Source organism: Pseudomonas tohonis (assembly GCF_012767755.2).
Classification (GTDB): Bacteria; Pseudomonadota; Gammaproteobacteria; order Pseudomonadales; family Pseudomonadaceae; genus Metapseudomonas; species Metapseudomonas tohonis.
In genome coordinates, this window is record NZ_AP023189.1 from 1,749,395 (window position 1) to 1,862,193 (window position 112,799).

The following is a 112,799-nucleotide window of genomic DNA, read 5'->3' on the forward strand; positions in this document are numbered from 1 at the left end:
CACGGGTGCGCCGGGTTGCTTTGCGCCTGGGCCAGGGCCTGGTCGGCGCGGCCTATGACGCTGGTGGCGTCCTCGCCGGGACGGAAGGCGGCGATGCCCAGGTGGGCCACCGGGGTGCAGTCGCTGGCACCGGTGCCGCGCAGGCTTTCCAGGGCGTCGCTGAGGCTCTGGGCGAGGCGGTCGGCGTCTTCGTTGTCCAGGCCGGGGGCGAGCAGGGTGAATTCGCCGCCGCGGCTGCGCGAGGCCAGCCAGTCGGGGTTGCCGCGCTCCTCCAACCGTTTCTTCAGGAGTTCGCCGATCGCGCCGATCAGGGCGTCGGTGCGCTGGCCGCCGAGGCGCTGGTTGAGGCCGCCGAGGTCATTGACCCGCAGCAGCAGCAGGTAGCCGGCGGCGTTCTGCTCGGCCACGGCCAGCTGGTTGCCCAGGCGGATGTCGAACTGGCGGCGGTTGGCCAGGCCCGTGAGGCTGTCCTGGTAGGCCTCCTCGCGCAGCTTCTCGCTGCGCGCGGCCTCTTCGGCGAACAGGGTCTTGAGCTTGTCGACCATCTGGTTCATGGCCAGCACCACGCGCTTGAGCTCGGGCGTGCGCGGCACCCGGGGCAGGGTGAGGAACTCGCGCCGGCTGATGGCCTGGGCCTGCTGCACCATGTTGTCCAGCGGGCGCAGCTGGGTGCGCAGGAGGAAGCCGCCGAGCACGGCGCTGACCAGCCCGCAGAGCAGCAGCCAGAGGAGGCTGCCGATGGCGCTGTCCCAGAGCTTGGCCAGGGCGAATTGCGGGTGGCTGAGCACCTCGACCCGCGCGGCCTGTTCCCAGCCGCGCATGATCAGGGCGTCGCCGCCCTGGGCGCGCAGGTCGACGAGGCGGACGAACCAGGCGGGGACCTTGTCGGAGGTCGGGTCGGCCTGGCGTTCGACGATGACCTTCTCGTCGGCGATGTTGACCACGCGGATGCGGGCGAAGTAGCCGCTGTCGAAGATGGAGCTGACCATCAGCTCGATCATCGCCGGGTCGTCCACGTGGGGCGTCATGGACAGCGCGAGGGCGGTGGCGGCGTCCTGGGCGTGGGAGCGCAACTGGCTGCGCAGCTGTTCCCGGGAGCTTTCCACCCCGGCGAGGAAGCTGCCGGTGAAGGCCACCACGAGGAACAGGCAGATCGCCAGAAACAGCTGCTTGAGTAACGACATCGTCTATCCCTCTCCAATGGCGAAGCCTTCGGCGCGCATCTTCTGCAGGATGTCCTGCCAGCGCGAAAGCTTCTTGCTGTCACCACTGCGCTTGCCGGCGGTGTACAGGCCTTCGGCGTTGAAGGCGTACACGGGCAGCAGGTCCTTGCGTTGCGAGGCCGGCCTTATTTCGCCGATCAGGTTGTCCAGTACCAGCGGGTCCGAGCTGGGGCTGGCGTAGTAGGTGAGCACCATGTGTGCCTGGTTGTAGTTGAGCGCCTTGACGTAGGTGATGCGCAGTTTCTCGGACGGGATGCCGAGGCGGCGCAGGGTGAAGTACTTGGCGATGGAGTAGTCCTCGCAATCGCCGGCGCCCTTGACCAGGGCCTCGACGGGGGTGGCCCAGTAATCGTTCTCGCCCCAGTTGCGCTGGTCGTCGACGAAGCGCAGCTGGCGGTTGAAGAAGCGGTTGACCGTGGCGAGCTTCTCCTTCTCCGGCAGCTCGCCACTGCTGTCGATCAGCGCGCTCCAGGCCTCGATGCGCTCCTTGGCGGTGCCGAGGCTGCCGTAGCGCTTCTGCGCGTTCTGCAGGATCAGGCCGAAATCCCAGTTGGCGGCGACCGCCGAGACCAGCAGGCAGGCGAGCAGGGCCAGCCATGTCGTCCATGGCCGTCCTCGCTTCGCTTTCGCACGCCGCCCTAGCTGCATCATCAGGGTCTCCGCCCTTGGATCAGTGCAGTCTAGGTGGTGGTCGGGCTTTTTGCCGGTGGGCTTGGAGGGTGTTGCGGGGTGGGCTCAGTCTCGGCCCAGGGTCTTCTGGCGAAGGATGTAGACGGTGACCAGCACGGCGCTGGTGAGCATGAAGCCGCGCGCCCAGGGCAGGGGCACGAGGTAGCAGGAGAAGGCGATGCTGACCCACATCAGGCCGATGGCGTAGACCTTGCCCTTGAGCGGGATGCCGTTGCCTTCGAGGTAGTCCCTGATCCAGGGCCCGAGATGCCTGTGGTTGACCAGCCAGAGGTAGAAGCGCCGCGAGCTGCGCACGAAGCAGGCGGCGGCCAGGAGAAGGAAGGGCGTGGTCGGCAATACCGGCAGGAAGATGCCGATCACGCCCAGGGCGACGGCGAGCCAGCCGACCACCAGCAGTACGTAGCGCACTGCCGGGCTGCGGCTCTGGCGGATGTCACCGTGCGCCATCAGCGCGACCGTCTCAGTGACGCGGCTTGAGCAGGGCGGGCTTTTCTTCCGGGGCGTTGCACAGCAGGAACAGGGCGGTGAGCAGCTCGGGGATCTGCTCGACCATTTCGTCGACCAGGTTGCGATCGGCGGCGATATCGGCGAATTCGGGCTGTTCGTCGAACAGGCCGGAACCGACCATGATCGGCAGCAGCAGCTCGCTGACTTCCTCTTCGGCGTCTTCGAACCATACGGACTCGCGCAGGAACACGCCTTCCATGAAGCCGATGCACCAGCCGCGCAGGTCGGAATCGTCCGGGTCGTCGCCCAGGTCGAGGTCGCAGGGCATCTCCGGGTCTTCGTCGCTGGCCAGCTGGCGGGCGATGTGGGCCTTGAGCAGCAGCAGGGTGGCTTCGATCTCCTCGCGCTCGGCGTCGCTGCGGTAGTGCGGCGGCTCGGCGAACAGGGCGTCGATCCACTCGCGCTCCGGAACCTGGTCCGGGCAGATGCACAGGGCGGTCAGGTAGCCATGGGCGGCCACGTAGTCCAGGGCTTCTTCGTGCAGGTCATCGGCATCGAGGAAGGCTTGCAGGCGGGACAGTTGCTCAGCGAAGGACATCGTGGGACTACCTTGAGGAATAAACGAGGGTGGATTCTAGTCGAGTGGGAGGCCCGCGGCAAAAGCGGCCCCGATGGGCGAGGGCTTCCTCAGGCGTTCGCTGACGTATAATGCGCGGCTTCATTCGGAGACCCGCATGCTCGACCACGCCCAGCGCATCCTCAAAGACGTATTCGGCTACGACGCCTTCCGCGGCCACCAGGCGGCGATCATCGACCGCGTGGCCAAGGGCGGCGATGTGCTGGTGCTGATGCCCACCGGCGGCGGCAAGTCCCTGTGCTTCCAGGTCCCGGCGCTGATGCGCGACGGGCTGGCGGTGGTGGTTTCGCCGCTGATCGCGCTGATGGAGGACCAGGTCGCCACCCTCGACGAGCTCGGCGTGGCCGCGGTGGCGCTGAACTCCACCCTGAGCAACGACGAGCAGCGCGATATCGCCGATCGCATCCGCCGGGGCGAGATCAAGATGCTCTACCTGGCGCCGGAGCGCCTGGTGCAGCCGCGCATGCTGGGCTTCCTGCAGAACCTGGACATCGCCCTGTTCGCCATCGACGAAGCCCACTGCGTTTCCCAGTGGGGGCACGATTTCCGTCCGGAATACCTGCAGCTGGGCCAGCTCGCCGAGCTGTTCCCCGAGGTGCCGCGCATCGCCCTGACCGCCACGGCGGACATGCGCACCCGCGAGGAGATCGTGCAGCGCCTGCACCTGCAGAACGCCGAGCGCTTCCTCTCGAGCTTCGACCGGCCGAACATCTTCTACCGCATCGTCGCCAAGGACAGCCCGCGCAAGCAGTTGCTGTCCTTCCTCACCGAGCGGCGTGGCGACGCCGGCATCGTCTATTGCCTGTCGCGCAAGAAGGTCGACGAGGTCGCCGCCTTCCTTTCCGAGCAGGGCTACCCGGCGCTGCCCTACCACGCGGGCCTGCCCAGCGACCTGCGGGCCTACCACCAGAAGCGCTTCCTCAACGAGGAGGGGCTGATCATGGTGGCGACCATCGCCTTCGGCATGGGCATCGACAAGCCCAACGTGCGCTTCGTCGCCCACCTCGACCTGCCCAAGTCCCTGGAGGCCTATTACCAGGAGACCGGCCGCGCCGGCCGTGACGGACTGCCCGCCGATGCCTGGATGGCCTACGGCCTGCAGGACGTACTGCTGCTCAAGCAGATGCTCAACAACTCCGAGGGCGACGAGCGCCACAAGCGCATCGAGCAGCACAAGCTCGACGCCATGCTGGCGCTGTGCGAGGAGATCCGCTGCCGCCGCCAGGCGCTGCTGGCCTATTTCGACGAGGAGCTGCCGCAACCCTGCGGGCATTGCGACATCTGCGTCGACGGCGTGCAGACCTGGGACGCCACCGAGCCCGCTCGTCAGGCGCTCTCGGCCATCTACCGCAGCGGCCAGCGCTACGGCGTCGGCCATCTGGTCGACCTGTTGCTGGGCCGCGACAACGAGAAGGTCCGCGCCGCCGGCCACCAGCACCTGTCGGTCTTCGGCATGGGCAAGGCGCTGTCCGAAGGCGAATGGCGCACGCTGTTCCGCCAGCTGGTCGCCCGTGGCCTGGCGGATGTCGACCTCGACGGCTTCGGCGGCCTGCGCCTGACCGACGCTTGCCGCCCGCTGCTGCGCGGCGAGGTGAGCCTGCAACTGCGCCGCGACCTCTCGACCAAGGCACCGAAGCCGGCGGCCAGTGCCGCCAGCCAGCTGGTGCGTGGCGAGGAGCGCGAGCAGTGGGAGGCCCTGCGCGCCCTGCGCCGCAAGCTCGCCGAGGAGCACAGCGTGCCGCCCTATGTGATCTTCCCCGACGCCACCCTGCTGGAGATGCTGCGCAGCAAGCCCGGCACCCTGGCGGAGATGGCGCGGGTCAGCGGCGTCGGTGCACGCAAGCTGGAGCGCTACGGCGAGGCCTTCCTCGACGTGCTCAACGGTGGCGCCGACGCCGCGCCGGCGCCGCGCGCGGTGGCCGACCTGCGTCACGAGCTGGTCAGCCTGGCCCGTGCGGGCATGACCCCGGCGCAGATCGCGCGCCAGCTCGACTGCACCGAGAAGAACGTCTATTCGCTGCTGGCCGAGGCCATCAGCGAGCAGCAGCTGAGCCTGGAGCAGGCGCTGGACCTGCCCGAGGAAATGCTCGGCGCGGTGCAGGACGCCTTCCTCGATGGCGAGGGCGAGCTGCCCAGCGTCGCCGAGGTGGCCGAGATGCTCGGCGGCAAGGTCCCCGAGGGCGTGCTCCACTGCGTGCGTGCCGCGCTGCAGGCCGAGTTCGAGTCCTGAGGCCGCCGTCACGGGCGCGCCGCATAAGACGCGCCCGACGACTTGTGGCGGATTCCGCCTGCTACTAATGTGCACCTAGGCCTCCGGCCGGCGATGTGAGGTCGCCGGCCCCGACAGGAGGCGCAGGGCCCGCGACGATGGACCGTCTATGTGAGGTAGGCGGTTTTCCGCACGGGCCCGAGGCTGCAAGGCCGGGCGCAGCAGTATGTCCCGGGCCCATAAAAAGAAGAGGTGGCAGTGTCGACACTCAACGCCTGGCTGGACGAAGTACGCCCCAATCCCTATGCCGATCAACTTGCCCTGGGATTCCGGCAGCTGCGGTTCGTCCGTCCCCTGGAGCAGGAATACCGTAATTTCTTCCTCGAGCAGACCTTCGACCTCAAGCGCATCGCGCTGCTGCTCGGCTTGCCGATCTGGCTGGCCTTCGCCTTTCTCGACTTCCACCTGATCGCCTCTTCCGAACGCTGGTGGATGCTCGCCGTGCGCCTGGGCGTGCTGGTGCTGCTGGTGGTCTGCGGGCTGCTGATCCTGCAGCGGCGCCATGTGCACCTGCTGGTGCCGCTGAGCCTGGTGTGTGTCAGTGCGCTGGGCATAGGCGCGGCGGCGGTGGTGGCCATCGCCCACCGGGTCGACCCGTCATTCCCCTATGAAGGGCTGCTGCTGGTGTGCATGGCGGCCTATTTCGTGGTCGGGCTGCGCCTGGGCGAGGCATTGCTGGTGTCGGTCCTGATCCTGGTGGCCTACGTGGCGCTGGAGCTCTGGGCCGGGCTGCCCTGGCCGCGGCTGGTGAACAACCTGCTGTTCCTCGTGTTCGGCAACCTGGTGGGAGCGGTGGGCTGCTACCTGCTGGAGTTCAAGTCCCGCGAGCATTTCCTCATCAGCCGGCTGATGCGCGTGCTGGCCGAGCACGACAGCCTGACCGGCCTGCACAACCGGCGCAGCTTCAACCGCCAGCTGGAGCGCGTGTGGCGGCAGGCCCAGCGCGAGGGGCTGCCCCTGGCGCTGCTGCTGTGCGATGTCGACCACTTCAAGGCCTACAACGATCTCTACGGCCACCAGGGCGGCGACCAGGCCCTGCAGCGGGTCGCCGAGGTGCTCGAGGACGCCGCGCGACGACCGCTGGACATGGCGGTACGCCTGGGTGGCGAGGAGTTCGCCGTGCTCCTCTACGGCACGCCGGAGGCCGAGGCGCGGCAGTGCGCTGAGAATGTGCGTGCGGCCCTGGAGCGCCTGGCCATCCGCCACGAGGGTTCCCAGGTCGCCGAGGTGCTGACGATGTCCATCGGCCTGGCCTGCATCGCGCCGGGCAGCGACACGCCGCTCGGCCAGCTCTATGAACTCTACGAGCACGCCGACCGCGCGCTCTACGAGGCCAAGGCCTTCGGGCGCAACCAGGTGGTGGCGTAGTTCGTCCCCCCGGGTGGCGCGGTGCGTGACTGCGTGGCCTGGTACGCCGGTGCTAGGATCTGCGCCTTCACCACCGACGAGCCCTGCCCATGGACAAGCTGATCAGCGCCGACGGCCAGCCGCACTACGGCCTTTTCGACGGCACCCCCGGCCTGGTCAACCACCGTGACTTCGATTTCCGCTCGCCCATGGGGCGTCGTCTCGGCGCCCTGGCGAAGTGGCGGCGCTTCCACCAGTTCCAGTATTTCGGCTTGATCAGCGACCAGCTCATCGGCGGCTGCGCGCTGGCCGACCTGAGCCTGGTGGGCGTGGGCTTCGTCTACCTGTTCCACCCGGCCAGCGGGCGCATGATCGAGCGCCAGTTCAAGCTGCCGCTGGGGATGGGCACGCGCTTCTCGCAAGCCCCGGACGATGGTGTCTGCGAGCTGCGCCAGGGCCGCAACCTGCTGCGACTGGAGAACTCGCCCAAGCCGAAGGAGAAGCGCCTGCTGGTGCAACTGGACGACGGCACCCGCATCGACGCGCGTTTCTCCGAGGACGAGCCGGCCTTCCAGCCCATGAGCCTGTGCACGCCCACGGCGGTGAACGGCTGGGTCTATGCGCGCAAGGTGGCGGGCGTCGCCTGCCGGGGCGAGGTGCACTGCGAGCTGGGTCAGTTCGACCTGCAGGCCATCGGCGCCTTCGCCCACCACGATTGGTCCGCCGGCTACATGCGCCCGGAGACCTTCTGGAACTGGGCCTGCCTGTCCGGCGAGGCGCAGGGGCGGCGGGTAGGGCTGAACCTGTCCTGCGGGGTCAACGAGACCAGCTTCACCGAGAACTGCTTCTGGATCGATGGCGAGCTGATCAAGGTGGATTGCGTGCGTTTCGCCTTCGATCGCGACCGGCCGCTGGAGGAGTGGCGGATCACCTCAGCCGACGGCCAGGTGGCGTTGCGCTTCGTGGGCACCGGGTTGCACAAGGAGCGCCTGAACCTGGGCTTCATCGCCAGTAACTTCAAGCAGATCTTCGGGCGCTTCGATGGCGTGCTCCGGCCGCATGGGCGACCGGCCCTGGAAATCGATGGGCTGTGGGGCTTTGTCGAAGATCAATATGTGAAGTGGTAGATACAAAGCTGCGCTTGCTCCCGGCTGTCGCCTATGGTTAGCTCGCTAATTATTAGTTTAGGCAGTTAGAGTCCGTTTCAATGTCCCATACCGATCAACACCGCTTCGCCATGCAGCTCGCGCAGATGTCGCGAGCCTGGCGCGCGGAGCTGGACCGCCGGCTCGTCGACCTCGGCCTGTCCCAGGCTCGCTGGCTGGTTCTCCTGCATCTCGCCCGCTTCGAAGAACTCCCCACCCAACGTGAACTGGCGCAGAGCGTCGGCGTCGAGGGCCCGACCCTGGCCCGCCTGCTCGACAGCCTCGAGGCCCAGGGGCTGGTGCAGCGCCTGGCCGTCGCCGAGGACCGCCGGGCGAAGAAGATCACCCTGTGCCCCAAGGCACGGCCGCTAATCGAGAAGATCGAGGCCATTTCCAACCAGCTGCGCAGGGAGGTCTTCACCGGCATCGATGAAGAAGAGCTGCGTCGCTGCCAGCAGATCCACGCGCAGATACTGGCCAACCTGGAACGGCGTTGATGCAGGACCTCGAGGCCCTGCACGCGCGCTTCGGTCCGCGTTATCCGCAGTTGCTGCTCGGCCTGCTGATGGTCGGCAGCATGGCGATGATCCTCGCCTCCACCAGCATCAACGTCGCCCTGCCGGCGATCATGGCGGACTTCGCCATCGGCCGGCCCCTGGCCCAGTGGCTCGCCACCGGCTTCCTCGCCGCGATGACCGCCGGGCTGCTGCTCGCCGCCTGGGCCCAGTCGCGCCTGGGCGCGCGACGCACGGTGCAGGGCGGCCTGCTGGTCTTCACCCTCTGTTCCCTCCTGGCGCTGGCTGCCACCTCGGCCTGGGAGCTGATCGCCCTGCGTATCGTCCAGGGCGCCTGCGCCGGGATCATCCAGCCGCTGGCGATGGTCCTGATCTTCCGCATCTTCGCCGAGGGTGGCCGGGGCATGGCCCTGGGCATCTACGGGCTCGGGGTGATGATCGCGCCGACGCTCGGCCCGACCATCGGTGGCTACCTCATCGACCACTTCGGCTGGGAGGCGGTGTTCTGGTTGCCGCTGCCCATGTGCCTGCTGGCGGCGCTCGGTGCCCAGTGGCTGATGCCGTCGGACCGCGACCGGCGCACTCCGGGCGTCGACCTCGTCGCCTTCCTCTATCTCAGCGTCGCGCTGTTCGCCCTGCTCGGCGCCCTGGCCGAGGCCCAGCGCTTCGGCTGGCTGGCACCGAGCTGCTGGATCCCCGGGCTGCTCGGCGTACTTTCGACCCTGGCCTTCGTCCTGCGCAGCCGCGCCAGCGAGCGACCGCTGCTGCCCCTGCCACTGTGGCGCCACGCGGCGTTCCGCAAGGCGAGCGGGGTGGCGCTGGTGCTCGGCCTCGGCCTCTACGGCTCCACCTACCTGATCCCGCTGTTCCTGCAGACGGTCGAGGGCTACAGCGCCGGCCGCGCGGGGCTGTTGCTGCTGCCCACGGGCGTGGTGCTGGGCCTGGCGTCCTTCATCGGCGGCTGGCTCAGCGACAAGCTCTCCGCCGCACTGCTGCTGGTGGCCGGCCTGCTGGTGTTCGCGGCTTCGAGCCTCGGGCTGGGGCTGGTGGAGAGCGGTGCGTCCTTCGTGGTGCTGTGCTTCTGGGCCTGTGTCGGCCGCCTCGGCCTGGGCTTGCTGCTGCCGGCGCTGAGCACCGGCTCGCTGGATGTGCTGAGTGCCGAGGAGCTGGCCCTCGGAGCCGGCGCCATCACCTTCGTGCGCCAGCTCGGCGGTGCCTTCGGCGTGAACCTGGTGACCTTCTTCTTGGAGTGGCGCCACCATGCCGGCGGCGGTGACGCGCTGGCCGAAGCCCTGGCGTTCCAGCAGACCTTTTGGCTGGTCGCGGGGCTTTTCCTGCTCGCTTTGTGGCCCGCCTGGGGTGTCAAAGCGACAAAAGGCTGACGTAGCTCTATAAATATTCGCCAAGGGTGTGAAATACGTCACTTTCATGGCGAACTTGAAGTAAGATTCCTCCACCCTGATGGCCCAAGGCCGGTACGCCGGGCAATCTGGGAATTTACATCCATACTTATTTTCTGTTGGGTTCCAGGGATCGTTACCCAGCGCGTCCACTTTCAATGCCAACGCCTGACTTTTGCCCCTCCATGGATACCGGATCGTAGGGAGGTGGCCGCGGCGTTCGAGCCGGCATGACCGGGGGAGGGCACATGGCTCGAGTCAACAGGATCCTCGTTGCGTTTGCATCGGGACCCATCCTTTATTCCGGCCTGGCGTCCGCCATCGGCCTGGGCGAGATCACCCTGCATTCCGCGCTGAACCAGCCCCTCGAGGCGGAAATCGGCCTGCTCGACGTGGGCGACCTGACCGACAGCGACATCAAGGTCAGCCTGGCGTCGGCCGAAGTCTTCGAGCGTTCCGGCGTCGACCGCGTGCTGTTCCTCAACGACCTGCGCTTCAGCCCCATGATCCGGGGTTCCAGCGGCCGCATCCGCGTGGTTTCCAACAAGCCTGTGCGCGAGCCCTACCTGAACTTCATCGTCGAGGTGGCCCGGCCCAACGGCCGCCTGCTGCGCGAATACACCCTGCTGCTGGACCCGCCGGAGTTCTCCGCCTACAACCCCGTGGCCGCGCCGCTGGGCGCTGCCGCCGGCCAGCGCGACGGCAGCCGTGGCGACGCGCCCGGCGCCGCCCGCCAACCCGCCCCCGCAGCCGCGCCGCCCGCCACCCAGGGCAAGCGCTACACGGTGGTCAAGGGCGACAGCCTGTGGGCGATCGCGCAGCGCCAGAGCGCTGGCAGCGGCATGAGCACCGCGCAGATGATGAACGGCATCCACGCGCTCAACCCCAGCGCCTTCGCCAATGGCGACCCGAGCCGCCTGAGCGTGGGCCAGAGCCTGTTGCTGCCGGATGCCGCGACGCTGTCAGCGAGCACCTCGACCGCCCCGGCCGCCGCCCCGGGCAGTGACGCACAAGCGACTTCGGGCAGCGCCCCGGGCCCGCTCTCCGCGCCCGCCAACCCGGGCCAGCCGGCGCCGCTGCCGCAGCAGATCGCTGAAGTCCAGCGCCGTGTCGACACCGAGCTGCTCAACAGCGAGAACGAACGCCTGCAATTGCGCCAGGACATCGCCGACCTCCAGCTCAAGCTGGAGAACCTGCAGCGCCAGATGGAGCAGAAGGACGCCCAGTTGGCGCGTCTGCAGGGCGCCCTGGACACCCGGGGTGCCGAAGGCGCCGTCGAGGGGGCGAACGTGCCGCCGGCAGGCGCTGCCGTCGCCCCGGACGCCGCTGTCGTGGGCAGCCCGTCCCAGGAGCCCGCCGATTCCCAGCCCGGGGTCACCCCGAGCGAAGCCCCGGCGCCGGCCGCCAGCGATACGTCCGCTTCCGCTCCCGCTCCCGCTGCCGACGCCGCGCAATCGCAGGCGGCTTCGCCGGACGCCGCGCCCCAGGTGGTGGTCGAGGCGCCGGCTGGCCAGGACACCTGGTCCCGTGCCCTGCTGGCCCTCGGTGGCGTGCTGCTGTTGGCCGTCCTGGCCCTGGTGCTGCTGCGCCGCCGCCAGGGGACCCGCCCCGAGGAAGCCGGGCCCGAGCGCGAACCCGAGCCCAGGGTGCGCCCGGCTGTCGTGGCCGTCACCGCCGAGCGCCCGCGCATCGGTGCCGTGCCCCAGCCCCGAGTGGAGCCGGTGGTCGCCACCGCCGCTGCAGTGGCCGCCGCGCCCGCGCCTGCACCGGCGCCGCGCCCGCAACCCCAGCCCGTGGCTCCGCGTGCCTCCAGCGATTCCCTGGATGGCGCCAACATCTACATCGCCTACGGTCGCTTCAGCGACGCCGAGAGCGCCCTGCGCGCGGCCATCGTCCAGGAGCCCAAGCGCACCGACCTGCGTTTCCGCCTGCTTGAGGTGCTCGGCGAGCTGCGTGATCGGAGCGGCTTCGCCGCCGAGGAGCGGAGCCTGCTGGAGATGGGCGTCGGCCCGGCGCGCATCGAGCAGATCAAGGCCCGCTACCCCGGCATCGATCAGAACACGAGTGCCGAGCCGATGCTGGCCGATCCGGAGTTCGTCCTCGCCGACGAGGCTGCCGACCAGCCCCCGGTCGCGCTTGTCGTGCACCGTGACGACGAGCTGACCGACGAGTTCCAGCTCAACCTCGACGACCTGCCGCTGGATGCCGACTGGGACAGCCTCAGCCCCTTCAAGACCGAGGCGCCCAAGGCCAAGGCGGCGGGCAAGGCCGAGCCGGTGCAGCACCACGTCGACCCCGCGTTCCGCAGCAACCTGCAGGACATGCCCGAGGTGTTCGAACTGGATGACCTGGAGCAGGCCGATCGCCTCGAACTGCCGGACCTGCCCCAGGCCGAAGAGCTGGGCGAGCTGACCTTCGACTTCGAGGACCCGCTGGAGGCCGATGACGACCTCGACCACCTGGCCGCGCGCCAGGAGAACCTGATGAAGCTCAACCTGGCCCTGGCCTACATCGACCAGGGCGACGTCGAAAGCGCCTGCAGCATCCTCAACGAGGTGATCGATGGCGGCGACGAGGAGCAGAAGCAGGAGGCCCGCCAGCTGCTGGCGAAGATCGCCTGACGCGGCCCGTGACATGAAAAAGCCCGGACTTGGTTCCGGGCTTTTTCATGTCCGTGCAGCGCGCGTGTCGCGTGGGAACGCTCAGCGAGCGGCGCCCCCCCCCTGCGCGAGACCCCACTCAGAACACCCGGCCCAGCTTGAGGTAGAGCGCCTGCTCGGACGCGTCGTTGAGGCCGTAGCTGAAGTCGAGCGGGCCCAGCGGCGTGTCGAAGCTTATGAACAGGCTGCCCGCGTTGATGTAGCCACTGTCGAAGCTGTTGTCGTTGTTCCAGGCCCGGCCGCGTTCGAGGCTGGCGCCGAGGTAGAAGGGGAAGTCCAGCGGCAGGAACGAGCGCTGGGTCATGCGCCGGTAGTAGACCAGCCGTGCCAGGGCGACGTTCTGCCCGGAGATCGAGTCCTCGCGGAACCCCGACAGCTGTCGGGCACCGCCGAGCTGGAAGCTGGAGGTGACCACCTCGGCGCTGTCCAGGGTACGGCCATAGCGACCGCCGAGGACGAAGGTGTTGGCGTCGCTGGAGAGCGCCTTGTCCAGGCTCAGCTCCCACTGGCGGTAGCGGTCGTCCGAACCCAGTTCGGGGTCGTACTGGCGCAGGGTCAGCTTGATGTCCTCGCCCTCGTGCGGGTAGTCCACGTTGTCGAGGGTGTCGAAGGAGTACTTCGCCTCGTAGTAGCCCTCGCTGAAACTGAAGCTGGGCAGGCGGCGGTCGCCGATGCGCACGTCGGCATCGCCCCAGGCCTGGCCGATGCCGAGGCGCAGCTCGCCGTTGTTGGCGATCTGCCGGCCGATGTTGAAGCCGTAGCCGTAGCGCTGCAGGCGGTATTCGGCGATGGGGTCGTTGTCCAGGGTGGCGTCCACGTTCTGCGCCTCGGCGGCGAGGTAGGGAGCCACGAAGTAGCGCGAGCCGTAGTCCAGCGGCTGGTAGAACTCGCTGTAGAGCTCCTGGTCGCTGCCGATCTGGGCACGGGTCAGCCATTCGGCACCGAGCGTGTTGATGCCGTTGACCCGGTAGCTGGCGCCCAGGTTGAAGGTGCTGCCGCCGCGCATGTCGTCATCCAGGCTCAGGCCCAGGCGCAGGTAGTCGGTGCCGGTGCGCTTGCCGCGCGCGTTGATCACCAGCACGTTGCCGTCCTTGCGCTTGACCACGCGGTAATGCACCTGCTCGAAGTAATCCAGGCCGTAGAGCGTGCCCATGTCGCTCTGCAGGCGCTCCAGGTCCAGCGGCTTGCCGGTCTCCTGGCGGATGATGCGGCGGATCACCTCGTCGCCCACCTTGGAGTCGTTCTCCACGCTGATGCGGGCGATCACCGGGCGGCGCTCGACCGGCAGGCGCGCCTCCTCCAGCACGGCCTCCTGCCGGCCGCCCGCGTGGGCCAGCGGAGCGAAGCGGTTCTTGAGGATGGTGGCGGCGCGGTAGCCGGCGTCGATCATCTCCCGCGCGCGACCGAAGTCGGTGGCGGAGAAGCCGGCCAGGGGCGGCTGCACCAGGATGTCGTCCGGGCCCAGGGTGGCCAGTTGCGCCTCGGAGTTGCGCCGGGTCATCAGGGTCACCGACTGGTTGAGCACATCGACCACCGTGAGCAGCTCCTTGCGCCCGCGCAGCGGGGTGCCGATGTCGACGGTGATCACGAGGTCGACACCCATCTCCCGCGCCACGTCCACCGGGATGTTGTCCACCATGCCGCCGTCCACCAGCAACTGGCCGTCCACCTCCACCGGTGCGAACACCGCCGGGATCGACATGCTGGCGCGGATCGCCTGGGGCAGGTGGCCCTTGCGGAATACCACCTTCTCGCCGGTGGAGATGTCGGTGGCCACGGCGCGGAAGGGGATGGCCAGGCGGTCGAAGTCACGGGTGTCGCTGGTGTGCACCAGCAGGCTCTCCAGCAGCAGGGCGAGGTTCTGGCCCTGGATCACGCCGAGCGGCAGGCCCAGGCTGCCGTCGTCGCGGAAGCTGAGCTTCTGCTTGACCAGGAAGTCGCGGTCGTCCTGCTTGCGGCGGAAGGGGACGTCGTCACGCAGTGGCGCGTCAGAGAGCGCCTGGCGCCAGTCGATGGCCAGGGCCAGCTTCTCCAGTTCCTCGACGCTGTAGCCCGAGGCGTAGAGGCCGCCGATCACCGCGCCCATGCTGGTGCCGGCGATGGCGTCGATGTGCACGCCCTGTTCCTCCAGCGCCCGCAGCACGCCGATGTGCGCCAGCCCGCGCGCGGCACCGCCGGACAGCACCAGGCCGATGCGTGGGTGGGCCTGCTCGGCCAGGGTGGCCAGTGGCAGGAGGGTGAAAGCGAGGAACAGAAGCACGCGGCGCATAACGCATCCCTGGTCAGGCGGGGAGGAAAAGGCCGCTATTATAGGCACCCCGCACCCCCACCACCGAGCATCGCCATGTCCAGCGCCAGGTCCGAAATCGTCATCACCTATTGCACCCAGTGCCAATGGCTGCTGCGTGCCGCCTGGCTGGCCCAGGAGCTGCTCAGCACCTTCGCCGACGACCTCGGCCGGGTGGCGCTGGAGCCGGGTACCGGCGGTGTGTTCCGCATCACCTGCGATGGCGAGCAGATCTGGGAGCGCAAGGCCGACGGCGGCTTCCCCGAGGCCAAGGTGCTCAAGCAGCGGGTTCGCGATCGCATCGATCCGACGCGTGACCTGGGCCACAGCGACCGGCCCTGAGCCTTCTTGCCCCAGGTCAAGCGCGACCCGGCAATGCAGGCATAGCCTGGCGGCATTCCCCTTTCTGGAGTGCCGTCATGAGCATCATCGTCACCGGTGCCGCCGGCTTCATCGGCAGCAACCTCGTCCGGGCCCTCAACCAGCGTGGCGAGACGGACATCATCGCCGTCGACGACCTGACAGAGGGCGACAAATTCCGCAACCTCGCCGATTGCGAGATCCGCGACTACCTGGACAAGCGCGACTTCGTCCCGCGCTTCGCCGAGGGCGCCTTCGGCATGGTCCGCGCGCTGTTCCACCAGGGGGCCTGCGCCAGCACCCTGGAGGCGGATGGCCGCTACATGATGGACAACAACTACCGCTACAGCTGTGAGTTGCTGGACGCCGCGCAGCGTCGCGGCTCGCCCTTCATCTATGCCTCGTCGGCCGCCGTCTACGGCGCGGGGCGGGTCTTTCGCGAAGCCCGCGAGCACGAGCGGCCGCTGAACGTCTATGGCTACTCCAAATTCCTCTTCGACCAGCGCGTGCGCCGCCTGCTGCCCCAGGCCCGTGCCCAGGTGGTCGGGTTGCGCTACTTCAACGTCTACGGCCCGCGCGAGGGGCACAAGGGACCGATGGCCTCGGTGGCGCTGCATTGCTTCCAGCAATACCGCGCGCACGGGCGGGTGCGGCTGTTCGAGGGCTGCGACGGCTTCGCCGATGGCGAGCAGCGGCGCGACTTCGTCTCGGTGGAGGACGTGGCGCGGGTCAACCTGCACGTTCTCGACCACCCGCAGTGCTCGGGCCTCTTCAACCTCGGCACCGGTATCGCCCGGCCCTTCAACGCGGTGGCCGTGGCGGTGGTCAACGCCCTGCGCGCCGAGGCCGACCAGCCACCGCTGGGCCTGGCCGAGCTGGTCGAGCGCGGGGTGATCGTCTACGAGGCCTTCCCCGAAGCCCTGCGCGGGCGCTACCAGAGCCATACGCAGGCGGACATCGACCTGCTGCGCGAGGCCGGTGCAGGCGACGGTTTCCTCGACCTGGAGACCGGCGTGGCGCGCTACTGCCACTGGTTGCTGGAGCAGGACCAGGCCTGAGAAAGGCATGTATCAGGAGGTTTACCCGGGCTTTACACAGGGCTGACGCCCGCCGGTGCGGCCCCGGCGAATAATGCCCCCGGGCGGCAGCGATCCTGCTGCCGCCGTGCAGCGAGGTGAACGATGTCCTTGAAAACAACCCTGACGCTGGCGTTGCTGGTGCTCGGCCTCTCCACCCAGGCGTTCGCCGGCCCGGGGCCGGGTGGTCCCGGCGGGCCCGGTCCGGGCGGCCCCGGCAGCTGGGGGCCAGGCCCCGCTGGTGGGCACGGTCACGGCCTGCCATCGGGCGCCCGGGAGCTGTGGATCGGCAGCGCGCTGTATTTCGTCGCCGCCGGCACCTACTACCTGTGGAACGCCAACGTGCAGCGCTACGAGGTGGTGGCTCCGCCGCCGGTGGTGCAGGGCAACAGCGTGGCCAGCTACGAGGTGATCGCCTATCCGGCCAACGGCCAGAGCGTCGACCAGCAGGGCCGCGACCGCTACGAATGCCACACCTGGGCGGTGTCCCAGAGCGGCTTCGACCCGGCCACCGTGACCCGCCCGGTGGGCAGCGACAGCACCGAACGCTACCGCCGCGCGCTGGGCGCCTGCCTGATGGGGCGCGGCTACAGCGTCAACTGAGAAAGCCGGGCCGCCTTGAACCCTGCCCCGGACTTCGGTCCGGGGCCCCGGCGGCCTCGCTCCCGCGCTGAAGCACGGGCTACGGTTCAGTGCGTCGCTTCGGCGGGCTTCACCGCGTTGGTTCTGCGCGTCGGGAAGGCGATGGCGATGATGATCAGCGCGCCACCGGCGAGCATGCGCAGCGAGGGCTCCTCGCTGAACAGCCACCAGGCGAAGGCGATGCCGTAGACCGGCTCCAGCGCGAAGATCACCGCCGTGGTGCGGGCGTTCAGCACCTTCAGGCTGGCCACGAACAGGCTGTGGGCGAGGCCGGTGCAGAGCACGCCGAGCAGGGCGATCCACAGCCAGTCGACGGCCCGGACCGTGGGCAGCAGCGACGCGCCCAGGGGCAGCACGCAGGCGACGATGCAGAGGTTCTGCCACAGCGCCACCTTCACCGGGTCCAGCCCACGGGTGCTGGCGCGGTTGAGTAACGACAGCAGGGAGAACAGCAGGCCGGAGAGGATGGCCGCGATCAGCCCCTGGGTGGCGTCACTGGCGAAATCGAACGCCGGGGTCACCAGCACCAGGCCGACGCTGACCAGGACGACCACCAGCATCTCGCGCAGGTGGATGCGCTCGCGGAACAACAGTCCCTCCAGCAGCAGGGTGAAGGCCGGGAAGCTGGCGAAACCCAGGGTGGCGATGGCCACGCCGCCAACCTTCACCGCCTGGAAGAACAGCACCCAGTGCCCGCCCAGCAGCAGGCCGCCGAGCAGCAGCAGGGGAACCTGGCGCCGCGACGGGGAGCCGCCCCGGGCGCCGCCGACCAACCGGGCGAACAGCGCCAGGGCGAGGACGGCGAACAGCGCCCGGCCCAGGGTGATCACCAGCGGCGTGGTTTCCGCCAGCTTGCCGAAGATGCCGGAAAGGCCGAAGAGCAGGGCACCCAGGTGGATGGCGAGCAGCGCGTTGCGTTCGTTCATGCCAGGCGCGCGCCGTTGGGCAGGGGCTTGTCGAAGCCGGCCAGCACCACCTTGCCGTCGGCGTCGTGGACGCCGGTCACCAGCACCTCCGAGCGCACCCCGGCGATGCGCTTGGGTGCGAAGTTGCAGACGCACAGCACCTGGCGGCCGACCAGCTCCTCGGCGGCGTAGTGGGCGGTGATCTGCGCGCTGGAGGTCTTCACCCCGAGCTCGCCCAGGTCCACCTCCAGTACGTACGCCGGCTTGATGGCCTTGATGTTGGGTGCGGCGGAGACGACGGTGCCGACGCGCAGTTCAACGCGTTCGAAATCCGCCCATTCGATGGTCGATGACATACAGCCCCCTTGTTTGACGATGGCCGCAGTCTAGAGGGCGGCGCGGTGGCTTGTCTGTCGCAGGGCTCGCGGGTTTCGTCGCGACACTCGCGTCAGTCGCGCGTGCGACGCAGCGAGCGCGGCGTCACGCCGAACTCGCGCGACAGCGCGGCGGTGAAGGCGCTCTGCGAGGCATAGCCCACGCGGGCGGCGACCTCGGCCACGCTCAGGGCGCTTTCAAGCAGCAGGCGACGGCCCTGGAGCAGGCGCCGGGTACGCAGGTAGTCCATGGGCGTCTGCCCGGTGGCGGCGAGGAAGCGGCTGTGAAAGCGCGCCACGGAAAGGCCGCAGAGCCGCGCGAGGTCAGCCACTTGCAAGGGGCGGGCGGCGTGCTGGTCGATGTGGGCGTCCAGCGCCGCCAGGGGCAGTTCGCCGGGTTCCGTCGTGGCTTCGCTGCCCGGTGCCACCAGGCTGGCGAGCAGCAGGCCGACGCCTTGGGTGGCGATCACCGGATCGTCGATCGGGCTGGCGGCGAGCCAGCCCACCAACTGGCTCTGGGCGGGGTTGAGCTGCAGGGCACCGGGTTTTTCCAGCAGGCGCCGGCTGGCATCGAAATGCCCGCCGAGCGTGCGTTGCAGCCAGGTGTCGTCGGGCACGTCCAGCACCAGGCACAGGCTGCCGCGCGGGCTGCCGCAGGCATGGTGCTCACCCGGCGGGACCACGGCGAGGTTCTGCCGTTCGACCCGCGCGCCGATGCCGCCCACCTCGAACTCCAGGCTGCCGGTCAGGCCGAACACCAGCTGGGCGTGGTCGTGGCTGTGGGCGAGCAGGTCGTGGTTGTAGCGGCGCAGGGTCAGCATCGGGTTCATGGGGTGGTCCTCGGCAGGCCGCCAGTCTACTCCGTGGCGCGGGCGCCGGCAGTGTCATCGTTCTGCAAGCTAACCGTCACCTGCACTTCACCGGGCCTGCGCAAGATCGGAAAAACCCAGCTGGAGGCCGCCCATGAGCAGCGTTCAACGCCTGGAGCCGGTCGACCCGGCTCGTCCCCGCAAGCAACGCGTCCGCACCCTGTGGATATCCGACGTTCACCTCGGCACCCGCGACTGCCAGGCCGAGCACCTGGCGCGCTTCCTCAAGCGCCACCACGCCGACCGCATCTACCTGGTGGGCGACATCATCGACGGCTGGAAGCTACGCAGCGGCATCTACTGGCCCCAGGCGCACACCAACGTGATCCGGCGCCTGCTGACCATGAGCAAGCGTGGCACCGAGGTGATCTACGTCACCGGCAACCACGACGAATTCCTGCGTCGCTACTCCAGCCTGCTGCTCGGCAACATCCAGCTGGTGGACGAGGCGATCCACGAGACCGCCGACGGTCGCCGCCTGCTGGTGATCCACGGCGACCAGTTCGACGTCATCACCCGTTACCACAAGTGGCTGGCCTTCCTCGGCGACTCGGCCTACGAGTTCACCCTGACCCTCAACCGCTGGCTCAACCACTGGCGCGAGCGCTGGGGCTACGGCTACTGGTCGCTGTCGGCCTTTCTCAAGCACAAGGTCAAGACGGCGGTGAACTTCATCAGCGACTTCGAGGAGTCCATCGCCCACGAGTGCGTCAAGCGCGGGCTGGACGGCGCCGTCTGTGGCCACATCCACCACGCCGAGATCCGCCAGGTGGGCGGCGTCGAGTACATGAACTGCGGCGACTGGGTCGAATCCTGCACCGCGCTGATCGAGCACTGGGACGGCACCATCGAGCTCTACCGCCTCGCCGACGACCAGGCGCGCCTCGCCGCCGAGACCCGGCAGCCAGCCCTCGAGCCGGCTGCATGAGGATCCTCATCGTCAGCGATGCCTGGGCGCCCCAGGTCAACGGCGTGGTGACCAGCCTGCAGGCCCTGGTGGCCGAACTGCGCGGGCTCGGCCACTTGGTCAAGCTGCTGTCGCCCCGTGACTTCCGCTCGCGGCCCTGCCCGACCTACCCGGAGATCCCGCTGGTGTGGGACCTCTGGCGCGTCGGGCCGGCGATCCGCGATTTCCGCCCGGATTGCGTGCACCTCGCCACCGAAGGGCCGCTGGGCTGGGCCGCGCGGCGCTGGCTGATGCGCCGTGGCCTGGCTTTCTCCAGCGCCGTGCACACGCGCTTTCCCGAATACGTGCACACCCGCTGGCCGGGCGTGCCGCTGGAGTGGGGCTACGCCGTGCTGCGCGCCTTCCATCGCCCCAGCCAGACGGTGCTGGTGACCACCGAGCGCCTGCGTGGCGAGCTGGCCGGGCGCGGGCTGGGGCACCTGTCGCTGTGGCGCAAGGGCGTGGAGACCCGCCTGTTCCACCCGCGCCCGCAGCAGCCCCGGCCGCTGAAGCCGGTGTTTCTCTACGTCGGCCGCATCGCCCCGGAGAAGAACCTGCGGGCCTTCCTCGACCTGGAGCTGCCCGGCGAGAAATGGCTGGTGGGCGATGGGCCGCAGCGGGCCGAACTGGAAGCGGACTACCCCGATGCACGCTTCCTCGGCTACCGCCACGGCGAGGCGCTGGCCGAGGCCTATGCCGGTGCCAGCGTGCTGGTCTTCCCCTCGCGTACCGATACCTACGGGCTGGTGATGCTGGAGGCCCTGGCCTGCGGCACGCCGGTGGCCGCCTTGCCGGTGCCGGGGCCGCTGGACGTGCTGGAAGCGGATGTCACCGGGGTGATGGACGAGGACCTGCAGGGGGCCTGCCTGCGCGCCCTCGAACTGGACCGCGCCACCTGCGCCGAACGGGCCGCGCGCCTGTCCTGGCGGGCTTCCGCCCAGGAGTTCCTGGCACGCCAGCCGCTGCTGGACGGCGAGTTGTGCGGTGAGGCGGTGGGGGAAGGGTCGCTGTCGTAGGGCACGCAGCCATGTATCCGCGTAGCCGCGCGGTCTGGCGCTCCGCATCGATGGGTTTCGCTCCGCTCTACCCATCCCACGAAAAGCACGAAGCTTCGTCGCAGGAGGTGACGTGCGCACCGAAGCGCTTCGTGAGCGCAGCGCAACCGTCCTCGCGGTGCCTGATGCCTGCGCCGCGCCCATGAAAAAGGCCGCCCGAGGGCGGCCTTGCTGTGACCCATTCGGTCAGAGAATGACCTTGTCGCGCAGTTTCTCGGCAGCCAGTTGCAGCGCCTGGATGACCTTTTCCTTGTCGTAGTTCTGGATGCCGTTGGTGTCCAGGTACATGGAGAAGCCCGGCAATTCGTGCTCGACGTAGCTGGAGGTGGCGCCCAGGTCGCGGCGGAAGTCCACCACCTGGTAGATCTGCACGGGGCGGGCGAAGCCCTTGACGGTGATCTGGCCCTTGTCGCGGCACATGATCACGTCCTTGATCAGCGAGTAGGTCTCGTGGGAGATGAGGATCTCGCCGGCCTCGGAAGCGCTTTCCAGGCGGCTGGCGAGGTTCACGTCGCGGCCGATGATGGTGTAGTCCATGCGCGTGTCGGCGCCGAAGTTGCCCACCGTGCAATAGCCGGTGTTCAGGCCCATGCGGATTTCCAGGGGCTTGGTGATGCCCTGGGCGCGCCACTGCTGGCGCAGCACCTTCATGTGCTTGCGCATGGCGATGGCCATGGATACGGCGGCCACGGCGTCCTTTTTGGCGCCCTGGGTGGAGGGGTCGCCGAAGAACACCATCACGCAGTCGCCGACGAACTTGTCGATGGTGCCGCCGTATTTCAGGGCGATCTTCGACATCTCGTTGAGGTAGTTGTTGAGCAGGTCGGTCAGGGCCTCGGCCTCCAGCTCCTCGGACAGCTCGGTGAAGCCCTTGATGTCGGAGAAGAACACGGTGAGCTTCTTGCGCTGGGTCTCCAGGCGCACGTGGCGCTTGCCGCTGAAGATCATTTCCCAGACCTGCGGCGACAGGTATTTGGCGAGGTTGCGGGCCAGGCGCGCGGCCTTTTCCTGCTCCAGCTTGATCTCGCTGCGCGCCAGCGCCAGGCGCAGGCCCTGCTGGTGCACGAAGAAGGCGGTGATGCAGACGTAGAGCGTGGTGAAGCAGATGCTGACGAAGGACACCAGAGCCGGGGTCGCGAGCTTCAGGTCCGGGTGCGCGACCACCGTGGTCAGCACCGTGGCGCTGGCGGCCACGAGGATCGCCAGGCCCAGTTGGCGCAGGCCACCGATGATCAGTGCGCTGAACGACAGGGTGAGCATGAACATCAGGCTCGGCACCACCGAGAAACCGAGCAGGGCCGCGCCGGCGCCGGCGTGCAGGGCGTCGATGAACAGCAGGATCAGGTGGGTGCGCTCGGGGTGGTCACGCTTGAAGCGCAGGCTCAGGTGATGGGCCAGGTGCGGATAGAGCAGGGCGTAGGGGACCATCCACAGCACGTCGTAGGAGAAGTACTGGATGTAGCTGCCGGCGGCGATGCTGGCGGCCGTGGCGATATAAGCCAGTACGCGGGAGTAATACTCGCGAAGCGGCGGGGTCGGAAGACTGCTGAGCCGGTCTAGATTGGCTGACTTCATGTAAGCGAACGATCCCTGATGATTTTCTGACGCGACGTACGGGCGTCCGATGGTCTGCAAGACCTGAGCCAATGCCTGGCGGGTGCGGGATCATAACCAAGTGCCACTACGGCGGCCAAGCATGGCCGCCGAACGGTGGCACGGCCTCGACGTTCAGCTCGCGTTGCGCTCCATCACGGCCTTGTAGATCGACTGCCTGGGTTGGGCGAAGACGCGGCGCAGCATGGGCTCGAAGTATTCCAGGGGCAGGTGTTCGGCCTCGGGGTCGAAAGCGGCGGCGTCGTAGCGTGCACAGAACTCGATGGTCTGGCGGTACTGCGGGTGGTCCTTGAACTGCTCGCGCAGGTGGCGATCCAGGCCCAGGTGATGGAAGAAGTAGTAGCCCTGGAAGATCGCGTGCTTCTCCACCATCCAGTGGTTCTCGGGGCTGACGAAGGGCTTGAGCATCGCCGCGGCGATGTCGGCGTGGTTGAAGGAGCCGAGGGTGTCGCCGATGTCGTGGAGCAGGGCGCAGACCACGTATTCCTCATCCTGGCCGTCGCGGTGGGCGAGGGTGGCGGTCTGCAGCGAGTGGGTCAGGCGGTCGACCGGGAAGCCGCCGAAGTCGCCATCCAGCAGCCTGAGGTGGGTGAGGATGCGGTCCGGGAGCTGGGCGGCGTAGCGGGCGAAGTCCTGGGCGATGATGCTCCAGTCCTCGGCGGTACCGTCTTCCATGTGGGTGAAGCGGGCGTGGGCATTCATCGGGGGCCTCTCTTGTTGTTGTTTTCGGGGGCTTGCTAGAAGCGGATGCGGCCGGTGAAGGCGTCCTTCAGCATCACCCAGTCGCCCATCAGGCTGTAGAGCGGGTACTTGAAGGTGGCGGGGCGGTTCTTCTCGAACACGAAGTGACCGACCCAGGCGAAGCCGTAGCCGGCAACGGGCAGGGCCAGCAGCCACAGCCACTGCTGGGTGACGAGGGCGTAGGCGAGGATGCTCAGGACCAGCAGACTGCCGACGTAGTGCAGGCGGCGGCATACGTCGTTGCTGTGTTCCTGGAGGTAATAGGGGTAGAACTCGGCGAAGCTGCTGAAACGCTCGGCGGGCGCGGTGCTCATGGGGATGTCTCCTCTTTCTTGTAGGAAGAGAGTGTAGGACTGGTACCTTTCCAGACCAGTGACATTAGGTGCCAGTTTAGTATCCTTCGTCGCCAGACCCTGTCCTGTGGTCTCCGTCTGACAGAACAAGAAGGCGCCATGAGCGAACGTACCACGTCATCGAGCTGGGCCCTGGGGATCGTCCAGGCGCTGGAAATGGGCGGCGTCGACTGCCGCAACCTGTTCCCCGAACTGGGGCTCGACTACGCCGCCCTGAACGATCCCGATGCCCGTTTCCCCCAGGACGGCATGACCCGCCTGTGGTTGCGCGCGGTGGAGCTGTCGGGCAACCCGGCCATCGGCCTGAACATGGCCAAGGTGGTGAGGCCGGCGTCCTTCCACGTGGTGGGTTATGCGCTGATGTCCAGCCGCACCCTCAAGGAGGGCTTCGCCCGCCTGGTGCGCTACCAGCGGATCATCGCCGAGGGCGCGGACCTGAGTTTTCGCGCCACCCCCGACGGCTATGCGCTGATCCTGGCGATCCATGGCGACCGCCTGCCGCCGGCGCGGCAGAGCGCCGAGGCGTCCATGGCCTATTCCCTGGCCTTCTGCCGCTGGATGACGGGGCGGCCGATCAACCCGCTGGAAATCCGCTTCCAGGGCCCGCCGCCTGCGGACATGGAGCCCTATCGCCAGGTGTTCCAGGCGCCGCTGCGGTTCAACGCCGAGCACTATGCGCTGCTGTTCGACCGCGCCGACATGGAGACGCCGCTGCCCACGGCCAACGAGTCCCTGGCGCAGCTGCACGACCGCTTCGCTGGCGAGTACCTGGCGCGTTTCTCCGGCAGCCGCGTGACCCACCAGGCGCGCCAGGTTCTGTGCCGCCTGTTGCCCCAGGGCGAACCCAAGCGCGAGGTGGTGGCCAGCACCCTGCACCTGTCCCAGCGCACCCTGCAGCGCCGCCTGCAGGAAGAGGGCACCAGCTTCCAGCAACTGCTGGACGACACCCGTCGCGAGCTCGCCGAGCAGTACCTGGCACAGCCCAACCTGACGTTGCTGGAGACTGCCTACCTGCTGGGCTTCGCCGACCCGAGCAACTTCTTCCGCGCCTTCCGCCGCTGGTTCGACGCCACGCCGGGCGAGTACCGCGCGCGCCTGTAATCGCCTTCCGGAGTCTGTAGGGGGATGTAGGGGCGACTTCAGTCGCCCGGCTCGCCCAGCGCGGCTGGGGGAGGCCAGGCGCCGCCCCTGTTCAGTGGACCTGCGCGTTCACGAGGGTGACGCGGCACGCAGGTGCCTGTGCGCGAAGCCGCCTCAATGCCGCCAGAAATACGGCGTGCAGATCACCAGCACGGTGATGATCTCCAGGCGGCCCAGCAGCATGCCGAGGGAGAGCAGCCACTTGGCGCCGTCCGGCAGGCTGGAGAAGTTGCCCGCCGGCCCGATCACCTCGCCCAGGCCCGGCCCCACGCCGGAGACGGTGCTGGCGGCGCCGGTGAGTGCGGTGATCCAGTCCACCCCCATCAGCGACAGGCCCAGGGCCATGACGCAGATGGTGATGGTGAAGAAGAACGAGAAGGTGAGGATCGAGCGGACGATCTCTTCGTCGAGGCGGTGGCCGTTGTACTTCTGCTTGATCACCGCGCGGGGGTGGATCAACTGGTAGAGGTTGGCCTTGAGCAGGATGTAGGCGACCTGGAAGCGGAAGATCTTGATGCCGCCGGCGGTGGACCCGGAGCAGCCGCCGATGAAGCCCAGGTAGAAGAACAGCATCAGCGAGAAGTTGCCCCACAGGCTGTAGTCGCCCAGGGCGAAGCCGGTGGTGGTGAGGATCGAGGTGGTGTTGACCGCGACGTGGCGCAGTGCCTCGGTCCAGGGCAGGTCGGTGGTCAGCCAGTACCAGGTGCCCAGCACCAGCCAGGTCGCGAGCAGCAGGCCGAGGAAGCCGCGTACCTGGTGGTCCTTGATCAGCGCCTTGCGGTGCCCGCGCAGGGTGGAGACGTAGAGGGCGAAGGGCAGGCTGCCGAGGATCATCACCACCACCGCGACCCAGTGAACGGCCGGCTGGTGCCATTTGGCCAGGGACTGGTCGGAGGTGGAGAACCCCCCGGTGGAAATCGCCGACATGGCGTGGTTGACCGCGTCGAAGGGGCTCATGCCGGCCAGCCAGAAACCCAGGGTGCCGAGCAGGGTGAAGCTGACGTAAACCAGGACGATAAACTTGGCCACCATGTGCGAGCGCGGCATGACCTTGTCGGAGCGGTCGGAGGACTCGGTCTGGAACAGGCGCATGCCGCCGATGCGCAGCAGCGGCAGGATCGCCACGGCCATGCCGATGAAGCCGATGCCCCCCAGCCAGTGCAGCAGCGAGCGCCAGATGAGGATGCCGGGCGACATGGTGTCCAGCCCGCTGAGCACGGTGGCGCCGGTGGCGGTGACGCCCGACATGCTCTCGAAGAAGGCGTCGGTGTAGCTGATGTGCTGGGTGAAGAGGAACGGCAGCGCGGCGAAGATCGCCACCACCACCCAGCTGGAAACGGTGAGCAGGTACATGTCGCGCGGGCGCAGGTGCACGTGCTCGGGGCGCCCGGGGATGACCAGCGCCAGGCCGGCGAGGAAGGTGATCAGGCTCGACCAGACGAAGGAGTGGATGTCCTGGGTGCGTTCGAAGATGAACAGCGTCAGCACGGGGATGGCCATGCTCACGGCCAGGGTGATCAGGAATATGCCGATGATGAAGCCGATGATGCGCAGGGTCGGCAATGCCATGGGTCGAGCTCTGAGTTGTCGAGGTCGCCATTCTATCCGGGCTGGGCGACCTGTCCATGCTCACCGCCTCCGGGGGTCAGTGCTTCCAGAAGGCGCGGGTGAAAAGCACCAGGACGGTGAGGATCTCCAGGCGGCCGAGGAGCATGCCGAAGGTCAGCAGCCATTTCGCCGCATCCGGCAGGCTGGAGAAGTTGCCGACCGGGCCGATGGTCGGTCCCAGCCCGGGGCCGACGTTGCAGACCGCGGTGGCGGCGCCCGTGATGGCGGTGGTCCAGTCGAGGCCGATCAGGCACAGGCCCAGGGCGATGACGCCGATGGTCACGGTGAAGAAGAAGGAGAAGGTGATCAACGAGCGCACGATTTCCTCGTCGATGTTGTGCCCGTTGTACTTCTGCCGGATCACCGCCCGGGGGTGCACCAGTTGCTGCAGGTTGGCCTTGAGCATGACCAGGGCGACCTGGAAGCGGAATATCTTCAGGCCGCCGGCGGTGGAGCCGGAGCAGCCGCCGACGAAGGTCAGGTAGAAGAAGAGCATCACCGAGAAGCTGCCCCACAGGGTGTAGTCGCCCAGGGCGATACCGGTGGTCGTGACCACCGAGGTGACGTTGACGGCGACGATGCGGACGGCGTCGAGCCAGCTGTTGCTGGAGTTGGCCCAGTACCAGGTGCCGAACAGCAGCCAGGTGACCACCAGGAAGAGCAGGAAGCCCCTCACCTGATGGTCGCGGACCAGGGCCTTGCGATTTCCGCGCAGGCTGGCGACATACAGCGTGAAGGGAAGGCTGCCGAGGATCATCACTGCCACGGCGACCCAGTGCACCGCTGGCTGCGGCCAGTGCGCGATGGAGCTGTCGGAGGTGGAGAAACCGCCGGTCGAAATCAGGGAAGCGGCATGGTTGAGCGCTTCGAAAGGGGTCATGCCGGCCAGCCAGAAGGCCAGGGTGCCAAGGGCGGTGAGGCCGATGTAGACGAGGAGGATGTACTTGGCCGCCATGTGCGAACGCGGCATGACCTTCTCACCCCAGTCGGAGGACTCCGTCTGGAACAGGCGCATGCCGCCGATACGCAGCAGCGGCAGGATCGCCACGGCCATGCCGATGAAGCCGATGCCCCCCAGCCAGTGCAGCATCGAGCGCCACAGCAACAGGCCGGGCGAGGCGGAGTCCAGCCCGGTGAGGACGGTCGAGCCGGTGGTGGTGATGCCGGACATGGTTTCGAAGAAGGCGTCGGTGTAGCTGATGTGCTGGATGAACACCATCGGCAGTGCCGCGAAGCAGCACACGACCACCCAGCTCGCCGTGGTCAGCAGGTACATGTCGCGGGGGCGCATGTGCGAGTGCTCGGGCCGCCCCTGGGCCACCAGGGCGATGCCGGATGCGAAGGTGATCAAGCTCGACCAGGTGAAGGCGCTGAGGTCGTCGGTGCGTTCGAACACCAGCAGCGCCAGCATGGGAATGACCATGCTGGCGGACAGGGTGATGAGAAAGATGCCGATGATGAAGGCGATGATGCGGAGGGTCGGCAGCGCCATGGCAAGTCTGGCCCGGTGGACGAGGAGCGAGATTCTACGCAGGTGCATGGGACTGTAAAGCGATGTCGTATATCGGGAACGTTTCGCAACTTCGGCTAGAATGCCGCTTCACTCGAACCTGGAGGTGGCCCGATGGAGGCTCTCGACGCTCTGCTCAACCGCGTATCCCTGTCTCGCCTGGTGGAGCCGGCGCCCGATGCGGCGCAACGCGAGGTGCTGTTCCGCGCCGCCCTGCGCGCCCCGGACCATGGCTACCTGCGGCCCTGGCGCTTCCTCACCATCGAGGGCGAGGCACGCAACCGGTTGGGCGAGCTGTTCGCCGAGGCGGTGAAGGCCAGGGACCCGCAGGCGCCCGAGGCTGCGGTGAACAAGGCCCTCGGCATGCCACTGCGTGCGCCGCTGCTGGTGGCGGTGATCGCCCGCCTGACCGCCGGGCACAAGGTGCCGGAAAGCGAGCAGGTGCTGTCGGCGGGCTGCGCCGCCCACGGCATCCTCCTGGCCGCCCATGCCCAGGGGCTGGGCGCCATCTGGCGCACCGGCGAGCTGAGCTACGACCGCCATGTCGCCCGTGGCCTGGGCCTGGCCGACAACGAGCAGGTCGTGGGTTTCCTCTACCTGGGCAGTGTGGAAGGCGACCGCCGCAGCCCGCCGGAGCTGGCTCCGGCTGATTTCGTGAACGCCTGGGGCTGATCGACTGATCCACGGCGGGACCGAAGAACCCGGCTGGAGATACCTCCGCCGGGTTTTTTATTGCCTGGGGGACACCCGGCCTTGCGGGTGCAGCGGCAGTTCGATGCTGGCGACGAAGCCACCGCCGGGGTGGTTGGCCAGTGCCAGCGAGCCGCCGTGGCGTTCGACGGCGCGACGGGCGATGGCCAGCCCGAGGCCATGGCCCGCTGCGGCCTGGCCCGGCGCGCGGTAGAAGGGTTCGCCCAACTGCGCCAGGTGCTCCGGTGCGACGCCAGGGCCGTGGTCGCGGACCTGCACGCGCAACAGGCCGTCGGCCTGGCTGGCATCCAGCTCCACCGGCTGTTCGGCCGGGTTGAAGCGCAGGGCGTTGCGCAGGAGGTTGTCCAGGGCGCGCTCCAGCATGTCCGGCCAGCCGTCCAGGCGCAGCTCGGCGGGGCAGCGGATCTCGATGCGCTGCTCGGGGTAGAGCAGGCGCGCGTCGTCGGCGAGGCCCGCCAGCAGAGGGCGCAGCTCGATCGGGTGGGTCGCGCCGGGTTCTGCATCCAGGCGCGCCAGGGCGAGTATCTCGCTGATCAGCGCTTCCAGCCGGTCGCATTCCTGGCCCAGGCGCGGCCACAGGGCCTCGCGCTGTTGGGGTTCCGCGCGTTCGGCCAGGGCCAGGGCGATGCGCAGGCGCGCCAGGGGCGAGCGCAGCTCGTGGGAGACGTCACGCAGCAGCTGGCGCTGGCTGCCGATCAGCCCCTGCAGGCGCTGCCCCATGCGGTTGAAGTCGCCGGCGAGCACGCCGAGTTCGTCACGGCGCCGGGACAGGCGTTCCAGGCTGTCCTGCTGGTAGGCGGTCTTGCCGAGGTCGTGCACGGCACGGCGCAGGCGGTTCAACGGACGGGTGATGTAGAGGGTCAGTGCCAGGCTGAACAGGGTCAGCACCACCAGGGCGATGCCCAGGGCGCTGAAGGGCCAGAGCAGGCTGCCGCGGTGCCAGGCTTCCAGTTCGGGGTAGGGGATGCGGTAGATCAGCAGGAACGAGTCGCCGCTGCGCGGGCTGGTGTATTCCTCGGTGAGGCGGCGCCAGGGCAGGCGCTCGTCGTGCTGGCGGGCCTCGAAGGCGGCGGCGCGGGGCGGGAAGGTGCCGCGCACCACCGGCTGGCCGCTGTCGTTGAGGATCTGCACGTCGATGCGGGCGCGGCGCTTGAACTGTTCGAGCAGGCGTTGCACCTCGTCCGGCCCGCCGATCTCGTAGCGCTGCACCAGGGTTTCCGCCAGGCCCTGCAGGGCAGGGTGGCGGCTGAGGATCCAGGCGTCCTGGTTGAGGGCGCGGCCCAGCAGCATGGCGAGGCCGGCGACCAGCGCCAGGGCGAGCCAGAAGGCGGCGAGGATCCGCCAGAACAGTGAACGCACGCGAGTCTCCTCCGGAAACGGCAAAGCCCATCAGGCGGGTGCCTGATGGGCGCTGGGGCTGGCGGTCAGGCCGCCACGGTCATTGGGTCTTCTGCGCGCGCTGGGCTTTCCAGGCTTCGAACTCGGCACGTTCGGCGCGGCGCTCCTCCATTTTCTTCTGCAGCTCGTCGAACTCCTTCTGCTGCTCGGGCTTGAGCAGCGCGCGGATCTCGGCGCGGTTCTTTTCCTCGCTGGCCTTCAGCTCGTCCTGCATGGCCTTCTTGTCGGCGGCGGGCAGCTTGTCCAGGTACTTCTGGGTGATGTCGTGGCGGCTTCTCATGGAGTCGCCCATCAGCTTGCCGACCTGGTGACGCTGTTCGCGGCTCAGGTCCAGCTCCTTGAACAGGCCGGGACCACCGTGACCGGGGCCGCCGAAGCCACGCTCCGGGCCGGGGCCGTCTTCGGGCATGGCCATGGCGACGGTGGGCAGGGCGGCTGCGAGCAGCAGGGCGGCGATTGTCTTGCGCATGGTCTATCTCCTTGTTTCTGAACCGGCTGGTTGCCGGATGTGCTCAGTCTAGGGAGGGCAAGGTCAAGGGCGGTCAGGCCTGGGTAAAGCTTGGGTAAAGAGAGGTTCAGGACGCTGATACGACTGGCTCGGGGCGAGCGGGCGCGAGGGGCGGGCGGCCTGCCTCAGGCGCTGTAGTAATAGCCGCGGCTGCGCAGGGCGACGATGCGCGGCCTGCCGTCGGCGTGCGGGCCGAGCTTCTTGCGCAGGTTGCTGACGTGCATGTCGAGGCTGCGGTCGTAGAGGGTCAGCTTGCGGCCCAGGGCCAGTTGCGCGAGTTCCTGCTTGTCCAGCGGCTCGCCGGGCTGGCGCAGCAGGGCTTCGAGCAGGCGGCCTTCGGAGACGGTTAGGCTGATCTCGTGTTCGCCGACGTTGACCACGCCGCGCACCGGGCTGTAGCAGAGGTCACCCAGCTCCAGCTGGCTGGACTGCGAGGGCGGCTGGGTGCGGCGCAGCACGGCGCGCAGGCGGGCAGTGAGTTCGCGCGGGTCGCAGGGCTTGGCCAGGTAGTCGTCGGCACCCAGCTCCAGGCCGAGGATGCGGTCCAGCGGCTCGCCTCGGGCAGAGAGCATCAGTACCGGCAGGTCCGGGTGGTCGCTGCGCAGTTGCTTGAGCAGCTCCAGGCCACTGCCGTCGGGCAGCATCACATCGAGCACCACGGCCGCCGGCGCATGGGCGGCCAGGGCGGCACGTGCGCTGACACCGTCATGGCAGGCGCGCACGCTGAAGCCTTCCTGGCTGAGCCAGCTGTTGAGCAGCTCGCAGAGCTCCTGGTCGTCATCGATAAGCAGCAGTTCGCTCATGGCCGTCGATTCGTCAGTTGATCCACTGCCGGCGCTGGCGTTGCCCGCCACGGGCGAACAGGCCGACCAGCAGGGACAGCAGCGCCACGCCGCCGCCGATGGCGAACCACATCTGGTCATCGCTGACCAGGCTCGGGGAGCGGTTCGCCTGGGCTTCCTTGAGTTGCAGCTTCAGGCGCTGGTTTTCCTGGCGCAGGCGCGAGAGCAGCGCCGTGTCGCGCTCGGCCGTGGTGCCGTTGGCCAGTTGGGCGGCCAGTTCGTTGCGCTGGCGCTCGCTTTCGGCCAGGCGCTGTTGCAGGGCGGTGAGTTCCTGCGCGGCGATGTTCTCCACCGGGCGGGGCTCGACCGACGCACTGGGGGCGACGGTCGGCAAGGCTTCTTCGGCCTGGGCCAGCGGAGCGAGGAGGGACAGGGCGAACAGCAGGGACAGCGAGGCGTGGCGCATCGGAACTCCTGTTTCCTGAATGGATTCGGTGTGCTGCTGTCAGAAGACCTGCTTGAAGGGTTTGACGATCACGCTGGCGTAGACGCCCGAGGTGCGGAACGGATCGGCTTCGGCCCAGGATTGCGCGGCGACCAGGGATTCGAACTCGGCGACGACCAGGCTGCCGGTGAAGCCGGCGGCGCCCGGGTCGTTGCTGTCCACGGCCGGGTGCGGGCCGGCCAGCACCAGGCGGCCTTCGGCTTTCAGCTGCTCCAGGCGGGCGAGGTGCGCGGGGCGGTTGGCCTGGCGTTTTTCCAGGGAGTCGGCAACGTCGGAGGAGATGATCGCGTAGAGCATGATGGTCCTTATTCTTGAGGTTTCTCGGATTCGGGATCGTGCATGTGACGCGCCAGGAAGATGCCCTGGCCGATGAGGAACAGCAGGGTCATGCCCAGGCTGCCGAAGACCTTGAAGTCGACCCAGAACTCTTGGTAGGTGAAGGCGACGAAGAGGTTGGCGCAGCCGCAGAACAGGAAGAAGACGATCCAGGCCAGGTTCAGGCGCACCCAGATGGCCTGGGGCAGCGAGACGGCATGGCCCATGACGCGCTGGATCAGGGGCTTGTCGCCGATGAAGTGGCTGGCGGCGAAGCCCAGGGCGAACAGCCAGTTGACCACCGGCGCCTTCCACTTGAGGAAGGTCTCGCTGTGGAAGGCCAGGGTCAGGCCGCCGAACACCAGGCAGGCGGCCAGGGTCAGCCACTGGCCCTTCTCCAGGCGGCGCTGGGTGAGGAAGATCGCGCCGTAGACCACCACCGAGGCGGCGATCAGCACGGCGGTGGCGCTGAAGATGCCGCCCAGCATGACGCTGTGCCCGGCGAATTCGATGGCGCGGGGTTCGAGCTTGTAGACGATGAAAAAGAGGATGAGCGGGATGAAGTCGATGAATTGTTTCACGGCGGCAGCCAGAAGCGGGATGTGCCGGCATAATAACAAACCATTCCCTTAGCGAAAGCGCACGCCATGCACATTGATCTGCACTGTCACAGCACGGCCTCCGACGGCGCCCTGGCGCCCGCCGTGCTGGTGGCGCGCGCCCATGAAAAGGGCGTTCGGGTGCTGGCGCTGACCGACCACGACACCCTCGAGGGGCTGGAAGAGGCCCGCAGCGCCGCCGCCGGACTGGATATCGAGCTGATCGATGGCGTGGAGCTGTCCTGCACCTGGGGCGGCGCGACGATTCACGTGCTCGGCTATGCCTTCCGTCCGGACGCCCCGGAGTTGCGCCAGGCCATCGCCGACCTGCACCAGGGGCGCTGGTCGCGGGCCGAGGAGATCGACCGTCGCCTCGCGGCCAAGGGCATGCCCGGCGCGCTGGAAGGCGCGCGGGCCATCCAGCGCGAGCTGGGTGACAGCGGCAACGCGCCGGCACGGCCGCACTTCGCCGAGTTCCTGGTGCGCGAGAAGCACGTGCGCGATCGTGCGGAGGCCTTCCGCAAGTGGCTGGGCTCGGGCAAGCTCGGCGACGTCAAGCAGCACTGGCCGACCCTGGCCGAGGCCGTGGGTACGCTGCGCGCCGCCGGGGCCTGGATAAGCCTGGCGCATCCCTACCATTACGACTTCACTAAGACCAAGCGTCGCAAGCTGGTGGCCGATTTCATCGCTGCCGGCGGCCATGCGCTCGAGGTGGTCAACGGCATGCAGCCTGCGGAGCAGGTGGGCACGCTGACCATCCTTGCCCGCGAATTCGGCATGCTGGTGAGCGCCGGCAGCGATTTCCACGCACCTGGGGACTGGTCGGAGCTGGGCGTGTACCGACCCATACCGGAGGACCTGTCGCCCCTGGCGGCGCGTTTCCAACATGCACAACGACCAACTGAACGCTGAGCAGGGAGATAACGTGAGTCAGTTTTTCCAGGTCCACCCGGAGAATCCCCAGCCGCGGCTGATCAAGCAGGCGGTGGAGATCGTCAGGGCGGGGGGCGTGATCGTCTATCCGACCGACTCCTCGTACGCCGTCGGCTGTGCCATTGGCGAGAAGAACGGCGTGGAGCGCATCCGCCGCCTGCGCCGCCTGGACGACAAGCACAACTTCACCCTGGTCTGCCGCGACCTCTCCGAGCTGGGGCTGTTCGCCAAGGTCGACACCGCGGCGTTCCGCCTGCTCAAGGCGCATACCCCCGGACCCTACACCTTCATCCTCAGCGCCACCCGCGAGGTGCCGCGCATGCTGTTGCACCCCAAGCGCCGCACCATCGGCCTGCGGGTGCCGGACCATCCCATCGCCCTGGCGCTGCTGGAAGAGCTGGGGGCGCCGTTGATGAGCGCAACCCTGACCCTGCCTGGCGAGGCGTTGCCGATGAGCGACCCCTATGAGATGCGCCAGATCCTCGAGCACCAGGTGGACCTGATCATCGACGGCGGCTACGGCGGCATGGCGGCCTCCACCGTGGTCGACCTGTCCGAAGGCGAGCCGCGCCTGGTGCGTGCCGGTTGCGGTGACCCGACGCCCTTCATGACGGACGCCGAGGCGTGAGCACAGAAGCTGCGCCCCAGGTCGACAGCCAGGCAGGAGCCCAGCAGGAGCTGCCCTTCGCCCTGGTCTACGGGCAGGCCGTCACCGAGCTGCCTGTCGACCTCTATATCCCGCCGGATGCCCTGGAGGTGTTCCTCGAAGCCTTCGAGGGGCCGCTCGACCTGCTGCTCTACCTGATCCGCAAGCAGAACATCGACATCCTCGACATCCCCGTGGCGGAGATCACCCGCCAGTACATGGGCTACGTCGAGCTGATGAAATCCGTGCGCCTGGAGCTGGCCGCCGAGTACCTCGTGATGGCCGCCATGCTCGCCGAGATCAAGTCGCGCATGCTGCTGCCGCGCTCCAGCGAGGCCGAGGCGGAGGAGGAAGACCCCCGCGCCGAGCTGATCCGTCGCTTGCAGGAATACGAACGCTACAAGGCCGCCGCCGAGGGCATCGACATGCTGCCCCGGGTCGGTCGCGACAACACCGTGCCGCGCCTGGAGGCTCCAGAGGCGCGGGCGCGCAAGCTGCTGCCGGACGTCAGCCTGGAAGAGCTGCTGCTGTCCATGGCCGAGGTGCTGCGCCGCGCCGACATGTTCGAAAGCCACCAGGTGACCCGCGAGGCGCTGTCCACCCGCGAGCGCATGAGCGAGGTGCTGGAGCGCCTGAAGGGCGGCGCCTTCCTGCCGTTCGTCAGCCTGTTCACCGCCGAGGAAGGGCGCCTGGGCGTGGTGGTGACCTTCATGGCGGTGCTGGAGCTGATCAAGGAACAACTGGTGGAGCTGGTGCAGAATGAGCCCTTCGCACCCATCCACGTCCGTGCAAGAGCCGAGTAGATGAACCTGAACGACCCCAAGGAGCTGGCCTCCCTGCTCGAGGCTTACCTGCTGGCTTCCGGCAAACCCCTGTCGCTGGAGCGCATCGGCGAGCTGTTCGAGGAAGCCGAGCGCCCGGAGCCGGCGCAGATCCGCGATGCGCTGGCGATTCTCGCCGCTTCCTGCCAGGGGCGCGCCTTCGAGCTGAAGGAAGTGGCATCCGGCTACCGGCTGCAGGTGCGCGAGCGCTTCGCCCCCTGGGTCGGTCGCCTCTGGGAGGAGCGTCCGCAGCGCTACTCGCGCGCCATGCTGGAGACCCTGGCCCTGATCGCCTACCGCCAGCCCATCACCCGGGGTGAGATCGAGGACATCCGCGGCGTGACGGTGAACAGCCAGATCGTCAAGACACTGATGGAGCGCGAGTGGATCCGCGTGGTCGGCTACCGTGACGTGCCCGGCCGGCCGGCGATGTTCGCCACCACCAAGGCCTTCCTCGACCATTTCAACCTCAGGAACCTCGATGAGCTGCCGCCGCTGGCCGCCCTGCGCGAGCTGGAGCCCGAACCGGTGCTGGCCCTCGACGATGTCGACGTACCGGTGCCGGAAGGGTTGCAAGCGCGTGCCGACCTGGCCGGGGAAGAGCCCGCCGAGCCCCGCGAGGAGACCAGCTTCCGCTCGCTGCTGGCGGAGCTGGACACCATGGAGCAGGGCCTGAAGACCGACTTCGACGACCTGCCCGCCCCCGAGGTCGCGCAGCCGGAGGCCGAGGCGGCCGCCGTGGCGGAGGAGGCCGACGCGGCGCTGTTGGGCGATGGCTTCGACGAGACCCGCCACTGAGGCCGGAAGACGAGGCGCGACGATGAAGGACCCCTGCATCAAGGTTTGCCAGTTTGCGGACGATGTCTGCCGGGGCTGCGGGCGCACCCGTGGCGAGATCAAGGCGTGGAAGAAACTTGGCAAGGCGGAGCGCCGCGAGGTGCTGGCCGAGGCCGATATGCGCCTGCTGGCCCTGGCCGCGACCGGCCGGCGAAAACACTGACGACCCCTGCGGACTCAGCTAGCCTGAGGTTCGCCCGCCGCGTATGATGCGCGACCTTTTTGAACGACTACACCGGGAGGTGCCCAGATGAACGAAGACGAATACAGCCCCGCTGGGGAAAAGCTGCAGAAGGTTCTGGCCCGTATCGGCCTGGCTTCGCGCCGCGATATCGAGGCCTGGATCACCGAGGGCCGCGTCAAGGTCAACGGCGTGGCCGCGACCCTTGGCCAGCGCGTCGACCGTCATGACGCCATCAGCGTCGACGGCCGCCTGCTCAAGCGCGAGGAAGAGACCGAAGCCGTCCGCCGTGTGCTGATCTACAACAAGCCCGACGGCGAGGTCTGCACCCGCGACGACCCGGAAGGCCGCCCCACCGTTTTCGAACGTCTGCCGCGCCTGCGTGCCGGTCGCTGGATCAATATCGGCCGTCTCGACATCAACACCACCGGCCTGCTGCTGTTCACCACCGATGGTGAGCTGGCCAACCGCCTGATGCATCCCTCCTACGAGATGGACCGCGAGTACGCCGTGCGCGTGCGCGGCGAAGTCACCGAGGAGATGCTGGAGAACCTGAAGAACGGCGTGATGCTGGAAGACGGCCCCGCCAAGTTCACCGACATCCAGGAAGCGCCTGGCGGCGAAGGCTTCAACCACTGGTACCACTGCGTGGTCATGGAGGGCCGCAACCGCGAAGTGCGTCGCCTGTGGGAGTCCCAGGGCGTGGTGGTCAGCCGCCTGAAGCGCGTGCGCTTCGGTCCGGTGTTCCTCACTTCCGACCTGACCATGGGCCGCTGGCGCGAGATGGGCCAGGCCGAGGTGGACATCCTCAGTGGCGAGGTCGGCCTCAAGCCGGTCCTGCTGCCGGAGGTCTCCACCAAGCACAAGGACAAGGTCGAGCGCATGCAGCGCAAGCTGGTCAAGCCGGTGAGCGGCCGTGGCAATCGCCAGGGCAGTGACCGTCCCGCCCGTGGTCCGCGCAGCGAAGGTGGCGAGCGTCCCGCTCGTGGTCGTGGCGAGGGGGCCGAACGTCCGAGCCGCGCGCCGCGTGGTGAAGGTGCCGAGCGTCCGGCCCGCGCACCGCGCCCGGCTGCCCGTGGCGAGCAGGGCCGCAGCACGCCGCTGGCCGAACGCCCGCGCGACGTCGCCAAGAAGCCCCGTGGCAAGCCCCAGGGCGATGCGAGCGAAGTGGCCGAACGCCCGCAGCGCAAGCCGCAGCGTCCGGTGAACAAGCGCACCAACCCGCCGGCGGGCGATGGCCAGCGTCCGGGTTTCGGCCGCAAGCGCTGATCCGCCGATGCAATGAAAAAGGGGCCTGATGGCCCCTTTTTCATGGGTGTCGCTCGCGTCGTCGAGCGGTCAGCCAGCCATGGAGAGGCGGTTGCGGCCGTTGCGCTTGGCCACGTAGAGGGCGCTGTCGGCGCGGCGCAGCAGGCTGTCCACCGATTCGGCCGGCAGCAGGGTGGCGCAGCCCAGGCTCATGGACAGCTCGATCGGACGCCCGCCGACCAGGTACTGGATCTCCATGACGCCCATGCGCAGGCGTTCGCCGACCATGCCGGCGGCTTCGCGGCAGGTACTGGAGAGCAGGACGAGGAATTCCTCGCCGCCGTAGCGGAACACCATGTCGACGTTGCGCAGCTTGGCCTTGAGGGTGGTGGCCACGGCCTTGAGCACTTCGTCGCCGGTGCCGTGGCCGTATTCGTCGTTGATGCGCTTGAAGTGGTCGATGTCCAGCATCAGCACCGACAGCGGCTGTTGGCTGCGACGCGCCAGGTCCACCTCGCGTTGCAGCGCCTGGTCCATGGCGATGCGGTTGCCGGTGTCGGTCAGCGGGTCGCGCAGCGCCGATTGCACGGCGGTGCGATACAGCAGCGCGTTGCGCAGCGGGAAGAGCATGCAGGCCAGCAGGGATTCGAGCTGGCCGAGTTCGGTTTCGTCGAAGCGCTGGCGGCGACGGAAGATCAACTCGCCCAGGTATTCGCCTTCGTGGCTCAGGCGGTAGCCGGCCGAATGCGCGGCGCGTTCGCCATATTCCAGGCGCAGGTCGCTGCTCTGGTGCACATAGGCCAGGGCATCGAGCGGCACCAGGCGCTGCACTTCACGGAAGAACAGGCTGACGATGCGTTCCACATCCAGGCTGGTCTGCAACTGCATGCTCAACTGGCGGCGCAGTTCCAGCAGCGTCATCTGCCGCAGCTTGCTCTGGGCCGGGCTGGTGAAGCCCAGGCGCTGCAGCTTGGCGGCATCGAAATCTATGGTGTTGGTAGGGGTGGACGGGACCATTTGGCGAACCTCTGACGCTCGAAGCGACGACGGAGAGGTCAGAGCGATTTCCGTGCCAGAATCCGATTTCGACCGTAAAAGCGTTTGGATTCAATATCTTGAGGATGCTGGCAAAACGCCGGTGGCAAGCTCTTGCCGGTGATTTGGCGAACGCCTGGCAATGTGATGCCGTTCACGCGAGTGCGGTGCCGGCTTAATGGCGGAAGGGGCGGCGACCTCGGCGGTCGCCGCGTGGGGCGGGTTACTGCGCGTCGAACGCCTGGCCATTGACGCCGGTGCTGTCCGCTCCCATGAGGTAGAGGTAGACCGGCATGATGGCTTCGGGCTCCGGATTGACCTCCGGGTTCTCGCCCGGGTAGGCCTGGGCACGCATGCTGGTGCGGGTGGCGCCGGGGTTGACGCTGTTGGCGCGCACGTTGGCGATGCCGTCGAGTTCGTCGGCCAGTGTCTGCATCAGGCCCTCGGTGGCGAACTTGGAGACGCCGTAGGCCCCCCAGTAGGCGCGCCCCTTGCGGCCGACGCTGCTGGAGGTGAAGACCACCGAGGCGTCGCTGGACAGCTTCAGCAGGGGCAGCAGGGTGCTGGTCAGCATGAACATGGCGTTGACGTTGACCTGCATGACGCGCATGAAGTTGTCGCCCGACAACTGCTCCAGCGGCGTGCGCGGGCCGATGATTGAGGCGTTGTGCAGCAGGCCGTCGAGGCGCCCGAACTCGTTCTCCACCATGGCCGAGAGCTCGTCGTACTGGTGCGGCTGGGCCGTTTCCAGATTGAACGGGATCACCGCCGGCTGCGGATGGCCGGCTGCCTCGATCTCGTCATAGACCTGGTTGAGGTTGGCCTCGGTCTTGCCCAGCAGCAGTACGGTGGCGCCGTGGGCGGCGAAGGTCTTGGCGGCGGCCGCACCGATGCCGCGGCCGGCGCCGGTGATCAGGATGACCCGGCCCTTGAGCAGGTCGGGGCGGGCGGAATACTGGAACATGTCGGGCTCCTTCGGAGAGCTGCAAGCGGCAAGCCTGAAGCTGAAAGTGAGGTGAAGGGGGCGTCTTGCGGCTTGTGGCTTGAAGCTCGCCCCTGCTGCGTCAGCAGCTGCACAGCGCGCGATCGAGCACGGCGCGCAATTGGAGGGGGTGGTCCACGACCACGTCGGCGCCCCAGTGGCTGGGGTTGTCGTCGGGGTGGATGTAGCCGTAGGTGACGGCGGCGGTGCGGGTGCCGGCGGCGCGGCCGGACTCGATGTCGCGCAGGTCGTCGCCGACGAAGAGCACGCTGGCCGGATCCAGTTGCAGGCGGCTGCAAGCCAGCAGCAGGGGCTCGGGGTCGGGCTTGCTGTTCTTCACGTGGTCCGGGCAGATGAGGATCGCCGAGCGCTCGGCCAGGCCCAGCTGCTGCATGATCGGCTCGGCGTAGCGCACCGGCTTGTTGGTGACCACGCCCCAGATCAGGCGGGCCTTCTCGATGTCCTGCAGCAGTGCGTCGATGCCGTCGAAGGGGCGGGTGAACACGGCGCAATGGGCCTGGTAGCGCTCCAGGAATTCCTGGCGCAGGGTCTCGAAACCCTCGGCTTCCGGGTCCATGCCGAAGGTGGCGGCGACCATGGCGCGGGCGCCACCGGAAACCTGGTCGCGGATCAGCTTGTCGTCCAGGGCCGGCAGGCCCCGGTCCGTGCGCATGGCCTGGGCGACGGCGATGAAGTCCGGCGCCGAGTCCAGCAGGGTGCCGTCCATGTCGAAGAGAACCGCTCTGAGGCGCATGGCCGTCACTCCTCGCGCAGGGTGTGGATCATGTAGTTGACGTCCACGTCGCTGGCCAGCTTGTAGTGCTTGGTCAGCGGGTTGTAGGTCAGGCCGATGATGTCCTTGACCTGCAGGCCGGCGGCGCGGCTCCAGGCACCCAGTTCGGAGGGGCGGATGAATTTCTTGAAGTCGTGGGTGCCGCGAGGCAGCAGGCCCATGATGTATTCGGCGCCGACGATGGCGAACAGGTAGGCCTTGGGATTGCGGTTGATGGTGGAGAAGAACACCTGGCCGCCGGGCTTGACCAGGGTCTGGCAGGCACGGATCACCGAGGACGGGTCGGGCACGTGCTCGAGCATCTCCAGGCAGGTGACCACGTCGAACTGCCCGGGCATCTCGGCGGCCAGCTCCTCGGCGGTGATGCGGCGGTATTCCACCGGTACGCCGGATTCCAGCTGGTGCAGGCGGGCCACGGCCAGAGGGGCTTCGCCCATGTCGATGCCGGTGACCTTGGCGCCGCGCTGGGCCATGGCTTCGCTGAGGATGCCGCCGCCGCAACCGACGTCCAGCACCGTCTTGCCGGCGAGGCGGGCGCGCTCGTCGATCCAGTTGACCCGCAGGGGGTTGATGTCGTGCAGCGGTTTGAATTCGCTTTCGCGGTCCCACCAGCGGTGGGCGAGGGCCTCGAATTTGGCGATTTCGGCGTGGTCGACGTTGCTCATGGAGACACCTTTTCCATCAATCAGAATTCAGTGGCCGGCGATCCGCTCGCCCCAGGCTTGCGCGGTGGCGATCAGGCGGGCTTCGTCCTGGCGGGTGAGGCGGCCTGCATCGAGCAGGGCCTTGCCGTCGACCCACACGTGCCGGACGCGATCGCGACCGGTGGCATAGATAAGTTGCGAAACCGGGTCGTACACCGGTTGCTGGGCCAGCCCGGTGAGGTCGAAGGCGACCATGTCGGCGGCCTTGCCGAGCTCCAGCGAGCCGGTGTCCTGTTCCATTCCCAGCGCCCGTGCACCATTGAGCGTAGCCATGCGCAGCGCGCGATGGGCGTCCAGCGCGGTGGCGGAGCCGGCGACCGCCTTGGCCAGCATGGCGGCGGTGCGGGTATCCCCCAGCAGGTCGAGGTCGTTGTTGCTGGCGGCGCCATCGGTGCCGACCGCGACGTTGACCCCGGCGAGCCACAGGCGCTCCACCGGGCAGAAGCCGCTGGCGAGCTTGAGGTTGGATTCGGGGCAGTGGATGACGCTGGTGTTGCTTTCTACCAGCAGTGCCAGGTCGTCATCGCTGATCTGGGTCATGTGCACGGCCTGGAAGCGCGGGCCGAGCAGGCCGAGGCGGGCGAGGCGGGCCATGGGGCGTTCGCCGCGCTGTTCCAGGCTCTGCTGGACCTCGAAGGCCGTCTCCTGGACGTGCATGTGGATGCCGGCGTCCAGTTCCTCGGCGAGCATGCGGATGTTCTCCAGCTTGTCGTCGCTGACCGTGTAGGGCGCGTGGGGGCCGAAGGCGACCTTGATGCGCGGGTGGTGCTTGAGGTCGCTGAACAGCTCCAGGCCATGGCGGATGGCCTCGGCGGCGTCGAGGGCGCCGGGGATCGGGAAATCGATGACGGGGATGGTGATCTGCGCCTTCACGCCACATCCGTGTACCGCTTCGCTGGCGATGGCGGGGTAGAAGTACATCTCGGAGAACGTGGTGATGCCGCCCTTGATCTGTTCGGCGATGGCGAGTTCGGTGCCGTCGCGGACGAAGGCCTCGTCGACCCACTTGGCCTCGGCCGGCCAGATGTGCTGTTCCAGCCAGGTCATCAGCGGCAGGTCGTCGGCCATGCCGCGGAACAGCGACATCGCGGCGTGCCCGTGGGCGTTGACCAGGCCGGGTGCCAGCAGCATGCCGGGCAGCTCGCGTACCTCGGCAGCTGGCCAGCGCAGCGCCTCCTCGCGCTTGGCGATCAGCGCGATCCGACCGTCGCGGACGCCCAGGGCATGGTCGCGGAGGACGACGCCCGCCGGTTCCACGGGGACGATCCAGGTCGGCAGCAGGAGCAGGTCGAGCGGGGCTTTGGCGTCGGGCATGGTGGCGCATCCTGGGCGCAGGAAAATATCGCGGCAGTATACCCGAGCCAGACGGGCGCTGGATCGCTATAATCCGCGGTTTTTCCGCGGGTTTATTGGTGGCGAGGTGTTCCATGCGTGAGCAACTGTTGGCAGCCGAGAAGGTGATCGCCATCGACTGGCGGGACGGGGTCCTGCGTCTGCTCGACCAGCGCCTCCTGCCCCAGGAGGAGACCTGGCTGGAATACGGCACCGCGGCCGGTGTCGCGGAGGCGATCCGCCTGATGGTGGTGCGCGGTGCGCCGGCCATCGGCATCAGTGCCGCCTACGGGCTGGTGCTGGGCGCGCGCGCGCGGCTGGCGGCGGGCGGTGACTGGCGTGAAGCCCTCGAGGAGGACTTCGGTGTGCTGGCCGATTCGCGGCCCACGGCGGTCAACCTGTTCTGGGCGCTCAACCGCATGCGCGAGCGCCTGGATCGGCTGAAGGAGGGCGAGGAGCCGCTGCAGGCGCTGGAGGCGGAAGCCATCGCCATCCATGAAAGCGACCGCGAAGCCAACCTGACCATGGCCCAGCTGGGCATGGAGCTGATCCGCAAGCACCAGGGCAATCCCCAGGCGCTGCTGACCCACTGCAACACCGGCGCCCTGGCCACGGGCGGCTTCGGCACCGCGCTCGGGGTGATTCGTGCGGCCCATCTGGACGGGCTGGTGGAGCGGGTCTACGCCGACGAGACGCGCCCCTGGCTGCAGGGTGCTCGCCTCACGGCCTGGGAGCTGGCGAACGAAGGCGTGCCGGTCAGTCTCAATGCTGATGCGGCGGCGGCCCATCTGATGAAGACGGCCGGCATCACCTGGGTGATAGTCGGGGCCGACCGCATCACCGCCAATGGCGATGTGGCCAACAAGATCGGTACCTACCAGCTGGCGGTCTGCGCCATGCACCACGGCGTGCGTTTCATGGTCGTGGCGCCGAGCTCGACCATCGACATGGCGCTTGAGAGCGGTGACGACATCCCCATCGAGGAGCGTGACGGGCGCGAGTTGCTCGAGTTGGGCGGCAGGCGCGTGGCGGCCGATGTGCACGCGGTGAACCCGGTGTTCGACGTGACCCCGGCCGACCTGATCGACGCGATCGTGACCGAGAAGGGGGTTGTCGAGCGTCCCGATACCGCCAAGCTGGCCCAGTTGATGTGCCGCAAGCGCCTGCATTGAGGCTGAGGCCTGCGCCCGGCGGGGCTGGGTGCAGGGCGGTGACTATGGTAAGCTCCGGCAGTTATCGAGCCTCCCTTTGCAAGGTCGGCATTCCGTGCGGATCCGTGGCTTAACTCGTTGATTTGTCGTGAGTCGTGCTGGCGCTGCCAGGCGACGAGCCCTGCGTCATCCAGGATGGATGTGTCGGGGCTTCACTAGAAAAAGGAATCAGGCTTCTCATGGGCGAACTGGCCAAAGAAATCCTCCCGGTCAATATCGAAGACGAGCTGAAACAGTCCTACCTCGACTACGCGATGAGCGTGATCGTCGGGCGCGCCCTGCCGGATGCGCGCGACGGTCTGAAACCGGTTCACCGTCGCGTGCTGTTCGCCATGAGCGAGCTGGGCAACGACTGGAACAAGCCGTACAAGAAATCCGCCCGTGTGGTCGGTGACGTGATCGGTAAGTACCACCCCCACGGCGACACCGCCGTGTACGACACCATCGTGCGCATGGCCCAGCCCTTCTCCCTGCGCTACATGCTGGTCGACGGCCAGGGCAACTTCGGTTCGGTGGACGGCGACAATGCCGCGGCCATGCGATACACCGAAGTGCGCATGTCCAAGCTGGCCCACGAGCTGCTGGCCGACCTGGACAAGGAAACCGTCGACTGGGTGCCCAACTACGACGGCACCGAGCTGATCCCGGCGGTCATGCCGACCAAGATCCCCAACCTGCTGGTCAACGGTTCCAGCGGTATCGCCGTGGGCATGGCCACCAACATCCCGCCGCACAACCTCTCCGAGGTCATCGACGGCTGCCTGGCGCTGATGGACAACAGCGAGCTGACCGTCGATGAACTGATGCAGTACATCCCCGGCCCGGACTTCCCGACCGCAGGGATCATCAACGGCCGTGCCGGCATCATCGAGGCCTACCGCACCGGTCGTGGCCGCATCTATATACGTGCCCGCGCCGAAATCGAGGACATGGAGAAGGGCGGCAACCGCCAGCAGATCATCGTCACCGAGCTGCCCTACCAGCTGAACAAGGCGCGTCTGATCGAGAAGATCGCCGAGCTGGTCAAGGAGAAGAAGCTCGAGGGCATCACCGAGCTGCGCGACGAGTCCGACAAGGACGGCATGCGCGTGGTGATCGAGCTGCGTCGCGGCGAAGTCGGCGAGGTGGTGCTCAACAACCTCTACGCCCAGACCCAGATGCAGAGCGTGTTCGGTATCAACGTCGTGGCCCTGGTGGATGGCCAGCCGCGCACGCTGAACCTCAAGGACATGCTTGAGGTGTTCATCCGTCACCGCCGCGAAGTGGTGACCCGCCGTACCGTCTTCGAGCTGCGCAAGGCGCGCGAGCGCGGCCATATCCTCGAAGGCCAGGCCGTCGCCCTGTCGAACATCGACCCGGTGATCGAGCTGATCAAGAATTCGCCGACTCCCGCCGAGGCCAAGGAGCGCCTGATCGCCACCGCGTGGGCGTCCTCCGCCGTGGAAGCGATGGTCGAGCGCGCCGGTGCCGACTCCTGCCGTCCGGAAGACCTGGCCCCGCAGTACGGCCTGCGTGACGGCAAGTACTACCTGTCGCCGGAACAGGCCCAGGCCATCCTGGAGCTGCGCTTGCACCGCCTGACCGGCCTGGAGCACGAGAAGCTCCTGTCCGAGTACCAGGAAATCCTGACCCTGATCGGCGAGCTGATCCGCATCCTGACCAGTCCCGAGCGCCTGATGGAAGTCATTCGCGAGGAGCTGGAGAAGGTCAAGGCCGAGTTCGGCGACGCCCGCCGTACCGAGATCGTCGCGTCCCAGGTGGACCTGACCATCGCCGACCTGATCACCGAAGAAGAGCGCGTCGTCACCATTTCCCATGGCGGCTACGCCAAGTCCCAGCCGCTGGCCGCCTACCAGGCCCAGCGCCGCGGCGGTCGCGGCAAGTCCGCCACCGGCGTGAAGGACGAGGACTACATCGAGCACCTGCTGGTCGCCAACAGCCATGCCACGCTGCTGCTGTTCTCCAGCAAGGGCAAGGTGTACTGGCTGAAGACCTTCGAAATCCCGGAAGCCTCGCGCACCGCGCGTGGCCGCCCGCTGGTGAACCTGCTGCCGCTGGACGAGGGCGAGCGCATCACCGCGATGCTGCAGATCGACCTGGAAGCGCTGCAGCGCGAAGCCGGTGACGAGGATGATCTCGAGGAAGCCGAGGTCGCCGTGCTCGAAGGTGAAGTGGTGGAGCCGGAAGTCGAAGAAGTCGAAGGCGACACCCCGGAGCTGGTGGCCGAGCCCACCGGTGCCTATATCTTCATGGCCACCGCCTTCGGCACCGTCAAGAAGACCCCGCTGGTGCAGTTCAGCAAGCCGCGTTCCAGTGGCCTGATCGCCCTGCGCCTGGACGAGGGTGACACCCTGATCGCCGCCGCCATCACCGACGGCGCCAAGGAAGTCATGCTGTTCTCCAGCGCCGGCAAGGTGATCCGCTTCGCCGAGAGCATGGTGCGCATCATGGGCCGTACCGCCCGTGGCGTGCGTGGCATGCGCCTGGGCAAGGAGCAGCAGCTGATCTCCATGCTGATCCCCGAATCCGGCGCGCAGATTCTCACCGCATCGGAGCGTGGCTTCGGCAAGCGTACCGGCCTTGGCAAGTTCCCGCGCCGCGGTCGTGGCGGCCAGGGCGTGATCGCCATGGTCATCAACGAGCGTAACGGCAAGCTGGTCGGCGCCATCCAGGTGCAGGACGGCGAGGAGATCATGCTGATCTCCGACCAGGGCACCCTGGTGCGTACCCGTGTCGACGAAGTCTCCAGTTCCGGCCGCAACACCCAGGGCGTGACCCTGATCAAGCTGGCCAAGGACGAGACCCTGGTCGGCTTGGAGCGCGTGCAGGAGCCGTCCGGTGTTGACGAGGACGACGAGCTGGAAGACGGCGAAGTGACGGCCGACGCCGTCGCCGAAGTCCAGGCGGACGATGTCCAGCAGGACGACGCGCAACCGGCGGGTGACGAGTAACACGCTGCGGAGCGGGCGGGTCCTAGCCGGCCTGTCCACTCGGTAGAAGACCATCAGCGGGGGCACAGGTGCCCCCGCGCTACCCAGTGAGAGTGGATGTGAGCAAGCGAGCCTTTAACTTCTGCGCCGGCCCGGCCGCGCTTCCGGAAGCCGTCCTGCAACGCGCCCAGGCGGAACTCCTCGATTGGCAAGGCAAGGGCCTTTCCGTCATGGAAATGAGCCATCGCAGTGACGACTACGTCGCCATCGCCGAAAAGGCCGAACAGGACCTGCGCGACCTGCTCTCCATCCCCTCCAACTACAAGGTGCTGTTCCTCCAGGGCGGTGCCAGCCAGCAGTTCGCCGAGATCCCGCTGAACCTGCTCCCGGAAAACGGCGTGGCCGACTACGTCGAGACCGGCATCTGGTCGAAGAAGAGCATCGAGGAGGCGGCACGCTACGGCCGCGTCAACGTCGCGGCCAGTGCCAAGGGCCTGGACTACTTCGCCATCCCTGGCCAGAACGGCTGGAAGCTGAGTGCGGATGCCGCCTACCTGCACTACGCCTCCAACGAGACCATCGGCGGCCTGCAGTTCGACTGGATCCCCGAGGCCGGTGACGTACCGCTGGTGGTGGACATGTCTTCGGACATCCTTTCCCGTCCGCTCGATGTGTCCCGCTTCGGCCTGATCTATGCCGGCGCGCAGAAGAACATCGGCCCGAGCGGCCTGGTGGTCGTCATCGTCCGCGAAGACCTGCTGGGCCGTGCCCGCTCGTCCTGCCCGACCATGCTCAACTACAAGGTCGCGGCGGATAACGGCTCCATGTACAACACCCCGGCCACCTTCTCCTGGTACCTCTCGGGCCTGGTCTTCGAGTGGCTGAAGGAGCAGGGCGGCGTCGAAGCCATGGAGCAGCGCAACCGTGCGAAGAAGGAACTGCTCTACGGCCACATCGACAAGAGCGACTTCTATACCAACCCCATCGCGGTGAATGCGCGGTCCTGGATGAACGTTCCGTTCCGCCTCGCCGACGAGCGCCTGGACAAGGACTTCCTCGCGGGTGCCGACGCCCGTGGCCTGCTCAACCTCAAGGGCCACCGTTCGGTGGGAGGCATGCGTGCCTCCATCTACAACGCGGTCGGCCTGGATGCAGTCGAGGCCCTGGTGGCCTACATGGCGGAGTTCGAGAAGGAGCGCGCCTGATGTCCGAACAGGAATTGAAGGCCCTGCGCCTGCGCATCGACAGCCTCGACGAGAAGATCCTCGAACTGATCAGTGATCGCGCGCGCTGCGCCCAGGACGTCGCTCGCGTGAAGATGGCGGCCCTGCCGGAAGGCGAGAAGCCGGTCTTCTATCGCCCCGAGCGCGAAGCCTGGGTGCTCAAGCACATCATGGAACGCAACAAGGGGCCGCTGGACAACGAGGAGATGGCGCGGCTGTTCCGCGAAATCATGTCCTCCTGCCTGGCGCTGGAGCAACCGCTCAAGGTTGCGTACCTGGGGCCCGAGGGCACGTTCACCCAGGCCGCTGCGATGAAGCATTTCGGCCACGCCGTGATCAGCACCCCGATGGCCGCCATCGACGAGGTGTTCCGCGAGGTGGCGGCCGGTGCGGTCAATTTCGGCGTGGTGCCGGTGGAAAACTCTACCGAGGGTGCGGTCAACCACACCCTGGACAGCTTCCTCGAGCACGACATGGTCATCTGCGGCGAGGTGGAGCTGCGTATCCACCATCACCTGCTGGTGGGCGACACCACCAAGACCGACAACATCACCCGCATCTATTCCCACGCCCAGTCCCTGGCCCAGTGCCGCAAGTGGCTGGACGCGCACTACCCGAACGTCGAGCGCGTCGCTGTCTCCAGCAATGCGGATGCCGCCAAGCGGGTGAAGAGCGAGTGGAACTCCGCCGCCATCGCCGGCGACATGGCGGCCAGTCTCTACGGGCTGACCAAGCTCTGCGAGAAGATCGAGGACCGCCCGGACAACTCCACGCGCTTCCTCATCATCGGCAGCCAGGAAGTGCCGCCTACCGGCGACGACAAGACCTCGGTCATCGTCTCCATGCGCAACAAGCCTGGCGCGCTGCACGAGCTTCTGGTGCCCTTCCACACCAACGGCATCGACCTGACCCGCATCGAGACCCGCCCGTCCCGCAGTGGCAAATGGACCTACGTGTTCTTCATCGACTTCGTCGGCCATCACCGTGACCCGTTGATCAAGGACGTGCTGGAGAAGATCAACCAGGAGGCCGTGGCGCTGAAGGTGCTGGGGTCCTACCCGAAAGCGGTTCTCTGAACCCAAGAGATTTCCAAGGAGCGCCCATGAGCTGCGACTTCCTCGCCCTGGCACAGCCGGGCGTGCAGAAACTTTCGCCCTACGTACCCGGCAAGCCGGTTGACGAGCTGGCCCGTGAGCTGAACCTCGACCCGGCCGGCATCGTCAAGCTGGCCAGCAACGAGAACCCGCTGGGCCCGAGCCCCAAGGTTCTCGAGGCCATCCGTGCCGAACTGGCCGATCTCACCCGCTACCCGGATGGCAATGGCTTCGAGCTCAAGCGCCGCCTGGCCGAGCGTTATGACGTCCAGCCGGACCAGGTGACCCTCGGCAATGGCTCCAACGACATCCTCGAACTGGTCGGTCGTGCCTACCTGGCCCCGGGCCTGAACGCGGTGTTCAGCCAGCACGCGTTCGCCGTGTACCCCATCGTCACCCAGGCTGTCGGCGCCACCGCCAAGGTCGTGCCGGCCAAGGACTGGGGGCATGACCTGCCGGCGATGCTGGCGGCCATCGACGAGCAGACCCGCGTGGTCTTCGTCGCCAACCCGAACAACCCGACCGGCACCTGGTTCGGTCCGCAGGCGCTGGAAGAATTCCTCGCCCAGGTCCCGGAGACCGTGCTGGTGGTGCTGGACGAGGCCTATATCGAATACGCGTCGGGTGGCGAGCTGCCCGACGGCCTCGACTACCTGTCGCGCTACCCGAACCTGCTGGTTTCCCGCACCTTCTCCAAGGCCTTCGGCCTGGCGGCGCTGCGGGTCGGCTACGGGATTTCGTCCGCTCGTGTCGCCGATGTCCTGAACCGCGTGCGCCAGCCGTTCAACGTCAACAGCCTGGCCCTGGCCGCCGCCTGCGCCGCGCTGGCGGACGCCGACTACCTGGCCGAGAGCCGCCGCCTCAATGACGCTGGCATGGCGCAGCTGGAAGCGGGTTGCCGCGCGCTGGGCCTGGGCTGGATTCCGTCTCGTGGCAACTTCATCGCCATCGATTTCGGTCGCGATACGGCGGGCATCAACCAGGCCTTGCTGGCGGCAGGCGTGATCGTGCGCCCGGTCGCGGGCTACGGCATGCCGAACTTCCTGCGCGTCTCCATCGGCCTGCCCGAGGAGAACCAGCGCTTCCTCGACGTCCTGGGGCAGGTGCTCGCCCGTGGCTGATGTCATGCCGCTGCAACAGCGCTCTCCTAAGCTCGGGCGCCTCGTGGTGATCGGGCTCGGCCTGATCGGCGGCTCCTTCGCCAAGGGGCTGCGGGAAAAGGGGGCGTTCGATGAAGTGGTGGGTGTCGATCTGGACGCCGAGTCGCGCCGCCTGGCCGTGGAGCTGGGCGTGGTCGACCGTTGCGAGAGCGATCTCGCCGCCGCCTGTCAGGGGGCGGCGGTGATCCAGCTGGCCGTGCCTATCCTCGCCATGGAGCGATTGCTGGCTGAGCTGGCGAAGCTTGATCTTGGCGATGTCGTGCTCACCGATGTCGGCAGCGCCAAGGGCAATGTGGTGCGTGCCGCGCGCCTGGCCTTCGATGGCATGCCGGCTCGCTTCGTCCCCGGTCATCCTATTGCGGGGTCCGAGCAGAGCGGGGTGGAGGCGGCCAATGGCGCTCTCTTTTATCGCCACAAGGTGATCCTGACGCCTCAGGAGTCCACTGACGCCGAGGCGCTGGCCTTGGTCGACAGGCTCTGGCGCGAGCTGGGGGCCGATGTCGAGCACATGCAGGTCGAGCACCACGACGAGGTGCTTGCGGCGACCAGCCATTTGCCGCACCTGCTGGCTTTCGGGCTGGTCGACTCGCTTGCCAAACGCAGTGAGAACCTGGAGATATTCCGCTACGCCGCTGGTGGCTTCCGTGATTTCACGCGGATCGCCGGCAGCGATCCGGTCATGTGGCACGACATCTTCCTCGCCAACCGCGAGGCCGTGCTGCGGGTGCTGGACGCATTTCGTGGCGACCTCGACGCCTTGCGCGACGCGGTCGACGCAGGGGATGGGCATCAACTGCTGGGCGTGTTCACCCGCGCCCGCGTCGCCCGCGAACATTTCAGTAAAATCCTGGCCCGCAGGGCCTATGTGGACGCCATGCACAATAACGACCTGATTTACCTGGCCCAGCCGGGTGGCCGCCTTTCCGGGCGTATCCGCGTTCCGGGCGACAAGTCCATTTCCCACCGCTCGATCATGCTCGGCTCCCTGGCCGAGGGCACGACCGAGGTGGAGGGCTTCCTCGAGGGTGAGGACGCCCTGGCGACCCTGCAGGCTTTCCGCGACATGGGGGTGGTCATCGAAGGCCCCCACCATGGTCGCGTGACCATTCACGGCGTTGGCCTGCATGGCCTGAAGCCGCCGCCCGGGCCGCTGTACCTGGGCAACTCCGGTACCTCCATGCGCCTGCTCAGCGGGCTGCTCGCTGCCCAGCCGTTCGACACCACCCTGACCGGTGACGCTTCGCTGTCCAAGCGCCCGATGAACCGTGTGGCCAAGCCGTTGCGCGAGATGGGGGCGGTGATCGAGACCGCTCCGGAAGGTCGTCCGCCGATGACCATCCGTGGTGGCCAGCGCCTCACCGGCATGAGCTACGAGATGCCGATGGCCAGCGCCCAGGTCAAATCCTGCCTGTTGCTCGCCGGTCTCTACGCTGCGGGCGAAACCTCGGTGACCGAGCCGGCTCCGACCCGCGACCATACCGAGCGCATGCTGCAGGGCTTCGGTTATCCGGTTGCCGTCGATGGCAGCACGGCGACCGTCGAGAGCGGCCACAAGCTGTCCGCCACTCATATCGAAGTGCCGGCGGATATCTCTTCCGCAGCCTTCTTCCTGGTGGCAGCGAGCATCGCCGAGGGTTCCGAGCTGCTGCTGGAGCACGTGGGTATCAACCCGACCCGTACCGGCGTGATCGATATCCTCAAGCTGATGGGCGCCGATATCACCCTGGAGAACCCGCGTGAAGTCGGTGGCGAGCCGGTGGCGGATATCCGCGTGCGCGCGGCGAAGCTCAAGGGCATCGATATCCCCGAAGACCTGGTTCCGCTGGCCATCGACGAGTTCCCGGTGCTGTTCGTCGCTGCCGCCTGCGCCGAAGGGCGCACCGTCCTGCGTGGCGCGGAAGAGCTGCGGGTCAAGGAGTCGGACCGCATCCAGGTGATGGCCGACGGGCTGGTAGCGCTGGGCGTGAAGGCCGAGCCGACCCCGGACGGCATCATCATCGACGGTGGTGCGTTCGGCGGGGGTGAGGTGTGGAGCCATGGCGACCATCGCATCGCCATGTCCTTCAGCGTCGCTTCGCTGCGTGCCGGCGGTGCGATCCGTATCCACGATTGCGCCAACGTCGCGACCTCCTTCCCGAACTTCCTCGGGCTGGCGGCGCAGGTCGGCATCCAAGTCGCCGAAGAGGGCAAGTGATGAGTACTGCAGCGCCGGTCATCGCCATCGACGGCCCGGGTGGCTCGGGCAAGGGCACGGTCGCGGGCCTGCTGGCCAAGCGTCTTGGCTGGAACCTGCTGGATTCCGGTGCGCTGTATCGGCTGCTGGCCTTCGCGGCGCGTAACCACGGTGTCGACCTGACCAACGAGGAGTCGCTGAAGGTCCTGGCGGCCCATCTCGATGTGCAGTTCCTCTCCAATGCGGGTGGCGTCCAGCGGATCATCCTCGAGGGTGAGGATGTTTCCGACGTCATCCGCACCGAGACGGTAGGAGCGGGCGCCTCGCAGGTCGCTGCCCTGCCGGCGGTGCGCGATGCCTTGCTGCAGCGTCAGCGTGCCTTCCAGGAGGCGCCCGGGCTGGTCGCTGATGGTCGGGACATGGGAACGGTGGTCTTTCCGGATGCACCGCTGAAGATCTTCCTCACCGCTACCGCGGAGGAGCGTGCACGTCGGCGCTATCTGCAGTTGAAGGGCAAGGGCATGGAGGTCGAGATGGCCTCCCTGCTGACCGAGATCATCGAGCGTGACGAGCGCGACACCCAGCGTTCCGTAGCGCCGCTGAAGCCCGCGCCGGATGCCCTGATTCTCGACTCCACCCACCTGAGCATCGACGAAGTGCTGGAGCGCATTCTCGAAGCCTTTGCCGCGCTGGGGCTGGATGACTGATCGCGGCCGCATTCCAGCGACGTCGCGCTCCTTGGACGCGGCGCTTCTGTTTTCCGAGTCGGCTCCGTCGGGCGGATCTGCCCGGAGTGCCGGGGCGGGGCAATTGACGGCCGCTAGCCCCATTGCTAACATTCCAGCCCTTATGTCGGCGTGATTTCTCTAATGGGAGCGTCACGCCGGTTCTGATTCCGAAAGGAAGTGCCTCATTGCCGGTCATCCGACTGGGCGTGGTGCCACAGGGGTGGAACGGGATACCAGTTGACGTCCCCTCCACCTTTAATCACTGACTTGACCGCATTTGCTGGTAGTGCGGAATAGGGCCTTTAGTGGCCTTTGACTACAGGTATGATCATGAGCGAAAGCTTCGCAGAACTTTTTGAAGAAAGCCTGAAATCCCTCGACATGCAGCCGGGTGCCATCATCACCGGCATCGTGGTCGACATCGACGGTGACTGGGTCACCGTGCATGCTGGCCTCAAGTCCGAGGGCGTCATCCCGGTCGAGCAGTTCTACAACGAACAGGGCGAGCTGACCATCAGCGTGGGTGACGAAGTTCACGTTGCGCTGGACGCGGTAGAAGATGGCTTCGGTGAAACCAAGCTGTCCCGCGAGAAGGCCAAGCGCGCCGAGTGCTGGATTGTTCTGGAAGCTGCTTTCGCTGCTGAAGAAGTGGTCAAGGGCGTTATCAACGGCAAGGTCAAAGGCGGTTTCACCGTCGACGTCAGCGGCATCCGCGCGTTCCTGCCGGGCTCCCTGGTGGATGTGCGCCCCGTGCGCGACACCACTCACCTGGAAGGCAAAGAGCTCGAGTTCAAGGTCATCAAGCTCGACCAGAAGCGCAACAACGTTGTCGTTTCCCGCCGCAGCGTCTTGGAAGCCGAGAACAGTGCCGAGCGCGAAGCTCTGCTGGAATCCCTGCAGGAAGGCCAGCAAGTCAAAGGTATCGTCAAGAACCTCACCGACTACGGCGCATTCGTTGACCTGGGCGGCGTAGACGGCCTGCTGCACATCACCGACATGGCTTGGAAGCGCATCAAGCACCCGTCCGAGATCGTCAATGTTGGCGACGAGATCGACGTCAAGGTCCTGAAGTTCGACCGCGAGCGCAACCGCGTCTCCCTGGGTCTGAAGCAACTGGGCGAAGACCCGTGGGTTGCCATCAAGGCTCGCTACCCGGAAGGCACCCGCGTAACCGCGCGCGTTACCAACCTGACCGACTACGGCTGCTTTGCAGAGCTGGAAGAAGGCGTGGAAGGCCTGGTGCACGTTTCCGAGATGGATTGGACCAACAAGAACATCCACCCGTCCAAAGTCGTTCAGGTTGGCGACGAAGTGGAAGTTCAGGTTCTCGACATCGACGAAGAGCGTCGTCGTATCTCCCTGGGCATCAAGCAGTGCAAGTCCAACCCGTGGGAAGACTTCTCCGGTCGCTTCAATAAAGGCGACAAGATCTCCGGCACCATCAAGTCGATCACCGATTTCGGTATCTTCATTGGTCTGGAAGGCGGCATCGACGGCCTGGTTCACCTGTCCGATATCTCTTGGAACGAAGTTGGCGAAGAAGCCGTACGTCGTTTCAAGAAGGGCGACGAACTGGATACCGTCATCCTGTCCGTAGATCCGGAGCGCGAGCGCATCTCCCTGGGTATCAAGCAGCTGGAAGACGATCCGTTCTCCAACTACGCCTCCCTGAACGAGAAGGGCACCATCGTGCGCGGTACCGTCAAGGAAGTTGATGCCAAGGGCGCTGTGATCACCCTGGGCGACGATATCGAAGGCATCCTGAAGGCCTCCGAAATCAGCCGTGACCGCGTTGAAGACGCGCGCAACGTGCTGAAGGAAGGCGAAGAAGTCGAAGCCAAGATCATCAGCATCGACCGTAAGAGCCGCGTCATCAGCCTGTCCATCAAGTCGAAAGACGTGGATGACGAGAAAGACGCAATGAAGGAACTGCGCAAGCAGGAATCCGAGAGCACCGGCCCGACCACCATTGGTGATCTGATCCGCGCTCAGATGGAGAACCAGGGCTAAGTCCTGATTCCTTCATCAAAAAGGGCGGCTTAGGCCGCCCTTTTTGTTGCCCGAGTTTTACCCTTGGTTATTGGGGCTGTTCAAAGCTTCGTGGTCATGCTAAAACCGCGTAGAGCTGATCTAGCCGCTTGATATAGAAGGGAAAACCATGACCAAGTCGGAGTTGATCGAACGAATCGTTACCCACCAAGGCCAGCTTTCCTCGAAAGATGTAGAGCTTGCCATCAAGACCATGCTCGAGCAGATGTCCCAGGCACTGGCCACGGGGGATCGTATCGAGATACGCGGATTTGGCAGCTTCTCCCTGCATTTTCGTGCGCCTCGCACGGGGCGCAATCCTAAGACCGGCGAGTCTGTTCGTCTGGATGGGAAGTTCGTACCGCACTTCAAGCCTGGTAAGGAGTTGCGGGATCGGGTAAATGAGGAAGATTGACACCGCTTTGGTCTTCTCGCAGGAGTGATTCTCCTGGTTGGGCGGCCATCTGGCGTCATTCTTTTGCCATATTTGCGAAGTCATGTGTAGTTGCAAAATATGAGCGCTTTAACTGAGTAATCTGCTGCAAGTCATTAGTCAATAAAGCCAGCTGTCACTCTCTCGTTCGCATTGCTGGGCTGAGTCCCTTTATGATAGCTAGCATTAAAGGATTGACTCGTGCAACTACCCTCCATCGTTCATCACGGCTCCGTAACAGGCGTGACGGGCTTCTATAATCAGTCACAGATAGATGATGAGTATGCGCTGGTCATGGACTGTGGCCTTTTTCAAGGTGCCGAAGCCTCTCCTGAAGGTCGGGCAGGGCTAGTAGGCTCGGTTAGGGCTCTGGTCGCGACTCATATTCACATCGACCACGTTGGAGGCATACCCGATCTCCTTGCAACTGGTTTCAAAGCAGTGAGCCATCGGCCAAGTTGTTGTCCATCTTACTTGGAGATGCTTTCAAGCTCGGTTTTGGCTGCGTTTGGAAAAGGCTCAAACTCCCCGCTGGCCATTCGTTTTGCGAAGCAAGCCGCTCAGCTGGCTATCGTCGTTGCTGGCAGCGGCATGTGCTCCAGTGGGCATATTGTCAACTACCTTAACGCTATGTTCGGTTATGTGCGGCATGATGTGCTCTTCGTTGGCTTCTAGGCGGATGGCCTCTCTGGGCGACAAGTCCAGTGCTGTAGTCCTCATAGTGGCTATGTTGGGCTTGACGGGCAGCGCTATGACATCCGGGCTCAGACGCATACCATAAGGGACTATTCCGATCACGCCGATCGGTCAGGGCTAGAAAGGTTTGTCAGTTGTATGAATGCATTACTGAATGAAATTCGTATGGTGCATGGTGAAAGAAGGTTCTATATGCTTTGACTGATGCATTTCGAGAGCGCTAAGTTGGTAAGGGGAGTGATGTGGATATTCTGTTGCCGGGTATTGATGAGAAGACAGGGGCTTTGCCAGTCCTTTTTGCAGGGGCCTAGTAAATCTGGGGCTTTGTCTCTCTAGTTAGAGTTTGATTGAGTCGAAAACAAGCCGGCTTGTCACTGCTTATATAAAATACATAATACAGGTTCAGCGTTTCATTATGACAACCAGCCCCATTCAACCAGTAGTGCTGTGCGGCGGATCAGGTACGCGTTTATGGCCCTTGTCCCGTTCAGGATTTCCAAAGCAGTTCCTATGTTTGGTGGGCAATGACAGTCTGTTCCAGCAGTCCATCAAGCGCTTGGGTGGTAGCGGGGCAAATAATGCGATTGCTTCACCCTACATCGTGTGCAATGAAGACCACCGCTTTTTGGCCCAAGAGCAACTCAGGGAGCTTGGGGTCGACAATGCAACATTTCTGCTAGAACCGGTAGGCCGTAATACCGCACCGGCCCTGACTCTGGCTGCTTTAGCTGCGCGCGATGCGGGCACAGATCCAGTGCTGGTAGTTACCCCGGCAGACCAAGCTATCACTGACGGCGAGGCCTTTCGTGCTGTGATGCATCGGGCGGTCGAATCTGCGACTGAAGGCAACATTGTCATTCTTGGCATTAAGCCTGACAGGCCTGAAACAGGCTATGGCTATATCAAGGTGGCTTCTGACAGCGCGGCAGTTGGTGCCGTTGAGCGTTTCGTAGAGAAGCCCGACCGGGGTACTGCCCAAGCCTACCTCGATGAGGGTGGTTACTACTGGAATGCAGGCTTATTCGTACTCAAGGCCTCGGTGTGGCTTGCAGCCTTGGAGAACTTTCGGCCGGATATTCTTCAGGCTAGCGTTAAGAGCTGGGCAGGCAAGCGAATTGATGGCTCTTTCATTCGGCCTGATAAACAAGCTTTTATGGCTATTCCAAGTGAATCAATTGATTATGCCGTGATGGAGAAGTGCCCAGGAAGTGCTCTATCCATCAAGATGCTACAACTGGATGCTGGTTGGAGTGACCTGGGCGCCTGGGATGCCGTATGGAGCGTTTCTCCCAAAGATGATAAGGGTAATGCTCTTTACGGCGATGTACTAATAACCGAAAGCGGTAATTCGCTCGTTCATGCCAGCAGCCGTCTTGTTGCACTGTCCGGCGTTGATAACCTCGTGGTCATCGAAACAGCGGATGCCGTTCTGGTTGCAGACAGAAGTCGCTGTCAGGACGTTAAGCAGATAGTGAGCCTGCTTAATGAGCAGTCTCGTGAGGAGCATACTCTTCATCGCAAGGTTCATCGCCCTTGGGGTTGGTATGACAGCATCGATGAGGGTAGACGATTCAAGGTCAAACGAATTCAGGTCAACCCCAAGGCGAGCCTCAGCTTGCAAAAGCATCATCATCGAGCTGAGCACTGGATTGTCGTGCAGGGCACCGCGGAAATTACCCGGGGTAGTGAAACACTGCTGCTCACTGAAAATCAGAGCACATACATTCCACTAGGAGAAGTGCATCGCCTCGCCAATACTGGCTCAACACCTCTAGAAGTTATTGAGGTACAGTCCGGGAACTACCTCGGAGAGGACGACATTGTCCGTTATGATGATGAATATGGGCGAGGATAACGTGCCGCTGTTCATTATTGAGTTTTGGGGCGATAGTATTCGGTAGGGCTGTTAGGTGTAATGAGTCTCTCGTACGAACAATATGTTATTGTGCTGTTGAGGTAGGGTTTATATGGGTAACGAGCTTAAGTTTCCTGAAAAAAAAATCTTTATTCTTGATGTTGATGGTGTAATGACTACTGGGCATTTTTTATACACTGCCGAGGGTAAAGTCATGAAGATATTTGGCCCGGATGATAATGACGGTTTGTCGTTGCTTAGAAATTTCGTGGATATTCGATTTGTCACTGGAGACAAAAAAGGCTATCCAATTAGTAAAAAACGTATTGTTGATGATATGGGGTTTGAGCTAGATATCGTTAGCACGGTGCGTCGTGCTGAGTGGATCGCCGAGCGCTATCCCCTTGAGTCTGTTATATACATGGGGGACGGCATTTTCGACCATTATGTGATGGCGAAAGTCGGTTACAGCATTGCGCCAGCAAATGCGGATAAAAATGCCAAAGCATATGCGTCCTACATCACTGAGCGATCAGGTGGTGATCGTGCCGTTGCTGAGGCAGCACTACATCTCTTGGAAAAATTCTTTACCCCTTTCAACCCTGAGCAGTTGCCTAACGCTCAGCAGAAACTCTCTGGAGAGTGGACCGTATGATTCATCAGCGCTTGCAATCTTTTTTGCAGAAAAGGCACTGTACTCTTCTCGGCGTTGGTCCGATGAGTGTCAACTGTGTTGATGCAACCATCGAGCTGGCTAATGAGCACGAGGTTCCGATCCTTATGATTGCTAGTCGACGGCAGATCGATTCGGAAGAGTTTGGCGGTGGTTACGTAAATAACTGGACTACTGAAGAGTTTGCTCGCTATGTCACAGACAAAGATAAGAAGGGCAAAATCCTTTTGGCGCGAGATCATGGCGGCCCATGGCAGAATACCCGTGAGAAAGATGCACAGTTAGGTTTGCGTCGCGCGATGGAGTCGGCTAAGTCATCCTATCGCTCGGATATTGCTGCCGGTTTCCAAATACTACATATTGATCCAAGTGTTGATATCCATGGTCAGCCGGACGTTGATGAAGTTTTGGATCGCGTTTTTGATCTTTACGATTATTGCTGGTCGCAGGCACAGCAGAATAGTCGCGAAATAATTTTTGAAGTGGGTACCGAAGAGCAGAGCGGAAGCACGAACTCTCAGGAAGAACTCGACTACACTCTGAACGAGATAAACAAGTTTTGCCGCAAGAATAAATTTGATCCTCCCGCATTTGTGGTTATTCAGTGTGGTACCCGGGTAATGGAAATGCGCAACGTGGGGTCGTTCGATTCACCCGTGCGTGTGGCCAATGAAATTCCTGCTGAAATTCAGCTGCCGAAGATGATTGAAATCTGCAATCGTCATGGCATCTTCATGAAAGAGCACAACACCGATTATCTTTCCGATGAAGCGTTGCAATGGCATCCGCGTCTGGGTATTCACGCAGCCAATGTTGCACCCGAATTTGGCGTGGCAGAGAGTAAGGCTCTGGTCGGTGTGCTTGAAGATAATGGACTTCATGAGCTGGCAACACGCTTTCTAGCGCTGGCTTACGAGTCGAAAAAGTGGGATAAGTGGATGCTTGATGGCACTACCGCAACAGATCGTGATCGCTCGTTGATTGCCGGACACTATGTATTCTCGACACCTGAGTGCAAAGAGTTGAAAGCCGAGGCTGGCCAGTTACTGGCTCGTAAGCAAATTGATCTGGACGCACACCTCAAGCAGCAGGTCAAGAGCAGTATCCTGCGCTATCTGCGTAGCTTCCGTCTGGTGAGGTCAGCATGAAATCAGTCGCAACCATCATCCTGAATCGCAATCTGCCAGACGTAACTGATCGGTTGTACGAACACTTGCTTGAGCACGATGGTGAGTTGACCGATATCTATGTTGTGGAGGCCGGCTCCGATGCTGACAAGCTCAGCCGCTATGCCACCTGGCACGCCAATAGCCCGGAAGTCATGCAGAATGGCCTACGTTACAGCCGCGGTATGAACTATGGCTTGGTCCAGTTGCTGAAGGAAAAACGTTTTTCCAAATATGACGCGTTCTTTCTGCTGTCCAACGACACAGAGTTGCGAGCCGGGCCGACCCTGGCGCCACTGCTTCGTATTCTTGCGGAGCAGCCGCGTATTGGTATTCTCTCGCCATGCTCCGAACGCTGGGGCGAACGTCTGTTGCTGAAGCAGGAAACCACCAAATATTTTTGGTTTATTCATAATAACGCTTATTTATTGCGCCGTCAGTTCATTGAGAGTATTTGCGAAACCGACGAGCCGAATGAGATGAACTTCCTGTTTGACGGAAGCAACTTCCGTGGTTATGGGTCGGAGCATGAGTTGATTGCTAAGGCTTACGCCAACGATTGGGCGGCTGCCATTACTGCCGAGGTGTGGGCGGGGGAGAACGAATCCTATTTGTTGGATCATGCGGACGAGATCAAAACTGAAGGGTACGAAGTGAATCTTCAGTTGTATGTCACCGAGGGCCGCCGTTGGATGCGCCGTAAATACGGTTTTCCTAGCCAGTGGTCGATGCAGCAGTACGTCAAAGGCTTCTACGACAAGTTCTTTGAGTTCCACCCCGAATATGCCCAATACAAAGTTTGAGTGAGCGAGTCATGAGCGAATACAAAGTTATTGAAAAGCCTTGGGGCAAGGAAGAAGTCGTCGAAATCAACGATAAGTACATGGTCAAGAAATTGACCATGTGGGCCGGTCACCGTTGCAGTCTGCAGTACCATAACTTCAAGAAAGAAACGATCTATGTGCTGTCTGGTGTGCTGAAAATCGTTCAGGGTACCAGCCAGGACGCACTGGAAGAAAAGCTGTACCGCGCCGGTGATACCATCACCATTCCGCCTGGTCTCATTCATCGCATGGAGGGTGTTGAGGATAGCGTGTACCTCGAAGCTTCCACTCCAGAAATGGATGATGTGGTACGTCTGGTCGATGACTACCAGCGTGCTCCGCAATGAGTTATCGGGTTTGCATACCATGCGCGGGCACTGGATCTCGCCTGGGAGAACTCACTCGCTTTCTGAACAAGTCGCTGGTCAGTATTGCTAACCGCCCGACGCTGTCTCACCTCATCGAGCGCTTTCCTGAAGATGTAGAGTTCGTTATCGCTCTAGGCCATAAAGGGCACTTGGTCAGGGAGTACCTTGAGCTGGCGTATCCGGAGCGGACCTTCCATTTTGCCGTTGTTGCGCCTTTTGAGGGGCCTGGTTCGGGTCTTGGGCTCAGTCTGCTTGCCTGTCGTGAGTACTTGCAGCAACCCTTCATCTTCATGTCCTGCGATACGCTGACTGATGAGGCTATTCCTGCGCCCGATGAAAATTGGATGGGTTTTGCCGAAGCTGACGATATCAGCGCCTACCGCACCGTGGCATTGAAGGGTAATGATGTAGCTGATATCTGTGAAAAGGGTATTGGTGAGCCTGCTACCCATAAGCCGTATATAGGGCTCGCCGGTATTCAGGATTTTGCTGCCTTCTGGCTGGCCATGGAGCAGGGCGGTTCCATGGCAATTGACACTGGTGAGGCCTACGGGCTGCGGCGGCTGCTCGAACACGGCATCAAGGCGCGGCGTTTTACCTGGCATGACACGGGTAACCTGCCAGCTCTTGCAGCTGCGCGTGAACATTTTCGCGAGCCGGATGAGCCGAACATTCTAGACAAGGCCAATGAGGCCATCTGGTTCGTTGGTGATGCGGTGATCAAGTTCTCTGATGACAAGAAGTTTATCGCCAACCGAATCAAACGGGTCGCGGAACTACAAGGTTATGTTCCGCAGATCACGGCTTTCGGCGAGAACATGTATCGGTACGGCAAGGTCACGGGCCGGGTACTTTCCGAAGTGGTCACGCTGCCCCGATTCCATCGGTTGCTGGAGTTCAGCCAAGGTTTTTGGGCTGCCAAACAGCTCAGCACTGAGCAAAAAAGCGCGTTTGAAGAAAACTGCCTGCGTTTTTATCGAGATAAGACGCTGGAGCGCGTGGAGCTGTTCTACAGCACCTGCGGTAAAGGGGATGGTACCGAGGCCATCAATGGCGTAGCAATGCCAGCCCTGCGTGATCTGCTGGGCTGTGTGGACTGGAACTGGTTGGCGCAAGGGCTACCGGGGCGCTTCCACGGTGATTTCCATTTTGAAAACATTATCGTGACGGAGCAGGAACAATTCGTCTTTCTCGACTGGCGGCAGGACTTTGGCGGGGACCTTGCCATCGGTGACGTTTACTACGATTTGGCAAAGATACTTCATGGTCTGATCATCAATCATGAGTTGATTAATCTTGGCCTGTACCATACCGATTGGCAGACCGACCAGATTGCATTTGATGTAAATCGTCGGCAGTCGCTGGTTGATTGCGAGCGTTACTTCGAAGTGTGGCTGGCGAATCATGGCTATGACGTCCGCAAGGTTCGTGTCCTGACGGCACTTATTTACTTGAATATTGCCCCGCTGCACCACCATCCTTATACACTGCTGCTGTATTCGTTGGGCAAGTCTATGCTTCGTGCGGAGTTAGAGAAATGATCAAGTTGGTTACGCGAACTGTTGATGTTGTAACTGGGAGCGCGGAATTAGAAGATCTGCATACACTTTCTGATTTTCCGGTGTTTATGGGGGTCGTTGAGCATTCTGTTGAACAGGATCTCGTGGCAGATATGTCGTGGTCCATTTCCAGAACCTCGGGTCTGATACAGCTTAAGAAATTATTACCTTTGGATGTGCTGTATCAAGCGCAAACAACCACGAGCGCGGTAGGCGCCACTTGGATGGCGCATCATAGAGAGTTTGCAAAATTTATTGCGAAGTACTCTCCTACAGGTGTACTCGAATTCGGTGGTGCTCATGGTATTCTTTCTATCGAATATCAAAATTTTGGGGATGTTCCTTGGACAATTCTTGAACCAAATCCTTCTCCGGCAGATGGGTGTAGGGCTGAGTTTATCAAGGGCTTTTTTGATGAGCGCTTTAAGTTTGACAAGGAATTTGACGTTCTAGTGCATTCTCATGTCTTTGAGCACTTGTATGAGCCTGCTGGTTTTATGCGTGCCGTCAAAGAGTTTCTTCCTCTTGGGCAGAAGATGTTGTTTTCTGTTCCCGATCTTTCTGAGTGGTTGAAGCGGAAATATACAAACTGTATAAACTTTGAGCACACGGTTTATCTGACAGAGCCCTACGTTGAGTATTTGATGGCAGAATACGGCTTCCGGGTTCTCGAAAAACAGAAAGTTATGGATGGTCATAGCATTTTTTATGCCGTTGTTCGTGATGACAGTGTTGCGCGCTATGAGCTCTCCGGTGAATTGTATGCGGAGAATTCCAAGGTATATCGGGAGTTTGTGGGCTACTATGAAGCGCTTGCTGCTGAGTTAAATGAGAAGTTAAAGGGGTGGGATGGTGAGATTTATTTGTTTGGTGCGCATGTATTCTCTCAGTATTTAATTGCTTTTGGTCTAGATGTTTCCAATGTGGTTAGTCTTTTGGATAATGATTCGCGCAAGCAGGGCAAGCGCCTCTATGGTACTGAGCTTAATGTTGCTTCTCCAGAAGTTCTTCGAGGCAAGAAAAATGTTGCGGTAATATTAAAGGCTGGTATTTATAATGAGGAAATTAAACAGGGAATTTCTAGTGAAATAAATGATGCTGTTATCTATTTTTAGTGCTTCCTTGTTCTTGTTTTGAATAAATCTTCCTTGCTGGATTTGCTGTAATGAAAGTTGTGATATTCAAGCCTCATCATGATATTTGGTTCAGGAATCCGGTAAGGAGAATTCTCAAGAAGGAAGTTATTCCTAGTAAGTATGCGTTACTGCTTGATCATTTGATTGCCTCCGATGCCCGTGTGTATTTTTCTACGCGTCTATTTTTTGGTGTTGGTTTGCGCGGATGGTGTCGGAATATTTTTGATGCTTTTCATTTGTTGGCTTGGGCTGTTATAAATAGGCTGGATCTTTCTCGTGTCAGGTTCGTCTTTACTCCGTCTGGGTTGAGAGATAAGGACGTCGTGATTTTTATGCATTACGGCTCCTTCACAGCGGAAGATGAGTCGGGGGCTAAAGCTTGTCGAGAACTGGCTGATTGTTTCAAGGATTTAGATATCTTTAAAATTGTCCATATGACGCACTATGCGTACTGTTCAAAGATTGGTGCTGCTAATCTGGAGTTATTGTCTCCGGACATGTTGGTCGCTGAAAATGATTTGCGTAAGAATTCTCCGTTTTTTATGCGTAATTTCAAGGACGTCTCTGGGGAGTTTTATCACCTTCCATTCGTGGCGGCGCTACGTTTTCAGCGTAGAGTGGGGTTTTCTCGGCGGACTAATAGGCTCGGTGTGACCGGCTCTATTACCTACAAGATGAAAGACACTGACTTTTTGAGGTATTTTGGTCAGGATGAACTTCAGCCTATGCGCCGAAAGATATATGAGTGTCAGGCGGAGCTTTCCAGTCTTATCGATTCATTTATCTATGATCTGGATGAGGCGAGGCAGAAGGAGTCTGCGCTTACCTCCTCGGATGATCTTGATGTGACCCGTGCGCAGGCCGCAGCTAAGCAACGTAACTACTACAATGCTGACATTGTTGAATTCTTCAATTCCTATCGTATGTTTGCCGTGCCTGAGGAGGTCTGCGATCTTCCAGGTATCAGCTTTATCGAGGGAATGGCTTGTGGTGCTGCGTATTTTGGATTGGATAACCCAATGTACCGCGATATCGGTATGGTTCCTGGGGTTCATTATGTGGCGTATGATGGCACATTGGAGCATCTGCTGGAACGGGTTGCTTACTACCAACAGCATGCCGACGAACTTGAGCAGATCGCTGAGCAGGGTTATCAGATTGCCCATACGACACTGAGCAGTACTTCGGTCTATTCAAAGTTTCTTGCCTCGCTCGAACAGATGCTGCCGCGGCCATGACACCGGCAAGCGACTTGCCCAAGCGCTCATTGTTTTCTGCCGCTTTGGGTAACTTGGCGATCAGTGCGGCCGGCTCAATTCTTACATATCTGTCTTTTGTGCTTGTGGCCTACATGTTTGGTGCCACGGCGCAAACAGATGTTTTTGTTTTCGCCTCGGGGTTTGTGGTGGTGGTTGCCGCGCTGATTACCACGGTATTCAGTGCAGTCTTCCTTCCGTTGTACATCCGGCTGGTGCACGTGGGGGACCAGGCGCGTGCCGGTGCTTTTGCCAATGCCTTTCTGTTCTATCTGGCGATTCTTTCCGTGTGCGGGGCGGTGATTATTCTGCTTTTCCCTGTTCATTTATTCGCTGTGGTGTCCCGATTCAATCTGGAATTGTTGGCTGACAACGAACGGATACTTCGCTATTTTTCGATTGTCTTCGCTCTTACCGTGCTGAACGACTACTTGCGTGTGTTATTGCAGGCCAAAGAAGCGTTTGTTCCCGCAGCGCAAAGCATTGTCTTGCAGCCGGCGGTCAATGTGCTGGGCGTTTGGGCGATGGCGAGTATCGTTGGCTATGAAAGCTTGGCGATCAGTGCGGCGGCGTCGAGGATCGTGCAATTTGCGTTTCTACTCTGGCGTATGAAGACCGTCGGTTGCTTGCCGAGACCGCAGCTAGGCGCAAAAAGCGATATGGTTGAATTTCTGCGAGTGGTTCAGCCCTTCTGGCTAGCCAGCATTATTAGCATGATGTCGGTATTCTTTTTTGACTATGTCGCCAGTGGCCTGCCCGCTGGACAGTTGACCGCACTGGTATTCGCGCAGAAAATTTACACCCTGCCAATTGCGCTGCTTGCCTTGCCAGTTATCGAAGTGCTGAATACACGACTGTCTATGCTGGCGGCCAGCGAGCAGATGGATGCGCTGGGTGCGCTCTATGCAGTTGCCATGAAAGTGGCAATGGTGGTCATGGTGCCATTGAGCGTATTGATGGCGTTCAACTCACCAGAAATAACCTCTGTGCTACTGGGGCGAGGAAAGTACTCGGCCGAGAGCCTCGCGATTACCGCCCACGCTTTGCAGGTGTTCTCGCTGGTAATTCCCTGCATTGTGCTCTTTACCATCAACGGCCGTGTTTCCTTGGCTCTGCATAAAACCAAAATGCCTTCGCTGTTTGGCTCTCTGGGACATTTGGCGATGATGGGGTCTGTATTCGTGGCTGTTGCGTTGTTTGGCTATATCGGCCTGCCAGCGGCCAAACTGCTCGTTGAGGTCCTGTATTTCCTTCCGTTCGGTTTCATTATTGTATGGGTTTACTTGCCGCAGGCGCCGATCAGGTCGGTGTTTGGGGAACTGTCCAAGGTAATTGTTGCTAGTGCGATCTCCTTGCTAGTGGTCTGGGGCGTGCTGCCGTTGATCAGCTTTGTCGTCTCGGTGCCGCTGCTCTATCTGGTGTTCTCCTGCAGTCTGTTCTTGTTGGTATTCATCCCACTTTGTCTGCTGATCAGACTGGACTCTGTAGCGCTGTTCACTCATTGGGTGTTACGGAGGTCCGTGCAGTGACTGGGCCGATGTTTATTCCGTTGGAGAGTTGGCATGTCGCTTCCTAGATCATCTGTCAGAGTGCTTGCCCGTGCGTTTGCGGCGTGCGTACCTGGCCGGTTACCCCGGTTGTTCAGCAGTTTTTTTGCCTATATGGCCTGGAGCATTCGAGCGCGTGGTTTTTCCGCAGTAGGTGAGGGCACCTATCTGCGCTCCGTTGCCAGCATTCACAACCCGCAGTGTATTTGCCTGGGGCAATCGGTTGTAGCTGAAACGGGGCTGATTATCGAAGCGTTCTGTGAGTTCGCCGGAGAACGTTACGCGCCCAGAATCACGATCGGTGACCGGGTGTCGTTCGGTTACCATTGTCACGTGGGCTGTATCGATGAAGTCAGCATCGGCAATGATGTGTTAATTGCCAGTCGGGTATTCATCGCGGACCATGCCCACGGCGATACGAATTCACTGGACTCCGCCGTCCCTCCGGCCAAACGTCGTCTCCATTCAAAGGGACCAGTGCGCATCGGTTCCGGGGTCTGGATCGGCGAGGGGGTGGTGATTCTATCGGGGGTCACTATTGGTGATCACGCCATTATCGGTGCCAACTCGGTGGTAACCCGAGACGTTCCGGAATGCACGGTTGTGGCAGGATCACCTGCCAGATTGATTAAACACATGGAAAATCAAACCTCTGGGACCTTATGAAAGCCATTGCATTTTATCTCCCACAATTTCATCCAACGCCCGAGAACGATCGTTGGTGGGGCAAGGGCTTCACGGAGTGGACCAACGTCGCCAAAGCCAAACCGCGTTTCAGTGGGCACTACCAGCCGCATATTCCGGCTGACCTGGGCTTTTATGATCTACGGCTGCTGGAAACCCAGATCGCTCAGGCGGAAATGGCCAGGGAGCACGGCGTAGGTGGATTCTGCTATTACCACTACTGGTTCAATGGCCAGCTGCTGCTTGAGCGTCCGTTGGAAACCGTACTGGCTGAACAGAAGCCGAACCTGCCGTTCTGCATCTGCTGGGCCAACGAGACGTGGAGTCGTCGCTGGGACGGGCAAGAGCATGAGATCCTTATTGGCCAGGATCTGGAAACCTACGATCCCGAGGCGCATTTCGCTTATCTGACCAGCGCCTTTGCTGATAGTCGTTACATCAAGGTAGCCGGTAAACCGGTATTCTTGATTTACCGCATTGATCAGTTCCCGGACATTGCCACTACCATCAGTCGTTGGCGTGAGGCGGCGGCAGCTCAGGGGCTGCCGGGCATTTACCTGTGTGCGGTCCGTAGCCATATGCATACCCTTAGCGACGAACAGACCACCGCGCTGGGGTTTGATGCGTTAGTGGGGTTCGAGCCTCATTCGCGTACGATGCTGCGCCAGAGCGCGCTGGGCTATGCGCGCAACTTTGTGCCACGTGCCATCAACTACCTGCTGCGCCGCCTGAAACTTACTGATCGTATCTCCGAACTCGCAGTAATGAATCGTTTCGACTATCGCGCCCTGGCGCGTACCGCCATGGCTGCCGAGCGTTCGTCGCAGCGCTTGTTTCCATGCGTGATTCCCAGTTGGGATAACTCAGCAAGGCGTAGTTCCGGAGCCACGGTCATTCAGAACAATGATCCCCGACTGTTCGAGGCCTGGCTGCGTGATGCTGCCAGCCGTGTAGTGGACTATCCGCAGGAGGAGCAGCTGGTGTTCATCAATGCCTGGAACGAATGGGCGGAAGGCTGTCACCTCGAGCCGGATTTGCGAAACGGCAAGAGTTTTCTTGAGGCCGTGCGCCGAGTGTTCGGTCAGGTACCTGAGGGGAACTGAGATGCTTGCAGAAATGACGGCCGGTGATAACAGCGATTACTACTCACATATCCGCGGTGAAATTGCCCAGCTGCTGCCGGCTGATATTGGCCGGGTTCTGGAAATTGGCTGCGGCCGTGGCGATACCTTGGCTTGGTTGAAGAGTCTCGGCAATACACAGAGCACTTATGGCATCGAGCTGTTCGTCGACTCTGCCGATGCGGCCAGAAGCAAGGTCGATCATGTGCTTTGTGGCGATTTTGAAACGCTTCCGCTGCCGGAGAGCTTCAGCGGTTTCGATGTGATCTTGTGCCTCGATGTGCTGGAGCACTTTGTCGACCCTTGGAAAGCGCTGGCGCGTATTGGCAATTTACTGGCGCCAGGGGGGAGCATCATTACGAGCATCCCTAATGTGCGTTATTTTCGCGTGGTATTACCGTTGTTGTTGCAGGGGCGCTGGCAGTACGAGAGCTCCGGGATTCTTGATCGTACTCATTTGCGCTTTTTTACTAGGCAAACTGCCATCGAGCTAATGACATCCTCCGGCTTGACTCTTGAAGCGGTTAGCTCTACGGGGCTTGAGAAGGGGCGTAAAACTCGCTACCTGAATTGGGCGACGTTGGGGCTGTGCAGGCCTCTTTTCGAGTATCAGTATCTGATCAAGGTTCGTAGTGCAGGGGCGGAGGCATAGCGGTCCATGATTTATATCGTGGTGCTTAACTGGCGTGGTGCAGACGACACGATCGCCTGCCTGCAATCGTTGATGGACCTGCAGGGTGCAGCGTTCCAGATAATTGTCTGCGATAACGGTTCCGATGATGGCTCGTACGAGTGCATTCGCGATTGGATACAGTCACACCGTGACAATCATGCATATCTGCGTGCGCATCCCTTGCGCGAACTGACGCGTAAGGAGGCAGAGCAACTGTCGCCTGAGCCGCCGCCGGCTTTGTACCTGGTTCAGACCGGCGCCAATCTGGGGTACTCGGGAGGGAACAACGTAGGCATACGCCTTGCCCTAACCAATCCGCAGGCCGAATTCGTTTGGCTGTTGAATAACGACACCGAAGCCGAACCCGACAGTCTGCTGCGATTAGTCGAGCGTTGCCAGGCTCGGCCGGACATCGGCATCTGTGGTTCGAAATTGGTCTACCACCACGACCGTGGTCTAATCCAAGGTCTTGGCGGAGTTTTCAACCCCTGGCTGGCCATCAGCCGGCACTACAAGATAAACCAGAGCAGTGCGGTGCCTTACAAGGATGATGAAGTGGACGCGCATATTGATTACATTGTCGGCGCGTCGTTGTTTGTCCGCACCAGTTTGCTCAGGGATATCGGGCTGTTGGAGGAGGATTATTTTCTCTACTTCGAAGAGATAGATCTGGCTCGTCGCGCGCGCGGCAAGTACTCCATCGGCATGGCGACAGCGAGTGTGGTGTATCACAAGGAAGGTGCTAGCACAGACGGAGGAAGAGGGATCTTGGCCGACTTTTACGTGTTGAGAAATCGCCTAGTTTACACTTGGAAGAATGATCCTAAATACATCGTCACGGTTTGGCTCGGATTATTCGTCGCATTGTTAAATCGTTTGTGGCGTGGCGAGGCAAAGAAAGCTTGGAACGTGCTGTGTATTATTGCCGGTCGCCGGATTTTTAGCAGATAGCATCGTTGTTGTAGAAGTTCATAATTTTATCTCGTCGTCTGTATGGCAACTTTTTCTCGGAAGTGCCTGTCGCCGGATATGCAGGTACTAGGGGAGGAAGCTTTGTTCGTTGTCAGTCTGATTGGGGTGGCCGCATGTTAGCGCTGCGTCGCAAGGTGTTGTTCGTTACCTCCTTTCATCCAGGTGCCAGTGGTTATATTGGTGCGGGCGAGGCTATCAGTGTAGAGACGTTGAGACGTTTGCGAGATGAGGGCGCGCAAGTGGATGTCTTGGCCATCGCTCCGAGTTATCAGCGTAAGAACGCTGCTGCGGACTCTTGGTGCAATTCCTATACAGAATTACCTGTATCGCGTTGGACCGCGCTGGCGGGGCTGTTTCGTCATGTGTTTTCCGGTGCTGCTCTAGCTCCTTGGTTTTTCACTCGTACATCGCCGCGGGCAGTCGCTGCGCTTAAGGTTGCCATTGAGCAGCTTCAGCCTACCGAGCTATGGATCGATTTCCCTTCTTCGCTTGGTCTCGCACGTCACGCTGACAAGTTACCGGTTCACTATTTTGTTCATGACGTTGTCAGTCAGAAGGTTGTTCGATCACCGCTCAAGCGCCTGTTATTTCCCTGGGTGCAGAAGGTCGAGGCATCACTGTTAAGCAAGGTGACGCGCTGTTACCTGCTGTCGGAAAAGGATGAGCAACTTCTTCGTCATCTGCAGTTTGGCGGTAAGGCAGAAGTATGGGGGGTGCAAGGGTTGGGTGTTGGGGAAGTCGATGGTGCTCGCTCCATCGCCAGTGTTTTGGCTCAGTTCGGACCCGGGCCGAATCTGGTCTTTTTTGGCAACATGGGGCGTCCTGAAAACAGTCGCTCAATTACCCATTTCGCCCTGTTCAAGTGGCGCAGAATTCGTCGGGTATTTCCTGATGCGCAACTATGGGTGATCGGACTTGCGCCTGGTTTTTTCTTGCGAGTACTGGGGAGACTGGTTCCGGGCCTGAAGGTTGCGGGGGCAGTCGACGATCCCACCCCAGCGTTCCAGGCGGCAACTATTTGTGTCGCACCGTTGTTATTCGGTGCGGGTGTCAAAATAAAGGTGCTGCAGATGCTGGAGGCTGGCGCAACCGTTGTTTCCACCCCCGTTGGTGCTGAGGGCATCGAGCCGACATCGCGTTTGGTTGTTGTTAACAACAGCGAGATATCAGAGCGTTTGGTTACTGATTTGCAGGCCCTGAATCATATGTCTCCCAAACCTTTTCAGCAGGTGCATTAAATGGGTATGGAGCTTGCCCAGGCAGGCGTGTTGGATGAATCCGCTTCCTTTTGCCCCAGATTTGCCGTTCTGCTTGCCGCATATAACGGCATGCAATGGTTGTCAGAGCAACTCGATTCGATCCTAGGTCAGGTTGATGTTGATGTCACTGTGTATGTGAGCACTGACAAGTCAAGCGATGGTACGCATGCCTGGGTAAGCGATGTTGCAGATGCCGACCCAAGGGTCGTGCCGCTGATATATGGTGATGTCTTTGGTGGCGCAGCGAAAAACTTCTTTCGATTGCTGCGTGACGTCGATTTCGAGCATGTCGACTATATCGCTTTTGCCGATCAGGATGATATTTGGTTGCCGGATAAGCTCAGCCGTGCCCATTGTCATATTGTGTCTCGCGGTTGTGATGGCTACTCATCCAATGTTATGGCCTTCTGGCCTGACGGCCGCCGTGCTCTGGTGAATAAGTCCCAGGCACAGGTGAAATGGGATTATCACTTCGAGGCTGCCGGCCCAGGTTGCACTTATGTGATGACGAATGAATTGGCTGCGGCAATAAAGCATTGCGTTATTAATCACCGGCAACGTGTCGATGAGGTCGCCCTGCACGATTGGTTCTGTTACGCCTTTGCTCGTGCAAAGGGATATCGCTGGTACATAGACCCGGTGCCGTCGATGCTGTATCGCCAACATGAGAGCAATCAGTTCGGAGTCAACTCGGGATCGAAGGCCTTTCAGTCTCGGCTGAACCAAGTGTTCAACGGCTGGTGGTTGGCTCAGGTGCGCTTGATCTATAGCATTTTGGAGACCAAAAACCTGATTCTGATATTGCGCCTGGATACGTCATACCGCATGGCGTTGTTAGGTTTGTCTTTGCGCGCCTGGCAGTGCCGGCGTCGCCCGCGCGACAAGTTATTCTTTGCCATTATTTGCTGGGCGCTGATGTTTAAAGGACCTGATAATGGCTGAGCGCACCAAGGTTCTAGTCACCGGAGCGACCGGCTTTATTGGTTCTGGCTTGGTTATGCATCTGGCTGCTGATTCCCGGTGGAGGGTGGTCGCATCGGTTCGTAGCAAGAGCCTGGCGCTTGCTGAGGGCGTAGATGTGTTTCCGGTCGGTAATATAGGGCCCGATACCGATTGGTCGAAGGCTTTGAGCGGTGTCGAGGTTGTGGTCCATACGGCGGCCGTTGCCCATGTGCGAAGTTTCAAAGCAGCGGACCAACTCGAGCGCCTGCGTAGGACCAACGTTGATGGCGCGCTATGTCTTGCGCGTCAGGCCTTGGCTGCGGGTGTTCGGCGCTTCGTTTTCATTAGCTCGATCGGTGTCAGCGGAACAGGCTCCAAGCACCAGCCGTTCAATGAACTCAGTCCGCCGGAGCCGCATGCTGCATATGCGCTTTCCAAGCTCGACGCTGAGGAGGCACTGAAGGGCCTGTTCGCCAATACAACCACAGAGCTTGTGATTATAAGACCACCACTTGTCTATGCCGCGCATGCGCCCGGTAACTTCAAGTGGCTTCTTAGGATCGTGGACTGGGGCCTGCCCTTGCCATTTGCTAGGGTGGCCAACTCGCGAAGTATTGTCGCTCTGGAGAACCTTATAGATCTTATCCGCTGTTGCCTTACACATCCTGCAGCGGCAAACGAACTGTTCGTGGTCGAGGACGGCTCTCCAGTATCGACCGCCAACATCGTCCGGTACTTGGCCGCAGGAATGGGGAGGCGCGGACGCTTGTTTTCATTTCCAGCAGCATTTATTGCATTGGCCTGTCGTACGCTTGGGGTGGGCGGCATTTACACTCAGTTGTTCGAATCGTTGGTTGTCGACGGCTCTAAGGCGCGTCAATTGTTGGGGTGGCGTCCGGTTGTCGGCACTGAGGCTGGATTGATTCAAGCGGGTGCAGAATTTAAGCGTATGCGTTCTTTAAAGAAGGATAGATGATTTGGTCTGGTGGCTTTTGCCTGTTGTTACGGTTTTTGCCCTTGGCATGACCGGGTTGATGCGCCGTTATGCTCTGGCACGCAGCATTATAGATATACCCAACGCTCGTAGTTCACATTCCACTCCCACGCCACGTGGAGGTGGCGTCGCAATCGTATTGAGCTTTCTGCTTGCTCTGCCTGTGTTCACGCTGATTTTGGGCGCTTCTTGGGGAGTGACCATTGCTTTACTGGGGGCAGGTGCTTTGGTGGCTATGGTGGGCTTTCTCGACGACCATGGGCATGTTCCTGCGCGCTGGCGTTTACTACTGCATTTCGGCGCTGCTATCTGGGCGCTTGTATGGCTAAGAGGGCTGCCATCTGTGCAATTGTTCGGTGCCCTCGTGGACCTTGGTTGGATTGGCCATGTATTGGCGGCGTTCTATCTAGTTTGGGTGCTCAATCTTTACAATTTTATGGACGGTATCGACGGCATCGCTGGAGTTGAGGTGATAACCGTATGTATGGGCGGTGCGCTGCTTTACTGGTTGAAGGGGCATTCCGACCTTGCCGTCTTTCCACTGCTTTTAGTTGCTGCGAGCGCCGGTTTTTTGTACTGGAATTTTCCGCCGGCGAAGATCTTCATGGGGGACGCCGGCAGCGGGTTCCTGGGAATCACCTTGGGTATCCTGTCAATACAGGCTGCTACGTTTGATGCTGCCTGGCTCTGGGCGTGGTTGATCCTGCTTGGGGTTTTCATCGTGGATGCAACCTATACGCTGCTGAGGCGGCTACTTCGCGGCGACAAGGTCTACGAGGCTCATCGCAGCCATGCCTATCAATTCGCTTCGCGGCACTTCGGCAGGCACTTACCGGTTACCTTGGGGGTGGCGACGATCAATCTTGTCTGGCTATTGCCTCTGGCGCTCTGGGTTGGGTTGGGCGGCCTGGATGGGCTTGTTGGTCTGGCCCTGGCCTATGTGCCGCTACTGGGATTGACGGTGAAGTTTCGGGCCGGCTCTTCGGAGTGACTGCTCTTATATATCCACAATTCAAAAAGCTGGAAGCCTCATGAATTGGTTGCGTACCTATTTGCTCGGCCTCTCACGTCGCGACAAGCGTCTACTTCAAGTTGCTGTCGATGTGCTGCTGCTCTGGGGCGCGTTGTGGCTGTCGTTTGCCATTCGGTTGGGGGTGGATGACACCGTGAACCCCTTTGGGAGTCACTTGTGGTTATTTCTCGCCGCGCCCTTGATCGCCATTCCGATCTTCACGCGCATGGGGCTGTATCGCGCGGTGATGCGTTATTTTGGCAACGATGCGCTTCTAACCATTCTCAAGGCCGTGACGCTCTCTGCTGCTGGTTGGTCCCTGTTCGCCTACTGGGTACGTGAGCCTGGTGTGCTGGTACCGCGTTCACTGGTTTTCATCTATTGGTGGATGTCACTGATGCTGGTCGGCAGTCTGCGTTTGGTGCTGCGCCAGTTCTTCATGGGAGATTGGTATGCGGTAAAGACTCAGTTGCGGCAGGGAATTCAGTTGCCCAGGGTGGCCATTTATGGCGCCGGTGCTGCGGGCAATCAATTGCTTGCCGCGCTTCGGCTGGGCCGCTCCATGCGCCCCGTTGCGTTCGTCGATGATGATGAAGACATTTCCGGTCGGGTGATCGCGGGGCTCAAGGTCTATAAGCCTAAACACATCGGGCAGATGATCAACGAGACGGGAGCTGAGGAAATATTGTTGGCCTTGCCGTCGGTTGCTCGTTCACGTCGACGCGAGATTCTCCGGTCTCTGGAGTGTTATTCAATCCATGTGCGTACGGTTCCAGGCTTCATGGATCTCGCGAGTGGTCGAGTCAAGGTGAATGATCTTCAGGACGTTGATATCGCTGACCTACTAGGGCGGGATGCAGTGCCGCCACGGATAGATTTGTTCGAGCGCTGTATTCGTGGCCAGGTAGTCATGGTTACTGGAGCGGGAGGCTCCATCGGTTCCGAGCTATGCCGCCAGATCATCAGTTCCGGTCCCGAGACATTGATCCTCTTTGAACACAGCGAATTCAACCTCTACAGCATCCACTCGGAGTTGGAGCGACGTGTTCGCTCTCATAGTCTGCCCGTGCGTTTGTTGCCGATTCTGGGCTCGATACGTAACAGCGATCGGTTGCTGGATGTGATGCGCACATGGAAAGTGGACACCGTCTACCATGCGGCCGCCTATAAGCATGTCCCCCTTGTTGAGCACAACATTGCGGAGGGTGTACTCAATAACGTTATCGGTAGCCTGAACACCGCTCAGGCTGCTATCCAGGCCGGAGTTGAGCACTTCGTTCTGATTTCAACTGATAAAGCCGTGCGTCCAACCAACGTGATGGGCGGTACCAAGCGCTTGGCCGAGATGGTGTTGCAGGCCTTGAGTCGCGAGGCGGCGCCTGTACTGCTCGGAGAGAAGGCCGGAGTAAACCAGGTCAACAAGACCCGCTTCACCATGGTCCGTTTCGGTAACGTGCTGGGGTCTTCCGGTTCGGTGATTCCGCTGTTTCGTGAGCAAATCAAGCGGGGCGGCCCGGTCACCGTCACTCATCCCAATATCACTCGCTACTTCATGACCATCCCGGAAGCTGCTCAGCTTGTCATCCAGGCTGGCTCGATGGGGCAGGGTGGGGATGTGTTCGTGTTGGACATGGGGCAGCCCGCCAAGATTGCCGAGTTGGCGGAAAAGATGATCCATCTCTCGGGGCTCAGCGTTCGTAATGAGGATAATCCCAATGGCGATGTCGCTATCGAGTTCACGGGACTGCGTCCGGGCGAGAAGCTGTACGAAGAGTTGCTGATTGGCGAGAACGTCAGTCCGACCGATCACCCGATGATCATGAGGGCGAATGAAGAGCATCTGCCTTGGGAGGCTTTCAAAACTGTCATCGAGCGTCTGCTTGAGGCGGTTGAACAGGACGATTACAGGACGGTGCGCCAGATCCTACGGGAGACTGTAAATGGATACTCTCCCGAGGAGGAAATCGTTGACTGGATCCATCAACAGCGTGGAATTGAGCCGCCTCTCTCCAGGGGCTAGCTTGGCTCGGCGGGTTTAGGAGTACCGCACCTCAAGCTAGTCACATGGAGATTTAAGTGATGATCCTCGTACGGATTCTTTCCCTGTTGTTCGTCTTCCTCGGTTTTACCGGTTCCGCCATTGCTGCGGAGACGCAATCCAAAAGCGAGCCGGCGAAAGTTGCTGCCGAGCAGGTCGTTAAAAAGGTGGATATCAACAAGGCCGATGCTGCTGCGTTGCAGGGGGCGATGGTCGGAGTTGGTGAGTTGAAGGCCAAGGCAATCGTGGAGTATCGCGAAGCCAATGGCGCATTCTCATCCGTAGACGATCTGCTGCAGGTCAAGGGAATTGGCGCCAAGACTCTTGAGGCCAACCGCGACAGGCTTAGCGTCGAATAAGCGCTGATGCCCAAAGGAGGAAAGCCGGCTTTATAGTCGGCTTTTTTGTGTCTTATTGATCTGTCGCTAACGAGGCTGCAGGTCCAACGAAGTCTTACATGCGTCAGTGCGGTCCTGAGGGCGGAGCTCGAATAGCTAGTGGTGAAGTCCCTGGTTAGGATTCAGTGTTTAATGCAAAGCCACCGTTGTGTGTCGAGGGCTTTGGATTTTGAACTCGATGGCAAAACTGAACGCGCTTCAGCGCGGCACCGAAGGGGTGAGGGCCGAAGGTCCCGAATAAGCGGGGACGAAGCCCCTGCTGAGAGTCCGGGTGCTTAAACGAAAAAGCCCCCGGCATATGCCGAGGGCTTTGAATTTGGCTCCGCGACCTGGACTCGAACCAGGGACCCAATGATTAACAGTCATTTGCTCTACCGACTGAGCTATCGCGGAACAACGACGCGTATCCTACTGATTAAGAAGGAGAAGTCAAGCACCTGGCTTGAGCTTCTCCTGCTTTTTTCACAGTACCTGGGTGATGGCGCGGGTCACGCTTTCCAGGTTGCCGTTGTTCAGTGCGGCGACGCAAATGCGCCCGGTGCTGACGGCGTAGATGCCGAACTCGTTCTTCAGGCGCTCGACCTGCTCGGCGGTGAGGCCGGAGTAGGAGAACATGCCGCGCTGGCGGGCGACGAAGCTGAAGTCGCGCTTGGCGCCGAAGGCGGCCAGTTGCTCGACCATCGCCAGACGCATGCTGCGGATGCGCTGCCGCATCTCGCCCAATTCCTCTTCCCACAGGGCGCGAAGCTCGGGGCTGTTGAGCACCGATGCCACTACCGTGGCGCCGTGAGTCGGCGGGTTGGAGTAGTTGGTACGGATCACGCGCTTGGCCTGCGAGAGTACTCGGCTGGCTTCGTCGCTGGAGCCGGTGACGATGGACAGGGCGCCAACGCGCTCGCCGTAGAGCGAGAACGACTTGGAGAAGGAGCTGGAGACGAAGAAGTTCAGGCCCGATTGTGCGAACAGGCGCACCGCTTCCGCGTCTTCTTCTATACCGTCACCGAAGCCTTGGTAGGCGATGTCGAGGAAGGGAATGTGCTCGCGCTCGCGCAGCACTTCCAGTACGGCTTTCCAGTCATCAAGGTTCAGGTCGACGCCCGTCGGGTTGTGGCAACAGGCGTGCATCACGACGATCGAACGAGGAGGAAGGGCCCTGAGGTCTTCGAGCATGCCCGCACGATTCACGCCATGGGTGGCGGCGTCGTAGTAGCGATAGTTCTGCACCGGGAAACCGGCGGATTCGAACAGTGCCCTGTGGTTTTCCCAGCTCGGGTCGCTGATGGCGACAACGGCGTCAGGCAGCAAGCGCTTGAGGAAGTCGGCGCCGGTTTTCAGGGCCCCGGTGCCCCCGACCGCCTGGGTGGTAATGATACGGCCGTCGGCAATCAGCGCCGAGTCGGTACCGAACAGCAGCTTCTGCACGGCCTGGTCATAGGCGGCGATGCCTTCGATCGGCAGGTAGCCACGCGGTGCATGGGCTTCGATGCGGGCCTTCTCGGCCTCGGCAACGGCGCGCAGCAGCGGGATACGGCCCTGTTCGTTGTAGTAGACGCCCACGCCAAGGTTGACCTTGGTCGGGCGGGGATCGGCGTTGAATGCTTCGTTAAGGCCCAGGATCGGGTCGCGCGGAGCCATTTCGACGGCAGAAAACAGACTCATGATGCGGCTGCTCGAGAGGAGGGGAAGTTGGAGGCCTGGCAACCCCGCGAGCATCGTGCATTGGGGTTGCGCAATCGGGCCGGTATTATAGCGGCCAAGGTCGCGTGCGGCGACATCGTACGCTAGCTTTTCGCCTGGTTTGACGCTGCCCGCGGGCGGGTGTCACATCCTTTTGCCGAGGTCAGACATGTCAGAGTTTCAACTTGTCACCCGCTTCCAGCCGGCCGGCGACCAACCTGAGGCCATCCGTCAGTTGGTCGAGGGCCTGGAAGCCGGTCTGTCGCACCAGACGCTGCTGGGGGTGACCGGTTCGGGCAAGACCTTCAGCATCGCCAATGTCATCTCCCAGGTGCAGCGTCCGACGCTCGTGCTGGCGCCGAACAAGACGCTGGCCGCCCAGCTCTATGGCGAGTTCAAGGCCTTCTTCCCGAACAATTCCGTCGAGTATTTCGTCTCCTACTACGACTATTACCAGCCCGAAGCCTACGTACCGTCCTCGGACACCTATATCGAGAAGGACGCATCGATCAACGACCACATCGAGCAGATGCGCCTGTCGGCGACCAAGGCCCTGCTGGAGCGCTCCGACGCGATCATCGTCGCCACGGTTTCCTCGATCTACGGCCTGGGCGACCCCCAGTCATACCTGCGCATGGTTCTGCACCTGGACCGGGGCGACAAGATCGACCAACGCGCGCTGCTGCGCCGCTTGGCCGACCTGCAGTACACCCGCAACGACATGGACTTCGCCCGCGCCACCTTCCGTGTCAGGGGCGATGTGATCGATATCTTCCCGGCAGAGTCCGATCTGGAGGCGATCCGCGTCGAGTTGTTCGACGACGAGGTGGAGAGTCTTTCCGCCTTCGATCCCCTGACCGGCGAGGTGATCCGCAAGCTGCCACGCTTCACCTTCTACCCCAAGAGCCACTACGTGACGCCGCGTGAGGTGATCCTCGGTGCGGTGGAGAAGATCAAGGAAGAGCTCAAGGAGCGCCTCGACTACCTGCGTAGCAACAACAAGCTCGTGGAGGCCCAGCGCCTGGAGCAGCGCACCCGGTTCGACCTGGAGATGATCCTCGAACTGGGCTATTGCAACGGCATCGAGAACTACTCCCGCTATCTTTCCGGTCGTGAGCCCGGCCAGGCGCCCCCCACCCTCTACGACTACCTGCCGGCGAACTCGCTGTTGGTGATCGACGAATCGCACGTCAGCGTTCCGCAGGTCGGGGCGATGTTCAAGGGTGACCGTTCGCGCAAGGAAAACCTGGTGGAGTACGGCTTCCGCCTGCCGTCGGCGCTGGACAACCGACCCATGCGCTTCGACGAATGGGAGGCGGTCAGCCCGCAGACCATCTTCGTTTCCGCGACGCCTGGGCCCTACGAGGCCGAGCATGCCGGGCGCGTCGTCGAGCAGGTGGTGCGTCCGACCGGCCTGGTGGACCCGGAGATCGAGGTGCGTCCGGCCACGACGCAAGTCGACGACCTGCTGTCGGAGATCCGCAAGCGTGTCGCCGTCGAACAGCGCGTGCTGGTCACCACCCTGACCAAGCGCATGGCCGAGGACCTCACCGACTACCTGTCCGACCATGACGTTCGGGTGCGCTACCTGCATTCGGATATCGACACGGTGGAGCGGGTGGAGATCATCCGTGACCTGCGCATCGGCGCTTTCGACGTGCTGGTGGGCATCAACCTGCTGCGCGAGGGCCTGGATATGCCGGAGGTTTCGCTGGTGGCCATCCTCGACGCCGACAAGGAGGGCTTCCTGCGTTCCGAGCGCTCGCTGATCCAGACCATCGGTCGGGCCGCGCGCAACCTGCATGGCAAGGCCATCCTCTACGCCGACAACGTCACCGGCTCGATGCAGCGCGCCATCGACGAGACCGAGCGTCGCCGCAACAAGCAGATCGCCTTCAACGAAGCCAACGGCATCGTTCCCAAGGGCGTGCAGAAGGACGTCCAGGACATCCTCGAAGGTGCCACCGTGCCGGGCTCACGCAGCAACAAGCGTAAGGCGATGGCCAAGGCGGCGGAGGAAAACGCCCGCTACGAGGCGGAGCTGCGCTCGCCGAGCGAGATCACCAAGCGCATCCGCCAGATGGAAGAGAAGATGTACCAGTTGGCCCGCGACCTGGAGTTCGAGGCCGCCGCGCAGCTGCGTGACGAGATCCAGAAGCTCCGTGACAGGCTGCTGCAGGTGTGAATGGAAAGGGCGCCATCAGGCGCCCTTTTTCCATCACGGCGTCGCTTTTCAGCGGCGTCCGAAGATGATCATCATCACCCCGCCCAGGGTTGCCAGGCAGGCCAGCAGGGCTGTGACGCTCAGGCGCTCGTCGAGGATCAGGTACCCCAGCAGGAGCGCGACCACCGGGTTGACGAAGGCGAAGGTCGATACCAGGCTCGGACGCACTTCGCGCAGCAGCCAGAAGTAGGCGGGGTAGACGCCGAGACTCACTGGCAGCACCAGGTAAGCCAGCCACAGCCAGCCGCCCGGGGACAGGCGTCCCAGTTCGAAGCCCTGCCAGTCGCCGCGCCACAGGCCGAAGCCGGCCAGCAGCGCAGTGCCCACCAGCATCTGCATGGCCAGCCCCATCCAGCTGGAGCGGAACGGCCCGCGCTTGCGCAACAGCCAGGCGCCAACGGCCCAGAGCAGCGTGGCCATCACCACCAGCGCGCCGGCGAACCACTGCTCGAAACCCGGGTCCTCGCCCAGGCCGTTGCCCATCAGCAGCAGGATGCCGCCGCTGGCCACCGCCAACCCGCAGAGCACCCAGAGCGGCGGGCGCTCGTCCAGCAGCCATTCCAGCGCAACGCTCCACAGCGGCAGCGTGGTGTAGAGCATCGCCAGCATGCCGGTCGGCAGGTACTGGTTGGCATAGATCAGGGCGCCCTGGCCGACGGCGATCAGCATCACCCCGCCGATGAAGGCGCTGCCCAGGTCGCTGCGCTGCACCTTGGCCTGGCCACGCAACAGCACCCAGGCGAGGGCCAGCAGGCCGGCGAAGAGGAAGCGCAGCGTGGCGATGACGAACGGTGGCTGCTCGCGCAGCAGGAAGTGATTGGCCAGGTAGGTGGTGCCCCAGCCGATGTAGATGAGGGCGAAGGCGCCGACGAGGAGGAGGGCGCGGGTTCTTGGGTTGATGCTGGACATGCGAAGCCTGAAGCGGAACGCGCCGCTCCAGGCGGTGCGCGGGGTTAGTGAGCGGCGCCGCCGGTGGCGCCGGCGGGCAGGGAACGGGTCAGCAGCACGGCGATCATGCTGATGCCGAGTGCGATGCCGATGAAATGGAAGGCGTCATTGTACGCCATGATCGCCGCCTGCTGATGGGCGATCTCGCTGAGCTTGGCCAATGCCGCCTGGTCGCTGCCGAGCTTCTCGCCAAGCAGGGCCAGGCGCTCGGCCACCTGCGGGTTGCTCGGTACCAGGGACTCGCGCAGGTAGTCGAAATACACCTTGGCGCGGCTGTCCAGGAGGGTGGCGAGCAGGGCGATGCCGATGGCACCGCCAAGGTTGCGCAGGATGTTGAACAGGCTGGAGGCCGACCCTGCGTCCTGTGGGAGGATGTAGGCCGTGGCGATCAGCGAGATGGTCACCATCACCAGCGGCTGGCCCAGGGCGCGGATGATCTGGATCTGGTTGAACTGCGGGCCGGCGAAGTCGGGGTTGAGCACCCCGGAGGCGAAGCTGGCGGCGCCGAACAGGCCGAAGCCCAGGGCGCAGAGCAGCTTCGGCGAGATGACCTTCATCAGCTTGGGCACCAGCGGGATGAGGAACAGCTGCGGCACCCCCATCCACATGATCACCTCGCCGATCTGCAGCGCGTTGTAGCCCTGGATCTGCGCCAGGTACAGTGGCAGCACGTAGATCGAACCGTAGAGCCCCATGCCCAGGCCGACGCTGGAGATGCTCGACAGGCCGAAGTTACGGTTCTTGAGGATGCCCAGGTTGATCAGCGGGTTGGGCCGCGAGGTCTGCAGGATGACGAAGAGGACCAGGCTCACCAAGGCGATGCTGCCCAGGCCGACGATCAGCTGCGACTCCAGCCAGTCCTTGCGATGGCCTTCCTCGAGGAATACCTGCAGGCAGCCCAGCCCCAGGCCCAGGGTGAGGATGCCGGCGTAGTCCGTGCTCTTCAGCAGTTCCCAGTGAGGCGCCTTCTTCTCCAGGCCGTACATCAGCCCGGCGATCATCAGCAGGCCCGGGGGCACATTGATGTAGAAGATGTATTCCCAGCCGAAGTTCTCCGTCAGCCAGCCGCCCAGGGTCGGGCCGATGGAGGGCGCGAAGGTGGCGGTGATGGCGAACAGCGCCATGCCCTTGGCCCGGTGGTGCTCGGGCAGCTTGATCAGGGTCAGGGTGAAGGCCAGGGGGATCAGCGCGCCGCCGGTGAAGCCCTGCATTGCGCGGAACACGATCATGCTTTCAAGGCTCCAGGCCATGGAGCAGAGCAGGGAGGACGCGAGGAAACCGAGGGAGACCCAGACCGCCAGGCGTCGCGCCGAGAGCACCTGCACCAGCCAGGCGGTGAGCGGGATCATGATGATCTCCGCCACCAGGTAGGACGTGGAGATCCACGAGCCTTCCTCCAGGGTGGCCGAGAGCGCGCCCTGGATGTCCTTCAGCGAGGAGTTGGTGATCTGGATGTCCAGCACCGCCATGAAGGCGCCGAGCATGGCGCTCATCACGGCGATCCAGTCGCGCCGGCTGGGCTCGCCGGTCGGGCGGATCAGGGCGTCACCGGCCACCGTCAGTCATCCAGCTTGATCGAGACTTTCACCAGCACCGACATGCCGGGGCGGATGCGGCCCTTGAGCGGGTTGTCGCGCTCGAAGGTCAGCTTCACCGGGATACGCTGCACCACCTTGGTGAAGTTGCCGGTGGCGTTGTCCGGTGGCAGCAGGCTGAACTGGGCGCCGGACGCGGCGAACAGGCTTTCGACCTTCGCCTCGATGGGCGTATTGGGGAAGCTGTCGAACACCAGCTCGGCCTTCTGCCCGGGCTGCATGTGCTCGATCTGAGTTTCCTTGAAGTTGGCCTGGACCCAGATGTCCTGGTCCGGGACCAGCGACATCAGGTGGGCGCCGACCTGCACGTACTGGCCGTTGCGCGCAGCGCGCTGGCCGACCATGCCGTCGATGGGCGCGCGGATCTCGGTGCGCGCCAGGTTCAGCTCGGCCTGGGCGATATCGGCGCGGGCATTGGCGATCTGCGCTTCCAGGCGCTTCACGTCGGCACGCAGCGCATCGGTCTGCACGCGCTGGGCCTTGAGGTCGGCCTCGGCGCGGGCCACCTGGGAGCGGGCCACGCGGGAGTCGGCGGACAGCGTGGTGACGCGCTCCTCGGAGACATAGCCCGGCTTGCGCAGGGTCTGTGCGCGGGACAGGTCGATCTGGGTGCGGCCCAGGGTCGCCTGGCTGGCGGCAACGTCGGCCTCGCTGGCGGCGATCATGCTGTCCTGCTGGGTGAGTTTGCTGCGTGACTGGGCCAGCTCCGCCTCGCGAGTGGCCAGGGTGGCCTGCGCGCGCTGCAGGGCCAGCTTGAAGTCCTCGGCCTCCAGGCGCACCAGCAGTTCGCCTTTCTTCACATGCTGGTTGTCGCCCACCAGCACTTCTTCTATACGGGCGCCGAGCTGGCTGGAGACCCGGGTGATCTCGCCCTGGACATAGGCGTTGTCAGTGGTTTCCAGGAAGCGCCCCACCAGCAGCCAGTGCAGGAAGAAACCGCCCACGACGAGGACCAGCAGGGCGATGAAAACGAACAGGCGACGTTGCAGTTTGGCAGGCATTCCAGGTGCTCGAAGTGCGGGCGGAAAGGCGGAAATCTAGCACTGTTCCAGTCAGGCAAATAGCCAGTACACTTCATAAACTTTGTTGCTTATGGGGAACAATAATGGGTCTGGATGACGCCCTGATCTTCACCCGGGTGGTGGAGTTGCACAGCTTCACCCAGGCCGCCCATAGCCTGGGCATGCAGAAATCCACGGTCAGCCGGCGCATCGCCCTGCTGGAGGAGCGCCTTGGCGTGCGCCTGCTCAACCGCACGACGCGCAAGCTGCGGCTGACCGAGGTTGGCCAGGCCTATTACGAGCGCTGCCGGCAGATCATGGTCGACTTCGCCGAGGCCGAGCAGGCGGTCATGCAGCTGCAGCAGGAGCCCTCCGGTCTGTTGCGCATCACCGCGCCCATCGAGTTCGGCCAGTTGTTCCTTGGCAGGGTGCTGGGCGACTTCATGAGCCAGTACCCACAGATCACCGCTGAAGTGGAGATCACCTCGCGGGACGTGGACCCGCTGGAGGAGGGCGTCGACATCGCCATCATGGTCGGCCAGCCACAGGATTCCACCCTGATCGCCCGCAAGCTGTTCGAGAATGGCCGTCGTCTCTGCGCCAGCCCCGCTTACCTGGCGGCCCACGGCACGCCGCTCGATGTCCAGGCCCTGGCCGAGCACCGCGCCGTGCTCTTGCCCCAGGACCCGCAGCGCTACTGGCCGCTGCTCGACGAAAGCGTGCCCTGCCAGCGCGTGCTGCACTGCAACAACATCACCTTCGCCCGCGAGGCCGTGCTGGGCGGGGCGGGCATCGCCTCGCTGCCGCTGATGATCACCGAGGACGCGGTGCGCCGCGGCGAGCTGGTCGAGCTGCTGCCCGGCGTGCAGTTGCCCAGCGGCGTGATCTACGCCGTCTACCCTTCCCGGCGCTTCCAGGCGATGAAGGTGAAGGCCTTCCTCGATTTCCTCATGGCCAGCCTGCCGATCGATCGCAGCCAGTGGCTGGAGCCCGCGGCTGCGCCCCTGCTAACATCGCGCCTTTGACCGTTCCTCCGTACCAGGACCCGCCATGACCACTGTCCGTACCCGCATCGCGCCGTCGCCCACTGGCGACCCGCACGTCGGCACCGCCTATATAGCCCTGTTCAACCTCTGCTTCGCCCGTCAGCACGGTGGCCAGTTCATCCTGCGCATCGAGGACACCGACCAGCTCCGCTCCACCCGCGAGTCGGAGCAGCAGATCTTCGACGCCCTGCGCTGGCTGGGCATCGAGTGGGACGAGGGCCCCGACGTCGGTGGCCCCCACGGCCCGTATCGGCAGAGCGAGCGCGGCGAGATCTACAAGAAGTATTCCCAGGAACTGGTGGACAAGGGCCATGCCTTCCCCTGCTTCTGCACCGCCGAGCGCCTGGACAAGCTGCGTGCCGAGCAGACCGAGCGCAAGGAAACCCCGCGCTATGACGGCCACTGCATCGACCTGAGCCGCGAGGAGGCGGACAAGCGCATCGCCGCCGGCGAGCCTCATGTCGTGCGCATGAAGATGCCCACCGAGGGCGTCTGCGTGGTGCCGGACATGCTCCGCGGCAATGTCGAGATCCCGTGGGATCGCATGGACATGCAGGTGCTGATGAAGACCGATGGCCTGCCGACCTACTTCCTCGCCAACGTGGTCGATGACCACCTCATGGGCATCACCCATGTGCTGCGTGGCGAAGAGTGGCTGCCCTCGGCGCCGAAGCTGATCAAGCTGTACGAGTACTTCGGCTGGGAGCAGCCGGTGCTCTGCTACATGCCGCTGCTGCGCAACCCGGACAAGAGCAAGCTCTCCAAGCGCAAGAACCCGACGTCCATCACCTTCTACGAGCGCATGGGCTACCTGCCCGAGGCGATGCTCAACTACCTCGGCCGCATGGGTTGGTCGATGCCGGACGAGCGCGAGAAGTTCTCCCTGGCGGAGATGATCGAGCACTTCGACCTGTCGCGTGTTTCCCTGGGGGGGCCGATCTTCGACCTGGAGAAGCTCTCCTGGCTCAACGGCCAGTGGATCCGCGAGCTGCCGGTGGAGCGGTTCGCCGCCGAGGTGCAGAAGTGGGCGCTCAATCCCGACTACCTGATGAAGATCGCCCCCCACGTACAGGGCCGGGTCGAGACCTTCAGCCAGATTGCGCCGCTGGCCGGTTTCTTCTTCGCCGGCGCGCTGCCGCTGGACGCCAAGCTGTTCGAGCACAAGAAACTGTCGCCCGACCAGGTTCGCCAGGTCATGCAACTGGTGCTGTGGAAGCTGGAATCGCTGCGCCAGTGGGAGAAGGACCGCATCACCGCCTGCATCCAGGCCGTCGCCGAACACCTGGAACTCAAGCTGCGTGACGTGATGCCCCTGATGTTCCCGGCCATCACCGGCCAGGCCAGCTCCGTCTCCGTGCTGGACGCCATGGAAGTGCTCGGCGCCGACCTCACCCGCTTCCGCCTGCGCCAGGCGCTGGAGCTCCTGGGCGGTGCGTCGAAGAAGGAAACCAAGGAGTGGGAAAAGATCCGCGACGCCATTCCTGGCTGAGTGGTCCCGCTTCCAGCAGGCCCGCCTCGTGCGGGCCTTTTCGTCTCTTGAGAAGGGAAGCGGGTTGGCTCGGCGGCAGCGGAGCATGGGGCGCTTCTCGCTGAACCCGGTAAGTGATTGTTCTTGCGATGAAAATTTTTCGATCCCGCGGAAAAATTTTGTTGACAGCCCTCAGGGGCGCCCTTAGTATGCGCCCCGTTCTCACGACGAACTCGAAAGCGACGTGAGATGTTCCAGCGTTGTTCGTGGGGCTATAGCTCAGCTGGGAGAGCGCTTGCATGGCATGCAAGAGGTCGACGGTTCGATCCCGTCTAGCTCCACCAAATTGCCGGGATTCGCAGCCATGGTTGCGGTTCCACGAAGGTTAAGTCCCCTTCGTCTAGTGGCCTAGGACACCGCCCTTTCACGGCGGTAACAGGGGTTCGAGTCCCCTAGGGGACGCCACTTTCCAGCAGCGACAGCCACCAGGCCAGTCGCGCACCGAGAAGGTTTCGGGGCTATAGCTCAGCTGGGAGAGCGCTTGCATGGCATGCAAGAGGTCGACGGTTCGATCCCGTCTAGCTCCACCAAATCAGATGCCCAACGCATCGAATTGAGGCCAGCCGCAAGGCTGGCCTTGCTTTTCGAAGGTTCAAAGTCCCCTTCGTCTAGTGGCCTAGGACACCGCCCTTTCACGGCGGTAACAGGGGTTCGAGTCCCCTAGGGGACGCCACTTTTCCCGCTCTGCGGGGTTTTCAAGGGTCATTCCGTCATGGGGTGGCCCTTTTGTTTTTCCGCTTCCGGAACATCCCCCCACCGCTCATTCATTCGCATCCCGGCCCACGACGGGTGGCACGCGTATCGGCTTGCCAAATTGGATGATGGATATAATATTATGTCCATCATTCCACGGGAGGCCGTCATGAGCGACAAGCGCACCCAGACACGCAAGCGCATTCTCTCCGAGGCGGGCAGGGCGCTGTTCGCGCGGGGGCCGCTGGAGCCTAGCGTCAGCGAAGTGATGGCGGCGGCCGGGCTCACGGTGGGCGGTTTCTATACCCATTTCGACAGCAAGGAAGCCTTGATGGCGGAGGCGTTCGGTGAGCTGCTGCGGGAACGGCGCCAGCAGATGCGCCAGATCGATTCCGCACTTGCACCACGGGACCGGCGCGCTCTGGCGGCGGCCTTCTACCTCTCGCGCAGGCATCGCGACAGCACGGATCGTGGCTGCCCGCTTCCCGGCTCCCTCGGCGAAGTGGCGCGCAATGCCGAGCCCTACCAACTGATGCTGGCCGAGCACCTCGAACTGCTCGCTGCCGACCTGGCCGGTACGCCGGAGGATGGCGACAAGGCCCTGGCCGACATCGCCCTGATGGTGGGTGGCCTGGCCCTTGCCCGCGCCCTGGGCGCCGGCGAGTTGTCGGACCGGATACTGCGTGCCGCCCGTACGGCGGTGATCTAGGAGAAACGAGATGAACAGCCTGGACCTGCTTCGAGGATTCAACGCCACGGTCGGCCGGGTCGCGCCCCGGCACGTCGCCGACCGGGCCCGGCGACGCTTCATGACACCGCGCGACACCACGCCTCGCGATTGGGAGCTGCCCTGGCTCGAGCGCGCCGAGCGCATCACCCTGCGCTTCGGCCTTTCCGCCCTGCGCTGGGGCAGTGGCCCGACCGTATTGCTGATGCACGGCTGGGAAGGGCGCCCGACCCAGTTCGCCAGCCTGATCGACGCGCTGGTACAGGCCGGCTACGGCGTGATCGCCCTCGATGCACCCGCCCACGGCCGTTCTCCGGGGCGTGAGGCGAACATCGTGCTGTTCGCCCGTGCCCTGCTCGAAGCCGCCGAGGACCTGCCGCCGCTGCACGGCGTGATCGGCCACTCCATGGGCGGCGCCAGCGCCATGCTGGCCATCCAGCTGGGGTTGCGGCCCCGGGCCCTGGTCACGGTGGCCGCCCCCAGCCGCATTCTCGGCATGCTGCGCGGCTTCGCCCGCTTCATCGGCTTGCCGCCCCGGGCTGGCGAGCAGTTCATCAAGCGGGTCGAGGATCACGCCGGCATCCCCGCTGCGGACCTCGACGTGCAGCACTACCGGCTCGACATGCCCGGCCTGGTGGCCCATGCCGAGGATGATCCCCTGGTTCCCGCCGCCGAAGCCGGGCGTATCCACGAGGCCTGGTTCGACAGCCAGCTGCTGCGCCTGGAGGGCGGTGGCCACCAGCGGGTGCTGGCGGACCCGCGCCTGGTGAAGGCGGTGTTGCAGCTGTTCGACGAGGTCGGCCTGCGCGCCAGCGCCTGAGCCTTTCCCATTGCACGGCGGGCTTGGCGACAGCCGCCGGGTGCAGGAAGATTCGCCCACGGAATGCGTCGGTGGCCCACCGCCGGTCGGTGACCTGCCGCCGATGCTGCGCTTCCAAGGTCCATGTCTGTTGCGCGCCACCGATGGCGGCCAGGGCATGGTCGCCGGGGCGAATCAATTCCGGGCCCGAGCGCGGGGCCGGAGGCACGAATCAAGGGGAAAGATGCAAATGAGCCTGACTATGGATGTGGTGCTGCAGCGGGCGCGCCCCGTCCTTCCGGTGCTGGTCATCGAGGACACCGGGCTGGCCCTGGACCTGGCCGGCGCCCTCGCCGCCGGCGGGATCGAGGTGCTGGAGGTGACGCTGCGTACGCCGCGGGCCCTGGATGCCGTGGCGGCGATCCGCAAGGAATTCCCGGACCTGCTGGTGGGGGCGGGCACGCTGATCCACACCGAGCAGTTCCTCGAAGCCCGCGATGCCGGCGCCCACTTCGCCGTCAGCCCCGGCTGCACCGAGCGCCTGGCGGCTGCTGCCGAGGACTCCGGCCTGCCGTACCTGCCCGGGGTGATGACGCCCTCGGAAGTGCTGCTGGCGCTGGAATACGGCTACCGCTCGCTGAAACTGTTCCCGGCCAATGGCAACGCCAGCGTGAAGATGCTCAAGAGCTTCAAGGGCCCCTTCACCGGCATCCGCTTCTGCCCCACCGGCGGTGTGACGCCGGACAACCTGCAAGGCTTCCTGCAACTGCCCAACGTCGCCTGCGTCGGCGGCACCTGGATCGCGCCGTCGAGCCTGATCCGCGCCCGCGCCTGGGACCAGATCACCCAGCTCGCCGCCGAAGCCCGTGAACTGGCCAGCAGCTCGGAGCACGCCTGATGAACTGGGACCTGCCCACCCCCTTCGTCATCGACATCAAGGTCGCCGCCGATGACATCGACGGCCTCGGCCACGCCAACAACGCCGTCTACGTCAGCTGGCTGGAGCGCTGCGCCTGGCGCCACTCCCAGAGCCTGGGCCTGGACCTGGTCGAGTACCGCCGGCTGGACCGTGCCATGGCGGTGGTGCGCCACGAGATCGACTACCTCGCCGCCGCCTACGAGGACCAGGAGCTGCAGATGGCGACCTGGATCGTCGAGTCCGACCAGCGCCTGAAGATGGACCGGCGCTTCCAGCTGATCCGTCCCGAAGACGGCGCCACGCTGCTGCGGGCGAAGACCACCTTCGTCTGCATCGAGCTCTCCAGCGGCCGGCCCAAGCGCATGCCGCCCGAGTTCATCGAAGGCTACGGCCGTGCATTGATGCCGCCATTCCCCCTGGAGCTCTGAGCGGGTCCGTCACTCCACCGCTGGCGACAGGAACAGCTCGGTCGGGTTCTGCACGATGCGCAGGTGCCGCCGCTCGCCGGGCTGGATCAGAACCGACTGCGGGCGCCCGGTGAGGTTGCCGGCGCAGTAGCCGGAAGGGCTCTGGGCGACGTTCAGGGTCATCTCGCCGGCCGGCACGCTCAGGCTGATGGCCTGCCCGGCGGAAATCTGCGCCACCAGTTCGTCCTGCAGGTAGAGGCCGACCTCGCAGGCATTGGCCGCATTCTCGTCACGGCTGACCACCAGTTCCGCCAGCGAGTCGGGGGCCGGCTGCAACTGGCCTTCCAGTGCGCCGGCTGCGTTCACGAGAGGCGCCAGGCCACCGAGAGCCATGCAGAGCAGGGCGGGGTGGATCATTTTCATCGGCGATTCCTTTTCCTGAGGCTTACCGGTTCGACTGCACCGGGGCCTGGCTTGCTCCCGCAGTTTTCGTCGGGAGGATTCTGCGGCGGCCGGCTCCGCGCTTACACTACGCGCCCATTTTTCCAAGGTTTCCCTTATGCAAATCGCCCTGGCGCCCATGGAGGGCCTGGTCGACGAGATTCTCCGTGACGTGCTGACCCGCGTGGGTGGCATCGATTGGTGCGTCAGCGAGTTCATCCGCGTCTGCGACCGCCTGCTGCCCGCCAGCACCTACCAGAAGCTCGCCCCCGAGCTGGAGAGCGGGTCGCGCACCCGCGCCGGTACTCCGATGCGGGTGCAACTGCTGGGTTCCGACCCGGTGTGCCTGGGGGAGAACGCGGCCTACGCCTGCGAGCTGGGCGCGCCGGTGATCGACCTCAACTTCGGCTGCCCGGCCAAGACGGTGAACAAGTCCCGTGGCGGTGCCGTGCTGCTCAAGGAGCCCGAGTTGCTGCATGCCATCGTCAGCGGTGTGCGTCGCGCGGTGCCGGCGGCCATCCCGGTGACGGCGAAGATGCGCCTGGGCTTCGACAGCCCCGATGGCGCGCTCGATTGCGCCCTGGCCCTGGCCGAAGGCGGCGCCTCGCAACTGGTGGTGCACGCGCGCACCAAGGTCGAGGGCTACAAGCCGCCGGCCCACTGGGAATGGGTGGCGCGGGTGCAGGACGTGGTCAAGGTGCCGGTGCTCGCCAATGGCGAAGTCTGGACCCTGCATGACTGGCGGCGCTGCCGCGAAGTCAGTGGCGTCGAAGACATCATGCTCGGCCGTGGGCTGGTTTCGCGCCCCGGCCTGGCCCGGCAGATCGCCGCCGTGCGTGATGGCGCGACGCCGGAGGAGATGAGCTGGGAGGAGTTCCAGCCGCTGCTCCGTGATTTCTGGCGCCAGGCGCGGCGCAAGCTCGCCCCGCGCTACGCACCGGGGCGCCTCAAGCAGTGGCTGGGCATGCTCACCCGCACCTACCCCGAGGCCGTGGTGCTGTTCACCGAGATCCGCCGGGAAAGCGACTGCTCGCGCATCGACGCCCTGCTGGGCATGCCGAGCCTGGAGCGGGAGCTGGCGGCGGCCTGATCCCTATTCCCCGGACTGAAGCCCGGGCTGCGTTGCACGCGCTGGGCTGGATCAGCGGCCGCCGCTGACGTCCAGCAGCGCGCCGGTGGTGTAGGAGGCCTCGTCGCTGGCCAGCCAGAGAATGGCGTTGGCGATTTCCTCCGCTTCGCCGCCCCGCCCCATGGGCACGCTGGCAGCGACCCGCTCGACCCGTCCCGGCTCCCCGCCGCTGGCGTGGATGTCGGTGCGGATCACCCCCGGCCTCACCGCGTTCACGCGGATCCCTTCGGTCGCCAGTTCCTTCGCCAGTCCCACCGTCATCGCATCGATGGCGGCCTTGGCCGCCGCGTAGTCGACGTACTCGTTGGGTGCACCCAGGCGGGCGGCGATGGACGAGAGGTTGATGATCGAGCCGCCCCGTCCGCCGTGGCGGGTGGAGAGCCGGCGGATCGCCTCGCGGGCGCAGTGGAAGCTGCCGAATACGTTGGCGCCGAAGACCCGCAGCAGCCGGGCGCCGTCGACCTCCTCCAGGCGTGCCTGGCGCTCGAGCATCCCGGCGTTGTTCACCAGTACATCGAGGCGGCCGAATTCGGGGTCGAGGGTGGCGAACAGCTCCGCCACCTGCCGCTCGTCGGCGACATCCGCTGCCACGGCGATGGCCCGGCCGCCCTGGTGTTCGATCTCCTCTACCAGTTGCTCGGCGGCGTCCCTGCGCTGCCGGTAGTTGATGCACAGCGCGTAGCCACGCGCTGCCGCCAGGCGCGCCGTGGCGGCGCCTATGCCCCGGCTGGCGCCGGTGATCAGCATGACCTTGTGCATGAATCCTCCGTGGAAGGGTGGGGCCTTGAAATCATTTCCGGCATCCCTATCTAGGGGAATGCGGGATGCCGAAGTCGGGTCCCGCGACTTTAGACCTTGCTGATTATTCAGGAGAGATTGTCATGACCAGCGCATTTTCCCTCGCTCCGCTGTTCCGCCATTCCGTAGGCTTCGACCGGTTCAACGACCTGTTCGAATCGGCCCTGCGCAACGAGAGCGGCAGCACCTACCCGCCTTACAACGTCGAGAAGCACGGTGACGACCAGTACCGCATCGTGGTCGCCGCGGCCGGCTTCCAGGAAGAAGACCTGGAGCTGCATGTCGAGCGCGGCGTACTGACCGTCAGCGGCGGCAAGCGCGATAACGGCGCCGAAAGCGTGACCTACCTGCACCAGGGCATCGCCCAGCGCGCCTTCAAGCTGTCGTTCCGCCTGGCCGACCACATCGAGGTGCGTAACGCGGGGCTGCAGAACGGCCTGCTGAACATCGACCTGGTACGCATCGTGCCGGAAGAGGCCAAGCCCAAGCGCATCCCGATCAACGCCAGCCGTCCGGTGCTGGAAAACTGATCCGACGCGCAAGCGGCACGAGAAAGGGCGCCCCAGGGCGCCCTTTCTCATTGGGGCGGCTGGCGCTCAGCCCTGTTGGCGGTTCCTGGCCAGCAGCGCGCGGAACTCGTCCAGCGGCACCGGCTTGCTGAACAGGTAGCCCTGGTACAGGTGGCAGCCCTGCTGCTCGAGGAAGTCCAGTTGCTCCTGCTGCTCCACCCCCTCTGCCACCATCCCCAGCCCCAGGCTGCGCGCCATGGCGACGATGGCGCGGATGATCTCGGCGTCGTTGGGGTCGTTGGTGGCGTCGCGGACGAATGACTGGTCGATCTTCAGCACATCCACCGGCAGGCGCTTGAGGTAGGTCAGCGACGAGTAGCCGGTGCCGAAGTCGTCCATGGCGAAGCTGACGCCGAGCTTCTTCAGGCGGCGCATCTTGCCGATGGTGTCGTCGAGGTTCTGGATGACGATGCCTTCGGTGATCTCCAGTTTGAGGATGCTGCGCGGCAGATGCGTATCGGCCAGGCTCTTCTCGATGCGCTCGACGAAGTCGCTCTGGCGGAACTGCCGTGGGCTGATGTTCACGCACAGACTGAAGTCGTCGGCGCTGGCCAGCCCCTCGGCGAACAATTGCCCGCAGGCGCGGCAGGCTTCGGCCAGCACCCAGCTGCCCACTTCGACGATCAGGCCGCTTTCCTCCAGCACCTGGATGAACTGCGCCGGCGATTGCGGGCCGAGCGTCGGGTGCTTCCAGCGCAGCAGGGCCTCGGTGCCGATCACGCGGTTGTCCCGGGCATCCACCTGGGGCTGGAAGTGCAGCTCGAACTCGCCGCGCACCAGCGCCAGGCGCAGGTCGTTCTCCAGCCGCAGGCGCTCGCTGGCGGCCTCCTGCATGGTCGCGCGGAACAGCTGGATGGCGTTGCGCCCGGAGTCCTTGGCCCGATACAGGGCGATGTCGGCGCGCTTGAGCAGGTCGGCGGGTGTCTCGCCGTGATCGGGGATCAGCGCCACGCCCATGCTCGGCGTCACCTGCAGGTGGTGGCCGTCCAGCAGCATGGGCTCGGCCAGCAGCTTGCGCAGCTTGTCGGCGATCTGCCGCACCTGGCGCGTCACTTCCGAGCGCTTGCCCTCCAGGCCGGTGAGCAGCACGACGAATTCGTCACCGCCCAGGCGCGCCACGGTGTCTTCCAGGCGCACGCTGGCTTCTAGGCGCGCGGTCACCATCTTCAGCACCGAGTCGCCCACCGGGTGGCCGAGGGAATCATTGATGTGCTTGAAGTGGTCGAGGTCGAGGAACAGCAGGGCGCCGCGCAGCTTGTGGCGCTTGAGCAGGGCGATCTGCTGGGTCAGGCGGTCCATAAGCAGTGCGCGGTTGGGCAGGTTGGTCAGCGGGTCGTGGTAGGCCAGGTGCTGGATCTGCGCCTGGGCGTCCTTCAGCGCGCTGATGTCGCGGGCGGTCAGCAGCAGGCAGGCCTTGCCGTCCAGGTCGATCTGCTCGACCGACACCTCCACCATCTTGCGCGTGCCGTCGCGGTGCTGGCCGGACATCTCCAGGTGGTGCGCGCGGCCGTCGCGGCGCATGACCTCGACCAGGCGCTGACGCTCCTCGGGGCGGGCCCAGATGTTCAGGTCATGGGCGGTGCGCCCGATGACTTCCTCGGCGCTGTAGCCGGTGAGGCGGCAGAACCCCTCGTTGACCTCGATGTAGCGGCCGGTGTCGCGCTCGGTGATGGTGATGGCGTCCGGGCTGGAGTGGAACGCCTTGGCGAACTTCTCCTGGCTGGCCTTCAGGGCGGCCTCGGCCTTCTGGCGCTCGGTGATGTCGCGGAAGGTGGTGGTGATGCACAACTGGCGATCGACGCGGATGAAGCGGCTGGACACCACGCAGGTCAGCGTCCGTCCGTCCTGGGTCAGGTACTGGGCCTCGACGTTGTCCAGGCCCTTCTCGCGCATCAGCTCGCGTGACAGGCGGTCGCGTTGCTGCAGGTCGACCCAGAAGGCGATCTCCGGTGCGCAGCGGCCGACGATCTCGTCCGGCCGCCAGCCGAACACCTCGGTGAAGCTGGGGTTGATCTCGATGAAGGCGCCATCGCGCACGCGGGTCACGCAGATGGGGTCGGGGCTGGCCTGGAACAGGGTGACGAATTTCTCCTCCGAGGCCGCCAGGCGCTGCTCGCGGCGCACCCGCTCGGTGATGTCGATGAGGATGCCGGCCATGCGCAGCGGCTCGCCGGTTTCGTCGCGGTAGAGCTTGGCGGTGCTTTCCAGGTAGTGGATCTCACCGTTGGCGAAGCGCGAGCGGTAGGTGAACTGGTAGTCCTTGGTCACGCCGGTCAGCAGGTCCTGGTAGGCCTGGCGCATGGCCATCTGGTCTTCCAGCGGCACGAAGCTGAAGAAGTTCTTGAAGTCGCCCTCGTAGGGCTCGGCCGCCAGCCCGTGCAGGGCGGAGGCGCGCGCCGAGCCATACAGGCAGCTGCTGGGGATGTGCCAGTCCCAGGTGCCCAGGTCGGCGGACTCCAGGGCCAGCGCCAGGCGCTCCTGGCTCTCCTTGAGGGCGCGTTCCTGGGCGCGCATGCGGGTGATGTCGCGCACCGTCAGCACCAGGCAGGTGCGGCCGTTGAGCTGGATCTGGTCGCCGTAGAGCAGGTTGGTGCTAACGCTGCCGTCACGGCCGCGCAGTTGCACTTCGAGGCCGTCCAGGGTGCCGTGGCGGTCGAAGTCATCGAGCATCTCGCGGCGCTGCCCGGCATGCACCCAGATGCCCAGCTCCAGGGAGCTGCGGCCGATCGTCTCGCTGGTGTCCCAGCCGAACTGGCGCTGGAAGCCGGGGTTGGCCTCGATGAAGCAGCCGGTCTCGCGGTCGGTGATGACCACGGCGTCGGGCGTGCTGCGGAAGGCCTTGGAGAATTTTTCCTCACTGGTGCGCAGGGCGGCTTCGGCGCGCTTGCGCTCGGTGGTGTCGAGGAAGGTGCTGATGAGGAAGGATTCGCCCTCCAGCTCGATGAACTGGCTGGACAGCACGCCGTCGAGCACGCGCTGGTCGCGGGTGCGCAGTTGCACTTCCTGGACGATGGGGTCTTCCGAATCGCTGCGGCTGCGATACAGCAGCTCGCGCTGCTGCGGGTGGACCCAGATGCCCAGGTCCGCCGTGCTGCGGCCGACCACTTCGGCCGCCGGCCAGCCGAACACGCTCTCGAAGTGCTGGTTGGCCTCGGTGATGATGCCGCCCTCCATGCGCACCAGCAGCACCACGTCGGGGCTCAGGTGGAACAGGCTGGAGAAGCGTCGCTGGGAGTTTTCCAGGGCTTCGGCGCGTTCCTGCTGCTCGGTCACGTCGCGGATCACGCCGATGATGCGCTTGCGGCCATCGGCATCCTGCTGCGGGCTGCCGCTGATCTCCAGCCAGTGCAGGCTGCCGTCGGGCCAGCGGATGCGGTGGCGGAAGGCGCGCTCGGGGTGGGCGCCGGAAAGGACGCGGGCGAAGAGCTCCATGACCCCGGCGCGGTCCTCCTCGGGAATCAGCTCGATGTAGTCGACCTGGGTACGCAGCGGGCGCTTGGGGTCCAGGCCGAACAGCGCCTGCGCACCGCGCGACCAGTTGACCCGACCGCTGGCGATGTCCCAGTCCCAGGCGCCCAGGCGTGCGCCATTGAGGGCGGCGAGCAGGCGTTGCACGTCCTGCCAGCTCTGCTCGAATTCGGCCGGGTCGAGGGCGGGTATATAGGGCAGCGGCGGATGGTCAGTTGGCTTGGACATGGTGGCCCCTTCCGGTCCGGTGACTGCAATCTGGCGGGAGGACAGGTGGGAGTGGGCGGGGTGGACAGGGCATGCGCGGGCCTTTTCTTATCGTTATGCGGCTCACGTTAGCCCCAGCCTCGGGGACTACGCAAGGTGATCGCGCTGGGCGTCGAGCAGCGCCATGAAGGCCTTGGCCGCGTTCGACAGGGTGCGGTCCGTGTGCAGGATATAGCCGAGCTTGCGGCTCAGCTGGATGTCCTGCAGCGGCAGGCGGACCACCTGTTCGTCGAGCATGGTGCGCGGTAGCACGCTCCAGGCCAGGCCGATGGAAACCATCATCTTGATGGTCTCCATGTAGTTGGTGCTCATGCCGATGTTGGGCGTCAGCCCCTCGGCCTCGAACAGGCGCCGCACGATGTGATGGGTGAAGGTGTTGCCACCGGGGAACACCGCCGGGTGCTTGGCCACGTCGGCGAGGAAGATGGTCTTGTCGCGGGCCAGCGGGTGCTCCGGGGCGGCGACGAAGTCCAGGGCGTCGTCCCAGACCGGCACCGCCTGCACCGGCAGCGCGGTTTCCGGGGCCAGGGTGATCACCGCCAGCTCGGCGCGGCCATGCAGGATTTCCTCGTAGGCGACCTCGGAGTCGAGGAACTGGATGTCCAGCGCCACCTGCGGGTAGGCACGGGTGAAGGCGCGCAGCAGCGGCGGCAGGCGATGCAGGCCGATGTGGTGGCTGGTGGCCAGGGTCAGGCGGCCGCTGATGTCGCCGGACAGGTTGGAGAGGGCGCGACGGGTGTCGTCCAGCACATTGAGGATCTGGTAGGCCCGTGGCAGCAGGGCGCGGCCGGCCTCGGTCAGCCCCACTTCGCGGCCGAGGCGGTCGAACAGGCGCACGTTCAGCTGCTGCTCCAGGGAGGCGATGCGCTTGCTCACCGCCGGCTGGGTCAGGTGCAGGCGCTCGCCGGCTTCGGAGAAGCTGCCGGTTTCGGCGATGGCGATGAAGGCATTGAGGCTGGCGAGATCCATGGCGCTGGGGCTCCGGGCCGCGTGGGCGGCGGGTGTGCGGGAGAGGGCAGTCGCATGGGTGGCGGTCGACTGCGGGGCTATCGATTCCTTGTAGGAATCCATTGGATAAAAAATATGAATTTGAGTTATTCATGTCAAATCCCTAGGATCATCCCCACAAGCCAAGGGGCCTTTTTGTCCAATGAGAGCCCCGGCATGGAAACAAGCTGATGAGGAACGCCCGATGGCCGGCAAGACGCTCTACGACAAGCTCTGGGAAATGCACGAGGTGAAGCGCCGCGACGATGGTTCGTCGCTGATCTACATCGACCGCCACATCCTTCATGAAGTGACCTCGCCCCAGGCGTTCGAAGGCCTGCGTCTGGCCGACCGCAAGCCGTGGCGCATCGACGCCAACATCGCCACCCCGGACCACAACGTGCCGACCACCCGCGCCGAGCGCCAGGGCGGCCTCGAGGCCATCGCCGACGAGGTGTCGCGCATCCAGGTGCAGACCCTCGATGAGAACTGCGACGACTTCGGCATCCTCGAGTTCAAGATGAATGATGTTCGCCAGGGCATCGTCCACGTGGTCGGCCCGGAGCAGGGTGCCACCCTGCCGGGCATGACCGTGGTCTGCGGCGACTCGCACACCTCCACCCACGGTGCCTTCGGTGCGCTGGCCCACGGCATCGGCACCTCCGAGGTGGAGCATGTGCTCGCCACCCAGTGCCTGATCGCCAAGAAGATGAAGAACATGCAGGTGCGCGTGGAGGGCACGCTGCCCTTCGGCGTCACCGCCAAGGACATCGTGCTCGCGGTGATCGGCAGGATCGGCACCGCCGGCGGCAACGGCCACGCCCTGGAGTTCGCCGGCAGCGCCATTCGCGAGCTGTCCATGGAAGGCCGCATGACCATCTGCAACATGTCCATCGAGGCCGGTGCCCGCGTGGGCATGGTGGCGGTGGACGAGAAGACCATCGCCTATGTCGAGGGCCGCCCCTTCGCACCCAAGGGGGCGGACTGGGAGAAGGCCGTGGCGGTCTGGCGCGGCCTGGTTTCCGACGCCGACGCCCACTTCGATACCGTGATCGAGATGCGTGCCGAGGACATCATTCCCCAGGTCAGCTGGGGCACCTCGCCGGAGATGGTGCTGCCGGTCGACCAGCGCGTGCCGGACCCGGCCGTCGAGGCCGACCCGGTCAAGCGTGACTCCATCACCCGCGCCCTCAAGTACATGGGCCTGGCCGCCAACCAGGCGATCACCGATATCCAGCTGGACCGCGTGTTCATCGGCTCCTGCACCAACTCGCGCATCGAAGACCTGCGCGCCGCTGCGGAAGTGGCCAAGGGTCGCAAGGTCGCCGCGACCGTCAAGCAGGCGATGGTGGTGCCGGGCTCGGGCCTGGTGAAGCAGCAGGCCGAGCGCGAGGGGCTGGACAAGATCTTCATCGAGGCAGGTTTCGAATGGCGTGAGCCGGGCTGCTCCATGTGCCTGGCGATGAACCCGGACCGCCTGGAAAGCGGCGAGCATTGCGCCTCCACCTCCAACCGCAACTTCGAAGGCCGCCAGGGTGCCGGTGGGCGTACCCACCTGGTCAGCCCGGCCATGGCCGCCGCAGCCGCCGTCAACGGCCGCTTCGTCGATGTTCGCGAGATGCTCAAGTAAGGAGAGCGAGATGAAAGCCTTCACCCAACACACCGGTCTCGTCGCTCCGCTCGATCGTGCCAACGTCGACACCGACCAGATCATCCCCAAGCAGTTCCTCAAGTCGATCAAGCGCACCGGCTTCGGCCCGAACCTGTTCGACGAGTGGCGCTACCTGGACGTCGGCCAGCCGAACCAGGACAACTCCAAGCGCCCGGTGAACCCGGACTTCGTCCTCAACTTCCCCCGCTTCCAGGGCGCCAGCGTGCTGCTGGCCCGTGAGAACTTCGGCTGCGGCTCCTCCCGCGAGCATGCGCCGTGGGCCCTCGAGGAATACGGCTTCCGCGCCATCATCGCGCCGAGCTACGCCGACATCTTCTTCAACAACAGCTTCAAGAACGGCCTGCTGCCGATCATCCTGAAGGACGAGGAAGTGGACGAGCTGTTCAAGCAATGCGAAGCGCAGGAGGGCTACCGGCTCACCGTCGACCTCGCCGCGCAGACGGTGACCCGTCCGGACGGCAAGACCTATTCCTTCGACGTGGACGCCTTCCGCAAGCACTGCCTGCTCAACGGCCTGGACGACATCGGCCTGACCCTGCAGGACGCGGACGCCATCCGCGCCTTCGAGGGTGGCCATCGCCAGGCGCAGCCCTGGCTGTTCCGCGACGCCTGAGGCGAGGACGCGAGATGAGCGACAAGGCCCATGTGCAGGTGGTGCAGCGCCAGTTCGGCGAGCAGGCCAGCGCCTACCTGAGCAGCGCCGTGCATGCCCAGGGCGCGGAGTTCGCGCAGTTGCAGGCAGCGGTTGCGGGCCGGGGCGATGCGCGGGTGCTCGACCTCGGTTGCGGCGCGGGCCATGTCAGTTTCCATGTCGCGCCGCTGGTCGGCGAAGTGGTGGCCTACGACCTGTCGCAGCAGATGCTGGATGTGGTCGCCGCGGCTGCCTCCGAGCGTGGCCTGGGTAACGTGCGCACCGAGCGTGGGGCGGCCGAGCGCCTGCCTTTCGCCGACGCCAGCTTCGATTTCGTCTTCAGCCGTTACTCCGCGCATCACTGGAGCGACCTGGGCCTGGCCCTGCGCGAGGTGCGCCGGGTGCTGAAACCGGGTGGTTGCGTTGCCGTCATCGACGTGGCGTCGCCGGGCAGCCCGCTGCTCGACACCCACCTGCAGGCGGTGGAAGTGCTGCGCGACACCAGCCATGTGCGCGATTATTCCGTCGCCGAGTGGTTGCGTCAGGTCAGCGAGGCGGGACTGTTCGTCGAGCGCCATGCGCGTCAGCGCCTGCGCCTGGAGTTCGGCTCCTGGATCACGCGGATGCGTACGCCCGATGTGTTCCGCGATGCCATCCTGGCCCTGCAGAAGGCGGTGGGCGAGGAAGTTCGCGCGTATTTCGAGATCACCGAGGACGGCTCCTTCAGTACCGACGTGCTGGTGCTGTGGGCCACTCAATAACCGAGCGCCAGGCTGCAGGCTCCAAGCGACACGTACTTGGGGCCTGCGGCTTGGGGCGTGAAGCTTTTTTCCGAAGGAAAGACTCATGAGCAAACAGATTCTGGTTCTCCCTGGCGACGGCATCGGCCCGGAAATCATGGCCGAGGCGGTCAAGGTGCTGGAGCTGGCCAATGACAAGTTCCAGCTCGGCTTCGAGCTGACCCACGACGTGATCGGCGGCGCCGCCATCGACAAGCATGGCGTGCCGCTGGCCGACGAGACCCTGGAACGCGCGCGCCAGGCCGACGCCGTGCTGCTGGGCGCCGTGGGTGGGCCGAAATGGGACAAGATCGAGCGCGACATCCGCCCGGAGCGCGGCCTGCTGAAGATCCGCTCGCAACTGGGGCTGTTCGCCAACCTGCGCCCGGCCATCCTCTATCCGCAACTGGCGGACGCTTCCAGCCTCAAGCCGGAGGTGGTCTCGGGCCTGGACATCCTCATCGTCCGCGAGCTGACCGGCGGCATCTACTTCGGCCAGCCACGCGAGCAGCGCGTGCTGGAGAACGGCGAGCGCCAGGCCTACGACACCCTGCCGTATGCCGAGAGCGAAATCCGCCGCATCGCCCGAGTCGGCTTCGACATGGCCCGCGTGCGTGGCAAGAAGCTGTGCTCGGTGGACAAGGCCAACGTGCTCGCCTCCAGCCAGCTGTGGCGCGAAGTGGTGGAGGAGGTAGCCAAGGACTACCCGGACGTCGAGCTGTCGCACATGTACGTCGACAACGCGGCCATGCAGCTGGTGCGTGCACCCAAGCAGTTCGACGTCATGGTCACCGACAACATGTTCGGCGACATCCTGTCGGATGAGGCTTCCATGCTCACCGGCTCCATCGGCATGCTGCCTTCCGCCTCCCTGGATGCGAACAACAAGGGCATGTACGAGCCGTGCCACGGTTCTGCGCCGGACATCGCCGGCCAGGGCATCGCCAACCCGCTGGCGACCATCCTCTCGGTCTCGATGATGCTGCGCTACAGCTTCAACCAGGGCACCGCCGCGGATGCCATCGAGAAGGCCGTGAGCAACGTCCTCGACCAGGGGCTGCGCACCGGCGACATCTTCTCCGCCGGTACCACCAAGGTCGGTACCCAAGCCATGGGCGATGCAGTGGTCGAGGCCCTGCGTAATCTGTAATCTGTCGGGCCCGCTGCATGGCAGCGGCCCACTTTTTCCCTGAAAGGTGTAGTTGTCATGAAGCGTGTAGGTCTGATCGGTTGGCGCGGCATGGTGGGTTCCGTACTCATGCAGCGGATGCTGGAAGAGCGGGATTTCGACCTGATCGAGCCGGTTTTCTTCACCACCTCCAACGTCGGCGGGCAAGGCCCGGCGATCGGCAAGGACGTCGCTCCGCTGAAGGATGCCTACAGCATCGACGAGCTGAAGAGCCTCGACGTGATCCTGACCTGCCAGGGTGGCGACTACACCAGTGAAGTCTTCCCCAAGCTGCGCGAAGCCGGCTGGCAGGGCTACTGGATCGACGCCGCCTCCAGCCTGCGCATGCAGGATGACGCGGTCATCGTCCTCGACCCGGTCAACCGCCGCGTGATCGACCAGCAGCTGGACGCCGGCACCAAGAACTACATCGGTGGCAACTGCACCGTCAGCCTGATGCTGATGGCCCTGGGCGGCCTGTTCGAAGCCGGCCTGGTGGAGTGGATGAGCGCCATGACCTACCAGGCCGCCTCCGGCGCCGGTGCGCAGAACATGCGCGAGCTGATCAAGCAGATGGGCGCCACCCACGCCGCGGTCGCCGATGACCTGGCCAACCCGGCCAGCGCCATCCTCGACATCGACCGCAAGGTGGCCGAGACCATGCGCGGCGAAGCCTTCCCGACCGAGAACTTCGGCGTGCCGCTGGCCGGCAGCCTGATCCCCTGGATCGACAAGGAGCTGCCCAACGGCCAGAGCCGCGAAGAGTGGAAGGGCCAGGCCGAGACCAACAAGATCCTCGGCCGCTTCAAGAGCCCGATCCCGGTGGACGGCATCTGCGTGCGCATCGGCGCCATGCGCTGCCACAGCCAGGCGCTGACCATCAAGCTGAACAAGGATGTGCCGATCGCCGACATCGAAGGGATGATCAGCCAGCACAACCCCTGGGTGAAGCTGGTGCCGAACCAGCGCGAGATCAGCATGCGCGAGCTGACCCCGACCGCCGTGACCGGCACCCTCAGCGTGCCGGTGGGCCGCCTGCGCAAGCTCAACATGGGCTCGCAGTACCTGGGCGCCTTCACCGTCGGCGACCAACTGCTGTGGGGCGCGGCCGAACCGCTGCGCCGCATGCTGCGCATCCTCCTGGAGCGTTGATCGATCCGGGGCGCCGATGAGGCTCGTCGGCGCCCGGTTTCCCTCGATTGCCTGCGTGCGGGGCGGCGGTTAAAGTGCCGCTCCCGTTTCGCCAGAGGCAATGTCCATGAGCCAGTCCTTCGATATCGCCGTTGTCGGCGCCACCGGCACCGTTGGCGAAACCCTCGTCGAGCTCCTCGCCGAGCGCGAATTCCCCATCGGCACCCTGCACCTGCTGGCGAGCATCGAGTCCGCCGGCGCCTCCGTGCCGTTCCGTGGCAAGAACCTGCGCGTGCGCGATGTCGCCGAGTTCGACTTCTCCCAGGTACGCCTGGCCTTCTTCGCCGCTGGCGAAGCGGTGAGCCGCAGCTTTGCCGATCGCGCCAGCCAGGCGGGCTGTGCGGTGATCGACCTGTCCGGGGCGCTGGATGACGCCAAGCCTCTGGTGCCCGAAGCCAATGCCGGCCTGCTGGGCGAACTGGCCCCTCCTTATAGAGTGAGCAGCCCGAGCGCGTCCGCCGTGGCGTTGGCCTGCGCGTTGGCTCCTCTGGCCTCCCTGGGCATCGAGCGGGTCACCGTCACCGCCTGCCTCGCGGTCTCCAGCCGTGGGCGCGAAGGCGTCAACGAACTGGCCCGGCAGACCGCCGAGTTGCTCAATGCTCGCCCGCTGGAGCCGCGCTTCTTCGATCGCCAGGTGGCTTTCAACGTCCTCGCCCAACCCGATGCGGTGGACGGGGACGGGCACGCGCAACTGGAAAGAAGACTGGCACGCGAATTGAAGGCGCTGCTCGTCGCCCCGACGCTGGACGTGGCTGCCACCTGCGTGCTCGTGCCGGTGTTCTTTGGCGACAGCCTGAGCGTCTCGCTGCAGGTGCGCGAGGACGTCGATCTGGCTCGTGTGCTGGAGCGACTGGAGGCTGCGCCGGGCATCGAACTGGTCGAGCGGGACGACTACCCGACGGCAGTAGGTGACGCTGTGGGGCAGGATGTGATCTACGTCGGCCGGGTGCGAAAAGGGCTGGAAGACCCGCGCCAAGTCAATTTGTGGATTGCGTCTGATAATGTGCGAAAAGGCGCTGCACTCAACGCCGTACAGTCCGGCGAGTTATTGATAAAACACTATCTGTAAAAGATACTTACCTGAAAATTTGAAGAACTTTTCTAGCTTGACAATACTGGTTTAGTTTTCATCGCTGACGGGGAACCGCTATGGCGCGTTGTGGCAGCGATCAAAATACTCTCTCGTTCGGCCGAGAAAAAAAGATAAAACAAGGGATTACGCTATGATTCGGGTTCGCAAACTGGTGCTGGCAATTGCGGCTGCTTCGGCGCTGACCTCCGGCATGGCACATGCTCTGGGGCTCGGGGAAGTGACCCTGAAGTCCGCCTTGAATCAGCCGCTGGTGGCTGAGATCGAGTTGCTCGAGGTCCGCGACCTGGCTTCCAACGAAGTCGTTCCGAACCTGGCTACGGCCGAGGAGTTCAGCAAGGCTGGTGTCGATCGCCAGTACTTCCTGACCGATCTGAAGTTCACGCCAGTGCTCAAGCCCAACGGCAAGAGCGTGATCCGCGTTACCTCCAACAAGCCGGTGCGCGAGCCCTACCTCAATTTCCTGGTAGAGGTGCTGTGGCCCAATGGCCGCCTGCTGCGCGAATACACCCTGCTGCTGGACCCGCCGACCTATTCCCCCGAAACCACCGCTGCCGTCGTGCCGAGCATGCCCATCGCCGCTCCGGCCCAGGCCCCGCGTCCGGCCGCTGCCGCCCCGCGTCCGAGCACCAGCCCGGCCGCCCAGGCTCCGCGTGCTGCCGCTCCGGTAGCGCCGACCGCTTCCACCGCCAAGGCGGGCGCCGAGGAATACAAGACCACCGGTAGCGACACCCTCTGGGAAATCGCCCAGCGCAATCGCTCCAGCGGCTCCGTACACCAGGCCATGCTGGCCATCCAGGACCTGAACCCGGATGCCTTCGTCGGCGGCAACATCAATCGCATGAAGAGCGGCCAGGTGCTGCGCATGCCGACCGATGCGCAGATCGCCAGCCGTTCGCAATCCGAAGCCATCGCCCAGGTCGCCGCTCAGAACGCCGCCTGGCGTGACGGCAGCGCGGTTGCGGGCAGTGCCGGTCAGCGCCAGCTGGACGCCACCAAGCGCGCCACTGCCGGTGCCGCTCCTGCCAAGACCGAAAGCAAGGACAGCCTGCGCCTGCTCTCCGCCGACAGTGGCAAGTCCACTGCTGGCAGCGAGAAGGGTGCCGGCAACGGCAACAGCAAGGCCCTGTCCGAGAAGCTGGCCGTCACCCAGGAAAGCCTGGACACCACCCGTCGCGAGAACGACGAGCTCAAGGGCCGGATGAGCGACCTGCAGAGCCAGCTGGACAAGCTGCAACGCCTCATCCAGCTGAAGGACGACCAACTGGCCAAGCTGCAGGGTGACCTGGCGAAGAAACCCGAAGCCGCCGCCCCGGCGACTCCGGCCACGCCGACCCCGGCAACGCCAGCCGCTTCCGCCACCCCGGCGGCTCCGGCTGCCGAACAACCCGCAGCGGTGCCGGCTACTCCGGCACCCGACGCTACCCAGGCCACTCCCCCGGCCGGGCAGGCGCCGGACTACAACTACAACGAGGAGCCGGCTGCACCTGATGCAGCCGCCCAGTCCCAGAACCAGCAGCCGGCCAGTGAGCCGGCTGATGCCGTTGAAAAACCTGCCGCTCCGGCCGAAGCCGCCAAGCCGGTCGAGCCTGCGCCGGTTGCCGCCGCGCCCGCTCCGGCCGAGCCCGAAGCCGAGCAGCCCGGTTTCATCGACGACCTGATGGGCAACCCGATGCTGCTGGGTATCGCCGGTGGCGGCGCGCTGCTGGCGCTGCTGGTCGCCCTGATGATCCTGTCCCGTCGCAATGCGATGAAGGAAGCCGAGCTGCAGAACAGCCTGGCTGCCCAGGATGACGACACCCACTTCGACAACGACCTGGACATCCAGGACAACGCCTTCGCCGGCCTCGAGAACGAGCCCGCCGTAGCGGCCGCCGCGCCTGCCCAGGCCGAAGAGCGCGTCACCGCCCAGACTGGCGACGCCATCAGCGAAGCCGACATCTATATCGCCTACGGTCGTTTCAACCAGGCTGCCGAGCTGCTGCAGAACGCCATCAATGACGAGCCGCACCGTGCCGACCTGCGCCTGAAACTGATGGAGGTCTACGCCGAACTGGGTGACCGCGACGGCTTCGCCCGCCAGGAAAGCGAGCTGCGTGAGATCGGCGGTGCCTACGCCGAAGTCGACCAGCTCAAGGCCAAGTACCCGGCCATGGCGCTTGCCGCCGCTGCAGGCCTGGGCTTCGCCGCCAGCTCTTCCGCTGCGGACGACCTGGACAGCTTCAGCCTCGACGACCTGACCCTGGACGAGCCCGCCGCTCCCGCTGCCCCGGCGCCCGCCGCCGCGGAGTCGGATCTGGACGATGCCTTCGACCTGAGCCTCGACGAGCTGGAAGCCGACCTCGATCGCGACCTGCAGGCGTCCGCCGGCAACGATGCGCTGGCCGGCCTGGACGATCTCGACCTGAGCCTCGACGAACCCGCCGCCCCGGCTGCGAGCCTCGACGACGAGCTGGGCTTCGACCTGGAACTGGATAGCAAGCCGCTGGCGGAAGAGCCGCTGGACCTGGGTGACGATCTCGCCGACTTCAGCCTGGATCTGGAATCCGACACCAAGCCGACCGTCGCCGAGGAAGACGACTTCCTCCTCAGCCTCGACGACGAGCTGGGCCTGGGTGGGGCCGAACCTGCCGCCGAGCCGGCCAAGGAAGAAGCCGCTTCCGCCTTCGAACTGCCGTCCGACTTCGACCTGTCGATGCCCGAGGACGAGCCGGCCGCCGAAGTGGACGCGCCGCTTTCCGACAGCTTTGCCGCCAAGCTGGATGAAGTGACCGCCGAGCTCGACCAGCTCGCCGAGAGCCTCGACCAGCCGCCGGCAGAAAGCGCACCGGCCAGCACCGCCGCTCCGGCGCTGGACCTGGATGGCGAAGACGACTTCGACTTCCTCTCCGGAACCGACGAAACCGCCACCAAGCTCGATCTGGCCCGCGCCTACATCGACATGGGTGACACCGAAGGCGCCCGCGACATCCTCGACGAAGTGATGGCCGAGGGCAGTGAGAACCAGCAACAGGAAGCGCGCGAGCTCATCGCCCGTATCAGCTGATCAATGACCCAAGCAGTACCCACAACGGCAGCCGACTCGGCTGCCGTTGGCATTTACAGAATCGCCCTCGGCGTCGAGTACAAGGGCTCCCGCTATCGCGGCTTCCAGCGCCAGCGCGCCGGGGTTCCGTCGGTCCAGGAGTGCCTGGAGAAGGCCCTGTCCAAGGTGGCCGGCGGCGCGCCGGTGACGCTCAGCTGTGCCGGCCGCACCGATGCGCTGGTGCATGCCAGCGGCCAGGTGGTGCACTTCGACACGCCGGTCCAGCGCTCCATGCATGCATGGGTCATGGGGGCGAACATGAACCTGCCGGGCGACATCAGCGTGGCCTGGGCCCAGGAGATGCCGCGGCACTTCGATGCGCGCTTCAGTGCCATGGCGCGGCGCTATCGCTACGTCATCTACAACGACCAGATCCGCCCGGCGCACATGGCCGAGGAGGTCACCTGGAACCATCGGCCGCTGGATGTCGAGCGCATGCGCGAGGCTGCTGCCCACCTGGTGGGCACCCATGACTTCAGCGCGTTCCGTGCCCGCCAGTGCCAGGCCAAGTCGCCGATCAAGACGGTGCACCACCTGCGCCTGAGCGAGCATGGGCGCTTCATCGTCCTGGACATCCGCGCCAACGCCTTCCTCCACCACATGGTGCGCAACTTCGCCGGGGTGCTGATGACCATCGGTGCCGGCGAGCGGCCGCCGGAGTGGGCGCGTGAAGTGCTGGAAAGTCGCGTCCGGCGAACCGGCGGTGTCACCGCGCATCCCTATGGGTTGTACCTGGTGGAAGTGGAATACCCCGAGGAGTTCCAGCTGCCCAAGCGCTACATCGGGCCGCATTTCCTTTCCTGGCTGCCAGAAAACCCGGGCTGACGCTCCGCCGAGCCTTTGCTACCATCCAGCATCTTTTACCCACCCGGTGCCAGCAACTTGCCAGCCGTTCGCATCAAAATCTGTGGCATCACCCGCGTCGAGGACGCCCTGGCGGCGGCTGCGGCCGGGGCCGATGCCATCGGCATGGTGTTCTATCCCGCCAGCCCGCGCGCGGTCACGGCCGAGCAGGCCCGGGCGATAGTCGCGGCGCTGCCGCCCTTCGTCACCAGTGTCGGCCTGTTCGTCGACATGCCCGCCGCCGAGCTGGCGGCCATCCTCGATGTGGTTCCCCTCGACCTGCTGCAGTTCCATGGCGACGAGACGCCGGATGCGTGCTCGGGCCATGGCCGCCCCTATATCAAGGCGTTGCGGGTCCGGCCCGGCGATGACGTGGCCGCCCGCGTGCGTGAATTTCCCGACGCCTCGGGCGTGCTGCTGGACACCTATGTCCCCGGCATCCCGGGTGGTACGGGCGAGGCGTTCGACTGGAACCTCGTCCCGGCCGAGCTGGACAAACCCGTGATACTCGCAGGCGGCCTCACCCCGGAGAACGTCGGGCTGGCCGTTGCCCAGGTCAGGCCGTATGCCGTGGATGTCAGCGGTGGCGTGGAAGCGAGCAAGGGCATCAAGGACCATGACAAGGTGCGGGCCTTCATCGATGCGGCAAGAGCGGCATGCTGAACCCGTCGCCCGCATATGTGACGGCGCCGCTCGCGCTGCCGTCCATAACCCAGTTGCCCGGGCACGCGCGCATGCGCGCGTTGTCGGAACGGGCCGATTTTGCTTTTCGCGACGGCGCCATGCCGGCTTCCGTCGCCCGGATGGCCGGGGATTGCCCGGCGACGCCGAGCGGGGCAGGGCGCACCATCGCCATCCCGCTGGTGCCGCCAACCCCGTCCGCAATCGTGAATTCGCTCAAGAACATGCGCAGGGCTCCGGGCCGCTAGCGCGTGTTCGGGCCTGAAGCTATGGAGAACGAGAGCATGAGCAACTGGCTGGTAGACAAGCTGATCCCTTCGATCATGCGTTCCGAGGTGAAGAAGAGCTCGGTTCCTGAAGGCCTCTGGCACAAGTGCCCGTCCTGCGAGGCCGTGCTGTACAAGCCCGAGCTCGAGAAGACCCTCGACGTCTGTCCCAAGTGCAACCACCACATGCGCATCGACGCGCGCACCCGCCTGGACATCTTCCTCGACGCCGAGGGCCGCGAGGAGCTGGGTGCCGAGCTGGAGCCGGTGGACCGCCTCAAGTTCCGCGACAGCAAGAAGTACAAGGACCGCATCACCGCTGCCCAGAAGGACACCGGCGAGAAGGACGCGCTGATCGCCATGAGCGGCAGCCTGGAAGGCATGCCCATCGTGGCGTGTGCCTTCGAGTTCTCGTTCATGGGGGGCTCCATGGGCGCGGTGGTCGGCGAGCGTTTCGTCCGCGCCGCCAACGTCTCCCTGGAGAAGCGCTGCCCGCTGGTGTGCTTCTCCGCCTCCGGCGGCGCGCGCATGCAGGAAGCGTTGATCTCCCTGATGCAGATGGCCAAGACCTCCGCGGTACTGGCGCGCCTGCGCGAAGAAGGCATTCCCTTCATCTCCGTGCTCACCGACCCCGTCTATGGCGGTGTTTCCGCGAGCCTGGCGATGCTCGGTGACGTGATCGTCGCCGAACCCAAGGCGCTGATCGGCTTTGCCGGTCCCCGCGTGATCGAGCAGACCGTGCGCGAGAAGCTGCCCGAAGGCTTCCAGCGCAGCGAGTTCCTGCTGGAGCACGGCGCCATCGACATGATCATCCCCCGTCAGGAACTGCGCGCCCGCCTATCGCGGCTGTTGGCGCAGTTCATGCGTCTACCCTCACCGGCCACTGCATGACCCAACGAACCCTCGCCGACTGGCTCGCGTACCTCGAGCAACTCCACCCCACAGCCATCGACATGGGGCTGGACCGCAGCCGCCAGGTCGCCCAGCGACTTGGCCTGCGCAGGCCGGCGCCGCTGGTGGTCACGGTTACCGGGACCAACGGCAAGGGTTCGACCTGCGCCTTCCTCGCCTCCTTGTTGAGGGCGCAGGGCCTCAAGGTCGGGGTGTACAGCTCCCCGCACCTGCTCACCTACAACGAGCGCGTACAGATCGATGGCCTCGACGCCAGCGATGCTGCGCTCTGCGAGGCCTTCGCCGCCGTGGAGGCTGCGCGTGGCGACGTCTCCCTGACCTATTTCGAGATGGGCACCCTGGCGGCCTTCTGGCTGTTCGAGCGCAGCGGGCTCGACGCCGCGGTGCTCGAAGTCGGCCTCGGCGGCCGCCTGGATGCGGTCAACCTGGTCGATGCCGACCTGGCGCTGGTCACCAGCATCGGCATCGACCATGCCGACTGGCTCGGCGACACCCGTGAAAGCGTCGCCTTCGAGAAGGCCGGCATCTTCCGTGCCGGCAAGCCCGCCCTCTGCGGCGACCTCGATCCTCCTGCACCGCTCATCGAGCAGGCCGCGACCCTGGGGGCTCCCTTCATCCTGCGCGGGCGTGACTACGACCTGGCGGTGGGCGAGGGCGCCTGGCATTGGCGGGGCGTCGACCGGAAGGGCCAGCTGCGCCAACTGCACAACCTGCCGCTGCTCGACCTGCCCCTGGAGAATGCCGCGCTGGCCCTGCAGGCCTACTCGCTGCTGGGCCAGGCCTGGGACGAGGCCGCCATCACCCAGGCGCTGCAGGCCACCCGGGTTACCGGCCGCCTGGATCGCCGCTCGCTGAAATGGCGTGGCAAGTCACTCACGCTGCTGCTGGATGTTGGGCATAATCCCCACGCTGCCGGCTACCTGGCCGAGCGCCTGCGCGCCCGTCCGGTCGCGGGTCGCCGCCTCGCGGTGTTCGGCCTGCTGGCCGACAAGGACCTGCCCGGCGTGCTCGCGCCGCTCAAGGACGTCCTGCCCGACTGGGCGGTGACCACCCTGCCGTCGACGCGCAGCCGGCCGGCCGCCGAGTTGCAGGCCGCGTTGCTCGCCCTGGGCGTCACGGCCAGCAGCCATGCGGACGTGGCTGCGGCGCTGGATGCGCAGTGCGAGAAGGCCGGGGAGGGGGATGAAATCCTGGTGTTCGGATCTTTCTATTGCGTGGCCGAGGCGCTGGCCTGGCTCGCGCATCAGGCTTAAGGGGGAGTGGCTGTGCTGGACAAGGGACTCAAGCAACGCATCGTCGGTGCCCTGGTGCTGCTGGCGCTGGCGGTGATCTTCCTGCCGATGCTGTTCACCCGCGAGGACGAGCTGCGCCAAGTGCGCATCGACGCCCCGGCCATGCCGCAGACCCCGGAGATGCCGCCGGTGGAGATGGAAACCGTGCCGGTTCCCGAGCCGCAGGTGCTGCCTGAAGAGCCCGTCCCGCCGCTGGATGGCTCCGGCCAGGCCAGTGCCCTGCCCGTCGCCCCTGCCGAGCAGCCCGGCACCCCCGTGCAACCGGCCCAGCCCCAGGCCCCCACGCAACCCCAGGCCCAGCCGCAGCAGGCCCAGGCCGTGCCGCCGGCTGCCACGCCGCCCAAGGCGGAAGAAAAGCGCCTGGACCCGAACGGCCTGCCGGTCAGCTGGTCGATCCAGCTCGCCAGCCTGTCCAACCGGGCCAGCGCCGAGAAGCTCCAGCAGACCTTGCGCAACCAGGGCTACAACGCCTATATCCGCAGCGCGGACGGCATGAACCGGGTGTTCGTCGGCCCGGTCATCGAGCGCGCGGAGGCCGACCGGCTGCGTGACTCCCTGAGCCGCCAACAGAAGCTCAACGGCTTCATCGTTCGCTTCCAGCCCGAAAAAGGCTGATTCGCTCGCTCTATCAGAGCAATCTGATCCGCGGGTTACCGGAGTGACGGGGCTCTGCTAAAATGCAGCGCCTTTTCTGTTCGTGAGCTGCATACGTGGCATTCACCTGGGTCGATTGGTCGATCATCGCCATCATCGCCATTTCCAGTCTGATCAGTCTGAAGCGCGGCTTCGTGAAGGAAGCGCTTTCACTGCTCACCTGGATCATCGCCGGCATAGTCGCCTGGATGTTCGGCGGGGCCTTGTCACAGCACCTCACCGAGTTCATCGAAATGCCGTCGGCGCGCGTGATCGCGGCCTGCGCCATTCTCTTCATCGCCACCCTGCTCGTGGGGGCGTTGGTCAATTTCCTGATCGGTGAGCTGATCAGGGTCACCGGCATGGACGGCACCGACCGCTTCCTCGGCATGGTCTTCGGCGCGGCGCGCGGGGCTTTGCTGGTGGTGGTGCTGGTCGGCCTGCTGAGCCTGGCGCCGGTGCAACAGGATCCTTGGTGGCAGCAGTCCACGCTGCTGCCGCATTTTCTCATGGTCGCCGACTGGTCGAAGAACCTGATTCTGGGCTTCACCAGCCAGTGGCTTGCCGGCAGCGTCAGCGCACCAAGCTGAGCCGCCAAACAACGGTTGGCGAGCGGGGCACCAACTGCCCGGCCCGTCGCCCGGTATTAGCCTGAACTACTAGCAGCAGGGGTTGCACCGCATGTGTGGCATCGTCGGTATCGTCGGTAAGTCGAACGTCAATCAGGCGCTGTATGACGCGCTCACCGTTCTCCAGCATCGCGGCCAGGACGCTGCCGGCATCGTGACCAGCCATGACGGCCGGTTGTTCCTGCGCAAGGACAACGGCCTGGTCCGCGATGTATTCCAGCAGCGGCACATGCAGCGCCTGGTCGGCCACATGGGCATCGGCCACGTGCGCTACCCGACCGCGGGCAGCTCCAGCTCCGCCGAGGCGCAGCCGTTCTACGTCAACTCGCCCTACGGCATCACCCTGGCGCACAACGGCAACCTGACCAACGTCGAGCAACTGGCCAAGGAAATCTACGAATCCGACCT

General features: G+C 64.2%; 105 protein-coding genes and 5 tRNA genes (2 of these 110 running past the window's edge). 76 read left to right on the top strand and 34 right to left on the bottom strand.

Annotated elements, in window-relative coordinates:
- From lapD to HSX14_RS08120, 4 genes are all read right to left on the bottom strand, one after another.
- A protein-coding gene (lapD, locus tag HSX14_RS08105) for a cyclic di-GMP receptor LapD (RefSeq protein WP_173177024.1) crosses the window boundary here: on the bottom strand, window positions 1–1,184 show its 5' portion. Its footprint begins 772 nt before the window's first position; only the first 1,184 of its 1,956 coding nucleotides appear in the window; the start codon lies at window positions 1,182–1,184; its stop codon lies beyond the left edge, outside the window.
- 3 nt (window positions 1,185–1,187) lie between these two features.
- A complete protein-coding gene (gene lapG, locus HSX14_RS08110) occupies window positions 1,188–1,871 on the bottom strand; it encodes a cysteine protease LapG (protein ID WP_173177202.1) in 684 nt (227 codons plus the stop codon).
- Between the two features lie 87 nt (window positions 1,872–1,958).
- Window positions 1,959–2,360, bottom strand: a complete 402-nt coding sequence (locus HSX14_RS08115; RefSeq protein ID WP_173177026.1) for a YbaN family protein — start codon at window positions 2,358–2,360, stop codon at window positions 1,959–1,961.
- Between the two features lie 13 nt (window positions 2,361–2,373).
- Window positions 2,374–2,958, bottom strand: coding sequence for a UPF0149 family protein (locus tag HSX14_RS08120; RefSeq protein ID WP_173177028.1), 585 nt, complete (start codon window positions 2,956–2,958; stop codon window positions 2,374–2,376).
- 136 nt (window positions 2,959–3,094) lie between these two features.
- Here HSX14_RS08120 and recQ point away from each other — a divergent pair, with 136 nt between their 5' ends.
- From recQ to HSX14_RS08150, 6 genes are all read left to right on the top strand, one after another.
- On the top strand, window positions 3,095–5,227 hold the full coding sequence (recQ, locus tag HSX14_RS08125) for a DNA helicase RecQ (RefSeq protein WP_173177030.1): 2,133 nt from the start codon (window positions 3,095–3,097) through the stop codon (window positions 5,225–5,227).
- Between the two features lie 237 nt (window positions 5,228–5,464).
- Window positions 5,465–6,634 (top strand): GGDEF domain-containing protein, encoded by a 1,170-nt coding sequence (locus HSX14_RS08130; RefSeq protein ID WP_173177032.1) that lies wholly within the window; start codon window positions 5,465–5,467, stop codon window positions 6,632–6,634.
- Between the two features lie 89 nt (window positions 6,635–6,723).
- The gene (locus tag HSX14_RS08135; RefSeq protein WP_173177034.1) at window positions 6,724–7,740 is read left to right on the top strand and encodes a DUF2804 domain-containing protein; all 1,017 of its coding nucleotides are present in this window, start codon (window positions 6,724–6,726) and stop codon (window positions 7,738–7,740) included.
- 80 nt (window positions 7,741–7,820) lie between these two features.
- Window positions 7,821–8,255, top strand: a complete 435-nt coding sequence (locus tag HSX14_RS08140) for a MarR family transcriptional regulator (protein WP_173177036.1) — start codon at window positions 7,821–7,823, stop codon at window positions 8,253–8,255.
- On the top strand, window positions 8,255–9,655 hold the full coding sequence (locus HSX14_RS08145) for a DHA2 family efflux MFS transporter permease subunit (protein WP_228723559.1): 1,401 nt from the start codon (window positions 8,255–8,257) through the stop codon (window positions 9,653–9,655). The genes HSX14_RS08140 and HSX14_RS08145 overlap by 1 nt, the downstream gene beginning before the upstream one ends.
- Window positions 9,656–9,921: 266 nt before the next feature.
- Window positions 9,922–12,294: a motility hub landmark protein FimV gene (locus tag HSX14_RS08150; protein WP_173177040.1), complete on the top strand. Its 2,373-nt coding sequence runs from the start codon at window positions 9,922–9,924 to the stop codon at window positions 12,292–12,294.
- Between the two features lie 118 nt (window positions 12,295–12,412).
- Here the strand turns inward: HSX14_RS08150 and HSX14_RS08155 are convergent, their stop codons facing one another.
- A complete protein-coding gene (locus tag HSX14_RS08155) occupies window positions 12,413–14,602 on the bottom strand; it encodes a patatin-like phospholipase family protein (RefSeq protein WP_173177042.1) in 2,190 nt (729 codons plus the stop codon).
- Window positions 14,603–14,677: 75 nt separating this feature from the next.
- On the opposite strand from HSX14_RS08155, the gene HSX14_RS08160 reads away from it, so the two are divergent.
- The 3 genes from HSX14_RS08160 (at window position 14,678) to HSX14_RS08170 (ending at window position 16,659) form a co-directional block, all read left to right on the top strand.
- Window positions 14,678–14,962, top strand: a complete 285-nt coding sequence (locus tag HSX14_RS08160) for an Rdx family protein (RefSeq protein ID WP_173177044.1) — start codon at window positions 14,678–14,680, stop codon at window positions 14,960–14,962.
- A gap of 77 nt (window positions 14,963–15,039) precedes the next feature.
- Window positions 15,040–16,038 carry an ADP-glyceromanno-heptose 6-epimerase gene (gene rfaD, locus HSX14_RS08165; RefSeq protein ID WP_173177047.1) on the top strand — a complete coding sequence of 333 codons (999 nt, stop codon included), beginning with the start codon at window positions 15,040–15,042 and terminating at the stop codon, window positions 16,036–16,038.
- Between the two features lie 123 nt (window positions 16,039–16,161).
- Window positions 16,162–16,659 (top strand): hypothetical protein, encoded by a 498-nt coding sequence (locus HSX14_RS08170; RefSeq protein ID WP_173177049.1) that lies wholly within the window; start codon window positions 16,162–16,164, stop codon window positions 16,657–16,659.
- Between the two features lie 86 nt (window positions 16,660–16,745).
- Here HSX14_RS08170 and HSX14_RS08175 read toward each other — a convergent pair whose 3' ends face one another.
- From HSX14_RS08175 to HSX14_RS08185, 3 genes are all read right to left on the bottom strand, one after another.
- Complete coding sequence (locus tag HSX14_RS08175) at window positions 16,746–17,624, bottom strand: DMT family transporter (protein WP_173177051.1); 879 nt, start codon at window positions 17,622–17,624, stop codon at window positions 16,746–16,748.
- Window positions 17,621–17,959, bottom strand: a complete 339-nt coding sequence (locus HSX14_RS08180; RefSeq protein WP_173177053.1) for a tRNA-binding protein — start codon at window positions 17,957–17,959, stop codon at window positions 17,621–17,623. Before HSX14_RS08180 ends, HSX14_RS08175 begins: the two co-directional genes overlap by 4 nt.
- Before the next feature lie 92 nt (window positions 17,960–18,051).
- Complete coding sequence (locus tag HSX14_RS08185) at window positions 18,052–18,807, bottom strand: AraC family transcriptional regulator (protein ID WP_173177055.1); 756 nt, start codon at window positions 18,805–18,807, stop codon at window positions 18,052–18,054.
- Between the two features lie 133 nt (window positions 18,808–18,940).
- Here HSX14_RS08185 and HSX14_RS08190 point away from each other — a divergent pair, with 133 nt between their 5' ends.
- Both HSX14_RS08190 and HSX14_RS08195 read left to right on the top strand, forming a co-directional pair.
- Window positions 18,941–19,774, top strand: a complete 834-nt coding sequence (locus HSX14_RS08190) for a UDP-2,3-diacylglucosamine diphosphatase (protein ID WP_173177057.1) — start codon at window positions 18,941–18,943, stop codon at window positions 19,772–19,774.
- On the top strand, window positions 19,771–20,808 hold the full coding sequence (locus HSX14_RS08195; RefSeq protein WP_173177059.1) for a glycosyltransferase family 4 protein: 1,038 nt from the start codon (window positions 19,771–19,773) through the stop codon (window positions 20,806–20,808). Before HSX14_RS08190 ends, HSX14_RS08195 begins: the two co-directional genes overlap by 4 nt.
- A 225-nt stretch (window positions 20,809–21,033) precedes the next feature.
- Here HSX14_RS08195 and HSX14_RS08200 read toward each other — a convergent pair whose 3' ends face one another.
- The 3 genes from HSX14_RS08200 to HSX14_RS08210 form a co-directional block, all read right to left on the bottom strand.
- On the bottom strand, window positions 21,034–22,422 hold the full coding sequence (locus HSX14_RS08200; protein WP_111259502.1) for an adenylate/guanylate cyclase domain-containing protein: 1,389 nt from the start codon (window positions 22,420–22,422) through the stop codon (window positions 21,034–21,036).
- Between the two features lie 153 nt (window positions 22,423–22,575).
- Window positions 22,576–23,163 carry an HD domain-containing protein gene (locus HSX14_RS08205; RefSeq protein ID WP_173177061.1) on the bottom strand — a complete coding sequence of 196 codons (588 nt, stop codon included), beginning with the start codon at window positions 23,161–23,163 and terminating at the stop codon, window positions 22,576–22,578.
- Between the two features lie 35 nt (window positions 23,164–23,198).
- Window positions 23,199–23,516: an Mpo1-like protein gene (locus HSX14_RS08210; RefSeq protein ID WP_173177064.1), complete on the bottom strand. Its 318-nt coding sequence runs from the start codon at window positions 23,514–23,516 to the stop codon at window positions 23,199–23,201.
- Between the two features lie 138 nt (window positions 23,517–23,654).
- On the opposite strand from HSX14_RS08210, the gene HSX14_RS08215 reads away from it, so the two are divergent.
- The gene (locus tag HSX14_RS08215) at window positions 23,655–24,656 is read left to right on the top strand and encodes an AraC family transcriptional regulator (RefSeq protein ID WP_173177066.1); all 1,002 of its coding nucleotides are present in this window, start codon (window positions 23,655–23,657) and stop codon (window positions 24,654–24,656) included.
- Between the two features lie 153 nt (window positions 24,657–24,809).
- On the opposite strand, the gene HSX14_RS08220 is transcribed toward HSX14_RS08215, so the two are convergent.
- Window positions 24,810–26,264: a TrkH family potassium uptake protein gene (locus HSX14_RS08220; protein ID WP_173177068.1), complete on the bottom strand. Its 1,455-nt coding sequence runs from the start codon at window positions 26,262–26,264 to the stop codon at window positions 24,810–24,812.
- Between the two features lie 76 nt (window positions 26,265–26,340).
- A complete protein-coding gene (locus HSX14_RS08225; protein ID WP_173177070.1) occupies window positions 26,341–27,795 on the bottom strand; it encodes a TrkH family potassium uptake protein in 1,455 nt (484 codons plus the stop codon).
- Between the two features lie 132 nt (window positions 27,796–27,927).
- Here HSX14_RS08225 and HSX14_RS08230 point away from each other — a divergent pair, with 132 nt between their 5' ends.
- Window positions 27,928–28,485: a nitroreductase family protein gene (locus tag HSX14_RS08230; RefSeq protein WP_173177072.1), complete on the top strand. Its 558-nt coding sequence runs from the start codon at window positions 27,928–27,930 to the stop codon at window positions 28,483–28,485.
- Window positions 28,486–28,542: 57 nt separating this feature from the next.
- Here HSX14_RS08230 and HSX14_RS08235 read toward each other — a convergent pair whose 3' ends face one another.
- The 6 genes from HSX14_RS08235 to HSX14_RS08260 form a co-directional block, all read right to left on the bottom strand.
- Window positions 28,543–29,883, bottom strand: a complete 1,341-nt coding sequence (locus HSX14_RS08235; protein ID WP_173177075.1) for a sensor histidine kinase — start codon at window positions 29,881–29,883, stop codon at window positions 28,543–28,545.
- 79 nt (window positions 29,884–29,962) lie between these two features.
- Entirely contained in the window at window positions 29,963–30,391 is a 429-nt protein-coding gene (locus tag HSX14_RS08240) for an LTXXQ domain protein (protein WP_173177077.1), read from the bottom strand.
- A 164-nt stretch (window positions 30,392–30,555) separates the two neighbouring features.
- Window positions 30,556–31,233 (bottom strand): response regulator transcription factor, encoded by a 678-nt coding sequence (locus HSX14_RS08245; RefSeq protein WP_173177079.1) that lies wholly within the window; start codon window positions 31,231–31,233, stop codon window positions 30,556–30,558.
- Window positions 31,234–31,246: 13 nt separating this feature from the next.
- Window positions 31,247–31,678 (bottom strand): SH3 domain-containing protein, encoded by a 432-nt coding sequence (locus HSX14_RS08250; protein WP_173177081.1) that lies wholly within the window; start codon window positions 31,676–31,678, stop codon window positions 31,247–31,249.
- Between the two features lie 39 nt (window positions 31,679–31,717).
- Window positions 31,718–32,014, bottom strand: coding sequence for a YciI family protein (locus HSX14_RS08255; RefSeq protein ID WP_173177083.1), 297 nt, complete (start codon window positions 32,012–32,014; stop codon window positions 31,718–31,720).
- Between the two features lie 8 nt (window positions 32,015–32,022).
- Window positions 32,023–32,613 carry a septation protein A gene (locus tag HSX14_RS08260; RefSeq protein ID WP_197970214.1) on the bottom strand — a complete coding sequence of 197 codons (591 nt, stop codon included), beginning with the start codon at window positions 32,611–32,613 and terminating at the stop codon, window positions 32,023–32,025.
- A 66-nt stretch (window positions 32,614–32,679) separates the two neighbouring features.
- On the opposite strand from HSX14_RS08260, the gene HSX14_RS08265 reads away from it, so the two are divergent.
- From HSX14_RS08265 to rluB, 6 genes are all read left to right on the top strand, one after another.
- Window positions 32,680–33,543, top strand: a complete 864-nt coding sequence (locus tag HSX14_RS08265; RefSeq protein ID WP_111259483.1) for a PHP domain-containing protein — start codon at window positions 32,680–32,682, stop codon at window positions 33,541–33,543.
- A 13-nt stretch (window positions 33,544–33,556) separates the two neighbouring features.
- Window positions 33,557–34,192 (top strand): L-threonylcarbamoyladenylate synthase, encoded by a 636-nt coding sequence (locus HSX14_RS08270; protein ID WP_173177087.1) that lies wholly within the window; start codon window positions 33,557–33,559, stop codon window positions 34,190–34,192.
- Window positions 34,193–34,314: 122 nt separating this feature from the next.
- Window positions 34,315–35,013 carry a segregation and condensation protein A gene (locus tag HSX14_RS08275; protein WP_173177204.1) on the top strand — a complete coding sequence of 233 codons (699 nt, stop codon included), beginning with the start codon at window positions 34,315–34,317 and terminating at the stop codon, window positions 35,011–35,013.
- The gene (gene scpB / locus HSX14_RS08280; RefSeq protein ID WP_173177089.1) at window positions 35,014–35,829 is read left to right on the top strand and encodes an SMC-Scp complex subunit ScpB; all 816 of its coding nucleotides are present in this window, start codon (window positions 35,014–35,016) and stop codon (window positions 35,827–35,829) included.
- Between the two features lie 22 nt (window positions 35,830–35,851).
- Window positions 35,852–36,031 carry a DUF1289 domain-containing protein gene (locus HSX14_RS08285; protein WP_173177091.1) on the top strand — a complete coding sequence of 60 codons (180 nt, stop codon included), beginning with the start codon at window positions 35,852–35,854 and terminating at the stop codon, window positions 36,029–36,031.
- Between the two features lie 87 nt (window positions 36,032–36,118).
- A complete protein-coding gene (gene rluB / locus HSX14_RS08290; protein ID WP_173177093.1) occupies window positions 36,119–37,318 on the top strand; it encodes a 23S rRNA pseudouridine(2605) synthase RluB in 1,200 nt (399 codons plus the stop codon).
- Between the two features lie 69 nt (window positions 37,319–37,387).
- On the opposite strand, the gene HSX14_RS08295 is transcribed toward rluB, so the two are convergent.
- From HSX14_RS08295 to HSX14_RS08315, 5 genes are all read right to left on the bottom strand, one after another.
- Window positions 37,388–38,314 carry a GGDEF domain-containing protein gene (locus HSX14_RS08295; RefSeq protein ID WP_173177095.1) on the bottom strand — a complete coding sequence of 309 codons (927 nt, stop codon included), beginning with the start codon at window positions 38,312–38,314 and terminating at the stop codon, window positions 37,388–37,390.
- 241 nt (window positions 38,315–38,555) lie between these two features.
- A complete protein-coding gene (locus HSX14_RS08300) occupies window positions 38,556–39,296 on the bottom strand; it encodes a YciK family oxidoreductase (protein WP_111259476.1) in 741 nt (246 codons plus the stop codon).
- 100 nt (window positions 39,297–39,396) lie between these two features.
- A complete protein-coding gene (gene mupP / locus HSX14_RS08305) occupies window positions 39,397–40,068 on the bottom strand; it encodes an N-acetylmuramic acid 6-phosphate phosphatase MupP (protein WP_173177097.1) in 672 nt (223 codons plus the stop codon).
- 5 nt (window positions 40,069–40,073) lie between these two features.
- A complete protein-coding gene (gene ubiG / locus HSX14_RS08310; protein ID WP_111259474.1) occupies window positions 40,074–40,772 on the bottom strand; it encodes a bifunctional 2-polyprenyl-6-hydroxyphenol methylase/3-demethylubiquinol 3-O-methyltransferase UbiG in 699 nt (232 codons plus the stop codon).
- Window positions 40,773–40,799: 27 nt separating this feature from the next.
- The gene (locus HSX14_RS08315; protein WP_173177099.1) at window positions 40,800–42,125 is read right to left on the bottom strand and encodes a TRZ/ATZ family hydrolase; all 1,326 of its coding nucleotides are present in this window, start codon (window positions 42,123–42,125) and stop codon (window positions 40,800–40,802) included.
- 113 nt (window positions 42,126–42,238) lie between these two features.
- Here HSX14_RS08315 and mtnA point away from each other — a divergent pair, with 113 nt between their 5' ends.
- The 30 genes from mtnA to HSX14_RS08460 all read left to right on the top strand — a co-directional run bounded on the left by mtnA (window position 42,239) and on the right by HSX14_RS08460 (window position 76,257).
- Window positions 42,239–43,315 carry an S-methyl-5-thioribose-1-phosphate isomerase gene (gene mtnA, locus HSX14_RS08320; RefSeq protein WP_173177101.1) on the top strand — a complete coding sequence of 359 codons (1,077 nt, stop codon included), beginning with the start codon at window positions 42,239–42,241 and terminating at the stop codon, window positions 43,313–43,315.
- 218 nt (window positions 43,316–43,533) lie between these two features.
- A complete protein-coding gene (gyrA, locus tag HSX14_RS08325; protein ID WP_173177103.1) occupies window positions 43,534–46,305 on the top strand; it encodes a DNA gyrase subunit A in 2,772 nt (923 codons plus the stop codon).
- A 98-nt stretch (window positions 46,306–46,403) separates the two neighbouring features.
- Complete coding sequence (gene serC, locus HSX14_RS08330) at window positions 46,404–47,489, top strand: 3-phosphoserine/phosphohydroxythreonine transaminase (protein ID WP_173177105.1); 1,086 nt, start codon at window positions 46,404–46,406, stop codon at window positions 47,487–47,489.
- On the top strand, window positions 47,489–48,583 hold the full coding sequence (gene pheA / locus HSX14_RS08335) for a prephenate dehydratase (protein WP_111259469.1): 1,095 nt from the start codon (window positions 47,489–47,491) through the stop codon (window positions 48,581–48,583). The genes serC and pheA overlap by 1 nt, the downstream gene beginning before the upstream one ends.
- 26 nt (window positions 48,584–48,609) lie before the next feature.
- The gene (hisC, locus tag HSX14_RS08340) at window positions 48,610–49,722 is read left to right on the top strand and encodes a histidinol-phosphate transaminase (RefSeq protein ID WP_173177107.1); all 1,113 of its coding nucleotides are present in this window, start codon (window positions 48,610–48,612) and stop codon (window positions 49,720–49,722) included.
- Entirely contained in the window at window positions 49,715–51,955 is a 2,241-nt protein-coding gene (locus tag HSX14_RS08345; RefSeq protein WP_173177109.1) for a bifunctional prephenate dehydrogenase/3-phosphoshikimate 1-carboxyvinyltransferase, read from the top strand. The genes hisC and HSX14_RS08345 overlap by 8 nt, the downstream gene beginning before the upstream one ends.
- Window positions 51,955–52,641: a (d)CMP kinase gene (gene cmk, locus HSX14_RS08350; RefSeq protein ID WP_111259467.1), complete on the top strand. Its 687-nt coding sequence runs from the start codon at window positions 51,955–51,957 to the stop codon at window positions 52,639–52,641. The genes HSX14_RS08345 and cmk overlap by 1 nt, the downstream gene beginning before the upstream one ends.
- 351 nt (window positions 52,642–52,992) lie before the next feature.
- Complete coding sequence (gene rpsA / locus HSX14_RS08355; protein WP_173177110.1) at window positions 52,993–54,672, top strand: 30S ribosomal protein S1; 1,680 nt, start codon at window positions 52,993–52,995, stop codon at window positions 54,670–54,672.
- A 148-nt stretch (window positions 54,673–54,820) separates the two neighbouring features.
- Complete coding sequence (gene ihfB, locus HSX14_RS08360; RefSeq protein WP_173177112.1) at window positions 54,821–55,105, top strand: integration host factor subunit beta; 285 nt, start codon at window positions 54,821–54,823, stop codon at window positions 55,103–55,105.
- 219 nt (window positions 55,106–55,324) lie between these two features.
- Entirely contained in the window at window positions 55,325–55,798 is a 474-nt protein-coding gene (locus tag HSX14_RS31145) for an MBL fold metallo-hydrolase (protein ID WP_228723560.1), read from the top strand.
- A gap of 102 nt (window positions 55,799–55,900) precedes the next feature.
- The gene (locus HSX14_RS31150) at window positions 55,901–56,020 is read left to right on the top strand and encodes an MBL fold metallo-hydrolase RNA specificity domain-containing protein (RefSeq protein WP_230428052.1); all 120 of its coding nucleotides are present in this window, start codon (window positions 55,901–55,903) and stop codon (window positions 56,018–56,020) included.
- A gap of 214 nt (window positions 56,021–56,234) precedes the next feature.
- Window positions 56,235–57,674 (top strand): mannose-1-phosphate guanylyltransferase/mannose-6-phosphate isomerase, encoded by a 1,440-nt coding sequence (locus tag HSX14_RS08370; RefSeq protein WP_173177114.1) that lies wholly within the window; start codon window positions 56,235–56,237, stop codon window positions 57,672–57,674.
- Window positions 57,675–57,786: 112 nt separating this feature from the next.
- On the top strand, window positions 57,787–58,329 hold the full coding sequence (locus HSX14_RS08375) for an HAD hydrolase family protein (protein ID WP_173177116.1): 543 nt from the start codon (window positions 57,787–57,789) through the stop codon (window positions 58,327–58,329).
- Window positions 58,326–59,495, top strand: coding sequence for a class II D-tagatose-bisphosphate aldolase non-catalytic subunit (locus tag HSX14_RS08380; protein WP_173177118.1), 1,170 nt, complete (start codon window positions 58,326–58,328; stop codon window positions 59,493–59,495). Before HSX14_RS08375 ends, HSX14_RS08380 begins: the two co-directional genes overlap by 4 nt.
- The gene (locus HSX14_RS08385; protein ID WP_173177119.1) at window positions 59,492–60,316 is read left to right on the top strand and encodes a glycosyltransferase family protein; all 825 of its coding nucleotides are present in this window, start codon (window positions 59,492–59,494) and stop codon (window positions 60,314–60,316) included. Before HSX14_RS08380 ends, HSX14_RS08385 begins: the two co-directional genes overlap by 4 nt.
- Window positions 60,317–60,327: 11 nt before the next feature.
- Window positions 60,328–60,684: a cupin domain-containing protein gene (locus tag HSX14_RS08390; protein WP_107328384.1), complete on the top strand. Its 357-nt coding sequence runs from the start codon at window positions 60,328–60,330 to the stop codon at window positions 60,682–60,684.
- Window positions 60,681–62,246 carry a phosphotransferase gene (locus HSX14_RS08395; protein WP_173177121.1) on the top strand — a complete coding sequence of 522 codons (1,566 nt, stop codon included), beginning with the start codon at window positions 60,681–60,683 and terminating at the stop codon, window positions 62,244–62,246. The genes HSX14_RS08390 and HSX14_RS08395 overlap by 4 nt, the downstream gene beginning before the upstream one ends.
- Window positions 62,243–63,379: a class I SAM-dependent methyltransferase gene (locus HSX14_RS08400; protein ID WP_197970215.1), complete on the top strand. Its 1,137-nt coding sequence runs from the start codon at window positions 62,243–62,245 to the stop codon at window positions 63,377–63,379. The genes HSX14_RS08395 and HSX14_RS08400 overlap by 4 nt, the downstream gene beginning before the upstream one ends.
- A 50-nt stretch (window positions 63,380–63,429) precedes the next feature.
- Entirely contained in the window at window positions 63,430–64,638 is a 1,209-nt protein-coding gene (locus HSX14_RS08405) for a glycosyltransferase (protein ID WP_173177123.1), read from the top strand.
- Entirely contained in the window at window positions 64,635–66,185 is a 1,551-nt protein-coding gene (murJ, locus tag HSX14_RS08410; protein ID WP_173177125.1) for a murein biosynthesis integral membrane protein MurJ, read from the top strand. Before HSX14_RS08405 ends, murJ begins: the two co-directional genes overlap by 4 nt.
- A gap of 33 nt (window positions 66,186–66,218) precedes the next feature.
- Entirely contained in the window at window positions 66,219–66,869 is a 651-nt protein-coding gene (locus HSX14_RS08415; RefSeq protein WP_173177127.1) for an acyltransferase, read from the top strand.
- The gene (locus HSX14_RS08420) at window positions 66,866–67,990 is read left to right on the top strand and encodes a glycosyltransferase WbsX family protein (protein WP_173177129.1); all 1,125 of its coding nucleotides are present in this window, start codon (window positions 66,866–66,868) and stop codon (window positions 67,988–67,990) included. Before HSX14_RS08415 ends, HSX14_RS08420 begins: the two co-directional genes overlap by 4 nt.
- A 1-nt stretch (window position 67,991) precedes the next feature.
- Complete coding sequence (locus HSX14_RS08425; protein ID WP_173177131.1) at window positions 67,992–68,660, top strand: class I SAM-dependent methyltransferase; 669 nt, start codon at window positions 67,992–67,994, stop codon at window positions 68,658–68,660.
- A 6-nt stretch (window positions 68,661–68,666) separates the two neighbouring features.
- Window positions 68,667–69,632 carry a glycosyltransferase family 2 protein gene (locus tag HSX14_RS08430; protein ID WP_173177133.1) on the top strand — a complete coding sequence of 322 codons (966 nt, stop codon included), beginning with the start codon at window positions 68,667–68,669 and terminating at the stop codon, window positions 69,630–69,632.
- A 134-nt stretch (window positions 69,633–69,766) separates the two neighbouring features.
- Window positions 69,767–70,891: a glycosyltransferase gene (locus tag HSX14_RS08435; protein ID WP_173177135.1), complete on the top strand. Its 1,125-nt coding sequence runs from the start codon at window positions 69,767–69,769 to the stop codon at window positions 70,889–70,891.
- Window positions 70,892–71,854, top strand: coding sequence for a glycosyltransferase (locus HSX14_RS08440; RefSeq protein ID WP_228723561.1), 963 nt, complete (start codon window positions 70,892–70,894; stop codon window positions 71,852–71,854).
- Window positions 71,847–72,830 carry an NAD-dependent epimerase/dehydratase family protein gene (locus tag HSX14_RS08445; RefSeq protein WP_173177137.1) on the top strand — a complete coding sequence of 328 codons (984 nt, stop codon included), beginning with the start codon at window positions 71,847–71,849 and terminating at the stop codon, window positions 72,828–72,830. Before HSX14_RS08440 ends, HSX14_RS08445 begins: the two co-directional genes overlap by 8 nt.
- Window positions 72,831–72,876: 46 nt before the next feature.
- Window positions 72,877–73,839 carry an MraY family glycosyltransferase gene (locus HSX14_RS08450; protein WP_173177211.1) on the top strand — a complete coding sequence of 321 codons (963 nt, stop codon included), beginning with the start codon at window positions 72,877–72,879 and terminating at the stop codon, window positions 73,837–73,839.
- 40 nt (window positions 73,840–73,879) lie between these two features.
- Window positions 73,880–75,880, top strand: a complete 2,001-nt coding sequence (locus HSX14_RS08455) for a polysaccharide biosynthesis protein (RefSeq protein ID WP_173177139.1) — start codon at window positions 73,880–73,882, stop codon at window positions 75,878–75,880.
- Between the two features lie 59 nt (window positions 75,881–75,939).
- Window positions 75,940–76,257 (top strand): ComEA family DNA-binding protein, encoded by a 318-nt coding sequence (locus HSX14_RS08460; RefSeq protein WP_173177213.1) that lies wholly within the window; start codon window positions 75,940–75,942, stop codon window positions 76,255–76,257.
- A gap of 356 nt (window positions 76,258–76,613) precedes the next feature.
- On the opposite strand, the gene HSX14_RS08465 is transcribed toward HSX14_RS08460, so the two are convergent.
- Both HSX14_RS08465 and HSX14_RS08470 read right to left on the bottom strand, forming a co-directional pair.
- Window positions 76,614–76,689, bottom strand: a tRNA-Asn gene (locus HSX14_RS08465).
- Window positions 76,690–76,758: 69 nt separating this feature from the next.
- Window positions 76,759–77,955, bottom strand: coding sequence for an amino acid aminotransferase (locus HSX14_RS08470; protein WP_173177141.1), 1,197 nt, complete (start codon window positions 77,953–77,955; stop codon window positions 76,759–76,761).
- Window positions 77,956–78,142: 187 nt separating this feature from the next.
- On the opposite strand from HSX14_RS08470, the gene uvrB reads away from it, so the two are divergent.
- Window positions 78,143–80,158, top strand: a complete 2,016-nt coding sequence (gene uvrB, locus HSX14_RS08475) for an excinuclease ABC subunit UvrB (RefSeq protein WP_111259448.1) — start codon at window positions 78,143–78,145, stop codon at window positions 80,156–80,158.
- A 48-nt stretch (window positions 80,159–80,206) separates the two neighbouring features.
- On the opposite strand, the gene HSX14_RS08480 is transcribed toward uvrB, so the two are convergent.
- Genes HSX14_RS08480 through HSX14_RS08490 form a run of 3 tightly spaced genes read right to left on the bottom strand, consistent with a single transcriptional unit; the run spans window position 80,207 to window position 83,741 of the window.
- The gene (locus HSX14_RS08480) at window positions 80,207–81,106 is read right to left on the bottom strand and encodes an EamA family transporter (RefSeq protein WP_173177143.1); all 900 of its coding nucleotides are present in this window, start codon (window positions 81,104–81,106) and stop codon (window positions 80,207–80,209) included.
- 44 nt (window positions 81,107–81,150) lie between these two features.
- The gene (locus tag HSX14_RS08485; RefSeq protein WP_476655296.1) at window positions 81,151–82,701 is read right to left on the bottom strand and encodes an MDR family MFS transporter; all 1,551 of its coding nucleotides are present in this window, start codon (window positions 82,699–82,701) and stop codon (window positions 81,151–81,153) included.
- Between the two features lie 2 nt (window positions 82,702–82,703).
- A complete protein-coding gene (locus HSX14_RS08490; RefSeq protein ID WP_173177145.1) occupies window positions 82,704–83,741 on the bottom strand; it encodes an HlyD family secretion protein in 1,038 nt (345 codons plus the stop codon).
- Between the two features lie 104 nt (window positions 83,742–83,845).
- Here HSX14_RS08490 and HSX14_RS08495 point away from each other — a divergent pair, with 104 nt between their 5' ends.
- From HSX14_RS08495 to HSX14_RS08540, 10 genes are all read left to right on the top strand, one after another.
- Window positions 83,846–84,766 carry a LysR family transcriptional regulator gene (locus tag HSX14_RS08495; protein ID WP_173177147.1) on the top strand — a complete coding sequence of 307 codons (921 nt, stop codon included), beginning with the start codon at window positions 83,846–83,848 and terminating at the stop codon, window positions 84,764–84,766.
- Between the two features lie 25 nt (window positions 84,767–84,791).
- On the top strand, window positions 84,792–86,276 hold the full coding sequence (gene gltX, locus HSX14_RS08500; RefSeq protein ID WP_173177149.1) for a glutamate--tRNA ligase: 1,485 nt from the start codon (window positions 84,792–84,794) through the stop codon (window positions 86,274–86,276).
- A gap of 247 nt (window positions 86,277–86,523) precedes the next feature.
- Window positions 86,524–86,599: transfer RNA gene (locus HSX14_RS08505), tRNA-Ala, on the top strand.
- 45 nt (window positions 86,600–86,644) lie between these two features.
- Window positions 86,645–86,720 (top strand) — tRNA-Glu (locus HSX14_RS08510).
- 49 nt (window positions 86,721–86,769) lie between these two features.
- Window positions 86,770–86,845 (top strand) — tRNA-Ala (locus HSX14_RS08515).
- Between the two features lie 67 nt (window positions 86,846–86,912).
- Window positions 86,913–86,988: transfer RNA gene (locus HSX14_RS08520), tRNA-Glu, on the top strand.
- Window positions 86,989–87,177: 189 nt separating this feature from the next.
- Window positions 87,178–87,717 carry a TetR/AcrR family transcriptional regulator gene (locus HSX14_RS08525; protein ID WP_173177151.1) on the top strand — a complete coding sequence of 180 codons (540 nt, stop codon included), beginning with the start codon at window positions 87,178–87,180 and terminating at the stop codon, window positions 87,715–87,717.
- A 10-nt stretch (window positions 87,718–87,727) separates the two neighbouring features.
- Window positions 87,728–88,555, top strand: coding sequence for an alpha/beta fold hydrolase (locus tag HSX14_RS08530; protein WP_173177153.1), 828 nt, complete (start codon window positions 87,728–87,730; stop codon window positions 88,553–88,555).
- Window positions 88,556–88,784: 229 nt separating this feature from the next.
- Entirely contained in the window at window positions 88,785–89,432 is a 648-nt protein-coding gene (locus tag HSX14_RS08535) for a bifunctional 4-hydroxy-2-oxoglutarate aldolase/2-dehydro-3-deoxy-phosphogluconate aldolase (protein WP_111259441.1), read from the top strand.
- Window positions 89,432–89,881, top strand: a complete 450-nt coding sequence (locus HSX14_RS08540; protein ID WP_173177155.1) for an acyl-CoA thioesterase — start codon at window positions 89,432–89,434, stop codon at window positions 89,879–89,881. The genes HSX14_RS08535 and HSX14_RS08540 overlap by 1 nt, the downstream gene beginning before the upstream one ends.
- Window positions 89,882–89,890: 9 nt before the next feature.
- Here HSX14_RS08540 and HSX14_RS08545 read toward each other — a convergent pair whose 3' ends face one another.
- Window positions 89,891–90,283, bottom strand: coding sequence for a hypothetical protein (locus HSX14_RS08545; protein WP_173177157.1), 393 nt, complete (start codon window positions 90,281–90,283; stop codon window positions 89,891–89,893).
- A gap of 136 nt (window positions 90,284–90,419) precedes the next feature.
- Here HSX14_RS08545 and HSX14_RS08550 point away from each other — a divergent pair, with 136 nt between their 5' ends.
- A complete protein-coding gene (locus HSX14_RS08550; protein ID WP_173177159.1) occupies window positions 90,420–91,391 on the top strand; it encodes a tRNA dihydrouridine synthase in 972 nt (323 codons plus the stop codon).
- A gap of 51 nt (window positions 91,392–91,442) precedes the next feature.
- On the opposite strand, the gene HSX14_RS08555 is transcribed toward HSX14_RS08550, so the two are convergent.
- Window positions 91,443–92,189: an SDR family oxidoreductase gene (locus HSX14_RS08555; protein ID WP_173177161.1), complete on the bottom strand. Its 747-nt coding sequence runs from the start codon at window positions 92,187–92,189 to the stop codon at window positions 91,443–91,445.
- Between the two features lie 122 nt (window positions 92,190–92,311).
- Between HSX14_RS08555 and HSX14_RS08560 the strand changes: the two genes are divergently transcribed.
- On the top strand, window positions 92,312–92,758 hold the full coding sequence (locus tag HSX14_RS08560) for an Hsp20 family protein (RefSeq protein WP_173177163.1): 447 nt from the start codon (window positions 92,312–92,314) through the stop codon (window positions 92,756–92,758).
- Window positions 92,759–92,824: 66 nt separating this feature from the next.
- On the opposite strand, the gene HSX14_RS08565 is transcribed toward HSX14_RS08560, so the two are convergent.
- Together HSX14_RS08565 and HSX14_RS08570 are read right to left on the bottom strand one after the other, a co-directional pair.
- On the bottom strand, window positions 92,825–96,493 hold the full coding sequence (locus tag HSX14_RS08565; RefSeq protein WP_173177165.1) for a PAS domain S-box protein: 3,669 nt from the start codon (window positions 96,491–96,493) through the stop codon (window positions 92,825–92,827).
- A gap of 126 nt (window positions 96,494–96,619) precedes the next feature.
- Complete coding sequence (locus HSX14_RS08570) at window positions 96,620–97,501, bottom strand: LysR family transcriptional regulator (RefSeq protein ID WP_111259524.1); 882 nt, start codon at window positions 97,499–97,501, stop codon at window positions 96,620–96,622.
- 223 nt (window positions 97,502–97,724) lie between these two features.
- Here HSX14_RS08570 and leuC point away from each other — a divergent pair, with 223 nt between their 5' ends.
- The 9 genes from leuC (at window position 97,725) to HSX14_RS08615 (ending at window position 108,641) form a co-directional block, all read left to right on the top strand.
- A complete protein-coding gene (gene leuC / locus HSX14_RS08575) occupies window positions 97,725–99,149 on the top strand; it encodes a 3-isopropylmalate dehydratase large subunit (RefSeq protein WP_173177167.1) in 1,425 nt (474 codons plus the stop codon).
- Window positions 99,150–99,159: 10 nt separating this feature from the next.
- Complete coding sequence (leuD, locus tag HSX14_RS08580) at window positions 99,160–99,804, top strand: 3-isopropylmalate dehydratase small subunit (RefSeq protein ID WP_173177169.1); 645 nt, start codon at window positions 99,160–99,162, stop codon at window positions 99,802–99,804.
- A gap of 14 nt (window positions 99,805–99,818) precedes the next feature.
- Window positions 99,819–100,583 carry a class I SAM-dependent methyltransferase gene (locus HSX14_RS08585; protein WP_173177171.1) on the top strand — a complete coding sequence of 255 codons (765 nt, stop codon included), beginning with the start codon at window positions 99,819–99,821 and terminating at the stop codon, window positions 100,581–100,583.
- An 85-nt stretch (window positions 100,584–100,668) separates the two neighbouring features.
- Window positions 100,669–101,751: a 3-isopropylmalate dehydrogenase gene (gene leuB / locus HSX14_RS08590; protein WP_173177173.1), complete on the top strand. Its 1,083-nt coding sequence runs from the start codon at window positions 100,669–100,671 to the stop codon at window positions 101,749–101,751.
- A 57-nt stretch (window positions 101,752–101,808) separates the two neighbouring features.
- Complete coding sequence (asd, locus tag HSX14_RS08595; RefSeq protein WP_173177175.1) at window positions 101,809–102,921, top strand: aspartate-semialdehyde dehydrogenase; 1,113 nt, start codon at window positions 101,809–101,811, stop codon at window positions 102,919–102,921.
- A 106-nt stretch (window positions 102,922–103,027) separates the two neighbouring features.
- Window positions 103,028–104,029, top strand: coding sequence for an aspartate-semialdehyde dehydrogenase (locus tag HSX14_RS08600; RefSeq protein WP_173177177.1), 1,002 nt, complete (start codon window positions 103,028–103,030; stop codon window positions 104,027–104,029).
- A gap of 154 nt (window positions 104,030–104,183) precedes the next feature.
- A complete protein-coding gene (locus HSX14_RS08605) occupies window positions 104,184–107,096 on the top strand; it encodes a FimV family protein (protein WP_173177179.1) in 2,913 nt (970 codons plus the stop codon).
- A 3-nt stretch (window positions 107,097–107,099) separates the two neighbouring features.
- Window positions 107,100–107,960: a tRNA pseudouridine(38-40) synthase TruA gene (gene truA, locus HSX14_RS08610; protein WP_111259427.1), complete on the top strand. Its 861-nt coding sequence runs from the start codon at window positions 107,100–107,102 to the stop codon at window positions 107,958–107,960.
- Window positions 107,961–108,017: 57 nt separating this feature from the next.
- Window positions 108,018–108,641, top strand: coding sequence for a phosphoribosylanthranilate isomerase (locus tag HSX14_RS08615; protein WP_173177181.1), 624 nt, complete (start codon window positions 108,018–108,020; stop codon window positions 108,639–108,641).
- On the opposite strand, the gene HSX14_RS08620 is transcribed toward HSX14_RS08615, so the two are convergent.
- Window positions 108,613–108,885, bottom strand: coding sequence for a hypothetical protein (locus HSX14_RS08620; protein ID WP_173177183.1), 273 nt, complete (start codon window positions 108,883–108,885; stop codon window positions 108,613–108,615). The two genes, HSX14_RS08615 and HSX14_RS08620, sit on opposite strands and share 29 nt — an antisense overlap.
- A 58-nt stretch (window positions 108,886–108,943) precedes the next feature.
- On the opposite strand from HSX14_RS08620, the gene accD reads away from it, so the two are divergent.
- From accD to purF, 5 genes are all read left to right on the top strand, one after another.
- Window positions 108,944–109,816 carry an acetyl-CoA carboxylase, carboxyltransferase subunit beta gene (gene accD / locus HSX14_RS08625; protein ID WP_111259424.1) on the top strand — a complete coding sequence of 291 codons (873 nt, stop codon included), beginning with the start codon at window positions 108,944–108,946 and terminating at the stop codon, window positions 109,814–109,816.
- Window positions 109,813–111,090: a bifunctional tetrahydrofolate synthase/dihydrofolate synthase gene (gene folC, locus HSX14_RS08630; protein WP_173177185.1), complete on the top strand. Its 1,278-nt coding sequence runs from the start codon at window positions 109,813–109,815 to the stop codon at window positions 111,088–111,090. Before accD ends, folC begins: the two co-directional genes overlap by 4 nt.
- 6 nt (window positions 111,091–111,096) lie before the next feature.
- Window positions 111,097–111,744: an SPOR domain-containing protein gene (locus HSX14_RS08635; RefSeq protein ID WP_173177187.1), complete on the top strand. Its 648-nt coding sequence runs from the start codon at window positions 111,097–111,099 to the stop codon at window positions 111,742–111,744.
- A 95-nt stretch (window positions 111,745–111,839) separates the two neighbouring features.
- A complete protein-coding gene (locus HSX14_RS08640) occupies window positions 111,840–112,352 on the top strand; it encodes a CvpA family protein (protein WP_021218569.1) in 513 nt (170 codons plus the stop codon).
- A gap of 91 nt (window positions 112,353–112,443) precedes the next feature.
- Window positions 112,444–112,799 carry the beginning of an amidophosphoribosyltransferase gene (gene purF / locus HSX14_RS08645; RefSeq protein WP_111259420.1) on the top strand. It continues 1,150 nt past the right edge of the window, so the window shows 356 of its 1,506 coding nt (coding positions 1–356); the start codon lies at window positions 112,444–112,446; its stop codon lies beyond the right edge, outside the window.

Bases quoted from the DNA above. Each gene is read 5' to 3' on its own strand.
- HSX14_RS08240 (WP_173177077.1), bottom strand. From the start codon at position 30,391: ATGCGCAAGACAATCGCCGCCCTGCTGCTCGCAGCCGCCCTGCCCACC.
- HSX14_RS08200 (WP_111259502.1), bottom strand. From the start codon at position 22,422: ATGAAGTCAGCCAATCTAGACCGGCTCAGCAGTCTTCCGACCCCGCCG.
- HSX14_RS08205 (WP_173177061.1), bottom strand. From the start codon at position 23,163: ATGAATGCCCACGCCCGCTTCACCCACATGGAAGACGGTACCGCCGAG.
- folC (WP_173177185.1), top strand. From the start codon at position 109,813: ATGACCCAACGAACCCTCGCCGACTGGCTCGCGTACCTCGAGCAACTC.
- HSX14_RS08190 (WP_173177057.1), top strand. From the start codon at position 18,941: ATGAGCAGCGTTCAACGCCTGGAGCCGGTCGACCCGGCTCGTCCCCGC.
- HSX14_RS08435 (WP_173177135.1), top strand. From the start codon at position 69,767: ATGTTAGCGCTGCGTCGCAAGGTGTTGTTCGTTACCTCCTTTCATCCA.
- rfaD (WP_173177047.1), top strand. From the start codon at position 15,040: ATGAGCATCATCGTCACCGGTGCCGCCGGCTTCATCGGCAGCAACCTC.
- HSX14_RS08535 (WP_111259441.1), top strand. From the start codon at position 88,785: ATGAGCCTGACTATGGATGTGGTGCTGCAGCGGGCGCGCCCCGTCCTT.
- HSX14_RS08430 (WP_173177133.1), top strand. From the start codon at position 68,667: ATGATTTATATCGTGGTGCTTAACTGGCGTGGTGCAGACGACACGATC.
- HSX14_RS08140 (WP_173177036.1), top strand. From the start codon at position 7,821: ATGTCCCATACCGATCAACACCGCTTCGCCATGCAGCTCGCGCAGATG.
- HSX14_RS08155 (WP_173177042.1), bottom strand. From the start codon at position 14,602: ATGCGCCGCGTGCTTCTGTTCCTCGCTTTCACCCTCCTGCCACTGGCC.
- HSX14_RS08455 (WP_173177139.1), top strand. From the start codon at position 73,880: ATGAATTGGTTGCGTACCTATTTGCTCGGCCTCTCACGTCGCGACAAG.
- HSX14_RS08145 (WP_228723559.1), top strand. From the start codon at position 8,255: ATGCAGGACCTCGAGGCCCTGCACGCGCGCTTCGGTCCGCGTTATCCG.
- HSX14_RS08570 (WP_111259524.1), bottom strand. From the start codon at position 97,501: ATGGATCTCGCCAGCCTCAATGCCTTCATCGCCATCGCCGAAACCGGC.
- HSX14_RS08380 (WP_173177118.1), top strand. From the start codon at position 58,326: ATGATTCATCAGCGCTTGCAATCTTTTTTGCAGAAAAGGCACTGTACT.
- HSX14_RS08620 (WP_173177183.1), bottom strand. From the start codon at position 108,885: ATGTTCTTGAGCGAATTCACGATTGCGGACGGGGTTGGCGGCACCAGC.
- mtnA (WP_173177101.1), top strand. From the start codon at position 42,239: ATGCGTGAGCAACTGTTGGCAGCCGAGAAGGTGATCGCCATCGACTGG.
- HSX14_RS08495 (WP_173177147.1), top strand. From the start codon at position 83,846: ATGGGTCTGGATGACGCCCTGATCTTCACCCGGGTGGTGGAGTTGCAC.
- HSX14_RS08600 (WP_173177177.1), top strand. From the start codon at position 103,028: ATGAGCCAGTCCTTCGATATCGCCGTTGTCGGCGCCACCGGCACCGTT.
- HSX14_RS08405 (WP_173177123.1), top strand. From the start codon at position 63,430: ATGAAAGTTGTGATATTCAAGCCTCATCATGATATTTGGTTCAGGAAT.
- accD (WP_111259424.1), top strand. From the start codon at position 108,944: ATGAGCAACTGGCTGGTAGACAAGCTGATCCCTTCGATCATGCGTTCC.
- asd (WP_173177175.1), top strand. From the start codon at position 101,809: ATGAAGCGTGTAGGTCTGATCGGTTGGCGCGGCATGGTGGGTTCCGTA.
- HSX14_RS08225 (WP_173177070.1), bottom strand. From the start codon at position 27,795: ATGGCGCTGCCGACCCTCCGCATCATCGCCTTCATCATCGGCATCTTT.
- HSX14_RS08560 (WP_173177163.1), top strand. From the start codon at position 92,312: ATGACCAGCGCATTTTCCCTCGCTCCGCTGTTCCGCCATTCCGTAGGC.
- gltX (WP_173177149.1), top strand. From the start codon at position 84,792: ATGACCACTGTCCGTACCCGCATCGCGCCGTCGCCCACTGGCGACCCG.
- hisC (WP_173177107.1), top strand. From the start codon at position 48,610: ATGAGCTGCGACTTCCTCGCCCTGGCACAGCCGGGCGTGCAGAAACTT.
- leuD (WP_173177169.1), top strand. From the start codon at position 99,160: ATGAAAGCCTTCACCCAACACACCGGTCTCGTCGCTCCGCTCGATCGT.
- HSX14_RS08120 (WP_173177028.1), bottom strand. From the start codon at position 2,958: ATGTCCTTCGCTGAGCAACTGTCCCGCCTGCAAGCCTTCCTCGATGCC.
- leuB (WP_173177173.1), top strand. From the start codon at position 100,669: ATGAGCAAACAGATTCTGGTTCTCCCTGGCGACGGCATCGGCCCGGAA.
- HSX14_RS08370 (WP_173177114.1), top strand. From the start codon at position 56,235: ATGACAACCAGCCCCATTCAACCAGTAGTGCTGTGCGGCGGATCAGGT.
- recQ (WP_173177030.1), top strand. From the start codon at position 3,095: ATGCTCGACCACGCCCAGCGCATCCTCAAAGACGTATTCGGCTACGAC.
- HSX14_RS08265 (WP_111259483.1), top strand. From the start codon at position 32,680: ATGCACATTGATCTGCACTGTCACAGCACGGCCTCCGACGGCGCCCTG.
- HSX14_RS08400 (WP_197970215.1), top strand. From the start codon at position 62,243: ATGATCAAGTTGGTTACGCGAACTGTTGATGTTGTAACTGGGAGCGCG.
- HSX14_RS08525 (WP_173177151.1), top strand. From the start codon at position 87,178: ATGAGCGACAAGCGCACCCAGACACGCAAGCGCATTCTCTCCGAGGCG.
- HSX14_RS08545 (WP_173177157.1), bottom strand. From the start codon at position 90,283: ATGAAAATGATCCACCCCGCCCTGCTCTGCATGGCTCTCGGTGGCCTG.
- HSX14_RS08175 (WP_173177051.1), bottom strand. From the start codon at position 17,624: ATGAACGAACGCAACGCGCTGCTCGCCATCCACCTGGGTGCCCTGCTC.
- HSX14_RS08195 (WP_173177059.1), top strand. From the start codon at position 19,771: ATGAGGATCCTCATCGTCAGCGATGCCTGGGCGCCCCAGGTCAACGGC.
- leuC (WP_173177167.1), top strand. From the start codon at position 97,725: ATGGCCGGCAAGACGCTCTACGACAAGCTCTGGGAAATGCACGAGGTG.
- cmk (WP_111259467.1), top strand. From the start codon at position 51,955: ATGAGTACTGCAGCGCCGGTCATCGCCATCGACGGCCCGGGTGGCTCG.
- HSX14_RS08185 (WP_173177055.1), bottom strand. From the start codon at position 18,807: ATGAACCCGATGCTGACCCTGCGCCGCTACAACCACGACCTGCTCGCC.
- pheA (WP_111259469.1), top strand. From the start codon at position 47,489: ATGTCCGAACAGGAATTGAAGGCCCTGCGCCTGCGCATCGACAGCCTC.
- HSX14_RS08315 (WP_173177099.1), bottom strand. From the start codon at position 42,125: ATGCCCGACGCCAAAGCCCCGCTCGACCTGCTCCTGCTGCCGACCTGG.
- HSX14_RS08180 (WP_173177053.1), bottom strand. From the start codon at position 17,959: ATGTCATCGACCATCGAATGGGCGGATTTCGAACGCGTTGAACTGCGC.
- HSX14_RS08250 (WP_173177081.1), bottom strand. From the start codon at position 31,678: ATGCGCCACGCCTCGCTGTCCCTGCTGTTCGCCCTGTCCCTCCTCGCT.
- HSX14_RS08245 (WP_173177079.1), bottom strand. From the start codon at position 31,233: ATGAGCGAACTGCTGCTTATCGATGACGACCAGGAGCTCTGCGAGCTG.
- HSX14_RS08445 (WP_173177137.1), top strand. From the start codon at position 71,847: ATGGCTGAGCGCACCAAGGTTCTAGTCACCGGAGCGACCGGCTTTATT.
- HSX14_RS08415 (WP_173177127.1), top strand. From the start codon at position 66,219: ATGTCGCTTCCTAGATCATCTGTCAGAGTGCTTGCCCGTGCGTTTGCG.
- HSX14_RS08210 (WP_173177064.1), bottom strand. From the start codon at position 23,516: ATGAGCACCGCGCCCGCCGAGCGTTTCAGCAGCTTCGCCGAGTTCTAC.
- HSX14_RS08470 (WP_173177141.1), bottom strand. From the start codon at position 77,955: ATGAGTCTGTTTTCTGCCGTCGAAATGGCTCCGCGCGACCCGATCCTG.
- truA (WP_111259427.1), top strand. From the start codon at position 107,100: ATGACCCAAGCAGTACCCACAACGGCAGCCGACTCGGCTGCCGTTGGC.
- HSX14_RS08300 (WP_111259476.1), bottom strand. From the start codon at position 39,296: ATGTTCCAGTATTCCGCCCGCCCCGACCTGCTCAAGGGCCGGGTCATC.
- ubiG (WP_111259474.1), bottom strand. From the start codon at position 40,772: ATGAGCAACGTCGACCACGCCGAAATCGCCAAATTCGAGGCCCTCGCC.
- HSX14_RS08530 (WP_173177153.1), top strand. From the start codon at position 87,728: ATGAACAGCCTGGACCTGCTTCGAGGATTCAACGCCACGGTCGGCCGG.
- HSX14_RS08375 (WP_173177116.1), top strand. From the start codon at position 57,787: ATGGGTAACGAGCTTAAGTTTCCTGAAAAAAAAATCTTTATTCTTGAT.
- scpB (WP_173177089.1), top strand. From the start codon at position 35,014: ATGAACCTGAACGACCCCAAGGAGCTGGCCTCCCTGCTCGAGGCTTAC.
- lapG (WP_173177202.1), bottom strand. From the start codon at position 1,871: ATGCAGCTAGGGCGGCGTGCGAAAGCGAAGCGAGGACGGCCATGGACG.
- HSX14_RS08160 (WP_173177044.1), top strand. From the start codon at position 14,678: ATGTCCAGCGCCAGGTCCGAAATCGTCATCACCTATTGCACCCAGTGC.
- murJ (WP_173177125.1), top strand. From the start codon at position 64,635: ATGACACCGGCAAGCGACTTGCCCAAGCGCTCATTGTTTTCTGCCGCT.
- HSX14_RS08390 (WP_107328384.1), top strand. From the start codon at position 60,328: ATGAGCGAATACAAAGTTATTGAAAAGCCTTGGGGCAAGGAAGAAGTC.
- mupP (WP_173177097.1), bottom strand. From the start codon at position 40,068: ATGCGCCTCAGAGCGGTTCTCTTCGACATGGACGGCACCCTGCTGGAC.
- HSX14_RS08150 (WP_173177040.1), top strand. From the start codon at position 9,922: ATGGCTCGAGTCAACAGGATCCTCGTTGCGTTTGCATCGGGACCCATC.
- HSX14_RS08395 (WP_173177121.1), top strand. From the start codon at position 60,681: ATGAGTTATCGGGTTTGCATACCATGCGCGGGCACTGGATCTCGCCTG.
- HSX14_RS08170 (WP_173177049.1), top strand. From the start codon at position 16,162: ATGTCCTTGAAAACAACCCTGACGCTGGCGTTGCTGGTGCTCGGCCTC.
- uvrB (WP_111259448.1), top strand. From the start codon at position 78,143: ATGTCAGAGTTTCAACTTGTCACCCGCTTCCAGCCGGCCGGCGACCAA.
- HSX14_RS08555 (WP_173177161.1), bottom strand. From the start codon at position 92,189: ATGCACAAGGTCATGCTGATCACCGGCGCCAGCCGGGGCATAGGCGCC.
- HSX14_RS08565 (WP_173177165.1), bottom strand. From the start codon at position 96,493: ATGTCCAAGCCAACTGACCATCCGCCGCTGCCCTATATACCCGCCCTC.
- rpsA (WP_173177110.1), top strand. From the start codon at position 52,993: ATGAGCGAAAGCTTCGCAGAACTTTTTGAAGAAAGCCTGAAATCCCTC.
- HSX14_RS08605 (WP_173177179.1), top strand. From the start codon at position 104,184: ATGATTCGGGTTCGCAAACTGGTGCTGGCAATTGCGGCTGCTTCGGCG.
- HSX14_RS08255 (WP_173177083.1), bottom strand. From the start codon at position 32,014: ATGCTCTACGCGATCATCTCCTCCGACGTTGCCGACTCCCTGGAAAAA.
- HSX14_RS08135 (WP_173177034.1), top strand. From the start codon at position 6,724: ATGGACAAGCTGATCAGCGCCGACGGCCAGCCGCACTACGGCCTTTTC.
- HSX14_RS08540 (WP_173177155.1), top strand. From the start codon at position 89,432: ATGAACTGGGACCTGCCCACCCCCTTCGTCATCGACATCAAGGTCGCC.
- HSX14_RS08420 (WP_173177129.1), top strand. From the start codon at position 66,866: ATGAAAGCCATTGCATTTTATCTCCCACAATTTCATCCAACGCCCGAG.
- ihfB (WP_173177112.1), top strand. From the start codon at position 54,821: ATGACCAAGTCGGAGTTGATCGAACGAATCGTTACCCACCAAGGCCAG.
- HSX14_RS08285 (WP_173177091.1), top strand. From the start codon at position 35,852: ATGAAGGACCCCTGCATCAAGGTTTGCCAGTTTGCGGACGATGTCTGC.
- HSX14_RS08450 (WP_173177211.1), top strand. From the start codon at position 72,877: ATGACCGGGTTGATGCGCCGTTATGCTCTGGCACGCAGCATTATAGAT.
- HSX14_RS08480 (WP_173177143.1), bottom strand. From the start codon at position 81,106: ATGTCCAGCATCAACCCAAGAACCCGCGCCCTCCTCCTCGTCGGCGCC.
- HSX14_RS08215 (WP_173177066.1), top strand. From the start codon at position 23,655: ATGAGCGAACGTACCACGTCATCGAGCTGGGCCCTGGGGATCGTCCAG.
- HSX14_RS08115 (WP_173177026.1), bottom strand. From the start codon at position 2,360: ATGGCGCACGGTGACATCCGCCAGAGCCGCAGCCCGGCAGTGCGCTAC.
- rluB (WP_173177093.1), top strand. From the start codon at position 36,119: ATGAACGAAGACGAATACAGCCCCGCTGGGGAAAAGCTGCAGAAGGTT.
- HSX14_RS08585 (WP_173177171.1), top strand. From the start codon at position 99,819: ATGAGCGACAAGGCCCATGTGCAGGTGGTGCAGCGCCAGTTCGGCGAG.
- HSX14_RS08550 (WP_173177159.1), top strand. From the start codon at position 90,420: ATGCAAATCGCCCTGGCGCCCATGGAGGGCCTGGTCGACGAGATTCTC.
- gyrA (WP_173177103.1), top strand. From the start codon at position 43,534: ATGGGCGAACTGGCCAAAGAAATCCTCCCGGTCAATATCGAAGACGAG.
- HSX14_RS08230 (WP_173177072.1), top strand. From the start codon at position 27,928: ATGGAGGCTCTCGACGCTCTGCTCAACCGCGTATCCCTGTCTCGCCTG.
- HSX14_RS08220 (WP_173177068.1), bottom strand. From the start codon at position 26,264: ATGGCATTGCCGACCCTGCGCATCATCGGCTTCATCATCGGCATATTC.
- HSX14_RS08425 (WP_173177131.1), top strand. From the start codon at position 67,992: ATGCTTGCAGAAATGACGGCCGGTGATAACAGCGATTACTACTCACAT.
- HSX14_RS08440 (WP_228723561.1), top strand. From the start codon at position 70,892: ATGGGTATGGAGCTTGCCCAGGCAGGCGTGTTGGATGAATCCGCTTCC.
- HSX14_RS08385 (WP_173177119.1), top strand. From the start codon at position 59,492: ATGAAATCAGTCGCAACCATCATCCTGAATCGCAATCTGCCAGACGTA.
- HSX14_RS08460 (WP_173177213.1), top strand. From the start codon at position 75,940: ATGATCCTCGTACGGATTCTTTCCCTGTTGTTCGTCTTCCTCGGTTTT.
- HSX14_RS08490 (WP_173177145.1), bottom strand. From the start codon at position 83,741: ATGCCTGCCAAACTGCAACGTCGCCTGTTCGTTTTCATCGCCCTGCTG.
- HSX14_RS08295 (WP_173177095.1), bottom strand. From the start codon at position 38,314: ATGGTCCCGTCCACCCCTACCAACACCATAGATTTCGATGCCGCCAAG.